At 72.0% G+C, this 114,897-nt stretch carries 102 protein-coding genes, 3 tRNA genes, 3 pseudogenes and 1 riboswitch (1 of these 109 only partly in view); of the genes and pseudogenes, 47 read left to right on the top strand and 61 right to left on the bottom strand.

The annotated features are described in order from the left end of the window. The 6 genes from trpB to AB0M43_RS24655 all read right to left on the bottom strand — a co-directional run. Positions 1 to 891, bottom strand: partial view of a tryptophan synthase subunit beta gene (gene trpB, locus AB0M43_RS24680; RefSeq protein ID WP_363728553.1) — the 5' portion only. The gene continues 282 nt to the left of window position 1, outside the view; 891 of the gene's 1,173 nt are visible here — the first part of the coding sequence; the start codon lies at positions 889 to 891; its stop codon lies off the left edge, out of view. Positions 892 to 1,782: 891 nt separating this feature from the next. After that, positions 1,783 to 3,084 carry an ATP-dependent Clp protease ATP-binding subunit ClpX gene (gene clpX, locus AB0M43_RS24675; protein ID WP_363728131.1) on the bottom strand — a complete coding sequence of 434 codons (1,302 nt, stop codon included), beginning with the start codon at positions 3,082 to 3,084 and terminating at the stop codon, positions 1,783 to 1,785. Between the two features lie 156 nt (positions 3,085 to 3,240). Then, positions 3,241 to 3,900, bottom strand: a complete 660-nt coding sequence (locus AB0M43_RS24670; RefSeq protein ID WP_363728130.1) for an ATP-dependent Clp protease proteolytic subunit — start codon at positions 3,898 to 3,900, stop codon at positions 3,241 to 3,243. 20 nt (positions 3,901 to 3,920) lie between these two features. Then, positions 3,921 to 4,541, bottom strand: coding sequence for an ATP-dependent Clp protease proteolytic subunit (locus AB0M43_RS24665; RefSeq protein ID WP_363728129.1), 621 nt, complete (start codon positions 4,539 to 4,541; stop codon positions 3,921 to 3,923). Positions 4,542 to 4,728: 187 nt separating this feature from the next. Beyond that, positions 4,729 to 6,066, bottom strand: a complete 1,338-nt coding sequence (gene tig / locus AB0M43_RS24660) for a trigger factor (protein ID WP_363728128.1) — start codon at positions 6,064 to 6,066, stop codon at positions 4,729 to 4,731. Positions 6,067 to 6,182: 116 nt separating this feature from the next. Beyond that, a tRNA-Pro gene (locus tag AB0M43_RS24655) sits at positions 6,183 to 6,256 on the bottom strand. 51 nt (positions 6,257 to 6,307) lie between these two features. Here AB0M43_RS24655 and AB0M43_RS24650 point away from each other — a divergent pair. Continuing rightward, positions 6,308 to 6,381: transfer RNA gene (locus tag AB0M43_RS24650), tRNA-Gly, on the top strand. Between the two features lie 54 nt (positions 6,382 to 6,435). Here AB0M43_RS24650 and AB0M43_RS24645 read toward each other — a convergent pair. The 5 genes from AB0M43_RS24645 to AB0M43_RS24625 all read right to left on the bottom strand — a co-directional run bounded on the left by AB0M43_RS24645 (position 6,436) and on the right by AB0M43_RS24625 (position 11,694). Further along, on the bottom strand, positions 6,436 to 7,155 hold the full coding sequence (locus AB0M43_RS24645) for a hypothetical protein (RefSeq protein ID WP_363728127.1): 720 nt from the start codon (positions 7,153 to 7,155) through the stop codon (positions 6,436 to 6,438). Between the two features lie 14 nt (positions 7,156 to 7,169). Further along, on the bottom strand, positions 7,170 to 7,874 hold the full coding sequence (locus AB0M43_RS24640) for a tyrosine-protein phosphatase (RefSeq protein ID WP_363728126.1): 705 nt from the start codon (positions 7,872 to 7,874) through the stop codon (positions 7,170 to 7,172). Between the two features lie 64 nt (positions 7,875 to 7,938). Continuing rightward, positions 7,939 to 8,829, bottom strand: coding sequence for a phytanoyl-CoA dioxygenase family protein (locus AB0M43_RS24635; protein ID WP_363728125.1), 891 nt, complete (start codon positions 8,827 to 8,829; stop codon positions 7,939 to 7,941). 172 nt (positions 8,830 to 9,001) lie between these two features. Continuing rightward, positions 9,002 to 10,825 (bottom strand): hypothetical protein, encoded by a 1,824-nt coding sequence (locus AB0M43_RS24630; protein ID WP_363728124.1) that lies wholly within the window; start codon positions 10,823 to 10,825, stop codon positions 9,002 to 9,004. Then, positions 10,822 to 11,694: an NAD-dependent epimerase/dehydratase family protein gene (locus AB0M43_RS24625; protein WP_363728123.1), complete on the bottom strand. Its 873-nt coding sequence runs from the start codon at positions 11,692 to 11,694 to the stop codon at positions 10,822 to 10,824. The genes AB0M43_RS24630 and AB0M43_RS24625 overlap by 4 nt, the downstream gene beginning before the upstream one ends. A gap of 71 nt (positions 11,695 to 11,765) precedes the next feature. On the opposite strand from AB0M43_RS24625, the pseudogene AB0M43_RS24620 reads away from it, so the two are divergent. Continuing rightward, positions 11,766 to 11,954, top strand: a pseudogene (locus AB0M43_RS24620) (hypothetical protein); the annotation flags it as partial. A gap of 139 nt (positions 11,955 to 12,093) precedes the next feature. Here AB0M43_RS24620 and AB0M43_RS24615 read toward each other — a convergent pair. Continuing rightward, positions 12,094 to 12,540 carry a ribose-5-phosphate isomerase gene (locus AB0M43_RS24615; protein WP_363728122.1) on the bottom strand — a complete coding sequence of 149 codons (447 nt, stop codon included), beginning with the start codon at positions 12,538 to 12,540 and terminating at the stop codon, positions 12,094 to 12,096. A gap of 101 nt (positions 12,541 to 12,641) precedes the next feature. Then, on the bottom strand, positions 12,642 to 13,814 hold the full coding sequence (locus tag AB0M43_RS24610) for a DUF1015 family protein (RefSeq protein WP_363728121.1): 1,173 nt from the start codon (positions 13,812 to 13,814) through the stop codon (positions 12,642 to 12,644). A 119-nt stretch (positions 13,815 to 13,933) separates the two neighbouring features. Here AB0M43_RS24610 and pepN point away from each other — a divergent pair, with 119 nt between their 5' ends. Next, positions 13,934 to 16,492 carry an aminopeptidase N gene (pepN, locus tag AB0M43_RS24605; protein ID WP_363728120.1) on the top strand — a complete coding sequence of 853 codons (2,559 nt, stop codon included), beginning with the start codon at positions 13,934 to 13,936 and terminating at the stop codon, positions 16,490 to 16,492. 169 nt (positions 16,493 to 16,661) lie between these two features. Here pepN and AB0M43_RS24600 read toward each other — a convergent pair whose 3' ends face one another. Both AB0M43_RS24600 and AB0M43_RS24595 read right to left on the bottom strand, forming a co-directional pair. Then, entirely contained in the window at positions 16,662 to 17,072 is a 411-nt protein-coding gene (locus AB0M43_RS24600) for a DUF5130 family protein (RefSeq protein WP_363728552.1), read from the bottom strand. 10 nt (positions 17,073 to 17,082) lie between these two features. Further along, positions 17,083 to 17,352: a hypothetical protein gene (locus AB0M43_RS24595; RefSeq protein WP_363728119.1), complete on the bottom strand. Its 270-nt coding sequence runs from the start codon at positions 17,350 to 17,352 to the stop codon at positions 17,083 to 17,085. A 59-nt stretch (positions 17,353 to 17,411) separates the two neighbouring features. Between AB0M43_RS24595 and kynU the strand changes: the two genes are divergently transcribed. The 3 genes from kynU to AB0M43_RS24580 all read left to right on the top strand — a co-directional run bounded on the left by kynU (position 17,412) and on the right by AB0M43_RS24580 (position 19,985). Then, complete coding sequence (gene kynU, locus AB0M43_RS24590) at positions 17,412 to 18,668, top strand: kynureninase (protein WP_363728118.1); 1,257 nt, start codon at positions 17,412 to 17,414, stop codon at positions 18,666 to 18,668. A gap of 185 nt (positions 18,669 to 18,853) precedes the next feature. Further along, the gene (locus AB0M43_RS24585) at positions 18,854 to 19,345 is read left to right on the top strand and encodes a hypothetical protein (RefSeq protein ID WP_363728117.1); all 492 of its coding nucleotides are present in this window, start codon (positions 18,854 to 18,856) and stop codon (positions 19,343 to 19,345) included. 10 nt (positions 19,346 to 19,355) lie between these two features. Then, positions 19,356 to 19,985 carry a class F sortase gene (locus AB0M43_RS24580; protein ID WP_363728116.1) on the top strand — a complete coding sequence of 210 codons (630 nt, stop codon included), beginning with the start codon at positions 19,356 to 19,358 and terminating at the stop codon, positions 19,983 to 19,985. 65 nt (positions 19,986 to 20,050) lie between these two features. Here AB0M43_RS24580 and AB0M43_RS24575 read toward each other — a convergent pair whose 3' ends face one another. Beyond that, positions 20,051 to 20,602 (bottom strand): HNH endonuclease, encoded by a 552-nt coding sequence (locus AB0M43_RS24575; RefSeq protein ID WP_363728115.1) that lies wholly within the window; start codon positions 20,600 to 20,602, stop codon positions 20,051 to 20,053. Between the two features lie 146 nt (positions 20,603 to 20,748). On the opposite strand from AB0M43_RS24575, the gene AB0M43_RS24570 reads away from it, so the two are divergent. The 6 genes from AB0M43_RS24570 to AB0M43_RS24545 all read left to right on the top strand — a co-directional run bounded on the left by AB0M43_RS24570 (position 20,749) and on the right by AB0M43_RS24545 (position 27,887). Beyond that, positions 20,749 to 21,696: a mechanosensitive ion channel family protein gene (locus AB0M43_RS24570; protein ID WP_363728114.1), complete on the top strand. Its 948-nt coding sequence runs from the start codon at positions 20,749 to 20,751 to the stop codon at positions 21,694 to 21,696. A 165-nt stretch (positions 21,697 to 21,861) separates the two neighbouring features. Continuing rightward, positions 21,862 to 23,163, top strand: coding sequence for an MFS transporter (locus AB0M43_RS24565; RefSeq protein WP_363728113.1), 1,302 nt, complete (start codon positions 21,862 to 21,864; stop codon positions 23,161 to 23,163). 4 nt (positions 23,164 to 23,167) lie between these two features. Then, on the top strand, positions 23,168 to 23,551 hold the full coding sequence (locus AB0M43_RS24560; protein WP_363728112.1) for a globin: 384 nt from the start codon (positions 23,168 to 23,170) through the stop codon (positions 23,549 to 23,551). A gap of 30 nt (positions 23,552 to 23,581) precedes the next feature. Continuing rightward, complete coding sequence (locus tag AB0M43_RS24555) at positions 23,582 to 24,838, top strand: delta-60 repeat domain-containing protein (RefSeq protein WP_363728111.1); 1,257 nt, start codon at positions 23,582 to 23,584, stop codon at positions 24,836 to 24,838. 34 nt (positions 24,839 to 24,872) lie between these two features. After that, entirely contained in the window at positions 24,873 to 26,315 is a 1,443-nt protein-coding gene (locus tag AB0M43_RS24550) for a M1 family metallopeptidase (protein ID WP_363728110.1), read from the top strand. Positions 26,316 to 26,468: 153 nt separating this feature from the next. Then, positions 26,469 to 27,887: a M1 family metallopeptidase gene (locus tag AB0M43_RS24545; protein WP_363728109.1), complete on the top strand. Its 1,419-nt coding sequence runs from the start codon at positions 26,469 to 26,471 to the stop codon at positions 27,885 to 27,887. A 176-nt stretch (positions 27,888 to 28,063) separates the two neighbouring features. On the opposite strand, the gene AB0M43_RS24540 is transcribed toward AB0M43_RS24545, so the two are convergent. The 4 genes from AB0M43_RS24540 to ettA all read right to left on the bottom strand — a co-directional run bounded on the left by AB0M43_RS24540 (position 28,064) and on the right by ettA (position 31,534). Beyond that, the gene (locus AB0M43_RS24540; RefSeq protein ID WP_363728108.1) at positions 28,064 to 28,585 is read right to left on the bottom strand and encodes a YbjN domain-containing protein; all 522 of its coding nucleotides are present in this window, start codon (positions 28,583 to 28,585) and stop codon (positions 28,064 to 28,066) included. A 231-nt stretch (positions 28,586 to 28,816) separates the two neighbouring features. Further along, entirely contained in the window at positions 28,817 to 29,473 is a 657-nt protein-coding gene (locus AB0M43_RS24535) for a hypothetical protein (RefSeq protein WP_363728107.1), read from the bottom strand. Continuing rightward, positions 29,470 to 29,865, bottom strand: coding sequence for a thioesterase family protein (locus AB0M43_RS24530; protein ID WP_363728106.1), 396 nt, complete (start codon positions 29,863 to 29,865; stop codon positions 29,470 to 29,472). The genes AB0M43_RS24535 and AB0M43_RS24530 overlap by 4 nt, the downstream gene beginning before the upstream one ends. Further along, the gene (ettA, locus tag AB0M43_RS24525) at positions 29,858 to 31,534 is read right to left on the bottom strand and encodes an energy-dependent translational throttle protein EttA (RefSeq protein WP_363728105.1); all 1,677 of its coding nucleotides are present in this window, start codon (positions 31,532 to 31,534) and stop codon (positions 29,858 to 29,860) included. Before ettA ends, AB0M43_RS24530 begins: the two co-directional genes overlap by 8 nt. A gap of 156 nt (positions 31,535 to 31,690) precedes the next feature. On the opposite strand from ettA, the gene AB0M43_RS24520 reads away from it, so the two are divergent. Beyond that, complete coding sequence (locus AB0M43_RS24520) at positions 31,691 to 33,754, top strand: protein kinase (RefSeq protein ID WP_363728104.1); 2,064 nt, start codon at positions 31,691 to 31,693, stop codon at positions 33,752 to 33,754. 105 nt (positions 33,755 to 33,859) lie between these two features. Here AB0M43_RS24520 and AB0M43_RS24515 read toward each other — a convergent pair whose 3' ends face one another. From AB0M43_RS24515 to AB0M43_RS24490, 6 genes are all read right to left on the bottom strand, one after another. Continuing rightward, entirely contained in the window at positions 33,860 to 36,169 is a 2,310-nt protein-coding gene (locus AB0M43_RS24515) for a transglutaminase domain-containing protein (RefSeq protein WP_363728103.1), read from the bottom strand. Next, positions 36,163 to 37,299, bottom strand: a complete 1,137-nt coding sequence (locus tag AB0M43_RS24510) for a DUF58 domain-containing protein (RefSeq protein WP_363728102.1) — start codon at positions 37,297 to 37,299, stop codon at positions 36,163 to 36,165. The genes AB0M43_RS24515 and AB0M43_RS24510 overlap by 7 nt, the downstream gene beginning before the upstream one ends. Before the next feature lie 37 nt (positions 37,300 to 37,336). Beyond that, complete coding sequence (locus AB0M43_RS24505) at positions 37,337 to 38,323, bottom strand: MoxR family ATPase (protein ID WP_363728101.1); 987 nt, start codon at positions 38,321 to 38,323, stop codon at positions 37,337 to 37,339. Positions 38,324 to 38,396: 73 nt separating this feature from the next. Next, on the bottom strand, positions 38,397 to 41,009 hold the full coding sequence (locus tag AB0M43_RS24500) for a fibronectin type III domain-containing protein (protein WP_363728100.1): 2,613 nt from the start codon (positions 41,007 to 41,009) through the stop codon (positions 38,397 to 38,399). Between the two features lie 159 nt (positions 41,010 to 41,168). Then, positions 41,169 to 43,760 carry a fibronectin type III domain-containing protein gene (locus AB0M43_RS24495; protein ID WP_363728099.1) on the bottom strand — a complete coding sequence of 864 codons (2,592 nt, stop codon included), beginning with the start codon at positions 43,758 to 43,760 and terminating at the stop codon, positions 41,169 to 41,171. 102 nt (positions 43,761 to 43,862) lie between these two features. After that, entirely contained in the window at positions 43,863 to 45,494 is a 1,632-nt protein-coding gene (locus AB0M43_RS24490) for a hypothetical protein (protein WP_363728098.1), read from the bottom strand. Between the two features lie 259 nt (positions 45,495 to 45,753). Between AB0M43_RS24490 and AB0M43_RS24485 the strand changes: the two genes are divergently transcribed. From AB0M43_RS24485 to AB0M43_RS24475, 3 genes are read left to right on the top strand one after another with little or no spacing between them, the layout of a single operon-like run. Then, positions 45,754 to 47,205, top strand: a complete 1,452-nt coding sequence (locus AB0M43_RS24485) for a trehalose-6-phosphate synthase (RefSeq protein WP_363728097.1) — start codon at positions 45,754 to 45,756, stop codon at positions 47,203 to 47,205. Further along, positions 47,202 to 49,757, top strand: coding sequence for a trehalose-phosphatase (gene otsB, locus AB0M43_RS24480; protein WP_363728096.1), 2,556 nt, complete (start codon positions 47,202 to 47,204; stop codon positions 49,755 to 49,757). Before AB0M43_RS24485 ends, otsB begins: the two co-directional genes overlap by 4 nt. Before the next feature lie 58 nt (positions 49,758 to 49,815). Further along, on the top strand, positions 49,816 to 50,034 hold the full coding sequence (locus AB0M43_RS24475; RefSeq protein ID WP_363728095.1) for a hypothetical protein: 219 nt from the start codon (positions 49,816 to 49,818) through the stop codon (positions 50,032 to 50,034). On the opposite strand, the gene AB0M43_RS24470 is transcribed toward AB0M43_RS24475, so the two are convergent. Further along, positions 50,031 to 50,267 (bottom strand): hypothetical protein, encoded by a 237-nt coding sequence (locus AB0M43_RS24470; RefSeq protein WP_363728094.1) that lies wholly within the window; start codon positions 50,265 to 50,267, stop codon positions 50,031 to 50,033. The genes AB0M43_RS24475 and AB0M43_RS24470 overlap by 4 nt on opposite strands. Positions 50,268 to 50,272: 5 nt before the next feature. Beyond that, positions 50,273 to 51,343, bottom strand: coding sequence for an MFS transporter (locus AB0M43_RS24465; protein ID WP_363728093.1), 1,071 nt, complete (start codon positions 51,341 to 51,343; stop codon positions 50,273 to 50,275). A 179-nt stretch (positions 51,344 to 51,522) separates the two neighbouring features. On the opposite strand from AB0M43_RS24465, the gene AB0M43_RS24460 reads away from it, so the two are divergent. Continuing rightward, complete coding sequence (locus AB0M43_RS24460; RefSeq protein WP_363728092.1) at positions 51,523 to 52,734, top strand: sensor domain-containing protein; 1,212 nt, start codon at positions 51,523 to 51,525, stop codon at positions 52,732 to 52,734. Positions 52,735 to 52,804: 70 nt separating this feature from the next. After that, the gene (locus tag AB0M43_RS24455; RefSeq protein WP_363728551.1) at positions 52,805 to 53,452 is read left to right on the top strand and encodes a response regulator transcription factor; all 648 of its coding nucleotides are present in this window, start codon (positions 52,805 to 52,807) and stop codon (positions 53,450 to 53,452) included. 93 nt (positions 53,453 to 53,545) lie between these two features. Here AB0M43_RS24455 and AB0M43_RS24450 read toward each other — a convergent pair whose 3' ends face one another. From AB0M43_RS24450 to AB0M43_RS24440, 3 genes and pseudogenes are all read right to left on the bottom strand, one after another. After that, entirely contained in the window at positions 53,546 to 55,057 is a 1,512-nt protein-coding gene (locus tag AB0M43_RS24450) for an alpha/beta hydrolase (protein ID WP_363728091.1), read from the bottom strand. 234 nt (positions 55,058 to 55,291) lie between these two features. Continuing rightward, a pseudogene (locus AB0M43_RS24445) lies at positions 55,292 to 55,906 on the bottom strand (chloramphenicol phosphotransferase). A 48-nt stretch (positions 55,907 to 55,954) separates the two neighbouring features. Beyond that, entirely contained in the window at positions 55,955 to 57,292 is a 1,338-nt protein-coding gene (locus AB0M43_RS24440) for a peptide ligase PGM1-related protein (RefSeq protein ID WP_363728090.1), read from the bottom strand. 208 nt (positions 57,293 to 57,500) lie between these two features. Here AB0M43_RS24440 and AB0M43_RS24435 point away from each other — a divergent pair, with 208 nt between their 5' ends. The 4 genes from AB0M43_RS24435 to AB0M43_RS24420 are packed head-to-tail and all read left to right on the top strand — an operon-like array spanning position 57,501 to position 61,356. Continuing rightward, on the top strand, positions 57,501 to 58,409 hold the full coding sequence (locus AB0M43_RS24435) for a 2OG-Fe dioxygenase family protein (protein WP_363728089.1): 909 nt from the start codon (positions 57,501 to 57,503) through the stop codon (positions 58,407 to 58,409). A gap of 12 nt (positions 58,410 to 58,421) precedes the next feature. After that, complete coding sequence (locus tag AB0M43_RS24430; protein WP_363728088.1) at positions 58,422 to 58,838, top strand: GFA family protein; 417 nt, start codon at positions 58,422 to 58,424, stop codon at positions 58,836 to 58,838. A gap of 12 nt (positions 58,839 to 58,850) precedes the next feature. Then, positions 58,851 to 60,029 carry an aminotransferase class I/II-fold pyridoxal phosphate-dependent enzyme gene (locus AB0M43_RS24425; RefSeq protein ID WP_363728087.1) on the top strand — a complete coding sequence of 393 codons (1,179 nt, stop codon included), beginning with the start codon at positions 58,851 to 58,853 and terminating at the stop codon, positions 60,027 to 60,029. Positions 60,030 to 60,042: 13 nt separating this feature from the next. After that, positions 60,043 to 61,356, top strand: coding sequence for an MFS transporter (locus AB0M43_RS24420; protein WP_363728086.1), 1,314 nt, complete (start codon positions 60,043 to 60,045; stop codon positions 61,354 to 61,356). Between the two features lie 33 nt (positions 61,357 to 61,389). Here the strand turns inward: AB0M43_RS24420 and AB0M43_RS24415 are convergent, their stop codons facing one another. The 6 genes from AB0M43_RS24415 to AB0M43_RS24390 all read right to left on the bottom strand — a co-directional run bounded on the left by AB0M43_RS24415 (position 61,390) and on the right by AB0M43_RS24390 (position 65,996). Beyond that, positions 61,390 to 62,262 (bottom strand): hypothetical protein, encoded by an 873-nt coding sequence (locus tag AB0M43_RS24415; RefSeq protein WP_363728085.1) that lies wholly within the window; start codon positions 62,260 to 62,262, stop codon positions 61,390 to 61,392. Beyond that, entirely contained in the window at positions 62,262 to 62,762 is a 501-nt protein-coding gene (locus AB0M43_RS24410) for a SigE family RNA polymerase sigma factor (protein ID WP_363728084.1), read from the bottom strand. The genes AB0M43_RS24415 and AB0M43_RS24410 overlap by 1 nt, the downstream gene beginning before the upstream one ends. Positions 62,763 to 62,859: 97 nt before the next feature. Further along, positions 62,860 to 63,072, bottom strand: coding sequence for a DUF397 domain-containing protein (locus AB0M43_RS24405; RefSeq protein WP_363728083.1), 213 nt, complete (start codon positions 63,070 to 63,072; stop codon positions 62,860 to 62,862). A gap of 17 nt (positions 63,073 to 63,089) precedes the next feature. Further along, positions 63,090 to 63,914 (bottom strand): helix-turn-helix transcriptional regulator, encoded by an 825-nt coding sequence (locus AB0M43_RS24400; protein ID WP_363728082.1) that lies wholly within the window; start codon positions 63,912 to 63,914, stop codon positions 63,090 to 63,092. 92 nt (positions 63,915 to 64,006) lie between these two features. Continuing rightward, the gene (locus AB0M43_RS24395) at positions 64,007 to 64,993 is read right to left on the bottom strand and encodes a helix-turn-helix domain-containing protein (protein ID WP_363728081.1); all 987 of its coding nucleotides are present in this window, start codon (positions 64,991 to 64,993) and stop codon (positions 64,007 to 64,009) included. Positions 64,994 to 65,111: 118 nt separating this feature from the next. Beyond that, positions 65,112 to 65,996 (bottom strand): helix-turn-helix transcriptional regulator, encoded by an 885-nt coding sequence (locus AB0M43_RS24390; protein ID WP_363728080.1) that lies wholly within the window; start codon positions 65,994 to 65,996, stop codon positions 65,112 to 65,114. 327 nt (positions 65,997 to 66,323) lie between these two features. Between AB0M43_RS24390 and AB0M43_RS24385 the strand changes: the two genes are divergently transcribed. The 5 genes from AB0M43_RS24385 to AB0M43_RS24365 all read left to right on the top strand — a co-directional run bounded on the left by AB0M43_RS24385 (position 66,324) and on the right by AB0M43_RS24365 (position 69,898). Next, entirely contained in the window at positions 66,324 to 66,482 is a 159-nt protein-coding gene (locus AB0M43_RS24385; RefSeq protein WP_363728079.1) for a hypothetical protein, read from the top strand. 19 nt (positions 66,483 to 66,501) lie between these two features. After that, complete coding sequence (locus AB0M43_RS24380; protein WP_363728078.1) at positions 66,502 to 66,762, top strand: hypothetical protein; 261 nt, start codon at positions 66,502 to 66,504, stop codon at positions 66,760 to 66,762. A gap of 13 nt (positions 66,763 to 66,775) precedes the next feature. After that, positions 66,776 to 67,264, top strand: coding sequence for a hypothetical protein (locus AB0M43_RS24375; RefSeq protein ID WP_363728077.1), 489 nt, complete (start codon positions 66,776 to 66,778; stop codon positions 67,262 to 67,264). Between the two features lie 24 nt (positions 67,265 to 67,288). After that, on the top strand, positions 67,289 to 68,836 hold the full coding sequence (locus tag AB0M43_RS24370) for a hypothetical protein (RefSeq protein ID WP_363728076.1): 1,548 nt from the start codon (positions 67,289 to 67,291) through the stop codon (positions 68,834 to 68,836). A gap of 138 nt (positions 68,837 to 68,974) precedes the next feature. Beyond that, the gene (locus AB0M43_RS24365) at positions 68,975 to 69,898 is read left to right on the top strand and encodes an aldo/keto reductase (RefSeq protein ID WP_363728075.1); all 924 of its coding nucleotides are present in this window, start codon (positions 68,975 to 68,977) and stop codon (positions 69,896 to 69,898) included. A gap of 90 nt (positions 69,899 to 69,988) precedes the next feature. Here the strand turns inward: AB0M43_RS24365 and AB0M43_RS24360 are convergent, their stop codons facing one another. Both AB0M43_RS24360 and AB0M43_RS24355 read right to left on the bottom strand, forming a co-directional pair. Further along, a complete protein-coding gene (locus tag AB0M43_RS24360) occupies positions 69,989 to 70,684 on the bottom strand; it encodes a hypothetical protein (protein WP_363728074.1) in 696 nt (231 codons plus the stop codon). Between the two features lie 114 nt (positions 70,685 to 70,798). Next, a complete protein-coding gene (locus AB0M43_RS24355; protein WP_363728550.1) occupies positions 70,799 to 71,767 on the bottom strand; it encodes an NAD(P)-dependent alcohol dehydrogenase in 969 nt (322 codons plus the stop codon). Between the two features lie 186 nt (positions 71,768 to 71,953). Between AB0M43_RS24355 and AB0M43_RS24350 the strand changes: the two genes are divergently transcribed. Next, positions 71,954 to 72,628: a TetR/AcrR family transcriptional regulator gene (locus AB0M43_RS24350; protein WP_363728073.1), complete on the top strand. Its 675-nt coding sequence runs from the start codon at positions 71,954 to 71,956 to the stop codon at positions 72,626 to 72,628. A 246-nt stretch (positions 72,629 to 72,874) separates the two neighbouring features. On the opposite strand, the gene AB0M43_RS24345 is transcribed toward AB0M43_RS24350, so the two are convergent. From AB0M43_RS24345 to cobC, 4 genes are all read right to left on the bottom strand, one after another. Then, positions 72,875 to 73,408, bottom strand: coding sequence for a hypothetical protein (locus AB0M43_RS24345; RefSeq protein ID WP_363728072.1), 534 nt, complete (start codon positions 73,406 to 73,408; stop codon positions 72,875 to 72,877). 311 nt (positions 73,409 to 73,719) lie between these two features. Next, positions 73,720 to 74,904, bottom strand: a complete 1,185-nt coding sequence (cobA, locus tag AB0M43_RS24340; protein ID WP_363728071.1) for a uroporphyrinogen-III C-methyltransferase — start codon at positions 74,902 to 74,904, stop codon at positions 73,720 to 73,722. Beyond that, positions 74,901 to 75,938, bottom strand: a complete 1,038-nt coding sequence (cobT, locus tag AB0M43_RS24335) for a nicotinate-nucleotide--dimethylbenzimidazole phosphoribosyltransferase (RefSeq protein ID WP_363728070.1) — start codon at positions 75,936 to 75,938, stop codon at positions 74,901 to 74,903. The genes cobA and cobT overlap by 4 nt, the downstream gene beginning before the upstream one ends. Then, positions 75,938 to 77,020 (bottom strand): Rv2231c family pyridoxal phosphate-dependent protein CobC, encoded by a 1,083-nt coding sequence (gene cobC, locus AB0M43_RS24330; RefSeq protein WP_363728069.1) that lies wholly within the window; start codon positions 77,018 to 77,020, stop codon positions 75,938 to 75,940. Before cobC ends, cobT begins: the two co-directional genes overlap by 1 nt. An 11-nt stretch (positions 77,021 to 77,031) precedes the next feature. Between cobC and AB0M43_RS24325 the strand changes: the two genes are divergently transcribed. After that, on the top strand, positions 77,032 to 79,194 hold the full coding sequence (locus AB0M43_RS24325; protein WP_363728068.1) for a transglycosylase domain-containing protein: 2,163 nt from the start codon (positions 77,032 to 77,034) through the stop codon (positions 79,192 to 79,194). A 37-nt stretch (positions 79,195 to 79,231) separates the two neighbouring features. Here the strand turns inward: AB0M43_RS24325 and AB0M43_RS24320 are convergent, their stop codons facing one another. Beyond that, complete coding sequence (locus AB0M43_RS24320; protein WP_363728067.1) at positions 79,232 to 79,636, bottom strand: hypothetical protein; 405 nt, start codon at positions 79,634 to 79,636, stop codon at positions 79,232 to 79,234. After that, positions 79,633 to 80,397: an SURF1 family protein gene (locus tag AB0M43_RS24315; RefSeq protein WP_363728066.1), complete on the bottom strand. Its 765-nt coding sequence runs from the start codon at positions 80,395 to 80,397 to the stop codon at positions 79,633 to 79,635. Before AB0M43_RS24315 ends, AB0M43_RS24320 begins: the two co-directional genes overlap by 4 nt. A 69-nt stretch (positions 80,398 to 80,466) precedes the next feature. Between AB0M43_RS24315 and AB0M43_RS24310 the strand changes: the two genes are divergently transcribed. From AB0M43_RS24310 to AB0M43_RS24300, 3 genes are read left to right on the top strand one after another with little or no spacing between them, the layout of a single operon-like run. Then, on the top strand, positions 80,467 to 81,078 hold the full coding sequence (locus AB0M43_RS24310) for a GNAT family protein (RefSeq protein WP_363728065.1): 612 nt from the start codon (positions 80,467 to 80,469) through the stop codon (positions 81,076 to 81,078). 10 nt (positions 81,079 to 81,088) lie between these two features. Next, positions 81,089 to 82,042 carry an ATP-binding cassette domain-containing protein gene (locus tag AB0M43_RS24305; RefSeq protein ID WP_363728064.1) on the top strand — a complete coding sequence of 318 codons (954 nt, stop codon included), beginning with the start codon at positions 81,089 to 81,091 and terminating at the stop codon, positions 82,040 to 82,042. Beyond that, complete coding sequence (locus AB0M43_RS24300) at positions 82,039 to 82,770, top strand: ABC transporter permease (protein ID WP_363728063.1); 732 nt, start codon at positions 82,039 to 82,041, stop codon at positions 82,768 to 82,770. The genes AB0M43_RS24305 and AB0M43_RS24300 overlap by 4 nt, the downstream gene beginning before the upstream one ends. Before the next feature lie 24 nt (positions 82,771 to 82,794). Here AB0M43_RS24300 and AB0M43_RS24295 read toward each other — a convergent pair whose 3' ends face one another. The 8 genes and pseudogenes from AB0M43_RS24295 to AB0M43_RS24260 form a co-directional block, all read right to left on the bottom strand. Further along, positions 82,795 to 83,751 carry a hypothetical protein gene (locus AB0M43_RS24295; RefSeq protein WP_363728062.1) on the bottom strand — a complete coding sequence of 319 codons (957 nt, stop codon included), beginning with the start codon at positions 83,749 to 83,751 and terminating at the stop codon, positions 82,795 to 82,797. 361 nt (positions 83,752 to 84,112) lie between these two features. After that, the gene (locus tag AB0M43_RS24290) at positions 84,113 to 85,453 is read right to left on the bottom strand and encodes a dipeptidase (protein WP_363728061.1); all 1,341 of its coding nucleotides are present in this window, start codon (positions 85,451 to 85,453) and stop codon (positions 84,113 to 84,115) included. 176 nt (positions 85,454 to 85,629) lie between these two features. Then, positions 85,630 to 86,202 carry an AAA family ATPase gene (locus tag AB0M43_RS24285; RefSeq protein WP_363728060.1) on the bottom strand — a complete coding sequence of 191 codons (573 nt, stop codon included), beginning with the start codon at positions 86,200 to 86,202 and terminating at the stop codon, positions 85,630 to 85,632. Positions 86,203 to 86,274: 72 nt separating this feature from the next. Further along, the gene (locus tag AB0M43_RS24280) at positions 86,275 to 87,753 is read right to left on the bottom strand and encodes a cobyric acid synthase (RefSeq protein ID WP_363728059.1); all 1,479 of its coding nucleotides are present in this window, start codon (positions 87,751 to 87,753) and stop codon (positions 86,275 to 86,277) included. A gap of 58 nt (positions 87,754 to 87,811) precedes the next feature. Continuing rightward, entirely contained in the window at positions 87,812 to 88,840 is a 1,029-nt protein-coding gene (locus AB0M43_RS24275; RefSeq protein ID WP_363728058.1) for a cobalamin biosynthesis protein, read from the bottom strand. Between the two features lie 304 nt (positions 88,841 to 89,144). Then, positions 89,145 to 89,519: pseudogene (gene ssb, locus AB0M43_RS24270) on the bottom strand (single-stranded DNA-binding protein); the annotation flags it as partial. A gap of 71 nt (positions 89,520 to 89,590) precedes the next feature. Then, positions 89,591 to 90,592, bottom strand: a complete 1,002-nt coding sequence (locus tag AB0M43_RS24265) for an ADP-ribosylglycohydrolase family protein (protein WP_363728057.1) — start codon at positions 90,590 to 90,592, stop codon at positions 89,591 to 89,593. After that, a complete protein-coding gene (locus tag AB0M43_RS24260) occupies positions 90,593 to 91,102 on the bottom strand; it encodes a hypothetical protein (RefSeq protein ID WP_363728056.1) in 510 nt (169 codons plus the stop codon). It abuts the gene before it with no gap. 91 nt (positions 91,103 to 91,193) lie between these two features. Here AB0M43_RS24260 and AB0M43_RS24255 point away from each other — a divergent pair. The 3 genes from AB0M43_RS24255 (at position 91,194) to AB0M43_RS24245 (ending at position 92,855) form a co-directional block, all read left to right on the top strand. Further along, positions 91,194 to 91,266 (top strand) — tRNA-Arg (locus tag AB0M43_RS24255). 286 nt (positions 91,267 to 91,552) lie between these two features. After that, entirely contained in the window at positions 91,553 to 92,515 is a 963-nt protein-coding gene (locus AB0M43_RS24250; RefSeq protein ID WP_363728055.1) for an alpha/beta hydrolase, read from the top strand. 49 nt (positions 92,516 to 92,564) lie between these two features. After that, on the top strand, positions 92,565 to 92,855 hold the full coding sequence (locus AB0M43_RS24245) for a YiaA/YiaB family inner membrane protein (protein ID WP_363728054.1): 291 nt from the start codon (positions 92,565 to 92,567) through the stop codon (positions 92,853 to 92,855). Positions 92,856 to 92,960: 105 nt separating this feature from the next. On the opposite strand, the gene AB0M43_RS24240 is transcribed toward AB0M43_RS24245, so the two are convergent. Genes AB0M43_RS24240 through AB0M43_RS24230 form a run of 3 tightly spaced genes read right to left on the bottom strand, consistent with a single transcriptional unit; the run spans position 92,961 to position 95,745 of the window. Continuing rightward, positions 92,961 to 94,043: a hypothetical protein gene (locus AB0M43_RS24240; RefSeq protein ID WP_363728053.1), complete on the bottom strand. Its 1,083-nt coding sequence runs from the start codon at positions 94,041 to 94,043 to the stop codon at positions 92,961 to 92,963. Further along, positions 94,040 to 94,744, bottom strand: coding sequence for a TIGR03943 family protein (locus AB0M43_RS24235; protein ID WP_363728052.1), 705 nt, complete (start codon positions 94,742 to 94,744; stop codon positions 94,040 to 94,042). The genes AB0M43_RS24240 and AB0M43_RS24235 overlap by 4 nt, the downstream gene beginning before the upstream one ends. Continuing rightward, the gene (locus tag AB0M43_RS24230) at positions 94,741 to 95,745 is read right to left on the bottom strand and encodes a permease (RefSeq protein ID WP_363728051.1); all 1,005 of its coding nucleotides are present in this window, start codon (positions 95,743 to 95,745) and stop codon (positions 94,741 to 94,743) included. The genes AB0M43_RS24235 and AB0M43_RS24230 overlap by 4 nt, the downstream gene beginning before the upstream one ends. Before the next feature lie 108 nt (positions 95,746 to 95,853). Between AB0M43_RS24230 and AB0M43_RS24225 the strand changes: the two genes are divergently transcribed. The 5 genes from AB0M43_RS24225 to AB0M43_RS24205 all read left to right on the top strand — a co-directional run bounded on the left by AB0M43_RS24225 (position 95,854) and on the right by AB0M43_RS24205 (position 100,829). Further along, positions 95,854 to 96,516: a 4'-phosphopantetheinyl transferase superfamily protein gene (locus AB0M43_RS24225; protein ID WP_363728050.1), complete on the top strand. Its 663-nt coding sequence runs from the start codon at positions 95,854 to 95,856 to the stop codon at positions 96,514 to 96,516. A 112-nt stretch (positions 96,517 to 96,628) separates the two neighbouring features. After that, entirely contained in the window at positions 96,629 to 97,429 is an 801-nt protein-coding gene (locus tag AB0M43_RS24220; protein WP_363728549.1) for a metal-dependent hydrolase, read from the top strand. A 7-nt stretch (positions 97,430 to 97,436) separates the two neighbouring features. Then, complete coding sequence (locus AB0M43_RS24215; RefSeq protein ID WP_363728049.1) at positions 97,437 to 98,381, top strand: alpha/beta hydrolase; 945 nt, start codon at positions 97,437 to 97,439, stop codon at positions 98,379 to 98,381. A 153-nt stretch (positions 98,382 to 98,534) separates the two neighbouring features. Then, a riboswitch (cyclic di-AMP (ydaO/yuaA leader) is annotated at positions 98,535 to 98,666 on the top strand. Between the two features lie 41 nt (positions 98,667 to 98,707). After that, entirely contained in the window at positions 98,708 to 99,664 is a 957-nt protein-coding gene (locus AB0M43_RS24210) for an NlpC/P60 family protein (protein ID WP_363728048.1), read from the top strand. A gap of 199 nt (positions 99,665 to 99,863) precedes the next feature. Next, positions 99,864 to 100,829: an NlpC/P60 family protein gene (locus tag AB0M43_RS24205; RefSeq protein ID WP_363728047.1), complete on the top strand. Its 966-nt coding sequence runs from the start codon at positions 99,864 to 99,866 to the stop codon at positions 100,827 to 100,829. Positions 100,830 to 101,120: 291 nt separating this feature from the next. Here AB0M43_RS24205 and AB0M43_RS24200 read toward each other — a convergent pair whose 3' ends face one another. The 5 genes from AB0M43_RS24200 to AB0M43_RS24180 all read right to left on the bottom strand — a co-directional run bounded on the left by AB0M43_RS24200 (position 101,121) and on the right by AB0M43_RS24180 (position 106,199). After that, a complete protein-coding gene (locus AB0M43_RS24200) occupies positions 101,121 to 101,603 on the bottom strand; it encodes a GNAT family N-acetyltransferase (protein WP_363728046.1) in 483 nt (160 codons plus the stop codon). A gap of 129 nt (positions 101,604 to 101,732) precedes the next feature. Continuing rightward, the gene (locus AB0M43_RS24195; protein ID WP_363728045.1) at positions 101,733 to 102,992 is read right to left on the bottom strand and encodes a hypothetical protein; all 1,260 of its coding nucleotides are present in this window, start codon (positions 102,990 to 102,992) and stop codon (positions 101,733 to 101,735) included. A gap of 258 nt (positions 102,993 to 103,250) precedes the next feature. After that, the gene (locus tag AB0M43_RS24190; protein WP_363728044.1) at positions 103,251 to 104,195 is read right to left on the bottom strand and encodes a sigma-70 family RNA polymerase sigma factor; all 945 of its coding nucleotides are present in this window, start codon (positions 104,193 to 104,195) and stop codon (positions 103,251 to 103,253) included. Positions 104,196 to 104,395: 200 nt separating this feature from the next. Beyond that, complete coding sequence (locus AB0M43_RS24185; RefSeq protein ID WP_363728043.1) at positions 104,396 to 105,298, bottom strand: EamA family transporter; 903 nt, start codon at positions 105,296 to 105,298, stop codon at positions 104,396 to 104,398. Positions 105,299 to 105,308: 10 nt separating this feature from the next. Beyond that, positions 105,309 to 106,199: an N-acetylmuramic acid 6-phosphate etherase gene (locus AB0M43_RS24180; protein WP_363728042.1), complete on the bottom strand. Its 891-nt coding sequence runs from the start codon at positions 106,197 to 106,199 to the stop codon at positions 105,309 to 105,311. A 102-nt stretch (positions 106,200 to 106,301) separates the two neighbouring features. Here AB0M43_RS24180 and AB0M43_RS24175 point away from each other — a divergent pair, with 102 nt between their 5' ends. The 7 genes from AB0M43_RS24175 to AB0M43_RS24145 all read left to right on the top strand — a co-directional run bounded on the left by AB0M43_RS24175 (position 106,302) and on the right by AB0M43_RS24145 (position 114,794). Then, positions 106,302 to 107,573 carry an FAD/NAD(P)-binding protein gene (locus tag AB0M43_RS24175; protein ID WP_363728041.1) on the top strand — a complete coding sequence of 424 codons (1,272 nt, stop codon included), beginning with the start codon at positions 106,302 to 106,304 and terminating at the stop codon, positions 107,571 to 107,573. A 133-nt stretch (positions 107,574 to 107,706) separates the two neighbouring features. Continuing rightward, entirely contained in the window at positions 107,707 to 109,209 is a 1,503-nt protein-coding gene (locus AB0M43_RS24170) for a hypothetical protein (RefSeq protein ID WP_363728040.1), read from the top strand. A 13-nt stretch (positions 109,210 to 109,222) separates the two neighbouring features. Then, a complete protein-coding gene (locus AB0M43_RS24165; protein WP_363728039.1) occupies positions 109,223 to 109,645 on the top strand; it encodes a hypothetical protein in 423 nt (140 codons plus the stop codon). Next, positions 109,642 to 110,217, top strand: coding sequence for an FHA domain-containing protein (locus AB0M43_RS24160; RefSeq protein ID WP_363728038.1), 576 nt, complete (start codon positions 109,642 to 109,644; stop codon positions 110,215 to 110,217). The genes AB0M43_RS24165 and AB0M43_RS24160 overlap by 4 nt, the downstream gene beginning before the upstream one ends. 3 nt (positions 110,218 to 110,220) lie before the next feature. Continuing rightward, complete coding sequence (locus tag AB0M43_RS24155; RefSeq protein ID WP_363728037.1) at positions 110,221 to 111,000, top strand: protein kinase; 780 nt, start codon at positions 110,221 to 110,223, stop codon at positions 110,998 to 111,000. Beyond that, positions 110,997 to 112,985: a cation:proton antiporter gene (locus AB0M43_RS24150; protein ID WP_363728036.1), complete on the top strand. Its 1,989-nt coding sequence runs from the start codon at positions 110,997 to 110,999 to the stop codon at positions 112,983 to 112,985. The genes AB0M43_RS24155 and AB0M43_RS24150 overlap by 4 nt, the downstream gene beginning before the upstream one ends. 6 nt (positions 112,986 to 112,991) lie before the next feature. Next, the gene (locus tag AB0M43_RS24145) at positions 112,992 to 114,794 is read left to right on the top strand and encodes a serine/threonine-protein kinase (protein WP_363728035.1); all 1,803 of its coding nucleotides are present in this window, start codon (positions 112,992 to 112,994) and stop codon (positions 114,792 to 114,794) included. Positions 114,795 to 114,897 lie beyond the last annotated feature (103 nt).

Here is a 114,897-nt window from a genome sequence, read left to right as displayed (position 1 = left end):
GAGGCCGGCGGAGATGGAGTGCGCCTCCAGCACCTGGCCCTCGCGGTCCTGCAACAGCTGGCTCCGGGAACCGTGCACGACCCCGACCCTGCCGCCCCCGATCGCCGCCCCGCCGGCCGCCTGTACGCCGACGAGCCGGGCGTCCGTGTCCACGTAGCCGGCGAAGATGCCGGCCGCGTTCGACCCGCCGCCGACGCACGCGACGATCTGGTCCGGGTGGGCGCCGCCGAGGATCTCGAGGCACTGTTCACGGGCCTCCTCGCCGATGATCCGCTGGAGCTCCCGGACCAGCCACGGGTACGGATGCGGGCCCATGACGGAACCCAGGCAGTAGTGCGTGTCGTGGGTGTTGGCCACCCAGTCGCGCATCGCCTCGTTGACCGCGTCCTTGAGCGTGCGGCTACCGGAGGCCACAGGCACGACCTCGGCGCCCAGCAGGCGCATCCGGAACACGTTCAGCTCCTGGCGGGCCATGTCGACCTCGCCCATGTAGACCACGCAGTCGAGGCCGAGGAGCGCACAGGCGGTCGCCGTGGCCACCCCGTGCTGGCCGGCACCCGTCTCGGCGACGACCCGGGTCTTGCCCATCCGGCGGGCGAGCAGCGCCTGGCCGAGCACGTTATTGATCTTGTGGCTACCGGTGTGGTTGAGGTCCTCCCGCTTCACGAGCACCCGGACGCCCAACTTCTCGGACAGCCGGTGGCACTCGGTGACCGGGGTGGGCCGCCCACTGTACTGCTTCAGCAGCCCCCGCAGCTCCGCGTGGAACGCCGGATCCGCCCAGGCGGCCGTGAACGCCTCCTCCAACTCGAGGCATGCCGGCACGATCGGCTCGGGGACGAACCGCCCGCCGAAATCCCCGAAGCGCCCGTCAACAGAGGGCAGTCCCATCAACTCCGCACTCACAGCTTCCTCGATCCACCTGGAGGTCACGGGGGCTGGTCACGTCGGCCCCGCACCCAGAATGCCTCACGCGTACCCCGAAAGTCAATGAAGAGAGTTCTAGAACTGTACTTTTCAATCTGCTATAACTGTTCTAGAACTGAGAGGGTGAGGTGAGGCTCGCGCCTGGTAGCGGTCGGCTCGACGGGTCCCCCGGTAGCGAGACCTGGCAGGCGGGCGCGCTTCGAACGGAAGGATCGGGAGATGGGGGCGGGTGGCCGGATGGTCCGATCGAGCTGAACTGTGGCCGGGCTGATTACCTCGAGGCGGAACCGAGCCTAACCAGAACAGCACCCCGGCAAACGTCCGGGGCCAGACCGCACGCGACACGAAGCCGAGCACACCAGGAGCCGAGCGAAGTGCGACATCAAGCCCCGCAAGTTACGAGCCAGGCCACATGAGACACCAAGCCTGGCACGTCAGAAGCCGGACACCACCCACGACACCGAAGTCAGGCACGAGTCCGGACCAGACCACCGTCGGCGCACACGCCGACTCGGGCCACGCACGTGCCGAGCCACGAGCCACGAGCCACGAGCCACGAGCCACGAGCCACGAGCCACGAGCCACGAGCCACGAGCCACGAGCCACGAGCCACGAGCCACGAGGATGTAACCACGGTCGAGCCACCCCGGCACCCCACCAGAAGCACCCGCCGGCAGCCACAAGCCCCGGCACACGAGCCGCCCTCAAGGGCTGCCAAGCCAGGGTGGCCCAACCCACCAGCCCGACCCCGGCACGCACAGGCCGCCCAGCCCGGCCCCACCCCAACAACAATGGCGGCCCCCAACCACCCGGAGCCGCCACCGAAAACCCAACAAACCCAACCAACCAACCCGATCAAGCCGACTTGTCGCGCCGCTCCCGATCCCGAGGCGCGCTCCGCGGAATGTCCCGAGGAATGATCGTCGGATTCACGTTCTCCCGGACAACCGCCCGGGTGATCTCGACGCGGGCGACGTCGGAGCGGCTCGGCACCTCGTACATCACGGGGAGGAGCACCTCCTCCATGATCGCGCGCAGGCCACGGGCGCCGGTGCCCCGGAGGAGCGCCTGGTCGGCGATGGCCTCGAGGGCCTCCTCGTCGAAGACCAGTTCGACGCCGTCGAGCTCGAACAGCTTCTGGTACTGCTTGACGAAGGCGTTCTTCGGCTCGCTCAGGATCTTGATCAGCGCGGTGCGGTCGAGGTTGCGCACGTTGGTGATGACGGGCAGTCTGCCGATGAACTCGGGGATCAGGCCGAACTTCAACAGGTCGTCGGGCATGACCTGATTGAAGATGTCGTCGGTGCTGACCTCTTCCTTCGACCGGATCTGGGCGCCGAAGCCGAGGCCCTTCTTGCCGATCCGCGACTCGATGATCTGGTCGAGCCCCGCGAACGCGCCACCGCAGATGAACAGCACGTTGGTGGTGTCGATCTGGATGAACTCCTGGTGCGGGTGCTTGCGGCCGCCCTGGGGCGGCACGTTCGCACTGGTGCCCTCGAGCATCTTCAGCAGCGCCTGCTGGACGCCCTCGCCGGACACGTCCCGGGTGATCGACGGGTTCTCGCTCTTGCGGGCGACCTTGTCGATCTCGTCTATGTAGACGATGCCGGTCTCGGCGCGCTTGACGTCGTAGTCGGCGGCCTGGATGAGCTTGAGGAGGATGTTCTCGACGTCCTCGCCGACGTAGCCCGCCTCGGTGAGCGCGGTGGCGTCGGCGATCGCGAAGGGCACATTCAGCATCCGCGCGAGGGTCTGCGCCAGATGGGTCTTTCCGCAGCCCGTGGGGCCGATCATCAGGATGTTCGACTTGGCGAGCTCGACGACCTCGCCGCCGCCGGGGCGGTTGCTGACCGACTCGGCCTGGATGCGCTTGTAGTGGTTGTACACCGCGACCGCGAGTGCGCGTTTCGCCTGCTCCTGGCCCACGACATAGGCGTCGAGGAACTCGGAGATCTCCTTGGGCTTGGGCAGCTCGTCGAACTTGACGTCGCCGGCCTCCGAGAGCTCCTCTTCGATGATCTCGTTGCAGAGATCGATGCACTCGTCACAGATGTAGACGCCTGGGCCAGCGATGAGCTTCTTTACCTGCTTCTGCGACTTGCCGCAGAAGGAGCACTTGAGGAGATCACCGCCATCACCGATTCGAGGTGCCACCTGCGTCACACTCCCTGTGCTCACGGTCTGAGGGCTCGCGCCCCGGACGTCCGAGACCCGCTGCTTCGACGTTACCTGGTTGGGGGCCCCATCGAGGCCCCCAAACCCGCATAACCTCCACCACTCGGCGGCCACGGGGTGGCCGGCGGTTGGCTACTAGCTGACGGCCCGGACCACGGCGTTCTTCTTCCGCGGCGCCTGGACGGTGTCGATCAGGCCGTACGCGAGCGCGTCCTCGGCCGTGAGGATCTTGTCGCGGTCGATGTCCTTGCGGACCTGCTCGATGGGCTGGCCCGAGTGGTGCGCGATGAGGTCCTCGAGCATCGTACGCATACGCAGGATCTCCCGCGCCTGGATCTCGATGTCCGACCCCTGACCGTAGCCGCCCTCGGTGGCCGGCTGGTGGATGAGCACCCGGGAGTTCTGCAGGGCGACCCGCTTGCCCGGGGTGCCGGCCGCGAGGAGCACGGCGGCGGCCGAGGCGGCCTGACCGAGGCACACGGTCTGGATGTCCGGCCGGATGAACTGCATCGTGTCGTAGATGGCCGTCATCGCGGTGAACGAGCCACCCGGCGAGTTGATGTACATGACGATGTCGCGGTCCGGGTCCGTGGACTCCAGGACCAGGAGCTGGGCCATGATGTCGTTCGCCGAGGTGTCGTCGATCTGGACGCCGAGGAAGATGATGCGCTCCTCGAACATCTTGTTGTACGGGTTGGACTCCTTGATCCCGTACGACGTGCGCTCGACGAACGACGGCAGGATGTACCGGTTGGTGACCGGCGCGAACTGCGAAGAAGGCGTGTTCAGGTTCATGGTCTCTTCTCCGTCAGCCGTCAGTTATCGGTGCCGGCACCAGCGGGAACCTGCGCGGCCCCGGTGATCACCTTGTCGATGAAGCCGTACTCCAGCGCGGCCTCGGCCGTGAACCAGCGGTCCCGGTCGGAGTCGGTCGCGATCTGCTCGATGGTCTGGCCGGTGTGGTACGCGATCCGCTCGTGCATCAGGTGCTTGGTGAACACCATCTGCTCGGCCTGGATCGCGATGTCCGCGGCGGTGCCGCCGATGCCACCGGACGCCTGGTGCATCATGATCCGCGCGTGCGGCAGGGCGTAGCGCTTGCCCTTGGTGCCGGCGCAGAGCAGCATCTGGCCCATCGAGGCGGCCATGCCCATCGCGACGGTGGCCACGTCGTTCTTGATGAACTGCATGGTGTCGTAGATGGCCATGCCCGAGTAGACGGAGCCGCCCGGCGAGTTGATGTAGAGCCAGATGTCGCGCTCGGCGTCTTCGGCGGCGAGCAGCAGCAGCTGGGCGCAGATCCGGTTGGCCGACTGGTCGGTCACCTCACTGCCCAGGAAGATGATCCGCTCCTTGAGCAACCGGTTGTAGACCGAGTCGTCGAGGTTGCCGAGACTTTCGGCCCCGCGTGCGACCGGGGAATGCAGGTCGGTCATGGCAGCCCTTCGCCGTAACACCCGGCGCGCTGATCACGCCGGTCGGGGGTTTTCTTATCTGCGACCCTAGCCGGTGCCGCCGACAAACCGGCCCCATGAAGGGCCCGTTTCGCTCCGCGCTGAAAACGGCCAGAAGACGCGGACGGCGCGCGACCCTCGCCTGGGCCACGCGCCGTCCGCGGACGAACTATTCGGCCTCGACGGCCGGGGTGCCGCGCAGCTCGTCGACCTTGAGCTCAGCGCCGGTGGTGTCCGTGATCTTGATGTTCTCGACGACCTGGGCCAGGGCCTTGCCCCGACGGACGTCCCCGAACACCGAGCCGGCGACACCGGCGCGCACGAGCTGGTCGTAGTACTGCTGGGGCGCGACGCCGGACTGCTGGGCCCGGTGCACGATCTCCTGGCCGAACTCGTCGTCGGAGACCTGGACGTCCTGGTCCTCGGCGATCGCGTCGAGGAGCAGCTGGATCCGGACGGCCTTGGTGGCCGACTCGGTCAGCTCGGCCGTGAGGCCCTCCTCGGTCTGGTCCTCCGCCTTGAGGTACTCCTCCAGGTTCGCGCCGACCCGCTGGAGCTGCTCGAGCATCGACTCCTTGCGGTGCTCGACCTCCTCGGCGACGACGGACTCGGGCGCGGGCACGTCGACGGCCTCGATCAGGGCGTCGATCGCCTTGTCCCGGGCGGACATGAGCTGCTCCATGCGCTTGACCCGGGTGAGCCGGGTGCGCAGGTCGTCGCGGAGCTCCTCGAGCGTGTCGAACTCGCTGGCCATCTGGGCGAACTCGTCGTCCAGCTCCGGCAGCTCCTTCTCCTTCACGCCCTTGATCGTGACGGCCACGTCGGCGTCGCGGCCGGCGAACTCGCCGGCGACCAGCGCCGTGGTGAAGGTGGTCGACTCGTCGGCGGACAGGCCGACGACGGCCTCGTCCAGGCCCGGCAGCAGCTGGCCGCTGCCGACCTCGTGCGAGATGCCGCTGGCGGAGCCGCCCTCGACGTCCTTGCCGTCGACGGTGGCGTTGAGGTCCAGCGTGACGTAGTCGCCGTCGGCGACCGCGCGCTCGACGCCCTTGAGGGTGGCGAACCGGTCACGGAGGCTGTTGACCTGCTCGTCGACCTGCTCGTCGGTGAGCTCGAGCTCGTCGACGGTGACGCTGATGCCGGAGAAGTCCGGGAGGGTCAGCTCGGGGCGGACGTCCACCACGGCGGTGAACTTCAGCGGCTCGCCGTCGGCCAGCTCCTGGACGTCGATGTCGGGCCGGCCGATCGTCTTCACGTCGTGGGCCTGGACCGCCGCCATGTACTGCTCCGGCAGGGCCTCCTGGACGGCCTCGCTGAGCACCGCGCCCCGCCCGATCCGCTGGTCGATCACCGCTGCCGGGATCTTGCCCTTCCGGAAGCCGGGGATCGAGACCTGCTGGGCCAGCGTGCGGTACGCCTTCTTGAGGCTCGGCTCGAGCTCAGCGAAGGGCACCTCGATGGACAGCTTCACCCGGGTCGGGCTAAGGGTCTCCACGGTGCTCTGCACGGGCGTACTCCTTGATTGGTTTGCGGTCGTAAGAGGTCTGACCGAACGAGTTTAGACAAGCGTCGCCTGCCTGACATGGCTGGGACCCGAACAGGAAGCACAGGTCACAGTCTGTGTCGGGATGACAGGATTTGAACCTGCGACCCCTCGCTCCCAAAGCGAGTGCGCTACCAAGCTGCGCCACATCCCGGTCGAACCTCCGGGAGTCTACCCGCTAAGCTGGGGGCGCGCCTCGGCGCATGCGGGCGTAGCTCAATGGTAGAGCTTCAGTCTTCCAAACTGACTACGCGAGTTCGATTCTCGTCGCCCGCTCCACCCGTGAGGCCCCGGTCACAATGCCGGGGCCCTCGTCGTTCCGGGCACCGGAAGCTATCCGGCCAGCGCGCCCAGTCCGGCCAGAAGCTCCCACCGCTCCCCCTCGGTCAACGCCGCGTAGATCGGCGCGTCCCGCCGGTTGGTGTCGGCCTCGACGGCGTCGCGCACCGGCCCGTCGGCCAGTGCCCGCACGCCGTCGACCGTCAGCCCGGCGGCGGCCCACGCGGCGCGGTGCGCGTCGCCCCGGTGGTGCCGCAGCGCCCCGAGCCGGTTCATCAGCAGCAGCGCGGGCGAGGCGTCGGCGGGTTCGAAGACCGGGGCGAGGGTCGCGAAGGCGGGCCCGCCGGTGGGTGCCCCGGCCGCCAGGAGGGTGCCGACGAGCTCCGCCAGTCTGGGTACCGCGGCCAGCCCCGGCATCGTGGCCACCGGCGTCCGGGACCACAGTTCCGCGGCGGCCTCGGCGGTGGCGTCCTGGATGGCGAGCGCCAGGTCCCGGCCGAGGTCGGTGAGCCGCCACCCGCCGTCGGGGTCCACGACCGTGATCCCGGCGGCGAGCTCCTCGGTCATGTCTGTGCCGACGTAGGCGAGCGCCGCGTCAAGGCCCTCGGCGGACATCGGCCGGGCGAGCAGCCCGAAGTAGAAGCTCAGGATGAAACCGGGGTGTACGCCGAACTTCCCGATCACGGCGCGGCCGCGTTCCCGTCCGGCGGCGCGGGCGGTGCCGTAGACGCGGTCGACGACGGGGCGGAGGAGGGCGGCGTACTGCTCGGTCATGGGGGCTCCTGAGATCACAAGGGCATCAGATGGGTACGCAGCGCGGCGACGGTCGCGGGCGGCACCCCGATCGAGGAGACGTACCCGTCGAGGCTGCCGTGCCGGGCGCGCAGCTCGGCGAGGAACAGGGTCATGGCGTCGCCGGGGCAGGCGCTGAACGGCGGGAAGTGTCCGGCCCCGTGGCCGTACCCGGCGGCGAGGCGGGCCGTGACGAGGTGCACGGTGTCGGCGGTGCGGGCGTAGTCGGCGACGATGGCCTGGTCGGACGCGCCGAGCAGGCCGAGGGTGAGGGCGGCGAGGACGCCGGTGCGGTCCTTGCCCCCGGCGCAGTGGAAGACGACGGGGCCGGCGTCGGGGGTGGCCAGCAGGTCGAGGCAGGTGGCCAGTTCGGCGGCGCCCTCGTCGGTGAGGTCGAGGTAGCGGTCGCACAGGTAGCGGGCGACGCCCTGGGACTCGTCGTAGGCGACGGTGTCCCAGAACGTCCGCAGCAGGGAGAGGTTGCGGTAGTCCACGGCCGAGTCGGTCCGGATCCGGCCCTGGGTGGACACTTCCTCCGGGGTGCGCAGGTCGAGGACCGTGCGCACGCCCAGTTCCCGGAAGCGTTTCCACTCCGCGTCGTCGAGTTGGGTGAGCGCGTCCGAGCGGTACACCCGACCGGGGCGAATCCGGTCACTGTCCGCTGTGGATAAGTCACGGAAGTTGAACGCGTTGGTGAACATCGCGCCACCGTAACCAGACGACTACGCGCCCGACATCAGCCGGGCGCGCAGAGTTGTGTGCCGGTTACGGCTTGAGTGGGGGGTACGTCGGGTCGAGGTGACCACCCTCTTTGAGCTGCACGTACAGCGGGACCTCGCTCGGGAAGTGGCCCCACGCGTGGTCGCCGCCCTCCACCCGGTCCACCGCGCGCCCGTCGAGCAGGTCGCACATCTGCCGCTGCACGGGGGTCAGCTCGTCGAAGGAGGTGGGCTTCTCGTCGCGGATGGCGATCCACCGGTACGTGTACCCGAAGAAGGCGACCTTGCGGGTGAAGTCCGAGTAGTTGTTGGACCGGGCGTGCCAGATCCGCCGGTCGAAGAAGACCACGTCGCCGGGGTTGACCTGCACCTCGATGGCGCCCTCGGGGTTGGGCCACTCCATGTCGCGGCGCGGCGGACCCTGGATCCAGTTGGTCTTGTGGCTGCCGGGCACGACCTGCAGGTTGCCCCGGCCGGGCTCGGACAGGTCGGTGAGGAAGAAGGCGAGCTTGACGGAGAGCTGCGGACGCGGGTCCGTCTCGATCTCGCGGTTCTGCCGGCCGCCGTCCTGGTGCCACTCGAACCGGGCGGGCTTGTGCACCTCGATCTTGGGGTGCACGTCGAGGTGCGAGTGGTAGACGTGCACGTTCCAGCCGATGGTGGACCAGACGAGCGGGAAGACCTTCTCGTGGGTCATCAGGCCGGCGAGTTCGGGGCAGCTGGCGACGGCGCTCAGCTTGTGCAGCGAGCCGTCGGCACCGAGCTTCCCGGCGGCGGCGTGCTCGGCGTAGACCCGGTCCATCGCGGCGGTGTAGTGCGCGATCTCCTCGGGAGTCAGCACCCCGCGGATGATGAGGTAACCGTCGCGGTCGAACTGTTCGCGCTGGTCGGGGGTCATGGCGAGCTCGGCCGCCGGGGCGTGGGCGGTTGCGGTCAACGTGCTCTCCTCCGTGAAGGGTGCTGGAGTCCGGGGTGACGGGCACCGACTACGAGGTCGGCGTCGCACAGGCCACCTCGGCAAGTAGACGCTTCGGAGACTACTTTGCGTGGCGAATGTGACTCACGTCACGTCGAATTGACCGGCATCAACACGGAGCAGGTGACGGAAATCAACTGATAAGACGTGACAGCCAGCCAGTACTGTCCAGGTATTGCAGCCCTGTGACCGCAAGGAACAGGGCAACTACGATGTGTGACACCCGCGCGCTCCGCCGGGTCTTCCCCCACCAGCGCACGATGATCAGCAGCCCGACGAGCCGGCACAGCCCGAACACGCCCAGCCCGATCAGCAGCTCGAACACGAACGCGCCGAACTTGCCGCCCAGCCCCGCGAAGCCCCCGGCGAACGCCCAGATCCCCCAGCACACGAACGAGAACGCGGCGCCCACCGCGCTGAACTCCCAGCCCCGGGCCAGCAGCTCCATCCGCTCCCCGAACGGCAGGGTCGGCTCCCGGTGCCGCTCGCGGATCTCGGCGGTCGGCTCCTGCTGCTTCTCCTGCGGCTTCGGCACCGACGCCCGGCCGGCCGGGCCCTGGTCGCCCTGCGGGGACAGCTGGGTCCGTTCGGGCGGCGCGACCCTCGTCCGGTCGGCCGGCGAGGACCCCGGACCGTTCGGGGCGACCCTGGTCCGGTCGAGCGGGGCGGTGGCCTGCGGCGCCGGGCGCTGCCGGGAGTCGAACGCGGCGGTCGGCTGGTGGTGGGCCTGCTGCGGGCGGGCGTCGCGGTACGGGTCCACGGGCGGCCGGTACGGCGCCGGGGACACCGGGTGCGCGAACACCTGGTTCTGCACGGGCGGCACCGCGTACGCCGGGCTCGGGGTCGGCACCGCGGGGCGGGCCAGCACCTCGCGCAGGTGCACCAGTTCGCGTTCCAGGTTCTCGATCCGGGCGAAGGCCCCCGTGTCCGTACCGGCGACGGGCTGCTTCGGCGGGGTCACGGTCGCCCGGCCCACGGTGCGGCTCGGGGCCGCCGACATCCAGTCCACCCCGATGTCGGGGACCCCGGCGGCGCGGACCAGCTCGACCAGGTCGGACACCCAGATGGACAGCTGCGCCGTGGACGGCCGGTGCATCGGCTCGTCGGCCAGCGGGGCCAGCAGGTGGTCGCGGAGCTTCGGCCGGGACTCCAGCATCGGGTGCGAACGCAGGGTCGCCCACGGCGGCGGCGGGGCGTCCGGCTGCTCCGGGCCGGTGTGCTCCATCCGGGGGAAGGCGCCGGTGACCAGGTAGTAGGCCACCGCGCCGAAGCCGTGCACGTCGTAGGCGGGGCCCACGGTGCCGCTGAACGCCTCGGGCCCGCCGGCCTCCACCGTGTACGCGATCTGGGTGATGTGGTCCCGGCGGTGGTACCGCGCGCCGGTGAAGTCGATCAGGCGGATCTCGCCGCTGGGCAGCACCATCACGTTGGACGGCTTGATGTCCATGTGCAGCACCGGGCACGCCGACGGGTCCTCCGGGAGGTGCAGCTCCTTGAGGATCCGGGCGAGGAACGCCAGCGAGGCGGGCGCGTTGAGCAGCCGGCCGCCGGCGTGCCGCTGGGACACGTACTCCCGGAGGTTGACGCCGGGGACGTAGTCGTAGACCTGGATCGGGACGGCGTCGCCGGGCGGGGGCAGCTCGCCGGGCGGGTGCGGCGGCGGGCCCCAGAAGCCGTCCGCGCGCCGGCAGATGCCGGGGACGCCCCGGTTGTTGAGGTCCATCAGGGCCGCGTCGCCCTTGTCCCAGGACCGCAGCTCGTCGGCGATCGGCCGGAGCGGGTCGACCCGGAAGACCTTCACGGTCATCGGGGCGGAGCTGACTCCACTGCAGACCCGCACCGCCCGGTAGACCTCGGCCTGGCCGCCGGAGCCGAGGTGCTGCACCAGGCGGTACCTCTGGTGGGTTTCCGGCAACGGGCCGGCGGGCCCACAGACGAGATCGAGAAGTTCGGTCACTTCCCGAGATTAGCCTTGAATCCCGCGATGTACTCGTCCAGCGACCGCGTCGTCGTCCAGCCGAGCTGGCGGGCCTTGTCCGAGTCGGCCGCGCCGCGTTCGCGTTCGCCGCGCAGCGCGGGCACCATCTCGATCTCGCCGCCGAACATCTCCGCGACCTCCAGCAGGGTCCACTCGCGGTTCGCGCCGAGCAGGTAGCCGTCACCCTTGCCGTGTTCGTAGCAGGTCAGGATGCCCGCGACGATGTCGTCGATGTGGGTGAAGTCGCGGGTCTGGGTGCCCGGGGAGACCACGGGCAGCGGCTCGCCGGCCTCGGTGCGGGTCTCGAAGATGCCGATCACGGTCGCGTACCGGCCCGTCTTGATCTGTCCGGGACCGTACACGTTGTAGAAGTAGGTGATCACGTGGTCGAGCCCGTACCAGGCGTCGAAGTTCGTGATGTACTCGACGTTCTTGGCCTTGGTCCACGCGTACGGGTTCAGGTGCTCGTCCTGGCCCTCGTTGCCGAACTTGGAGCTCGACGCCGCGTAGACCAGCCGCGCGCCGTGGGCGTGGCAGAGCTTCACGACCTCCTTGGTGCCCCGGAGGTTGAGCTCCCACACCAGGTCGGGCTCGTCGAAGGACTGCGGGATCCGCGAGTACTCCCCCAGGTGGAAAACCGCCTTCAGCGGCGGGAGGTCGAGGGTGTTCACGTCGACCGTGCTGCCCTCGAGGTAGGTGACGCGGGCGTCGTCGACGTGCGCGGCACGGGTGCCCGTGAGGTAGTTGTCGAGGGAGAGGATCTGCGACGCCGGGTAACGCTCCAGCAGAGCACGAATCACGTTACTGCCCACGAAGCCGGCACCGCCGGTCACCAGATAGGTCTCCATGCTCACTCTCCGTCGAAAACAGTCTCCTTGCTGACACCTACGCTACCGTCACAGGTGTGAAGGACTTCGGCCGACGCGGCGGTGAGGACCCCGACCGCGGGCTACGCGGGCTCGTGGGCCCCGGCTCGTCGCAGGTCAGCGTGGGGGCGGCGTTGCGCGCCCGGGACGCGGCGAGACCCACTGCGGAGGACCTGGCGACCGCCGACGAGCAGGTGGTCGTGGTCCGCCGCAACTGGGTCCCGCCGGAACAGCTCTCTTAGGTGGGTGGGGACCCGCTGAGGACGACGCTGGCGGCGCGTCGGCGGAAGGCGCAGGGCGCTGCCCTAGCTCCTTCCGCCGACGCTTGCCAGCCCCGCCCTCAGCGGGCCACTTCGCCTTAGGTCAAGAGCCTTAGATCAACTACTGCGTTTCGTAGGCGCTGATCAGGGCGATGCGGCGGTTGTGCCGCTCGACGCCGGAGAAGGGCGTGGCCAGGAACGCGGCCACGATCTCCGTGGCCCCGTCCAGGGTGTGCATCCGGGCGCCGATGCCGATGACGTTGGCGTCGTTGTGCTCGCGGGCCAGCTGCGCGGTCTCCACGCTCCACGCCAGGGCGGCGCGCACCCCGACGACCTTGTTCGCGGCGATCTGCTCGCCGTTGCCCGAGCCGCCGATCACGACGCCCAGGCTGCCGGGGTCGGCGACGACCCGCTCACCGGCGTCGATGCAGAACGGCGGGTAGTCGTCCTCGGCGTCGTAGGCGTGCGGGCCGCAGTCGACGACCTCGTGCCCCTCCTTGGACAGGACGCTGGCCAGGTGGGTCTTCAGTTCGTAGCCGGCGTGGTCGGCTCCCAGGTAAACGCGCATGCGGCCACTATTCCATCCGGCCGGGCGACGGGCCTCGGCGGCGGTGGCCCTCCGGGGAGGACGCGGCCCGGCACCACGGGGGCACCGGGCCGATCGGCACGCTACGCGCGGGGCAGCTCCGACAGCACGAGCCCGCCCCGGGCCTTCGGGGTGAACCAGGTGCTCTTCCGGGGGAGCTTGAGCCGGGACAGGTTGACCGCGACGAAGTCGTCCACGGTCACCGGCGCGATCAGGATGGCCAGGCTGGCCCGGCCGGCGTCGACCTCGTCGCACAGCCACGACGCCGGGTAGTCCCCGCCGACGTAGTTGATCTTCTTGTCGCCCGCGTCGAGGCCCAGGGCCTGGTTGAAGACCTGCTTCTCGACGAGCGCGTGGTCGAGCCGGTCCAGCACGCTGGCGTCGGCGGCCACCGGCAGCCGCAGGGCGTAGCCCTTGCCGCCCTGGTAGACGTGGATCGTTCCGCCAGCGGTCGGCACCTCCGGGCGGCCGTCGAGTTCGACCAGCTCGCCGCCGAGCGCGGCCAGGTCCAGTTCCACCCCGGAAACCAGTCGGTTGTACGGCTGGATCGCGATCGACTCCGGCGTCGTCACCACGGCGAGGAACTTGGGCAGGTGGCCGGTCTGGGCCGCCAGGCTGCGGTGGTTGCCGTCGGCGACGATCAGTTCGCCGCCCCCGGCCAGGGCCAGCACCGCGTCGCGGTCGGCCCCGGGGCCCAGCACCCAGATGGCGTGCTCCCGGCCGGCCTGGTCGGTGTCGGCGACGTCGGCGTCACCGAGCCGTTCGGTCAGCTCGGACAGCAGCGCGTGCAGTTCGGCGCCCTTGCCGGTCTGCAGGAGGAGCACGGGCGAGAGCAGGTGCCCGACGGCCTCGGCGAGCGCGACCCGCTCCCGGACCTTCTCGATGAAGACGTCCTCGTTGCGGATGACCAGGCCGGGTTCGTCCGCGTTGGTGGAGATCTGGCTGGTGTCGACCAGGCAGAACACCCCGAACGAGCCCTTGCCGAGCCGGTAGACGGCGACGATCTCCTCGGCGGCGGTGTACCTGCCCTGGTCCTTGGCGGCGGTCAGCCGCGCCGCGGCGTCGGGCAACGATTCGGTGAAGGATTTGCCCAGGCTCTCCGGTGCGCGGTGCGGCATCTCCACACCCAACGCGCTGACCGGATTGGCACTGATAATGGCGGTGATTTCGGCGTCATCGGCGAACTCGTCGTAGTTCTGTGCTCCTGTGCCACCGGCAGAGACCCAGGCCCTGCTGATGGGGTACGCGACGGTCATGGTCAAGAACCCTACCGGCCACCCTCGGATCGGCCGGCTCCGGTGGCGCGGTACCCCCGGAATTGTGCAAGACTTCCTTCCGATATCTGTGCCGTCACCGCCGATGGAGGATTATTCAGGTGGCAGGAACCCGAAACCTCGCCCAGACCGAGGCGGTCGAACGCGCCCGGCTGCTCGAGGTGCTCTCGTACGACATCTCCCTGGATCTCACCGACGGCGGCGGGAAACCGGGCGACCGGACGTACCGCTCGCGGTCGGAGATCCACTTCACCAGCACCGAGCCGGGCGCCGACACGTTCATCGAGGTCGCGGCCGACTCGATCGAGTCCGCGACGCTGAACGGCGTCGAGCTCGACCTCACCGGGTGGTCCGGCGAGAAGGGCCTCGCGGTCCCCGGTCTCGCCGCCGACAACGTCCTCGTGGTGGTCGGCCAGTTCCTCTACTCCAACTCGGGCATGGGCCTGCACAAGTTCGTCGACCCGGTCGACGGCGAGGTGTACCTCTACTCCCAGTTCGAGACCGCCGACGCGCAGCGCACCTACGCGTGCTTCGACCAGCCGGACCTCAAGTCCGTGGCGACCTGGCACGTGACCGCCCCGCAGCACTGGAAGCTGATCTCCAACGCGCCCGTAGCGTCCGTCGAGGACCACGAGACCGGCGCGAAGGTCACGCACTTCGAGCAGGGCGCGAAGATGAGCACGTACATCAACGCGCTGTGCGCCGGGCCGTACCACGAGGTGAAGAGCGAGCACGACGGCATCGACCTCGGGCTGTACTGCCGCCAGTCGCTCAAGGAGCACTTCGACCCCGAGGACATCCTGCTGATCACCCGGCAGGGCTTCGACTTCTTCCACGAGCAGTTCGGGGTGCGCTACCCGCTGCCGAAGTACGACCAGATCTTCGTGCCGGAGTACAACGCCGGGGCGATGGAGAACTTCGGCTGCGTCACGTTCGCCGAGGACGCCTACGTGTTCCGGTCGGCGGTGACCGACTTCGAGTACGAGCAGCGCGCCAACACCATCCTGCACGAGATGGCGCACATGTGGTTCGGCGACCTCGTCACCATGCAGTGGTGGGACGACCTGTGGCTGAACGAGTCGTTCGCCGAGTGGGCGAGCCACTGGTGCAACGCCAAGGCCACCCGGTTCACCGACGCGTGGACGACGTTCCTGTCCGCCCGCAAGGCCTGGGGCTACCGGCAGGACCAGATGTCGAGCACCCACCCGGTGTACTGCGACACCCCGGACGTCGAGGCGGTCGAGGTCAACTTCGACGGCATCACCTACGCCAAGGGTGCCAGCGTGCTCAAGCAGCTCGTCGCGTACGTCGGCGAGGAGCCGTTCGTCGCCGGCCTGCGGCAGTACTTCGCGCAGAACGCGTGGGGCAACGCCACCTTCGGCGACCTGCTCGGCGCGCTGGAGGAGGCCTCGGGCCGCAAGCTCGGCGAGTTCGCCGCGCAGTGGCTGGAGACCTCGCAGGTCAACACGCTGCGCCCGACCGTCGCGGTCGACGCGGACGGCAACTACACCTCGGTCGTGATCCACCAGACCGCCCCCGAGGGGTACCCGACGCTGCGCAACCACCGCATCGCCCTGGGCCTGTACGACCTCGACGGCTCCGACCTGGTCCTCCGCGACCGGATCGAGCTGGACGTGGCCGGCGAGGCCACCGCGGTCGAGGCGCTGGTCGGCGTGAAGCAGCCCGACGTGCTCCTCCTCAACGAGGACGACCTGACGTACGCGAAGACCCGGTTCGACGAGCGGTCGGCGGCCACGGTGCGCGAGCACATCGCCGGCTTCGCCAGCTCCCTGTCCCGTGGCCTGACCTGGGCCTCGGCCTGGGACGCGCTCCGCGACGGCGAGCTGCCGGCCCGCGACTACGTCCGCCAGGTCGCCGCGGGCCTGCCCGCCGAGACCGACATCAACATCGTCACGGTCATCGCGCGCCAGGTGAGCACGACGCTGTCGGCCTACGCGGACCCGTCCTGGATCGCCGAGGGCTACGAGCTGATCGCCGGCACCGCCCGCGCGACCGTGGCCGCCGCGGCCCCGGGCAGCGGGCTCCAGCTCGCCTGGGCCCGGCTGTACACGAACACGGCCCGCTCGGCGGCCGACCTCGCCGTACTGCGGGGCTGGCTCGACGGCGTGGACGTCCCCGAGGGCCTGGCCATCGACACCGGCCTGCGCTGGCACCTCGTGCAGGCCCTCGTCGCCAACGGCGCGGCCACCGAGGACGACATCGAGGCCGAGCTGGACCGGGACCCGACGGCGACCGGCAAGCAGGAGGCCGTCATGGCCCGGGCGCTGATCCCGACCGCCGAGGCCAAGGCCGCGGCGTGGGCGCAGCTCACCGGCGAGGGCGACCTCACCAACATGCAGGCCCGGTTCCTCGTGTTCGGGTTCCAGCACTCGACCCAGGTCGAGCTGATCGCGCCGTACACGGAGAAGTTCTTCGCCGAGGTCGCCCGGATCTGGGAGCTCCGCGACGGGGACATCGCCCAGATGTTCGCGGTCTTCGGGTACCCGAAGCTGCAGATCAGCGACGAGACGATCGCCGCCTCCGACGCCTGGCTGGCCGACCCGAGCCACCCGGCGCCGCTGCGGCGGCTGATCGCCGAGGGGCGCGACGACATCGTGCGGGCGCTCGCGGCGCGCAAGTGCGACGCGGCGGCTGCCTAGCTGTCACCAGGTAGGGGCCCGCACCGGTTGGTGCGGGCCCCTTTCCGTGCGCGGGCGGGCCGGACAGGCCGGCGCGGGTCGGACCCGCGGCTGCGGGCCGGGACGGGCCGGAAACGCGTCAGGAGCCCGTCCCCGGCTCGGGGAGGGCTCCTGACGGCAGAACCGGGGTCTAGACCTTCTGGGTGTGCGAGGCCAGCTGGCTGAGGCCGGTGACGATGCCGCCCGCCAGGTCGCCGCCCGTGAACGCCGCCGTCATCGAGAACGCCGCCAGCGCGCAGTCGCGGTCCGGGAGGCGCTTGCGGACCTTCTCGCCGGTGACGAGCTCCAGGACGCGCTGGTTCGGCGAGACCGCGATCAGGACGCTGTTGTCCGGGTCGGGCAGCTGGCTGTGCAGCTTCTCCGCGTGGCCGCGCACCGGGACGTGCAGGTCGCCCGCGTACACGCTGAAGGTCAGGCCGCTCTCGGAGTCGGCGAGGCGGAGGGCCTCGTCGATCCGGATCAGCTGCCGGGACGTGAAGGGGCCGTCGACGACCTCCGGGTACCAGGTCCGCGGGGCGTGCCCGTGCTCCTCGCCCGACACGGCGAGAGCGTTACCACTTGCCACTGGCTCCACCCTTCGTCCCCGCTGCGGCCGGCTGGACGCCGGTGAGTGCCGGAAGCTTCGCGCGCGACTCCTGCCCGGTCACCAGCAGCTCGGGCTGGGCCAGGAACCACACGGGCGCGAACTCGAAGGAACGCCCCGGGCGGTACCGCTTCGCCTGGCGGGAGCTGGAACCGTAGACGATGGCGTACACCAACGCGACGACGCCGAGCGCGCCTCCGACGACGAACAGCACCGTGTTCATCGAATATCCAAACATGGGTGTCACGGTATCGGAGACCGTGCCACCCGCGAGGCCAGGGGCTTAGTATTCCCACCGTGATCATCGAACGTGCACTCGCCGAGCGCCTCGACGCCGCCGATCCGCTGGCCGCCTTCCGCGACCGGTTCGCGCTCGGCACCGACGATCAGCTCATCTACCTGGACGGGAACTCCCTGGGCAGGCCGCCGAAGGCCACCCTGGAGCGGCTGCGGACCCTGTTCGAGGAGGAGTGGCAGAACCGGTTGATCCGGGGCTGGTCCACCTGGATCGAGCTCGCCCGGCAGGCCGGCGACGTCCTCGCGGGCGGGGTGGTGCAGGCGCGGCCGGGTGAGGTGATCGTCTCAGACTCGACCACCGTGAACCTGTACAAACTGGCGGTTGCCGCCCTCGACGCGCGCCCCGACCGGCGGGTGATCGTGACCGACGACGACAACTTCCCGACCGACCAGTACGTGTTCGCCGGGCTCGCCGAGGCCCGTGGCCTGGAAGTACGCAAGATCCGCACGGACATCGACGCCGGGGTGGCCCTGGCCGACGTCGTGGCGGCCCTCGACGACACTGTGGCGTTGGTCTCCCTGTCGCATGTGGCGTACCGGTCGGGCGCGATCGCCGACATGGCGGGCATCACCGCAGCCGCGCACGGGGCGGGCGCCCTGGTGCTGTGGGACCTGTCGCACTCGGCCGGCTCGGTGCCCGTACCGCTGACCGACGCGGGCGTGGACCTGGCCGTGGGCTGCACGTACAAGCACCTCAACGGCGGGCCGGGCGCGCCGGCGTTCCTCTACGTCCGCGAGGACCTGCAGACGAGCCTGCGGCAGCCGATCTGGGGCTGGTTCGGCCAGCGGGACCAGTTCGCGATGGGCGACGACTACTCCCCCGCCGACTCGATCGACCGCTTCCTGGTGGGCACGCCCCCGGTCGCCGGCCTGTACGGGGCCCTGGAGGGCGCGAAGCTCACCTCCGAGGCGGGCATCGACGCGATCTACGCGAAGGCCCAGAGCCTCACGGAGCTGATGATCGCCCTGCACGACGCCTGGCTGGCCCCGCTCGGCTTCACCCTGGCCTCGCCCCGCGACGCCGCCCGCCGGGGCGCGCACGTGACCCTGCACCACCAGCAGGCGTGGCAGATCTGCCAGGCGTGGCAGGCCCGGGGCGTGATCCCGGACTTCCGGACCCCGGAGCGGCTCCGGATCGGGCCCGCGCCGCTCTACACCCGGCACACCGACGTCTTCGACGCGTTCGCCCGGCTCCGGGACCTGGTGGCGGCGGGCGAGCACGACGGCTTCCCGGCGGAGCGCGCCCGGGTCACATAACGGGAGCCGGACCGGGCCGCAGGACGAGGCCGGCCCGGGGCACAGGGCCGAGCCGGCCAGGGCCACATAGCAGCTGAACTGCCCCGATGGGCAGACTGCGGATACTTCTGTGTGGATATTGGTGGACTTCCCCGATGTACCCCTAAAAATGCTCTAATCTCCCTAGGCCCACCGAAGGGGGAGGCATGCGACGGCTACTGACCGCCCTGTCCGCAGGGACGATCCTGGCGCTGGGGGCGGGCACACCCGCCCTCGCCGCCGACAACATCGCGCTCGTGGTCGAGCCACAGTTGATCCAGACCGGCGGCACCGTGAAGCTGACGGCCAACAACTGCAAGGGCCAGACCGCCACCGCGACGTTCTCGCCGTCGACCGTCGGCCCGGTGACACTCAACCAGTCGGTGGGCAACAACTCCGTCTGGGCGAACGTCGTCATCCCGGCCGAGGCCGCCACCGGGGTCTACACCATCACGGCGAACTGCAACGGCAGCGACGTGAAGGCCACCCAGAGCCTGTACGTGTACAAGGCCGCGCCCACGCCCAGCCACGGGCCCAACACCGGCGGCATCGCGCTCGACGGCGGCTCCGGCGCGATCATGACCGCCACGGGGGTCGGGATCGCCGGCCTCGGCGGCATCGTCGGGCTGCTCGCCTGGCGACGGCGGCGCGACGCGTAACGGAACCACTGTGCCGGCGGCCCGGGGTTCGCGGCTCCTCGCCGCGTGCGCCGGGCTGCTCGTCCTCTTCGGCGTGTGGACGGTGGGCGCCGGGCTCGGCAGCTGGGCGTCCGCGCCCACCGGTCCCGACCCCGCCAGCGCCGTCCGCGCCCGGCCCGCGCCGCTCTTCTCCGTCGCCCCGCTGCGCCGGGCCAACCCGACCCGGGTGAAGATCCCGTCGATCGGGGTCAACGCGCCCCTCGTCACCGTCGGCCTCGACAAGGGCGAGGTGGGCGTGCCGTCGCTGGAGAAACCCACGATCGCCGGCTGGTACCGGCCCGGTCCGGCGCCCGGCGAGGTCGGCCCCGCGATCCTGGTCGGGCACGTGTCCGGGAAGAAGGGCCCGGCCGTGTTCTACAAGCTCGGCGAGCTGAAGCCCGGGGCGCTGGTCGAGGTGTCCCGGACCGACGGGAAGGTGGCCGTGTTCCAGGTGGACGGGGTCGAACGGTTCCCGAAGTCGAGGTTCCCCACGGCGCGGGTGTTCGGGGAGTACACGGGGCCGACACTGCGACTGATCACCTGCGGCGGGGCGTACGTGGGCGGGGAGCTGGGCTACGCGGACAACATCGTGGTGTTCGCGAGCCTGGCGAAGACGCGCTGAGCGCCGGGGGCGGGCTGGGCGCGCGCCTATGTTCGCCGGGTCCCACCCGTACCCGTCGAAAGGGGTCAGGCCGCCGCGGCGGTGGGCTGGTCGGCGTAGTCCGGGGTGCGCAGCCAGTCCTTCCAGCGCGGATCGGGCGACCGGTGCCCCAGGATCCGCCAGGCCGGCCCGTGCGGGGCGGCCGGGGGCGTGGCCAGCCGCCAGCCCATCTCCGCCGGGGTGCGGGCGGCCTTGCGATGGTTGCACCGCGCGCAGGCGGCGACCACGTTCTCCCAGATATGACGACCGCCCCGGCTCCGGGGCAGCACGTGGTCGATGGTCTCCGCGGGGCCGCGACAGTAGGCGCAGTGCCAGCCGTCGCGGGCGAACACGGCGCGCCGGGTCAGGCCGACGTGCGCGCGGTAGGGCACCCGGACGTGCCGGGTCAGTTTGATCACGGAGGGCACGGCCAGCAGCTCGCGCTCGGAGTGCATGAGGCCGTCGCCGTCGGTGACGCACACGGCCTTGCCGGTGAGCATGAGAATCACGGCTCTTCGCACGGAGATGACACAGAGGGGCTCATACGTCGCGTTGAGAAGTAACGCGACGGAGCGGGTAGCTGGCGGACCTTCTCCCATCTGGCACCTCCGCGTGAGAGCGTAGAGCTGCGTCTATCCTCCCCGACATTAGTGCCGAATGCACGTGTCTTTTATCGGACGGGTGGTCGAACTTTTCGGCAAACCCCGCCCGAACACCCTGGCGGCCCATGCGGTACGAAAGGCGGATGATCGATTCCGATACTCCGCCGACCTGCGCGCACGACACCTTCTGCTGGATCGTCTGGGAGCAGACCAACAACTCCTGGATCGCCCAGAGCAGCAACTGGCTGCTGGTCAAGCCGCTGCGGATCATCGGCATCGTCCTCGCCGCGGTCCTCATCCGCTGGCTGATCGGCCGCATGATCAACCGGGTGACGACGGGCTCGATGCCGGCCATCCTCAAGCCGCTGAAGGAGAAGGCGGCGCTGATCGACTCCGGGCTGCTGTCGGAGCGCCGGTCGCAGCGGGCGGAGACGATCGGCTCGCTGCTGAAGTCGGCGATCGGCGCCATCATCGGCGTGATCGCCGCGATGATGATCCTCGCCGAGCTGGGGCTGAACCTCGGGCCGGTGCTCGCCACGGTCAGCATCGCCGGCGTGGCGCTCGGCTTCGGCGCGCAGAGTCTGGTCAAGGACATCCTGTCGGGGGTGTTCATGCTCCTGGAGGACCAGTACGGCGTCGGGGACACCGTGGACCTCGGCGAGGCCAGCGGCACAGTGGAGGCCGTCGGGCTGCGGGTCACCACGATCCGGGACGTGCGCGGGGTCGTCTGGTACGTGCGCAACGGGGAGATCGTGCGGGTCGGCAACAAGAGCCAGGGCTGGGCCACGGTGGTACTCGACATCCCGGTCGGCTACGCGGGCGTGGACGAGGCCATGGAGGTGATCCGGGTCGCCGTCGAGGCGTTCGCCGCCGAGGAGGAGAACGCCACCGAGTTCCTGGAGCCGCCGAAGGTCCTCGGCGTCGAACAACTGACCATCGATGGAGCCGTGGTCCGGGTGACCGCGAAGACCTCGTCCGAGGCACAGTGGCGGATAGGCCGTGACCTGCGAGGACAGGTGACGGCGGCGCTCGACGCGGCCGGCATTTCCTCCCGGATCGGGCCCGGTCGGGCGCCCCACCGTCCGGAGTAGTCGAACAAGTTGGTTGCGGCTCGGCATCGATAAGATGTCAATGTCCGCACTCCGTGAGCCATCAGCCGTTCGGACTACCGTAATGTCGGCCAATCAGGCAAACTCTGGAACGAGTAGTAGCACCAACACCCCTGACGCGTCGCCGTAGGAAGGACCCCATCGCCCGTGTCCGACCAGCCGCGCAGCCCCGCCACTGAGTCGGAGGTGCCCGCGCGCCCGGCGACCTACCGACAGGTGTTCGCCGAACGGGAGTTCCGTGGCATCTTCGGCGCGAGCGCGCTGTCGTGGTTCGGGGACTACGTGGCCCGCGCCGCGATCACGGCCCTGGTCTTCCAGCTCACCCACTCGCCGCTGACGTCGGCGGCGGCGTTCGCGCTGTCGTACCTGCCCTGGTTGGCCGGCGGTCCGGTGCTGGCGGCGCTCGCGGACCGGTACCCGTACCGCAGAGTCATGATCGTCTGTGACGTGGGCCGGATGGCGCTGGTCGGGATCGTGGCGATCCCGAACACCCCGCTGTGGATGATCTTCGTCCTGCTGTTCGTGACCGCGATGCTCAGCCCGCCGTTCGAGGCGGCCCGCTCGGCGCTGATCCCGCAGGTGCTCTCCGGCGACCGGTACGTGCTGGCGATCGGCGCGCAGGGCTCGGCGCTGCAGGCCATCCAGATCCTCGGCTACGTGACCGGCGGCATCCTCGCGGCGGTCAACGCGCACATCGCGCTCGGCCTCAACGCCCTCACCTTCGGCGTCTCGGCCATCGTGCTCGCCCTGTGCGTCCGCCGCCGGCCGTCGGCCACCCCCGAGGGCACGCCCCGGCACATCCTCCGGGAGACCGGCGAGGGGATCAGCATCGTCTTCGGCCGACCCGTGCTGCGGGCCATCGCGCTGGTGGTGCTCGCGGGGCTGACGTTCATCGCCGTCCCCGAGGGCCTCGCGGCCGGCTGGGCCGCCGAACTCGACCCGGACGGACGGTCCCAGGGCCTGATCATGGCGGCCGCGCCCGCCGGCCTGGCGCTCGGCGGGCTGGTGCTGCCCCGGGTGATGTCCCCGGAGACCCGGCGCCGGGCGCTGCGCCCGCTGGTGGTCCTCGCCCCCCTCGTCCTCGTGCCCGCCCTGCTCAACCCGCCGCTGCCGGTCGTCCTGGCCATGGTCGCGCTCGCGGGCTTCATGTTCGGCGGGTTCAACCCGCTGGCCAACGCGCTGTTCGTCCAGTCGCTGCCGGCCAGCCACCGGGCCCGCGCGTTCGGGGTGATGGCCGCCGGCATGCAGCTCACCCAGGGCGCGGCGCTGCTCGTGGCCGGTTCGCTGACCCAGCTCACCCGGGTGCCGTACGTGATCGGGGCGTGGTGCGCGGGCGGCGCGGTGCTGATGCTGGTGGCGAGCGCCGCCTGGCCGGCCCCCGAGGTGATCGAGGCCGCCATCGCCGAGACACAGGCCACGAACGGAGCGTCCGGCAAGCTGGCAGGATAGGGGCGTGACCTCTTTCTACGACGCCGTGGGCGGCTCGGACACCTTCCGGCGGCTCGTCGACGCGTTCTACGCGGGCGTGGCGGACGACCCGCTGCTCCGGCCGCTGTATCCGGAGGAGGACCTGGGCCCCGCCGCCGACCGGTTCCGGATGTTCCTGGAGCAGTACTGGGGCGGCCCGAAGACGTACTCCGAGCAGCGCGGCCACCCCCGGCTCCGGATGCGGCACGTGCCGTTCCGGGTCGGCCCGGCCGAGCGCGACGCCTGGCTGCGGCACATGCGCGCGGCGCTCGACGGGCTGGGCCTGCCCAAGGACCAGGAGACCGAGCTCTGGGACTACATGGAGAAGGCGGCCTACTTCATGGTCAACACTTTCGACGAGGAGGAGTAGCTTTCGGGTGCTATGGGTCGTTGATCCAATATGCGCCGCCGACTGCTGACCCTCACAGCCATCCTCGCCGCCGGGTTGTTCACCATCGCCCCCGCCCGGGCGGGTTTCGTCCACCCTGACGTCGTGTCCGTCGACCCGGTCGACTGGACGCCGCACGTCCTCGACGGCGCGGTGTACGCGTTCGCGGTGCTCGACGACACCGTCGTGGTGGGCGGCGAGTTCACGGCGGTCCAGGACGCCGACGGCAGCGAGTACGGCCGGTCCAACCTGTTCGCCTTCAGCCTCGCCGACGGCCACGTGCTGCCGTTCGCCCCGCAGGTGGACGGGCCGGTGCGGGCGCTGGCCCCGGGCGCGGCGGGCTCCGTCTACGCCGGCGGGGAGTTCCGCCAGGTCAACGGCGCGCCCCGGCACGGCCTGGCCCGGCTCCGGGCCGACGGCGCCCTGGACACCGGGTTCCGGACGAACATCGACGACAGCGCGGGGCTGGTCCGTGCGCTGGCCACCCGCGACGACCGGCTGTACGTCGCGGGCGACTTCGCCACCCTCGGCGGGGTGTCCCGGCGGGCGCTGGCCCGGGTCGACACGACCACCGGCCGGGTGGACCCCGACTTCGACCTGGAGCTGGCCCGCCCGGACGGCAAGGCCTGGGTGCAGTCGATGGCGGTGAGCGAGGACGGCGGGACCCTGGTGTTCGACGGCACGTTCACCCGGGTGTCCGGACAGGACCGGTACCAGATCGCGGTGGCCCGGACCGACGGCGCGCGCGCCGAACTGGCCCCCTGGGCGACCGACGCCGTGGCGAACACGACGTGCAGCCCCGACTACGAGACCTACCTGCGGAACATCGACGTCTCCGCCGACGGCTCGTACTTCGTCATCGTCGCCAGCGGGCACGCCGCCGGGCCGGAGCGGATGTGCAACAGCGCCTCCCGGTTCGACACCCGGGGCGGGGCCGGCCAGGAACCGGTGTGGGTCAACCACACGGGCGGGAACACGCTGCTGTCGGTGGCGGTGACGGACGCGGCCGTGTACGTCGGCGGGCACCAGCAGTGGCTGGACAACCCGTACGGCAACAAGTACCCGGGGCCGGGCGCGGTGCCCCGGCCGGGGATCGGCGCGATCGACCCCGACTCCGGGCGGGCGCTGTCCTGGAACCCGACCAAGGACCGGGGCATCGGGACGGAGGCGCTCCTCGCGTTCGACGGCGGGCTGCTGGTCGGGAGTGACACTGAACACCTCGGCCGCGAGTACCACGCTCGGCTGGGGATCTTCCCGCTCGTCCCGTGATCGTCCCGCGATTTCCGGCGCATAGGTTCGCCCGATGCGTCGCACCTCTCTCGTGGCCGCGTCCCTCGCGGCCCTGACCCTCGCGGGTTGCACCTCCGATCCGAAGCCGGCCCCGGTCGCCGCGGCCGCCGCGTCGAAGGCCCCGGCCGTCGACTACGCCGCCTGGAACGCCGGCCGCTCCGCCCCGGTCGCCGACCCGGTGTACCCGGAGCGCGGCAACCCCCAGCTCGACGTCCTGCACTACGGCCTCGACCTGGCCTGGGACCCGACCACCAGGACCCTGACGGGTACCGCCACCCTGCGGATCCGCCCGCTGGCCGACCTCGCCGAGATCCGGCTCGACTTCGCCAACTACACCCTCGACGCGTCGACCGTCGACGGGCAGCCGCGCGCCGGCAGCGTGGCGAAGGAGAAGTTCGCGATCCCGGCGACCCTGACGAAGGACAAGCCGGTCACGCTCGTGGTGAAGTACCACGGCACGCCGGCCACGGTGAAGATGCCGTCGCACCGGGGCGACGCGGAGGGCCTCGGACTGACCATCACCGCCGACAACGAACTGTGGACGATGCAGGAGCCGTACGGGGCGTTCACCTGGTACCCGGTGAACGACCAGCCGTCCGACCGGGCCCTGTACGACTTCGCCGTCACCGCCCCCGAGGGCTGGTCGGCCATCGCGTCGGGCACCCCGGACAAGCAGGAGGGCAACACCTTCCGGTACACGTCGCGGGATCCGGTGGCCAGCTACCTGACCACGCTGGCGGTCGGGAAGTTCCAGAAGGAGACGGCCACCGGGCCGCACGGGCTGCCGCTGACCTACTGGTACAAGGCCGACACCGACCCGGTGATCCTGTCGTACCTGCGGAAGTCGCCGCAGTACGTCGAGTGGCTGGAGAAGAGGTTCGGGCCGTACCCGTTCCCCAGCGGGGGCATCGTGCTCGTCGCGTCGGAGTCGGGCATGGAGACCCAGCAGATGATCACCATGGGGATCCCGAAGGTGGCCGACAAGTCGCGGCTACCGAACGTGATGGACGGCGACCTGCTGCACGAGTACGCGCACCAGTGGTTCGGCGACGCGGTCACCACCTCCACCTGGAACGACCTGTGGCTCAACGAGGGCTGGGCGATGTACGCGCAGCTGCTCTGGGAGGACGAGCGCGACCACGTCACCGACGCGCAGCTGGAGACCTGGCTGCGCAAGCGGGACGCGGACCTGCGGGCCAAGGTCGGTCCGCCCGGGCACCCGAAGGCCGACAGCTTCGCCGAGAGCAACGTCTACCTGTGCCCGGCGGCGATGCTGCACGAGATCCACCAGGCGGTCGGGGACGAGAAGTTCTACGCGATGGCCCGGGACTGGATCGCGCAGAACAAGGGCAGCCAGGACCGGGCGTCGTTCGTCGCGTTCGTGAACAGGCACACCGGGCAGGACTTCACGGCCCTCATCGACGCGTGGTTGGACTCGCCGACGACCCCGGCGTAGCGGTTCCGGGGCCGGCCGGCCGCAGGTTCGTGCCCGGCCGGGTGCGGGGTCCGTGCTCGGCCGTGTGCGGGGTCCGTGCCCGACCGGGCGCCGCGTCCCGCTTCGGCACCGGGGTGTGACGCTGCCGCGACCTTGCGAAAGTAGGGTCGCGGCATGCGTCGTCCATCCATCGCCATCGCCGTCAGCTCGGCGCTGCTCGCCGCCGGATGCACAGCCGTCACGCCCAGCCCGGTCCGGACCGACCCGCCGCGCGTCGTCCCGACCAGCCCGGCGCCCGACTCGGCCGGCCTGTCGGCCCCGGTCGCCGACCCGATCTATCCCAACCGGGGCAATCCAGGCATCGACGTGCTGCGTTACCGCCTGGACCTCGCCTGGTCCCCGACCACGAGGACCTTGACGGGTACGGCGACCCTCACGCTCCGCGCCGTCCGCGCCCTGGACGCCGTGGCCCTGGACTTCTCCGCCGCCTACGCCCTCGACAGGGTCACGCTCGACGGCGCGCCCCGCACCGGCACGCTCGCCGCCGACAAGCTCACCGTGCCCGGCACCCTGGCCGCCGACCAGCGCGCCACCCTCGTCGTGCGCTACCGGGGCACCCCGGTCACCACCCCCATGCCCTCGCACCGGGCCGACTCGGGGCCCCTGGGCCTCACCATCGCCTCCGACGGCGCCCTGTGGACGATGCAGGAGCCGTACGGCGCGTTCACCTGGTACCCCGCGAACGACACGCCCTCCGACAAGGCCCTCTACGACATCGCGGTCACCGTGCCCCCGGGCTGGGCCGGCGTCGCCAGCGGCACCCCCCTGCCGGTCGAGGGCGACACCTACCGCTACACGTCCGCCGACCCCGTCGCGAGCTACCTGACCACGCTGGCCGTCGGAAAGTTCCAGAAGACGACGGGTACCGGCCCCGGCGGCCTGCCCATGACCTACTGGACCCCGACCGGCGACGCCGAACGCCTGCCCTTCCTGCAACGGTCGCCCACCCTGATCGCCTGGCTGGAACAACGCCTCGGCCCGTACCCGTTCCCCACCGCCGGGGTGGTCCTCGTCGAGTCCCGGTCCGGGATGGAGACCCAGCAGATGGTCACCCTGGGCGCGAGGACCCCGATCGCGGCGCTGGAGGGGGTCCTGCTGCACGAGTACGCGCACCACTGGTTCGGCAACAGCGTCACGCCGACCACCTGGCAGCACGTGTGGCTGAACGAGGGCTGGGCGACGTACCTCCAGCGGGTCTGGGAGGCCGAGCGCTCGCACACCGACATCGCCGGGTGGGCGAAGGACACCCGCGCCCGGGACCAGGAGCTGCGCACCCTCGCGGGGCCGCCCGGCAACCCGAAGCCGGGGAACTTCGCCGAGGGCAACGTGTACATGTGCCCGGCCCTGCTGTTGCACGAGATCCGCAAGCTGGTCGGCGACGAGGCGTTCTGGGCGCTGGCCAGGGACTGGACCGGGCAGCACCGCAACACCAACCAGGACCGGGCGTCGTTCACCGCGTTCGTGAACCGGCACACCGGGCGGGACCTGACGGCGCTGATCGACAAGTGGCTGGACTCACCGACGACCCCGTGACGGGGGCTCGGGCCCGGCGGGGGTGCGCGGCCCGCTGAGGGTGCGCCGGCCGGTGGGGCTCGGCCCGACGAGGGTGCGCCGGACAGTGGGGCGCTACGGGACGGCTCCCGGCGGGGACACCTGCCGGGAGCCGTTGGGGTCGGGGGCGCGGGGACGCGTACCCAGAAAAAGAGGTTCTAGAGGACGCCCGCGTCCGAGTGCAGCCAGTCGACGTAGGTGGCGGCCACGGCGGCCGCGCAGTCGATCAGCTCGTCGATCAGCTCGTCGTGCGCGCCCGCGAGGAACGGCACCTGCATCTCCGCGTAGAACGGCAGGCCGCCGCGCTCCGTCGGGTCGCCGACGTAGGCCTTCATGAAGCGGCGCGCGTGGTTCCACTCGTTGGCCGCCGCATACGCCCGCTCGGACCACTCCTGCGGGGTGGTGGCGTGCGCGCGGGCCCGCACGACGAGGATCTCGTCGTCGGGGCCCTCCAGGGTGAACAGGACCGCGTGCCGCTCCCAGAGCGCGAGGAGCGCGCCGTCGGCGTCGGTGAGGTGCCGGATCTCCTGCCGGGTCAGCGAGGCTCCGATCCGCTCCATGGTGACCGGGCCGACCGCCCCTGTCCCGCGACGCTGCCGGGGCAGCTGGAGGCGGAGGCCACCTTCGGTCTCCGGCTCTTCGCGGTGCGGGTTGTCGTGACCCCAGCGCCACCACGCCATGACTCACTCCTAACATCGGGACGGTTCATGCCGCCCCGACGCTACCCGGACAAACCTGGGGCTGTCAGCCCCCGAATCTGCATGACCTTCTCCACCGTACGTATCATTTCGGACATTCGGTGGGGCCCGATCGGACAAGTACCCGACTAGTACTTTCGGGTTGTCCCGAATGGTCCGTTCGGCCGCAGCGTGATCCACATCCGCGACGGAGCGCTGGCGGACCGTGACCGCTCAGATGGTGAGAAAACTGAGTGCCGGCCGGTACCACGCGGCGCCGAACTCCCCCACGAGCCCCGTCCACCCGCCGCTGCGGCGGACCGCCACGGGGGTCTCGCCAAGGAAACCCATCCGGGTCAGCCCGAGCACCAGCCGGAGCGGGATCTCGGCGGACTCGCCGTCGTCGGCGGTGACCGTGATCGCGACATGGTCGAGGAGCGCGTCACGGACCCGGCGCTCGCCGAGGGTCGGCGGGGCGGCCCTCAGGGTGGCGGCGGCGGCCTCGGCGATCCCGCGCAGCTCGGCGGCGGGGATCTCCTCCAGGGTGCGGCCGGCCGCCAGGGGGAGGGCGCCGCGCCATTCCGTGTCGCGGAGGGGTGGGGTGCCGGAGAGGTCGGCGAGGAGTTCGTCGACGCGGTAGGTGACGTCGGTGGCTCCCTTCGTGGGCCCGGGTCCCGCCGGGGCGGGGTCGGCCTCCGCAGGCTCAGTCGGCGCGGGGCCGGCCTGCGTGGGGCCGGCCTCTGCGGGGCCGGCCGGGGCGGGGCCGGCGATCGGTCGGGTGACCAGCACGTCGAACGGCAGCCGCGCCCACACCGCGCCCCCACTGAGCCGCACCAGGGTCGCGGGGTCGAACCGGGCGACCCGGGCACAGAACGCGCCCAGGTCGCTCACGACTCCCGCCACTTCTCCAGGAACGCCTTCTCCACGGCCGTCACCCGGCGCGGCACCTGGTGCGCCAGGTTGAACGGCACCAGCACCGTCTTCGCCCGGCTCGCCAGCTTCCCGTCCGCGAACAGCTCGTAGGCCACGACGAACGAGCTGTTGCGGATCTCCTCGATCCACGTCTCGATCCGCACCTTGGCCTCGTGGCCGACCGGCAACAGGTAGTCGATCTCGTGCCGGGCCACGACGACGCCGTCCTTGAGTTCCGGCAGCGGCACGTCGACGAAGAACATGGCGACGCGCGCCTCCTCGTACAGGGTGAGGAAGCGCGCGTTGTTCACGTGCCCGTACGCGTCCATGTCGGACCAGCGCAGCGGGCACTCGTACAGATGCCTAGTCACGCGTCAGCTTGCGGTGCGTGACCCGGTGCGGCCGGGCGGCGTCAGCCCCGAGCCGGTCGATCTTGTTCTTCTCGTAGGACTCGAAGTTGCCCTCGAACCAGAACCACTTCGCCTCGTTCTCGTCGTCGCCCTCCCAGGCGAGGATGTGCGTGGCGATCCGGTCCAGGAACATCCGGTCGTGGGAGATGACCACGGCGCAGCCCGGGAACTCCAGCAGCGCGTTCTCCAGGGAGGACAGGGTCTCGACGTCCAGGTCGTTCGTCGGCTCGTCGAGCAGCAGCACGTTGCCGCCCTGCTTGAGGGTCAGCGCCAGGTTGAGCCGGTTGCGCTCGCCGCCGGAGAGCACCTTGGTCGGCTTCTGCTGGTCCGGGCCCTTGAAGCCGAACGCGGCCACGTACGCCCGGGACGGCATCTCGACCTTGCCGACCATCATGTGGTCGAGCCCGTCGGACACGACCTCCCACAGCGTCTTGTCGCCGTCGAGGCCGGACCGGTTCTGGTCGACGTAGGACAGCGAGACCGTGTCGCCGACCTTCACGGAACCGGCCGTCGGCTGCTCCAGCCCGACGATCGTCTTGAACAGGGTGGTCTTACCCACGCCGTTCGGGCCGATGATGCCGATGATGCCGTTGCGCGGCAGGGAGAAGCTGAGGTTCTCGATCAGGGTCCGGTCGCCGAAGCCCTTGACCAGGTCCTTCGCCTCGATCACCACGTTGCCCAGGCGCGGGCCCGGCGGGATCTGGATCTCCTCGAAGTCGAGCTTGCGGGTCTTGTCGGCCTCGTTGGCCATCTCCTCGTACCGGTCGAGCCGGGCCTTGGACTTGGTCTGGCGGGCCTTGGCGTTGGAGCGGACCCACTCGAGCTCCTCGGTGAGGCGCTTCTGCATCTTCTGGTCCTTGCGGCCGGCCGCCACGAGCCGCTGGGCCTTCTTCTCCAGATAGGTGGAGTAGTTGCCCTCGTACGGGTACGTCCGGCCCCGGTCGAGCTCCAGGATCCAGTCGGCGAGGTGGTCGAGGAAGTACCGGTCGTGCGTGATGGCGATGACGGTGCCGGCGTAGGCGGCGAGGTGCTGCTCCAGCCACAGCACGCTCTCGGCGTCCAGGTGGTTGGTGGGCTCGTCGAGCAGCAGCAGGTCGGGGGCCTCCAGCAGCAGCTTGCACAGGGCCACCCGGCGGCGCTCACCACCGGACAGCGGGCCGACCTCGGCGTCGCCGGGCGGGCAGCGCAGCGCGTCCATGGCCTGGTCGAGCACGGAGTCGATGTCCCACGCGTTGGCGTGGTCGAGCTCCTCCTGCAGGGCGCCCATCTCCTCCATCAGCTCGTCGGAGTAGTCGGTGGCCATCAGCTCGGCGATCTCGTTGAACCGGGCGAGCTTCGCCTTGGTCTCCGAGACGGCCTCCTCGATGTTCTCGAGGACCGTCTTCTCCTCGTTGAGCTTCGGCTCCTGGGCCAGCATGCCGACCGTGTAGCCCGGCATCAGCCTGGCCTCGCCGTTGCTGACCTGCTCCGTACCCGCCATGATCTTGAGCAGGGTGGACTTACCGGCTCCGTTGGGCCCGACGACACCGATCTTGGCCCCGGGCAGGAAGCTCAGCGTGACGTCGTCGAGGACGACCTTGTCACCATGCGCCTTGCGCGCCTTTTCGAGCGTGAAGATGTACTGCGCCACAGTGCCACTGCCTCCGAGAGTCATGGGTTTGCCATCAATCTTTCCACGCTCCGGATAACGGCTGCTCCCCGGCCTGAGGACCAGGACAAACCTCGCAAAGGTGCCCGTGATCGGACCGTGCTACCGAACCTTGCCGGGGACTAGCACAATGGGCACGTGTCCAGCCCGATGATCCCGGTCCTTCCCGGCTACTCAGACCTGCAGTTGATCGCCAACGGCAGCACGGCGTTGGTGTTCCGGGCCACCCAGGCCCGCCTCAACCGCATGGTCGCCGTCAAGGTGCTCCTCATCGACGACGTCATGACCACCCAGGCCACCGTCGACCAGGAACTGGCCACCACCGTCGCGCTGTCCAGCCAGCCGCACATCGTCAGCATCATCGACACGGGCAACACCGCCGACGGCAACCCCTACATCGTCATGGAGTACTGCGAGGGCGGCTCCTACGCGCAGATCCTCAAGCAGCGCGGCCCGCTGACGGTGCCCGAGGTGCTCGAGGTCGGCATGAAGATCGGCGAGGCCCTGCACGCCGCCCACCAGGCCGGGATCGTGCACCGCGACGTCAAGCCGCCGAACATCCTGCGCTCCCAGTTCGGGCCGGCGCTCGCCGACTTCGGCATCGCCCGGGCCCCCGACGCGCTCGCCGGCACCATGACCATGGGCAAGCTCACCCCGCACCACGCCTCCCCCGAGGCGTTCATGCTGGGCGCGCAGAGCGGCTCCTCCGACCTGTACAGCCTCGCCTCCACGATGTGGAACCTGCTCGCCGGCCGGCCGCCGTTCGCCGACCCCAACGCCAGCAACGACCCGATGGCCTTCCGGGACCGGGTGCTCAACCAGCCGGTGCCGCGCGTGCCCCGCGACGACGTCCCCGAGTGGCTGCACGAGGAGCTCACCCGGGCGATGGCCAAGAACCCGGCCGAGCGGCACACGTCGGCGATGGCGTTCGCGGAGGCGCTGCGCCGGCACTCCTACGGGATGAACGCCACGACCTCGGCCGCCACGAACGCGTCGTCGATCGCGGTGGCGAACACCGCGGCGAGCACCGGGTTCGCGCCGCCCGCGTCGCCGTTCGCGCCGCCGCAGGCCACGGGTGCGGTCGCGCCCGTCACCGGGCAGCCGGGGCCGCCCGTGCAGGCCGGTGGGCACACCGAGTGGCCGATGTGGCCCGCCCCCGGCGAGAACACCGGCGGGCCGCCCAGGAAGACCTGGGACCCCGTCCCGGAGTGGCAGCAGCAGAACACCACCCTCGCCGGGAGCGACGTCGCCTCGCCGGCCGTCGCGCCGCACAACGACGCCCCCGAGACCGAGGGCAAGAAGACGTCCGGGCCGACCGGGTTCACCGCCGCGCCGCTGAACGCGCCGGTCGCCCCGATCTCGTCCCCGCCGGTCAGCGGGCCGCCCGGGGTGTTCCGCGCGCCGAGCGCCCCCGAGGCCCCCGCGCCCCGGTCGCCGTTCGCCCCGCAGCCGCCGTTCGCGCCCGCGCCGTCGGGCTCACCGTCGGGTTTCGCGCCGCAGCCGGCCGCCCCGACCCACCAGCCTTCCGGGTACGCCGAGCCGGCGCCGTTCAGCCCCGCGCCGTTCAGCCCGGCCCCGGTCTCCGGGCAGCCCGTCTCGGCCCAGCCGTACTCGCCGCAGCCGGTGTCCGCGCCGCCCGGGGCGTACCCGCCGGTGCCCGTCAGCCCGATGGTCTACCAGCAGCCGACACCCCCCGGCTCCAACCGGCTGATCGTCGGCCTGAGCGCGGCGGCCATCGTCCTGATCGTGCTCATCGTCGGCGGCATCGTCGCCCTGAACTCCGGCGGCACCACCACCGACAAGTCGGTCCCCGACGCCACCGGCACGATCGGCGTGACCAAGCAGGGCGCGCCGACCAACGTGACGCTCAAGGACAGCCCCGACGGCAGCTCGATCGTGATCAGCTGGGTGGACAACTCGGGCGGTCGCGCGCCGACCACGATCACCAGCCACCGGGTCGGGGACACCGCGCCCGCCCTCCAGCCGGTGGTGCTGGAGGCGGGGGTCGCGACGCACGAGTTCAAGGGCGGCCTGAACGCCAACTACGACTACTGCTTCGTCGTCGCCGCGGTGTACCCGGGCGCGAACATCGCCCCGGCCGGGGAGGTGTGCACGAAGCGGGTGCTGCCGAGTGCGGGCGCGTCGAAGGCTCCGACCAAGGCGCCCTCGGCTACGAAGTCCCCGTCGGCCACCAGGGGCTGAGCGGCGGGGCCGGTCCGGACGGTGGGCCGCCGGGGCGACCCTGAGCGCGCCATGCACGCAGCTGGTCAGGCACGGACCGTCGGCCACAGAGCTGGTCAGGCCCGGTCAGGCCAGGAGCCCGTCGGCCCCGGAGCCCGTCTTACGCCCGGGCGGCCCCACCGACGTCAGCCCCGGCTCCGCCACCACCGGCCGGCTCGGCTTCCACAGCAACGGCCGGACGCTCAGCGACCACGCGAGCCGGTACAGCAGCGACCGGCGGTTCCGCAGCGCCCGGGTGTACCCCTGCGACTGCTCCACGGCGAACCGCGCCTCCGACTCCCCCACCAGCCCGGGCGCGAACCCGACCACGTTGACGAGTTCGGCGAGCTGGTCCAGCGACGGCAGCGGGGTGCCGTGCCCCACGGACCTGCGGCGGGCCGGGATCAGGGAGCCGTACAGCGCGATCTCGCTGGCGGTCAGGTGCGGCGGCGGGGTGTGCCCGGCCAACCGGATCGCGTCGCGCACCTCCAGCCACGCGCCGAGTACCCGTTCGGGCGGGGAACCGGACCGCAGTCTCCGGCCGCTCCGCGACCGGCGCAGCAGCCCCACGACCAGCGCGCCGAACAGCATCAGCCCGAGCAGCAGCACTCCCGTGGACATCAGCAGCACCGGCGCGGTCAGGATCGGGTCCTTGGCGGTCGCGAAGCCGTCCGGGGCGCCGGCGGTCGAGGCCAGTGGCGACTGGGTGACCTGCGAGGGCGGCACCGAGGGCGTCTTAGTGGGTGGCGGCGGGGTGTAGTCGTCCTCCAGCGGCTTGGTGTTCTGGTCCTGGGGCATCGGGTCGAACGACACCCAGCCGACCCCGGTGAACAGCACCTCGGGCCAGGCGGTCGCGTCGGAGGCGAGGACCGGATGCTTGCCGGCCCGGCCCTTGAAGCCGACGACCACCCGGGTCGGCAGCCCCATCATCCGGCCGAGCACCGCGTACGCCGCCGCGAACTGCTCCGACGTGCCCTGCCGACCGCCCTCGGCCACCGTCTTGGTGAGGAAGAACTGCAGGTTGGGCATCGCGTGCCCGCTCGCGGCGGTGGCGTTGTACTTGTAGTGCTCGGCGAGGAAGCCCTGCAACGCGTAGGCCTTCGCGTACGCGCCCGGGTTGTTCTCCGTGATGTGGTTGGCCATGTTGACCAGGTCCGTCGGCAGGGTGGAGCCGACGCTGAGGTAGCGCGCGTACGCCTCGCCGCTCGGCACGTCGGACACGGAGAGCAGGTTCACGTCGGGCTTGGTGTACACCGACTGCACCTGGTACTTCTGCCCCGGCCCGAGCCCGTCCGTCTTGAACAGGGTGCCGCTGCGGCTGTCGAACGCGACCCGCAGGTTGTCGATACGGTTCGGGGTGCTCACCGCCGGCACCAGGCCGCCGTCGAGTTCGGCGACCGTGTAGCTCTGCTTCACCACGCTGGACTTGCCCGTCGTGGCCGGCCCGGTGACGCTGGGCAGCACCTTGCCGGCGTTGCGGTAGTCCGCGCCGACCTTCCAGGTCACGCCGTCGTACTCGCTGAGCACGGCCAGCCGGATCGGCATGTCCCCGGGCAGTTCCGCGTCGAGCAGGTGCTGGGTGGGCTGCGCGGCCCAGCCGGAGATCCGGATCAGCGGGTTGGCGTCCAGCGCGTCCTCGCGGGGCGGGACGACGGCCGTGCGGGGGTCGTGCGGTTCCCTGTCGACGCCGCCGAACACCAGCGGACCGCCCGCGACGGCCACCGCGAGCATCGCCGCGAGCCCGGCCGCCGCGCCGCCGACGGCCCGGAGCTGGAACACCCGGTCCTTCGGGGCGGTCGGCTGGTCGCCGCCGACGACGGGGGCGGTGGTCCGCTGCCGGGCGGTCAGAGCCAGGCCCACCGCGCACACCGCCGCGTAGGTCAGGGGCTGCCACAGGGCCGGTTGCGCGTTCGGGCCGGCGAGGACCAGGGCCGCCGCGTAGGCCACGGTGGGCGGCAGCGCGCCGAACAGCAGCCGGCCGCCGCGCCCGGCGAGTTCCGCGCCGAGCAGCCCGGCGGTCCACAGCGCCACGATCGGCACGAGGACCGTGTCCGGGGCGGCCTCGACCGGCACCGCCGCCGTGAGCAGCCGGGGCATGGCGTTGCGGGCCGCGTCCAGGAACGCGGAGAGCAGCGTCATGTCCGCGTCGGCGCGCATGGTCAGCTTGACCGCCAGCAGCGTGTACCCGCCGAGGGCCAGCATCGACACCGGCGCGACCAGCCAGCTCGGCGCCGGCCGCAGCAGGGTGCTCAGCAGGATCGAGCCGGCCGCCGCGCCCAGCAGCAGCCCGAGCATCGGCCCCTCGGCGTAGACCCGGGCCCCGGCCAGTCCGGCGAGCCCGGTCAGCGCCAGGAGGATGACGACCGGGAGCGCGCCGCGCGCCAGTCTCGTCACCATCGTCCGACTCCGTCCCATGCGACTGTGAATTCCGAGGCGTCCGCCGCCGCCAGCACCAGCAGGCCGGGGGCCGCCGTGGGCGTCGCGTCGGGCGCGCCGATCAGACCGACCACGATCACCGGGTACTGCGCCCGCAGGGCCGCCACCTGGCGCACGTCCTCGACGCCGCCCGGCCCGGTCAGGAAGATCAGGGTGTCGCCCAGCCGGCCGATCCGCAGCCGGTCCGCGGCCGGGGTCAGGTCGGCCTCGGCGGCGCCCAGGGTGGCCTCGGCCAGCAGGTCCAGGAACACGTTGCGGCCCTGGGTGCCCGAGATCTCCGCCCCGCTCACGGTACGCAGCCGCACGTGCAGCCCCTCGCGCAGCGCCGCGATGACGATCGACGCGGCCGCCTCACAGGCCTCCTCGAACGACTCCGGGGTGTGCGCGTCGGCCCGGTCGTCGAGCACGACCACCATCACGGGCAGGCTGGTGTCGGTGTGTTCGCGGACCATCAGTTCGCCGACCCGGGCGGAGGTGCGCCAGTGCACGCTGCGCAGGTCGTCGCCCACCACGTACTCGCGCAGGTTGTCGAACGTGACGTGCCCGTGCGGGACCTTGTCGACCCGGCCGTCGAGGCTGCGCGCGATCCCGGCCGGCACCGCGCGGATCGGGTGCGCCACGGGGTGCACCCAGACCCGGCCGGTGGCGCCGTAGGAGCGCGCGACCTCGGCCAGGCCCAGCGGGTCGGTCCGCACGATGCGCAGCGGCCCGACGTCGACGACGCCCCGGCGGGAGGTCGGCACCTGGTACACCGTCTGGGTCTCGTGGCCCCGGCGCAGCCGCAGCAGCGGGACGGGGATGCCCGCCGGCCCGCAGCGGTCCGTCGCGATCACGGTCATGCCCCGGAACCGGTTGTCGTTGCGGATGGTCAGGTGCACGGTGCTCGGCTCGCCCCGGGTGACCCGGTCGGGGTCGAGGTGCCGGCCGACGGTCAGCGCGGCCCGCAGGCTCACGATGCCGAGCGCGACGACGAACGCGGCGAGCGCGACGACGCCGAGGACGGCCAGTTCCGGGTACCCGAAGAGGAAGCCGGACAGCAGCAGTACCGGCCCGGCGCCGACCAGCGCCCAGCCGCGGGCGGTGACCCGCATCGTCAGCGCCACCCCGGCCGGGCGGCGGTGCGGGACGTCACTGGGTGACCCCGGCCGGCTGCGGCACGGGCACGGCCTCGATGACCTCGCCCAGGACGGCGGTGGCGGTCACGCCGCGCAGCTGCGCGTCCGGGCTGAGCAGCAGGCGGTGGGCGAAGACCGCCTCGACCAGGGCCTTGATGTCCTCGGGCAGCAGGTAGGCCCGGCCGTCGGACAGCGCGAACGCCTGGGCGGCGCGGACCAGGGCGATCACGCCACGGGGACTGACACCGACCCGGACCTGGGCGTGCTTGCGGGTCGCGGAGGCGAGCTGGACGGAGTAGGCGTAGAGGGCCTCGGCCACGTACACCCGCTGGGCGAGGCGGGCCAGCTGGGCGACCGTGTCGGTGTCGGTGACCGGCTGGAGGTAGTCGGGAGAGCGGCCGGCGGCCCCGCCCCGGACGACCTCCATCTCGACCTCCTCGCTCGGGTACCCCACGGAGAGTTTCATCAGGAACCGGTCGAGCTGCGCCTCCGGGAGCCGGTAGGTGCCGTCCATCTCGACCGGGTTCTGGGTGGCGACGACGAGGAACGGCCGGGGCACCGGGTGCCGGACGCCGTCCACCGTGACGTAGCGCTCCTCCATGACCTCCAGCAGCGCGGACTGGGTCTTCGGCGACGCCCGGTTGATCTCGTCGGCGATCACGATGTTCGCGAACACCGGGCCCGGGTGGAACTCGAACTCCCGGCTCGCCTGGTTGAAGATCGTCACGCCGGACACGTCGGAGGGCAGCAGGTCGGGGGTGAACTGGATCCGCCGCCACTTGCCGCGCACCGACGCCGCGATGGCCCTGGCCAGGGTCGTCTTGCCGACGCCCGGCACGTCCTCCAGCAGGACGTGGCCCTCGGCGAACAGCGCGGTGAGCGCCAGGCGCACCACCTCGGGCTTGCCGAGCACCACCGAGCCGACATTGTCGGCGAGGCGGGCGAACACGCTGGCGTAGCCCTGCGTCTCGGCCGGGGTCAGGGGATGGGGCGCGGTCACGTCAGTTGCTCCTTGAAGGTGGTGCGGTTGTTCTCGCCGCGCGGGGTGCTGGGCGCGCCCGCGCGGCGCGTGATCAGTTCGGCTTGGCGCCGCAGCTGGCCAGGCCGTCGCGGATGTTGCCACCCGTGCCGGACCAGACCCAGGGCAGGAAGCCCTCGCCCCTCGGCGCGTTGCGGATCTTGACCCAGACGGAACTCCTCGTCCCGCCCTGGTTCGTGATCGCCTGCCCCGAGTCGAGCTGGCAGAAGATGTTCAGCCCCGCGCCGGCGTTCATGTTGCCACGGAAGCCGGCCGACACGTTGTCGCTATACCCGCCGTGGGTGGAGCAGCCGTTGCCGGCGCCGCCCGCCGGGTTCGGGTAGCAGGGGTCGACCCGGATCTCGACCTTGGAGCAGCTCGTACCGCCGCAGATCGAGCCGTTGACGGTGTCGGTGTTGACGCTGCCGGCCCAGGTGACCTCGCCGACCGCGTTGGCCGCGTGCACGGTGAAGGTGTAGCCGGCGCCCGCGAACAGGCCGCCGACGGAGAAGCTGTTGCAGCTGCCCGACTTGGTGGTCGCGCCGTTCGGGCCGCTGAAGTCGATCCGGCAGGTGGTGGTCGCGCCGCCGGGGTTCACCGAGAACGAGACGCTCGCCGAGCTGATGTTGCCGGTCACGGCGCCGCCGGTGATCGCGGGGCGCTTGATCGTCGTGGCGGTGCCGGCGGCGTTGGGGCCGTCGCCGGCCAGGTTCACCGCGTGCACGGTCACCCGGACGGCCTCGCCCTCGCCGAAGCCGGTCAGGTCGGCCGCCGTGCCCGTGACGTCCCGGGAGTCGCCGTTGGCCGTCACCACGTACTTGTCGATCTTGCGGCCGTTGGCCACCGCCGCCGTCCAGCTCACCTTGACGGCGCCGGCCTTGGCGGTGTCGGTCGCCACGTTGAGGTTCGTCACGGCGGCCGGCCTGTTGTACGGCGTGACCGTGTTGCTCTGCGTCGACTCCTTGCTGGCCCCGCCCACGTCGTTGAGCGCGACGACCTTGAAGCTGTACTGCGTGCCGTACTTCAGCTTCTTGTCCGGCACGGTCAGCTCGGTGCCGGGCGCCTTGCCGAGGTCCACGGTGGCGCCTCCCGCCGCGTACCCCGTCACCTGGTACTGCACGATCTTGTGGCCCTGGCCGTTCGCCGCGGGCCAGGTCACCTTGACCGTGCCGTCCTTGTTCTCCTGGGCGGTCACGCTGGCCGGCGGGTCCGGGGTCTGCGAGGACGGGGTGACCGGGTTCGACGCGCGCTTCGCGCCCGCCCCGATGCCGTTCACCGCGTACACCTGGAACGTGTAGGTCGTGCCGTTGGTGAGCCCGGTGACCGTGGTGGTCTGCTGGCTGCCGCCGACCTCGATCGGCTTGGGACCGCCCTCGATCACGTACTTCACGATCGGGGACAGGTTCTCCTTCGCGGGGCCCCAGCTGACCCGGGCCTCCGCGTTGCCGGCGAGCGCGCTCACGGTGGCCGGCGCGCCCGGCTTCTCGGGGACCGGCACGGGAGGTGGCGGCGGCGGGGGCGGCGGAGGCGGGGGCGGCGGCGGGTCGCCACCGGGCACGGTGTTCGGGAACTTCGGCACCGTGGTCGGCTTGTGCTTGTCGTCGATGACGGTGGCCTCGCCGCCCGCCGGCGGATTGATGAAGAGGTGGCCCTCGCGGACGTCGAGGTCGACGCCGCCGCCACCGGACTTGATCGCGAGCCGGTCGACCTGGTTGCCGTCGCCGTCGAGCACGTAGATCAGGTCGCCGAGCCTGTCGGCCACGTAGAACCAGCCGGCCCACGCGACGGCGGGTTCCAGGGCGCGGCCCTGGTCGGCCTTGACCTCGAACTCGCGGACCGTCCCGGACCGGACGACGTAGATGTGCCGGTCGTCGGAGACCGTGACCGGGATGTCGCTGCCGCTGGTGCGGTCGGACACCGCGCCCGGGCCGCGCATCGGGATCTTGATGGTGCGGACGAGGTCGTCGCGGATCGTGACCAGCGCGGCGGCGGTCTGGTCGAGGACGGCGACGCCCTTGTCCAGGACGGACAGTGAGATGTCGTGCCGGGGGTCGGTGGCGGCGACGGTGCGCTCGACGGTCGGGTCGGAGCCCTTCTTCGCGGACCGCACCGAGACGACGGTGCCCTCGCTGGGCACCGCGAGCCACAGCCGGCCGTCCACGTCGAACCCGCCGCTGCGCAGCCCGACCGGGAACCGGAGCGGCTGGCCGTTGGGGTTGAGGGTCAGCGGGTCGACCTGGCGCACCGCGCCCTGGACGCTGTCGATGACGAACGCGACGTCGCCGTGCAGCGCGAGGGTGATCCCGACGCCGGTGGGCGCGTCCATCGTGGCCGTCACCTGGAGGGTGGTCAGGTCCAGCGAGCTGATCTTTCCGGTCTCCAGGTCACGGATGATCAGGTAACGGTCGCTCTGCGTGACCTGGACATTGTGGCCCTCGGAGTCCTTGACCTTGGTCCGGGTGTCGACGGTGCCCTTGACGCCGTTGACCCGGCCGAGCTCGCCCTTCTTGGAGCTCCACACCCAGGAGCTGGCGTCGTAGACGGCGACGGCCTTGTCGGCGATGCCCAGGCCGAGCACCGTCAGGGCCACGGCGGCCAGCATGGCCACCGTCACCGTCAGGGTGACCACCACCCCTGACCTACGGTTCTTTCCCTTTGTGCGCGTCATGCCCCCGCGGTCCTCCGTCACCATCTCGGCCCCGAACCGTCGTCATCATAAGTCCTCCGTCAAGGTCATCGACGGGACGCGATGTGACGCCTTTCATCAGGCATTACTTCGCGGACCGGAACCTCGACGGAGGACAGTGCGACGCACGGTGACGGTGAGTTAACAGCCAGGTAGGGGTCCCGTCGAGTTGATGTCATAACCATTCAGGTTGAACCACGCAAAGGGGGTGTACGCCTGCGTACCGCCGAAGTTTATCCGGATCCACTTGTTGGTCTTGTTCTTCGGCTGGTTGTAGACGTACGGCTCCAGCTCCTGGCCGGTTGTGACGCAGATCGCATCGTAGGTCTGGCCGTTGGTGGCCCGGCCCGAACCGACCTTTCCGCTGTTCAGCGAGGTGCCACTGCGGACGGCCATCGCGTTCGCCGGGTCGTTGCACCAGGTGCGCTGGGCCGGATCGCCGCTCGACGTGTTGTTCTTGCACACCGCCACGCCCTGGACCGTGTTCGTCCGCTGGTTGCCCGAGCCCTGGTTGCTCGCACCGGCCACATTGGTGGCGACCACGGTGAACGAGTAGTCGGTGGACGGGGTCAGCCCGCCGACCGTGAGCTTGGCCGCGCCGGAGCACGCCGCCGACGCGCTCTTGCCGCCGACCGTCAGGGTGCAGGTGGGGGTGCCGCCGCCCGCCCCGACGTTCACCTCGACGCTGACCTCGGTGACCGTCGCGGAGTTCCCGGTGACCGTCATCGTCGGCTTGGTGACCGTGGTGGCGGACGCGGTGGCCGCCCTGCCCGCGCCGGCCTTGTTCACCGCCGTCGCCGAGACGTTCACCGTCCTGCCGTCGCCGAGGCCGGTCAGGGTCACCGAGGTCTCGGCGGCCCCCACGTCCTGGGCCTTGCCGTTGGCCGTCACCACGTACTTCTCCAGCGCCCGGCCGTTCTCCGCCGGCCGCGCCCAGCTGACCGTGACCGCGCCCGCCTGGTTCGACGCGGTCTGCGCGCTGAGGTTCCTCGGGGCGTCCGGCTTCGTGTACGGCGTGACCGAGGCGCTCACCGGCGACGGCTTGCTGCCCGCCCCGATGTCGTTGACGGCCACCACCGAGAACGCGTACTGCGTGCCGTAGACGAGCTTCTTGTCCGGTACCACGAGTTCCGGGGTCGCCGACTCGCCGGCCGCGACGTCGCCGTTGGTGCTGACGGCCGTCACCGTGTACTTCACGATCTTGTGGCCCTGCCCGTTCGCCGCCGGCCAGGTCACCTTGACCGTGCCGTCGGGGTTCTCGGTGGCGGTCACCGAGGCGGGCGGGTCGGGGACGTCGCGGGTCGGGGTGACCGGCGGCGCGGCCCGCTTGGGCCCGGGGCCCTTGGCGTTCACGGCGTGCACCTGGAAGGTGTAGGCGGTGCCGTTGGTCAGGCCGGGCACGGTGACCGTGCGCTGGGTGGCGCCGACCTCGATGGGCTTGGGGTCGGGGCCGCCGGTGACCACGTACTTCGTGATGCCCAGGCCGTTGTCCGCCGCCGGGGTCCAGTTGACCGTGGCCGTGACGTTGCCGGCGACCGCGGTGACCGCCCCGGGCGCGCTCGGCGGGCCGGTGGGCGGCGTCGGCGGCTTCTCCTCGGGCTTCTTCACCGGCGGCGGCGGGTCGCCCCCGGGAACCTGGCCCGGGTACTTGTTGACCGGGGTGGCCTTGTGCTTCTCGTCCACGACCTGCGCCCCGGAGCCGGCCGGCGCGTTGATGAACAGCCGGCCCTCGCGCACGTCGAGGTCGACGGGGCCGCCGCCGGTGTCGAGCTTGATCCGGTCGACGAGGGCGCCCTCGCCGTTGATGACGTAGACCCGCTGGCCGAGGGTGTCGGCGACGTAGAACCAGCCGGCCCAGGCGACGGCGGGCTGCAGGGCCGTGCCCTGGTCGGGGACCGCGAAGTCGCGGACCTTGTCCTGGTGGACGACGTAGACGTGCCGGTCGTCGGCGACCGTGACCGGGACCTCGGAGCCCGAGGTGCGGTCGGGGACGGCGGCCGGCTTGTCCAGGGGCAGCGGGATCCGCCGGACGAGGTCGCCGGAGATGGTGACCAGCGCGGCGGCGGTCTGGTCGAGGACGGCGACGCCCTTGTCCAGTACCGAGAGGAAGATGTCGTGCCGGGGTTCGGCGGCCGGGACGGTCTTCGCGACCGTCGCGTCGGCGCCCTTGCCGCCGGCGTGCACGGCGACGACGGTGCCCTCGCTGGGCACGGCCAGCCACAGCCGGCCCTCCTGGTCGAAGCCGCCGCTGCGCAGGCCGGGCGGGAAGCGGAGCGGCTGGCCGACCGGGGTGAGGGTGAGCGGGTCGATCTGGCGCACCGCGCCCTGGGCGCCGTCGATCAGGAACGCGACGTCCTTGTTCAGCTCGATGCTCACCCCGGTGCCGGGGGCGGTCTCGGTCGTGGCGGACACCTGGAGCGTCGTCAGGTCCAGCGAGCTGACCTTGCCGGTGGTGAGGTCGCGGACGATCAGGTACCGGTCGTTCTGGGTGATCTGGACGTCGTGGCCCTGGGAGTCCTTGACCTTGTGCCGGGTGTCGACGGCGGCGGTCCGGCCGTTGATCCGGCCCAGCTCGCCGGATCGGGCGCTCCACACCCAGGAGCTGGAGTCGAAGACCGCGACGGCCTTGTCCGCGATGCCCAGGCCGAACACCGTCAGCGCCACCGCGGCCAGCAGGCCCACCGTCACGGCCAGGGTGACGACCACCCCGGACTTCCGTGTCTTGACCGCCATGCCCCGTCAACCTCCGTGGATGTTCGTGTGCAGGCTCCCCGCGACCGCACTCCGAGCCGGAGCGAGCATAGGAGGACCGGCGTTAACTCGCCGTGAAGGGAGTCACTTTCCGTCGAGGACGGTCCGGGCGTCCCAGAGCCACAGTTCGCCCGTCCATGTTGGAGATCCATAGAGGTCGGTCGCGGTCCGCAGCATCGCGTCCTCCTGCACCGGGTCGGCCTTCGGGACCATCACGATCGCGCCGGCCTTCCAGAACCGCAGGTCGTCGCGGGCCCGGGACCGGTCGGCGTCGGTGACCGGGTACGGCGCCCTGGTCTGCATCACCTTCGTGAACAGGTGGTCGGAGGCGCGCTTCGGCGGTCCGAACAGCGAGGTGCCGAAGTCGCCGCCCGGGCCGAGGAAGTAACCCGCCGCGACGGGGAAGTCGAGGTTCCGCGAGGCCGACCAGCGCATGACGGTCGCGTCGCCCGCGTGCGGGGGCGGCAGGGTGACCATGGACCGGCCGCCGGTGACGTAGGGCTCGTAGGCGCCGCTGGCGATGAACTTCGGCACCGGGGCGTGCGTGGCGGGCAGGGGTACGGGCAGCAGCGGGACGAGCACGACGGCCACCCCGATGAAGGCGACCCGGCGGACGTTGGGCCGCTCGGCGGTGACGTCCAGCAGCCGCTGCACGGCGAGGGCGGTGAGGATCCCGACGACGGGCAGCACGAACAGGCCGATCCGGACGGGTACGACGGTGTCGAACAGCGGCAGCCTGGCCAGCAGCCGCCACGGGCCGGGGATCCCGGTGTCCTGCGCGTAGGACATGACCCGGGGGCCGAGCGCGCACAGGGACAGTACGACGCCGACGAGGGCGAGGGCCTTGACCCGGTGTTCGCGCCACATCCAGGCGACGGCGACGACGACGGCGACGAGCAGCGGCCAGCCGAAGAAGGTGTTCTCCTCCGAGGCGTTGGGCGCGAGCCGGTTGGCCACCACCGGGTCGCCGAGCAGGGACAGCCGGGAGAAGGACGCGAAGGACGCGAGGTCCGCGCCGTAGTGCTCGACGCCGAGCGGGAGGCTGCGGTAGCTCTGCCAGCCGAAGAACTGGTACCAGAGGGGGTACGCGAGCAGCGCCCCCGCGACCACGAAGGCGACCCCGAGCCCGGCGGCCATCGGCTTCCACGCGGCGCGCGCGGCGTCGCGGTCGAGGGCGGCGTACGCGAGGACGTACAGCCCGAGTCCGATCGCCGACAGGAACAGCACCTCCTCGTTGATGAACGCCTGCCACACGACGAGCAGGCCGAGGACGGCCCCGCCCCGCAGCGGCCCGGTGTGCCGGAGCCGGAGCGCCGCCCAGAGGATCACGGGGATGAGGAACTGGGCGACCAGGTTCGGGTGGCCGTTGCCCTGGGACATCATGCCGGGGCCGAAGCCGCAGAGCGCCGCGCCGAGGAAGGCGGCGAGCCTGCTGGTGACGACGTGCCGGGACAGCAGCCAGTACCAGGAGCAGGAGGTCAGGACGAACGCGAGGGTCAGCATGACCAGGTACGACACGGCCGGCCCGAACAGCAGCGTGACCGGGATGAGCGGGATGGCGAGGGCGAGCACCGAGGTGTTGGCCATCAGGTTGACGCCGTCGGGCACGTTCATCATCGAGTCGTGCATGGGGTTCACGCCGTGGGTGACCGCGTAGGCGGCGTGGGACAGCATCCACTGGAAGAAGGACTGGTCCGTCCCGTTGGTGGCGTGCAACTGTTCCGTGGGATGGATCCAGAGTTGGGCAGTGACGTATATCGCAGCAGCGAAAAAAGCCCCGAAAACGGCTAAATCTCCGCGCCGGAGCCCGCCACGCCCGGAAGTTTCCTGGTTCGTCTCCACAGTTCAGAGAGGTTAGCGGAGCGCGACTCACCGGCTTCGCACGCGTTGCGTCGGTACGCACCGTGTCTGGCTGGATTCAGTAGGCTCATGTGGGGTACGCCCAGGTCCGACATCGTGAGGAGGCGTACGCAACGTGACGACGACTAGTTCGTTCGTGGTGGTGGCCAATCGGCTGCCGGTCGACGAGGTGACCCTGCCGGACGGGCGCAAGGAGTGGCGGCGCAGCCCCGGCGGGCTGGTCACAGCCCTGCACCCGGTGCTGGCCGCCGCCAAGGGCGGTTGGATCGGCTGGTCGGGCAGCGCCGGGCCGGCACCGGAACCCTTCGAGTTGGACGGCATGCGGCTGCACCCTGTGCCACTGTCGGCCGAGGAGGTCGAGCGGTACTACGAGGGCTTCTCCAACAGCACGCTGTGGCCGCTGTACCACGACGCGGTCGAGCCCCCGGTGTTCCGCCGCAGCTGGTGGGACAGCTACCAGCGGGTGAACGAGCGGTTCGCCCGGCAGGCCGCCGAGCTCGCCGCGCCCGGTGCCGTGGTCTGGGTGCAGGACTACCAGCTCCAGCTCGTGCCGGCGATGCTCCGCGAGCTGCGCCCGGACGTGCGGATCGGCTTCTTCCTGCACATCCCGTTCCCGCCGGTCGAGCTGTTCATGCAGCTCCCCCGCCGGGTCGAACTGCTCCGCGGCCTGCTCGGCGCGGACCTGGTCGGCTTCCAGCGCCCGCTGGCCGCGCAGAACTTCCTCCGGCTCGCCCGGCACCTGCTCGGCCTGCGTCCCCGGGGCGCGGTCGTCGAGGCCGAGGGCCGGTTGGTGCAGGCCGGGGCGTTCCCGATCTCCATCGACACGCACGCGATCGAGTCGGTGGCGGCCGACCCCGACGTCCGGGCCCGGGCGAAGGAGATCCGCCAGGAGCTGGGCGACCCGGAGACCGTGATCCTCGGCGTGGACCGGCTCGACTACACCAAGGGCATCGAACACCGGTTGAAGGCGTACCGGGAGCTGCTGAGCGACGGCAAGCTCGGCGTACCGGGCACGGTGATGGTGCAGGTCGCCACGCCGAGCCGGGAGCGCGTGGAGCACTATCACCAGCTCAGGGTCAAGGTGGAGCGCGAGGTGGGCCGGATCAACGGCGACTTCGGTCGGGTAGGTTTGCCCGCTGTGCACTATTTGCACCAGTCGTACTCGTTGCGGGAGCTGGCTGCGCTCTACCTCGCGGCGGATGTGATGATGGTTACACCTCTGAGAGACGGGATGAACCTGGTGGCCAAGGAGTACGTGGCGGCGCGTGTCGACCTCGGCGGGGCCCTCGTGCTCAGCGAGTTCGCGGGTGCCGCGGCAGACCTCCGCCAGGCGTATCTCGTCAACCCGCACGACCTCGACGGGCTCAAGGAGGCCGTGCTCACCGCCGCGCACGCCTCCCCGGCCGAGCTGAGCCGCCGGATGCGCGCGCTGCGCCGACAGGTCCGCAGCCACGACGTCCAGTTCTGGGCCCGGTCATTCCTCGCCGCCCTGGGGATCGACTCACGTTTCGATGACAACGACAACGACAGCGCCGACGAGGCGCTGCCGCGGGAGCACATAGCATGACCATGCACAATGTCGCCGCGTCGCTGGACGCGGGGCTTCGCGCCGCCCTCATCCACCTCGCCCGGGTGCCGAAACTGCTCGTCGCCTGCGACTACGACGGCACGCTCGCGCCGATCGTGACCGACCCGTCCGCGGCCACACCGCTCCAGGAGGGCGTCGCCGCGCTCCGGGCGCTGTCCAGCCTCCCCGACACCCAGGCGGCGGTGATCTCCGGTCGGGCCCTGCGCGACCTGGCCGCCCTGTCCCGACTGCCCAGCGAGATCCACCTCGTCGGCAGCCACGGCTCCGAGTTCGACGTGGGCTTCGTGCACGGCCTGCCGGCCGAGGCCCTCGAACTGCACGCCCGGCTGCACGCCAAGCTCGTCGAGATCACCCGGGGCCAGCCCGGCATCAAGCTGGAGGTCAAGCCGGCCAGCATCGCGGTGCACACCCGCGAGGCCGACCGGACGACCGCCACCGCCGTCCTCGAGGCGGTCCGCGGCGGCTGCGCGCTCTGGGAGGGCGTGCACGCCGGCGAGGGTAAGGAGGTGATCGAGCTCGCGGTGATCCCCACGAACAAGGGCACCGCGCTCGACCGGCTCCGGGCCCAGCTCGGCGCGCACGCGGTGCTGTTCGTCGGCGACGACGTCACCGACGAGAACGCGTTCGCGCACCTCCAGGGCCCCGACCTGGGCATCAAGGTCGGGCCGGGCGAGTCCCGCGCCAAGCACCGGGTCGCCGACCCGCAGAGCGTCGCCCTGCTGTTGGCGACGCTGTTCGAGATCCGGCGCAACTGGCTGCTGGGCGAGCGTTCCGTGCCGATCGAGCGGCACACCATGCTCGGCAACGGCCGCAACGTCGCCCTGCTCACCCCCGACGCCCGGGTCACGTGGATGTGCCACCCGCGTTCGGACTCCGCGGCGCTGTTCGCGGACCTGCTCGGTGGCGAGTCGGCCGGGCACTGCACGATCTCCCCCGCCCGGCCCGGCCGCCCGCTGCTCGGCCAGCGGTACCGGCAGGCGTCGATGGTCGTGGAGACCCGCTGGTCGGGGCTGACCGTCACCGACTGGCTGGACGCCTCGCACACCGACGCCGACCAGACGATCCTGGTCCGGCACCTCGCCGGCGAGGAGCGGGCCCAGATCACGTTCGCGCCGCGTCCGGAGTTCGGGCAGGTGCCGGTGCGGCTCCAGCCCATGGGCGACGGCGGCCTGCAGGTACTCGGCTCCAACGAACCCATCGCGCTGTACGCGCCCGGCCTGGAGTGGGACATCCAGGACGACGCCGGGCACGACACCGCGCGGGCCGTGGTGGACCTCGCGGCGATGGGCGGCGAGTACACGATCGAGCTGCGCTGCGGCACCTCGGACCTGACGGCGCCCACCGTGGCGGCGCTGGTCCGGCGGGACGCGGTGGACGCGGAGAACCGGGCGTGGCTGTCCGGGCTCAACCCGCCGAAGGTGGCCCGCGAGGAGGTGCTCCGCTCGGCGCTGACCCTGCGGGCCCTGTGCGACGCCCCGACCGGCGCGATCCTGGCGGCGGCGACCACCTCGCTGCCGGAGACCATCGGCGGCATCCGGAACTGGGACTACCGCTACTGCTGGCTGCGCGACGCGGCGATGACCGCCCGCGCCCTGGTGGACCTGGGTTCCGTGCACGAGGCGGAGGCGTACCTGACCTGGGTGGCCGGCTGTGTCGAGCGCACCGGCGGACACCCGGAGCGCCTGCACCCGCTGTACACCCTGGACGGCACCGACCTCGGGGCCGAGGCCGTGATCGAGAACCTGCCCGGCTACGCCGGCTCGCGCCCGGTGCGGGTCGGCAACGCGGCCAACCGGCAGGTCCAGCTCGACGTGTTCGGCCCGATCGCCGATCTGGTGGCGGCGGTCGCCGAGCACCGCGGCAAGGTCACCGAGTACGAGTGGGGCATCATCGAGGCGATGGTGTCCGCCGTGGAGCGCCGCTGGCACGAGCCCGACCACGGGCTGTGGGAGGCGCGGCTGCCCCCGCGGCACCACGTGTACTCGAAGGTGATGTGCTGGCAGACCGTCGACCGCGCCATCAGGGCGGCCGACCGGCACGGCATGCCGCAGGGCGAGGGCTGGCGGGTGCTGCGCGACCAGATCGCCGACAACGTCCTCAAGCTCGGCTGGAGCGAGGACATGAAGGCGTACCCGGCCGCGTACGGGTCCACCGACCTCGACGCCGCCTCGCTGTGGATCGGCCTGTCCGGGCTGCTCCCGGCGGACGACCCGAGGTTCCTGTCCACGGTGCTGGCCGTCGAGGCGGAGCTGCGCAGCGGGCCGGCCGTCTACCGCTACAACTCCGACGACGGTCTGCCCGGCGTCGAGGGCGGCTTCATCATCTGCGCGACCTGGCTGGTGGAGGCCTACCTGCTGACGGGTCGCCGGCACGACGCCGAGGAGCTGTTCCAGCAGGTCCTCGACTGCGCCGGCCCGACCGGGCTGCTGCCCGAGCAGTACGACCCCGTGAACGAGCGCACCCTGGGCAACCACCCCCAGGCGTACTCGCACCTCGGGCTGATCCGCTGCGCCCAGCTCCTGGACGCCTGACGGCCCCGGGGAGGGCGCCGAGACGCCCTCCCCGGGTTCCCGACGTACAGTTGCGCGCATGGATGGGTTTCTCACGGCGGTGGTGACCTTCGCGGTCTACGGCGGGATCGCCGGCGGCCTCGGCTGGCTGGCGCTCCGGGCCCGGCGTCGGGGCACCGCGAGCGCCGCGCTCGGCGTGTTCGACGAGATCTACCGGCCGACCGCCGCCGAGACCCGGATCGAGATCCAGATCCAGGCGGAGCGCTCGGATCCCGTGATCACCCCGGACAAACTCTAGATCTCGACGGGTACCGGGGCCGGCGCCGCGTCCTCCCCGGCGGGCTCGTCGATGCCGCGCATGGCGATCAGGCAGTAGCCCGCGCCGACCAGGGCGATCATCGCGCCGACGGTGAAGATGAGGTCCATCCGGCCGAACGCCACCCAGCCCAGGTCCAGCCGGAAGTCCGGGGACAGCGAGCCGGCGACCGCCCCGGCCAGGGCCATGGAGCCGATCGACGCGACGCTGTTCACGGGGATCAGGGTGGCCCAGAACCGGCCTGGTACTCCCTGGGTACGAGGCGGAGCACGATCGGGGTCATCACGGTGTTGAGGACGCCGAGGGACAGGCCCAGCGCGGTCAGCGCGGCGATGCCCGCGACGATGCCGGTGGACCGGGCGTAGCCGAGGAACGTGACGGCGAAGGCCACGACGCTGAGCCGGTAGGTCAGACCGTGGCCGAAGCGGTCGCCCAGCCGGCCGCCGAGGAGCGAACCGGCCAGGAAGCCGCCGCCGTACACCGCGCCGAGGATGCCGAGCCAGTGCGCGCCGACGTGCAGGTTCTCCTGGATGAAGTACACCTCGAGCGCGTTGAACGCCCCCACCCCGAGCATGGACAGCACGACCACGACGAGGAGTCCGACCAGCGCCCGGCTCCGGCCGAACAGCCTCAGGCCGGCGACGAGTTCGCCCCGGACGCTGGCGTCGGCCCTCGGGGCGGGCAGCACCTCGGCGGCGGGGAGTCGGACCGCCCGGATCGCCAGGTAGGAGGCCAGGAACGAGGCGGCGTTGGCGATCAGCGCCCACTGGGGGCCGACCGAGAACAGCAGCGGGGCGGCCAGCGGCGGGCCGACGATCGAGGCGAGCGCCATGGTGGCGTACCCGTATCCGGCGGCCCGGCCGCGCTGGTCCTCGGGGACGACGTCGCCGATGAGTACCGACCGGGCGGGGTTGAAGAACTGGGACACGGCCGTCGTCAGCGCGACGGTCAGCCCGGTGAGCAGCAGCACCACCAGCACCGGCACGCTGCCGGCGGGCAGGAACGCGAACCCGGCGAGCAGCGCGATCAGCCCCGCCCGGATCAGGTCGGCCGCGAGCATGGTGCGTTTCTTGTTCCACCGGTCGACGTAGACGCCGGCGACCGGGGCGACGAGGACGGTGGCGGCCGAGGCGACGATCAGGACGGCCGAGCTGGCGATGGGCGCGTAGGACTTGCCCTTCAGGAGGACCGTGGCCACCCACAACAGGAGGGTGGTCTGGAAGACCATTTCCCCGACCAGGGAGACGGCCTGGCCCAGCCAGACATACCGGTAGTTGCGGTTGATCAGCACCCGGCCAGTCTGCGCGAAAGCCGCGACCTTCGCTGTCCCGTGCCCGCGACCACAGACCCCTCGACGGGTACCGGTGCCCGGCGGTCCCGGGCCGCGTGACCGGTGGTAGTGCCCGGTCTACCGGTGGGGTGGTTCCCGGGACCGTTCCCGGGGGCGGGCTGGCTAGTAGCGTCGTCGGTATGTCGAGCGAAGCCGCCCTGTGGCCCGCGATGGCCCGCCCGGTGCGCTTCCTGCGCTCCTGGTGGCCGTGGCGGTGCCTGGCGTACCTGGTGAGCACTCCGGTGTTCGCGGTCGCCGGCTGGGCCGTGCTCGTGCCCACGGTGGTGCTCGTCGGGGTGCCCGTGGGCCGGTGGGAGCGGTGGCGGCTGCGGCTGGTGCACCCGGCCGGCGCGCCCGATCCGCACCGGGCGGCGGAACCGGGTCGGCGCGCGTGGCTGGCGACCAGGCTGCGGGAAGGCGCGACCTGGCGGGAGTTCGGTTACGCGCTGTGCCTGCTGACCCTGTTGCCGGCCGTGGACCTGGTCGGGCTGGCCGTGCTGGGCGTGTGCCTGGTCCTGCTGTTGCTGCCGCTGTTCGTGGTGATCGGCAACGACGCGCGGCTGCGGTTGGGCACGCACGTGGTGGACACGTTCGGGGAGGCGGTGCTGTTCAGCCTGGTGGGCGCGCTGCCGCTGACGGTGCTCGTCGGGTACGGGCTGTGCGTGCTCGCCGGGGCGCAGGCCGAGTTCGCCCGCTGGTTGCTGGCGCCCACCGAGGCGGGGCGGGTGCGTGACCTGGCCAGGTCGCGGGACCGGCTGGTGGCCGCGTTCGAGGCGGAGCGGCGGCGGATCGAGCGGGACCTGCACGACGGGGCGCAGCAGCAGCTGGTACTCCTCAGCATGACCCTGGGGTTGGCGGCCCGCGAACTGCCCGGGGACGGCCGGGCCGGGGTCCTCGTCGCGGACGCGCACCGGCAGGCCCGGCAGGCGCTGTCCGGGATCCGGGAGCTGGTCCGGGGCATCCATCCGCGGCTGCTCACGGACCACGGGCTCGCGGCGGCGGTGGAGGAGCTGGCGGAGCGGTGTCCGGTACCGATGGAGCTGGCTGTCCGGTTGGACGCGCGCCCGCCGTCGGCGGTGGAGTCCACGGCGTACTTCGTGGTGTCCGAGGCGGTGAGCAACGCGGTCCGGCACGCCTCCGCCGGGCGGATCACGGTGCGGGGCGGGCACCGGGGCGGGCTGCTGGTGCTGAGCGTCGTGGACGACGGGGTGGGCGGGGCGGACCTGGCCGCCGGCACCGGATTGCAGGGCCTGGCGGACCGGGCGGCGGTCCTCGACGGCAGGCTGGTCGTGCACAGCCCGGTGGGCGGGCCGACCTCCGTGACGGTGGAACTGCCGTGGCAGCGCGGATAGGCCACGCGGCCGGGCCTCCGGGTGGGCCTCCGGGTGGGGCGACGTCGACAGGGGTGGAGGGGCCGTGGGCCTGCGGGTAGTGGTCGCCGAGGACTCGGTGCTGATGCGGGCCGGGCTGGTCGGCCTGCTGGAGTCGTTCGGGCACACGGTGCTGGCGGCGGTCGGGGACGCGGAGGCGTTGTCGGCGGCGGTCGCGGAGTACCCGCCCGATCTGGTGTTGACCGATGTCCGGATGCCGCCGGGGCACTCCGACGACGGGTTGCGCGCGGCGGTGGCGGTGCGGGACGCGTACCCGGGAATGGCCGTTCTGGTGTTGTCCCAGCACGCGGCGACGGCCTATGCGGCGGAGCTGCTCGGGCCGGCCGGGCGGGGCGGGGTCGGTTACCTGCTCAAGGACCGGATCGGTGAGGTGTCCGAGTTCGCCGACGCCGTGGTCCGGGTCGCCGCCGGGGAGACGGTGATCGACCCGGACGTGGTCCGGCAGCTGTTGTCCCGGCAGCGGGTCGCCGGGCCGCTCGACGCGCTGACGCCCCGGGAGCGGGAGGTGCTGGCGCTGATGGCCGAGGGCCGGGCCAACGCGGCCATCGCCCGGGAACTGCTGGTGGGCGACGCCGCGGTGGCCAAGCACATCGGCAACATCTTCGCGAAGCTCGGGCTGGCCGGCGGGGAGGACGGGCACCGCCGGGTCCTGGCCGTCCTCAGCTACCTGCGCCGCTGACGTCGACGGGCACCCGACCTGCTCGCGGGCCGCCGCACCGTGCCGCCCGGACCGGCCTGTCGCTCGGCCGACCCGGGCGGCGCGGTGCCGACCTCAGCGGGTTCGCGCGCAGGTCAGGTCGGCGGTGGGCAGCACCCCGTCGAGCAGGTACCTGTTGACCGCCCCCTCCACGCAGGCGTTGCCCTCCGCCCCGAACACCAGGTGCCGGTACGCGTCGTCGAGGGTGACCATCCGCGAGCCGGCCAGCGCCCGGTGCATGGCCAGCTGCCCCGGGTAGGGGGTGCGCGGATCCCCGCTGGCCCCGACGATCAGGGCGGGCACGGTGTTCCGGATCCGGGTCGGCGCCTCGGTCGGGGCGGTCGGCCAGTACGCGCAGGGCGTGATGTTGCGGGTCAGCGGCCCGAACAGCGGCTCGGTGGCCCGGTGCGCCTGGATGTCGCGGTAGTAGGTCTCGGGGTCGCGGGAGGCCGCCCGGTCCGCGCAGAGCAGGAAGGTGCCGTCGCCGGTCCCGGGCGCGGTGACCAGGGTCAGGTTGCGCAGCAGGCCCGGGCTCGGGGTGACCGTGCGGCCGTCGGCGGCGTCGGCGAGGACCCGCACGTCGGCGGCGATCCCCGCGTAGTCCTCGTCGGTGTCGAACCGGATCGGCAGGAACAGCAGCAGCGGCAGCAGTTGGCTGTCGACGGTGAACTCCCCCACCCGCAGCGGGCGCGCGGTGGCGGCCCGGTCGACCCGCGCGACGGTGCCGAGCACCGCGTCCCGGGTCGCGCCCAGGTGGTAGGTCGCGTCGCGGCCCGCGGCCCAGCCGGCCCAGTTGCGCAGGGCGGCCTCGGTCGCCGCGCCCATCGCCCGGGTCACGCCGGGCCCGTAGGCGTCGGGGTCCACGGCGCTGTCGAGCACGAACCGGTCGACCCGGCCCGGGAACAGCTGGGTGTACACGGCGCCCAGGTAACTGCCCCCCGACCAGCCCAGATAGGACACCTTGGGCTCGCCGAGGGCGGCGCGGACCCGGTCCATGTCCCGGGCGGTGTTGCGGGTGGAGGCGTGCGCGAGCAGGCCCTCGTTGCCCCGGACGCAGCCGGCGGCCAGGTCCCGGGCCCGGGCGGCGGTCGCCGCGAACGTCTGCCGGTTCGGGCCGGCGCCGCGCATGGAGTGCCCGGTGTCCCACTGACACTTCAGCGGGGTACTGCGTCCCACGAAGCGCGGGTCCATCCCGACCAGGTCGTACCGGGCGGCCAGGTCCGGCGCGACCTCCGCCAGCTCGACGACCAGGTCGAGTGCGGGGTCGCCGGGCCCGCCCGGGTTGGGCAGCAGGACACCGCGCCGGTGCGCCGGGTCGGCGGCGGGGATCCGGGACAGCGCGACGCTGATCGTCCGGCCGTACGGGCGGGAGTAGTCGAGGGGCACGGCCAGTTCGGCGCACCGGGCGCCGGCGGCTTCGAGGGCCGCGCCGGACTCGTCGTCGGGGCCGGTGACGCAGGTGTGCCAGGCGAGGGGGGCGCCGGTGGCCGGGCCTCCCGGTGGGCCGGCGGCGGCGGGGCTGACCGCCGGGCCGACGCCGACGAGCAGCGCCGTGCCCACGGCGGCGGCGATTCTGAGCGTGCGCATGGGTGTGTCCTCACAGGATTCGGGACCGACCGGGCACGTGCCCTCGGTCTGCTTCGACCCTAGGAATCCGGAGGGGTTCGGCACGATAGCGCCACCTGACGACGCCGGGGTAGACCTGGCTCTACCGGGGTCGCCACGGACCGGGGACAGGGGCGCACCACGCCATCGGGTCGCGGCGCCCCACCGTGACGTGACGCGGGGACCGGGCGCCCGGGTCGGGCCCGGCGGGCACCCTCAGGCGAGGTCGCGGAACGCCGTCGGGGCTGGGCCGATCCGGAGCCGGAGCGCGATCAGTTCGGCGGACTCCTCCGGGGTGAGTTTCGAGGTGTCCACTTCGAGGTCGTAGATCCCCGGGTCGTGCACGGCCTCCTGCCACAGCCGCACCGGGTCGGCCACCGTCCCGCCCTCCCGGTACCCGACGCCGCCTCAGGTGTCCCGGCGGCGCTGCCGGATCACCTCGATCGGGCAGCGCACGCCGACGAACAGCACGGGGAGCCCGGCGAGCCGGCGGGCGGCGTCGGGCAGGATGCCGCGCGGGACGGAGTAGTTGTCGTGGTGCAGGGTGTCGGCGACGACGTTGAGGCCGAGGCGGCTGTGGGCGGCGATCGACTCGTACAGGGCGGCGTAGAGGGTCACGACCAGGGGTTCGAGGTCGGGGGCCTCACCGCCGGGGCGTAACCCCATGCCGGGTTGGAGGTGTTTCGGGGTCATGGCCATGAACGAGTCGACGCCGAGGTTCATCCAGACGCCCGGGAGCCGGTCCTGCACGGCCGCCGCGATGCTGGACTTCCCGGAGCGCCCGGCCCCGTTCAGGATGACGATCTGCCCTGGTCGGCCTGGGTCGGTCATGCGCACAGTTCACCACGGTCGCGCCCGGGCCGCTGACCGGAACGGGCGTCAGAGCTCGTCCAGCACCCGCTCCAGCTGCTCCTCCGCGCGGAAGGTGTCGTCCCAGCCGCGCCCGACCACCACGTACTCGACCGTGCCCGTCTCCTCGGTGGTGTCGCTGTAGATGATCACGCCGTGGTCCGAGCCCCGGGTGAACAGCAGCCCCCGCTCGCTGAGGGCCTTGGTGAGGATGGCGCATCCGGGCGCGGGCACGGCGATCCGCGAGGCGAGGACGTGGTGGTCGAGGTAGTCCTGGCCGAGGAGCCGCCGGCCGATGGTGTCGATGCCGGTCGTGCCGCCGACCCGCCCGTTGAACTCGTTGAACAGCAGCTCGCCGGACGTGTTCACGATCGCGTCGATGTTCATCGGCCCGTGGTAGCCGAGCTGCTGGGCGGCGATGGCGACCTGCTGCATGTACGCGCCGAGGTGCGCGTGCAGCCGGGGCGTGAGGTTCTGGGGCGGGTAGATGCTGCCCTTCCACGTCTCGGCCATCCGCAGGTCGCTGTAGCTCATCAGCGTCGGCGCGCCGGTCAGCGGCACGGACATGTCGGCGGACAGTTCGCGGACCGACTCGTGGTAGACCTCGACGATGTGCCGCGCGGGGCTGGCGCCGGACGGCAGGTCGGGCACGTCCGTCAGGCCGTAGGGCCGAAGCGCCCTCGCGACCGTCGCGGGGTCCGTCGCGGTCAGGTGGAGCACGTAATGCGCGCCGGCCTCCTTGCCGCCCTCGACCGTGGTCAGCAGGATGTTGCCGTCCCCGCCGGCGTTCACGTCCTGCTTGACGATGACGGCCCCGGTGCGGGCGAGCAGGTCGGACACGGCGTCGACGAGCTCGGCGCCACGGTCGACGACCCGCCCCTCCGGGACGGGGATGCCGCAGGCCGCCGCCATCGCCCGGAACACGGACTTGGAGTTGACGAGTTCGGCGGTGCCCTGCGCGAACCGGACGGACTCCGCCGCGCCGATGCCGAGCAGGCGCTCCCAGCCGGCGATGTCCCGGTCGTGGATGTAGCACTCCAGGCGCCACGGGTCCGTGGTGCCGCTCGCGGCCATGAGGGCGCGCAGGGCGTCGGCGAGCTGGGGGCGCCCGCCGGAGTACCACCCGTCGCCGGGGTAGTCGCGCAGGGAGAGCACGGTGGGGGGCGACGCGAGGCCGAGCAGCTCGGCGACGTACGCGAGCCACGTCTCGCTGACCCCGCCCGGGAGGATCGCGATGTCGCCCTCCTCCATCGACCACAGCATCCGGTGGGCGAGGAAGCGGTAGGAGTCCTTCGCGTCGTCGGGGACGTCGTCCGGCCGGGCCGCCATCACGCGGCTGGTCGAATTGGCGAACATCAGTTTCGGCACGGTCGTCCCCTCGGTTCGGCGTGGGGTCCACGGTTCCGCGACGGCCGGGAATTGTCTTCTCCCAAACTGCTCTCCTGACACACGCCGGGCCAGGTTCTCCTCACGCGCTGTGATGGCAATTTAGAAGAAGCACCGGCCCGCCGCTCCCACCAAGATGACGACTCACAGGACGCTTGCCGTCAGGTCATCGCAGAAAGTGGTGAAGGCCGTGAAACTCGAATCCGCCATGTCCACGGTCATGGATGTCAGATCCGCGTACATCCGGACCCGATGGGCGTTCGTCGACGGGGCGGGCATGGTTCCGCTGCTGAGTTCGCTCGGCGCGACGGACGAGGATTTCGAGCGGCTGAAACTCGTGAGCGACCAGCTGGAGTCGGACCCGACGCTGCCGTTCCGCCGGAGCAGGAACGGGCGGTTCTGCCTGGACCCGAAGACCCGGCGCGGCTACCGGCTGGAACCGCAGCCCTTCGTGCTCTCCCGCGAGGAGGACTTCGTCCGGCACGACTCGGAGACGCTGCGCAGATTCGTCGAGGTACAGGACGACCTGCAGCACAACACCGCGCTCCAGGCGCTGCTCGTCTTCCAGTTCCTCGTCGTCAACGACGTCGACATCGCCCGGCGGCCCCGGCTGGACTACGACCGGGCCGAGTGGATCTGCACCCTGTTCAACCTCAGGACCGTCACGACCCCGGGCCTGCTGGGCGAACCGGCGCTGGAGGGCGTGCACTCCGACGGGGTGGACCACACGATGACCACGTTCCTCGGTTCGCGGAACATGACCGGCGACAGCGCGGCGACGTTCCTGCACGACATGGCGGAGGTCAACGGCAACCGGTGGAACGAGGCGGATCCGGCGCTGGTCAGGGGCAGGGTGCAGCACCGCGACTTCCTGGACACCCTGCTGCTGGTCGATCACGAGTACAAGCACAGTGTGTCGCCGGTGCACCAGATCGACGACGCGGAGCCGGCGCTGCGGGACATGCTCATCTTCTTCACCCGGAAGCCCGCCGAGCAGGGGCACGTGTCGTTCCGGTACGACTCGGTCGCCCCGCACCGGACGCTGCCCCTGTCGTTCGACATCCCCGCGGCCGTTCCCGCGATCGCCCTCGTGAACTGAGCGGAGTACACCATGACGCACCAGGTCCAGACCATCGAGCGCGTGTGGTACGACGGCAGCTGTCACTGCGGCGGCGTGACCTTCTCCGCGGCGGCCAGCCGGAACCTGACCATCACACTGTGCAATTGCGGGATCTGTCACCGGCACGGTCATCAGGAGCTGATGGTCCCGGAGGAGCAGTTCACCCTGAAGCAGGGCCAGCAGTACCTCAAGCCGTACCGGTTCGGGAACTGTATCGCCGACCACACCTTCTGTTCGGTCTGCGGGGTCATGCCGTTCTACCGTCCCCGGTCGCATCCCACCGGCTATTTCAGTGTCAACGCCCGATGTCTGGACCTGGCCGCCGCGGAACACATCGAGTTCGTGGAGTTCGACGGCCAGAACTGGGACGCGAGCATCGCCGCCGGCAAACACGTGCTGACGGAGTAGGGGAGCTCGCGGATGTCGAGGGATGCCCTCACGGTCGACGCGGTGCGCGAGCGCGGCGGGCTCAAGTGGGAGCTGGCCGGCCCGGGGCGGCTGGCGGCGTGTGTCGCCGAGATGGACTTCGGGACCGCGCCCGGCGTGACGGAGGCGTTGCTCGACGGGGTGCGCCGCAACCAGCTCGGGTACCTGACGGCGCGGCTGACGGCCCGACTGGCCGAGGCGTGCGCCGGCTGGCAGCGCGACAGGTACGGCTGGGACGTGTCGCCCGCGGACGTGCACCCGTTGCCGGACGTGATCCGCGCCCTGCACGTGGCCGTCGACCGCTTCTCCCGGCCCGGCTCGGCCGTGATCGTGCCGGTGCCCGCGTACCCGCCGTTCCTGGCCGTCCCCCGGCTGCTCGGTCGGCGGGTCATCGAGCTCGGGATGGTCGAGTCCGGCGGCCGCTACGGCTACGACCTGGACGCGCTGGACCGTGCCTTCGCGGCCGGCGGCGGGCTGCTCGTGCTGTGCAACCCCAACAACCCGCTCGGCGCGGTCATGGAGCGCGCCGAACTGCTGGCCGTCGCGGAGGTCGTGGCACGGCACGGCGGCCGGGTGTTCAGCGACGAGGTGCACGCTCCCCTCGTCTATCCGGGGCACCGGCACGTCCCGTACGTGACCACCTGCGAGGCGGCGGCGGGGCACGCGGTGACGGCCACCTCGACGTCGAAGGCGTGGAACCTGGCGGGGTTGAAGTGCGCGCAGTTGCTGACCAGCAACGACGCCGACCGGAGGCGGTGGGACGAACTCGGGCGGCTGCACACCGACGGCACCGCCACCCTGGGCGTGCTGGCCGCCACGGCCGCGTACCTGACCGGCGGGCCGTGGCTCGACACGGTGCTCGCCCGGCTCGACCACAACCGGCACCTGCTGGCCGACCTGCTCGGCGCGCACCTGCCGGGGGCCGGCTACACCCCGCCCGAGGGCACGTACCTGGGCTGGCTCGACCTGCGCGGCTACCCGCCGGACCTCGCCGGACGCGCGGCGGTGACCGTGATGGACGGCGCCGAGTTCGGCCCGCCCGGCGCGGGTTTCGTCCGGCTCAACTTCGCCACCACCCCCGCGATCCTCACCGGGATCGTGCGCCGGCTGGCTCGGGCCGCCGACGCGGTGGAACCCGCCCGGTCGACGACAACTCGGAGGTCAGTCCGTTGAGGATCAGGGAACCATGGTCGGGCGGTCCCCCGGCGGCGCGGAACGCGGACCCGTCGTGACCGTGGACGCGCGGGAGCGCGAACGGCCGGCCGACGACCTGCTGCGTACCCATCGAGGGTTCCAGTTGTTGTTCGCCTCGGAGGCGGTCAGCCGCACCGGCGGCCAGGTCACCCTCGTCGCGCTGCCGCTGATCGCGGTGCTCGTGCTGCGCGCCGACGCCCGGCAGGTGGGGCTCCTGGTGATGGCGAGCACGCTGGCCTTCCTGGTCGTCGCGCTGCCGGCCGGGATCTGGCTGGACCGGCTGCGGCAACGGCCGGTGATGGTGGCCGCCGACCTGGTCCGCGCGGTGGCGCTCCTGTCGGTGCCGGTGACGCTGGTGTTCGGGGCGCTCACCCTGGAACAGCTGTACGTGGTCGCCCTGGTCACCGGGGTCGGCAACGTCTTCTTCGACGTGGCACAGCAGAGCTACGTGTCGTACCTGGTGGGGAAGGACCGCCTGCTCGCCGGCTTCAGCAAACTGGAGGTGGCGGGGAACGGCAGCCTGCTCGTCGGGTCGCCGGCGGCCGGGGTGCTGGTCCAGTGGCTGACCGCCTCGGGCGCGGTGGCGTTCAACGCGGCCTGCCACCTGGTCTCCGCCGCGCTGCTCGGCCGGATCCGGCCCCGGGAACCGGAGGTCCGCCGGGTCGGCGCGCGGCCGAAGCTGCACCGGGAGCTGACCACCGGCCTGCGGTACGTCGCCGGCCAGCCGATTCTCCGCCGGGTCGCGCTGCACGGCATGATCGCGCTGCTGTTCGAGTACGCGCTGCTCACCGCCCAGCCGTTGCTGCTCGTGAACACCCTCGGCCTGGGGGCCGCCGCGTACGGCGTGGTGACCGGGGCCATCGCGCTCGGCGGGGTGATCGGCAGCGTGTTCGCCAACCGGGTCGTGTCGCGGTTCGGGTTGGCGCGCACGCTGTGGCTGCCGTTCGCGGTGACGTTCCCGCTGCTGCTGCTCATGCCGCTGGTGGGCGCGGGCTGGCTGGTGGTGCTCTACCCGATCGGGTACGCCGCGTACATCGGCGGCAGCGCCATCCAGAACGTCGCCCAGATCACGTACCGCCAGGCAATCTGCCCGCCCGAGCTGCACGGGCGGATGAACTCGGCCATGCGGTTCGTGATGTGGGGCATGATGCCGGTCGGCGGGCTGCTCGGCGGCTTCCTGGTCGAGGTCGTCGGGGAACGCAACGCCCTGTGGGTGTGCGCCGTGGGGATGCTGGCCAGTGCCCTGCCGATGATCGGGGGGTCGGTCTTCCGACTGCCCCGGGACGGGGGCATCGGGCAGGGGTGAGGGGGCTCCCCGCGCGTGCCCCCGGTCGGGTGCTCAGTAGCTCAGGCCGGGCAGGGTCACCAGGGTGAGCAGGGAGGCCTCGGTCAGCGCGGGCTGGGCCTGTTCCCCCTCGGCCACGGGCACGGTCCGCCAGGCGGCGGCCTCGACGTACCCGCCGTCGGCGCGCTTCGCCCAGGCCCGGATCTCCACAGTCGACTGCCCGGAGTTCGGCTTGGTGCTGAGGGTCCGCTGCGTGGCCACCTTCGTGCCGTCCCCCAGCGTGCTCTCGTGGCAGTACGTCTCCCCGAGCTTCGACAGCGACGCGCAGGTGCCGTCCCGCCCGGACTTCGAGATCATGATGATGTACGCACCCTGGAGCGGGCTCCCCCCGCCGGGGATGTTGCCCTGCGCGGTGTAGCCCGGCGGCGGGTTGTTGTCCGAGGTGCCGGAGAACTCCCGGGTCAGCAGCGGGTCGTCCTTGGAGTTCAGACTGGTGGGGCACAGCACGACCCCGGCCGGTACGAAACTGGCCCGCCCGCTGTGCAGGACCGCGGTGAGCGCCGCCGAGTGCGCGCCCGGGGATGGTGGCTCTTGCTGCACACCGGGCGATATCGGGGTGGGGAACAGGCTCGCCGGCACCACCGCCATCGCACAAGGATCCACCGGCACCGAGGGGCTCGGTGCCGGGGTGCCGGTGCCGGGCGCGCCGGCCAGGCTGGGCGCGCCGCCCGGGCCGCCGACCGTGCCGAGCAGCAGCGTTGTGGCCGCGACCGCCCCGAGGGCGACCCCGCCGACCGCGCTCCCCCGGGTCACGAGGGTGCGCTTGCGGGCCCGGCGGATCAGTGCCGCCGCGTCCAGTCCGCGCGGGGGTTCCGAGCCGAGCGCGGTGCTCAGCGCGTACCGGGCGGTCTCTTCGCCGTCGTCCATCATCGGTGTCCCTCCAGCATGCCGTGCTCCTCGGTGACCAGCTGACGCAGCACGGCCAGCCCCTTCGCTGACTGGCTCTTCACGGTGCTCTCGCTACAGCCGAGGACCTCGGCGACCTCCGCGACCGGCAGGTCCTCCCAGTAGCGGAGCACCACGACGGCGCGTTGCCGGCTGGGCAGCGCGGCGATGGCCCGGCGCATGTCGAGCGCCGCGTCGGTGCCGTGCTCGGGCCCGGCGATGTCCGGGATCTCGGTGACGGTGCGTTCGCGTCGCCAGAACCGCCGGGACGCGTCGATGACCGTGCGGGCCAGTACCTTCCTCGCGTACGCCTCCGGCGAGCCCTCGCCGATCCGGGGCCAGGCGCGGTACACCTTGATCAAGGCCGTCTGCACCAGGTCCTCGGCACGGTGCCAGTCGCCGCAGAGCAGGAACGCCGTCTGCTGCAACCGGTGGCCGCGCGCGCCGACGAACTCGGCGAACTCCGCGTCGTGCTTCCTCAAGCTGTCACCTCCCTGTCGGGGAGGGAGACGAGGTGGCACCCTGCCGGGGACGCCTGGGTTCGGCGGGAACTTTGCGTCACGGCCTGGGCACGTGGGGTCAGCGTGCTGGTGACAGGTGCTCGGCACGCGTGGCGGTCACGAAGGCCGACCAGTCGGCGGTCGGGAACGCCAGCACCGGACCAGCCTGGTCCTTGCTGTCACGAACACCAACCACTCCGACGGGTACGAAGTCGAAGGTGCACTCCACACAGTTGCCCTCGTTGCCCCCGCTACGACGCGCCTTGACAAACCGTGCCCCATCGAAGTCCATCGCACGTCCTCTCACTCTCAACGGCCGGAGGCCAGCCGCGACACGAGTTTAACCGTGTCCTGAGGGTCGAGAGCCAGCTCGTTGAGTCGTCGGAACACGTCGATGTAGGTCTCCACATCGGCGGAATCGTCCAGGTAGAACGTCGTCATACGATGTTCCAGCGCGACGATGCCGGGATCGAGTTCGTCGCGAAACCGCAGCACCGTGAACGCACCTTCCAACGCTGGATGGTCAGCAGCGTCGAAGGGAAACACCCGCAGTGTGACGCTGGGCAGTTCCGCAAGGTCCAGCAATCTTCTGAGCTGCGACTTCAAGGTTTGCTCGCTGCCGATTGGGCGATGCAGCACTGATTCGTCCACGACCAGGTGGAAGGACGGGCCGTCGTCACTGGTGAGCAATGCCTGTCGGGCGATTCGTCGTGTGATCAACATGTTGATCCGCTCGGGCGACGCTGTCGGCTCGGCCGAGCGGATCAGTGCCCTGGTGTATTCGGGAAGTTGGAGAATCCCCGGAAACAGCATCGACTCGTAGCCGAGCACCGAGGCCGACTCCGCCTCGAAATGCACGTATGCGCTTAGGACGTCGCGCCGGCTGCCCCGGATCAACCCAAGCATCCACTCCCGCTTGTGGCCCGTGACCCGGTAGACGTCGAGGAGTCGTTCCGCGTCCCAGGGTGTGATGCCGGTCAGGCCGGTTTCGATACGGCTCATCTTCGAGTCCGACCAACCCACCCGACGGCCCACCGCCTTGATCGTCAAGTCCGACTCTTCTCGGAGCAGCCGCAGGTGCCGGGCGAGCCGGCTACGGAGCGGATACGGCGTGCTGCGCCCATCGCTGACCATGACCGCAATTGTCCGCCGTGGACGGACCTCCCCGGGAGTACCGAAACGCACATGCACTTTTGCACCCCCACCCGACAAGGTGCGGTGAACGGCTACGGGGACGCGGCGGCCAGGAGGGATTCGGCCGCGGCCGTGCGGGCGTAGAGGACCGAGCGGCCCGCGCGGTGGGCGCTGACCAGGCCGGCGCCGCGCAGGGCCGTCAGGTTCTGGGACACCCCGGCCGGGGAGAGCCCCGTGCGGCGGGCCAGTTCCGTGGTGGACGCCGGGGTGTCCAGCTCGGCGAGGAGCAGGGTGCGGGAGCGGCCGAGGACCACCGACAGGGCGGCGGTGCCCGTGACAGGACGGGTTTCCCACAGGGTGCCGAGGGCGCGCGCCGGGTACGCGAGCTGCGGCGCCTCCGGGAGCCGGACCCGGGTGTGCACGCCGGGGCCGGTGAACGCCGAGGGCACCAGCAGCAGCCCCGGGCCGGCGGACTTGCGGAACAGGGTGCGCTCGCCGCGTACCAGTCGAAGGGTCTGGTCGTCCCAGGTCAGGGACGGGTGCAGGTCGTCGAAGAGCCGGGCCGCGCCGTGCTCGGCGAGCTGGCGGGCCCGGTGGAAGATGTCGGCGTCGAGGAGCGCCCGGATCCGGGCCCAGTAGGGGGCGAGGGCCAGGTCCCAGTAGGTTTCGATCTCCTCGGCGACCCGGGTCAGGCGGGTCGGGTCCGCGTGCAGGTTGCGGAGCCGGGGGCCCCGGGTGCCCTGGTGGTGGCGGAGGTGGTCGAGGTCCTGGCGGATCCGGTCGGGCGGGACGGCCAGGATCGCGGTCAGCTCCTCGCGCAGGGTGGGGGTCGGGCCGGCCGGCGCGGGGTTGAGGAAGTCGGGGCGGTAGCCGCCGGTCCGCGGGACCAGCTCGGCGAGCCAGGCGTGGTCGAGACCGGCGGCGGCGACGCGGGGGCGGACCTGGGCCGCCCAGCGGTGGTGCACGGGGTGCGGGGTGTCGGCGAGCAGGAGGCGGTAACTGGAGACGACCTCCCACATCGGGGACACGGCGAACCGCATCTGCGCCAGATCGGTGGCCGAGAAGGCGACCTCCGCCACCGGTACCCCCCTTGTCGGTTTCAGCTCTCTCCCGGGCGGCGGGCGCGCGCACCGGCTGGTCCGGCCCGACGCGTGCGGCCCGGTCGAGAACATTGTCGGCCTGTTCGTCAGGACGCGACTACAGCCAGCCCCGGCGGGTCGCCTTCACCCCCGCCTGGAACCGGCTGGCCGCGTCGAGGCGCTCCATCAGGTCGGCCATCATCCGGCGGATCGTGCGCAGGGACAGGCCGAGCCTGCGGGCGGCGGCCTCGTCGGTGTGCCCTTCGGCGATGATCTCCAGGAGGGCGCGTTCGTTCGGCGTGCAGCCGTTCTCGTCGGCGACCGGGGGCTGCCCGAACGGGGTCCCCGAGGCCCACGACTGCTCGAACAGGGCGCAGGTCGCCGCCAGGACGCCGGGCGTGGTGACCTCGATCGCGCCGGCCCGGGAGTCCTCCGGGTCCAGCGGCAGAATGGCCGTCTGGCGGTCGAAGACGACCAGGGGCATCGCCACGACGGCGACGGTGCGCATCTGTCCGCCGAGGCTGGTGAGCCAGCGGGCGTGCGCGAGGGTGTCGGCGTCGTTGCGGAAGCTGTCCCGGCACACGGCACGGATCGCGACGCCCCGCTTCAGGGCCTGTTCGTTGAGCGGCCCGCTGGCCTGGCGCGCGTCGGGCCGGTGCGCCCCGCCCGGATTGAGCGAGACGATCTCGGTGCACACCGTGGCCGCCAGCTCCTCCAGCCGACCCCGGACGGCGTCGAGGCCCTCCAGCCGGGTGGAGCCCTCGTGGGTGCGCCCGGTCTCGTGTTCGGCGGTGATCGCGGCGATGGCCGCCCGGGTCGCCTCGATCTGGCGGGCGCGGCCGGCGACCTCGGCCTCGGCGGTGGCGAGGAGGGCGGCGAGGCCCACCGCCGGACTGACCGCGCGGAGACCGCCGGCGCCCTGGGCCGCCGGGCGCACCAGCGCGAGGTCGGCGAGTTCGTCCAGCGCGGCACGAACCTGGCTCTCCGTGAGGCCGATATTCACGGATAGATCGGATATGCCCCAGTCAGAATGGGACAGCATGGCCCGGTAAACCTTTTCTTTCTGGCCCGTCAGGCCCAGCATCTCCAGCATTTTCGCCCCCGCGACTATTACCGAAATTGGCACCTAGTCTGGGCAACCGAATCGCCAGGAGCAAGGGCTAACCGGCCAAATCATTTCCTGGCACCAAACTGCCACGCACGTTGGTGCCAGGCCGCAGGTAGTGACCAGGGCCGGGGCGGCTGGCAGAGTTCACCACATCGGAAGAACGCACCACATCGGAGCGAAACTTCCAAAAGCCAATCAATACGTACACGGGTGGAGTCTGTCATGTCTCGGATCGTCGCGCTCTTCGTCGTCCTCGCCTTCTCCGGTGCCCTCGGCGCCGGCATCAGCACCACCGCACAGGCCGCGACGCCGGTGCCGACGACCACCTCCAGCCCGGCCCCGACGGTCTCCACCGACAGTGACGGCGCCTCGTGGGGCTAGTCCCGGACAGGAAACCGCCATGCACCTGATCACCCTCACCCTGCTCGACTCCGAAGTCAGGGGAGTCGATCCGGAACGGATCACGGAGATCCTCCGGGCCAGCGCCGAACCCGCCGACCGGATAGAGCACCTGCGGACCCTCGGCGGCCCGGACCGGTACGAACTCGCCGTGTTCCTACTCGCCGACACCGCATCGCAGGCCCGGACCACGGCCCGACAGTTCTGCGAACGGGCCATCGCCACCGACCCGGCCCTCAGAAACCACCGCCTAGCCCCCTGAAGGAGCCCACACCGTGAGGACCCTCGCCCTCCTGGCCGGCGCCGCAGTCGTGTTCACCCTGACCGGCTGCGGCACCTCGGACCAGCCCCGGACCGCCCAGCCGCACACCACCACCCCAGCGGCCTCCGCCGCCGCCTCCCCCACCGGCACGGTCACACCCCCCACGGCCGGCGCGACCACCAGGCCGACCACCGCCCCGCCGGGCGCGCCGACCACCGGCTGTCCGGCCACGGCGGAGACGCTGCTGGCGGCGTTGCGCGCCCCCGGCAGTGACGTCGACACCCGGGCCGCGCACCCCGCCGCCCTGCACCAGGTCTCCTGCCACGAACGGTTCGCGGTCGCCTCGACCGTCCCCGACGGACAGCACCAGCCCTCCCGGATCGTCTTCGGCTACGACGCCGCCAGCACCACGTGGCGCCCCCTCAACCTCGGGTCCTCCGGCTTCTGCGCCGGCTACGTCCCCGACCACCTCGCGGCGAACCTCGCCGGCTGCACCTCCTGAATCCCTCTCCCCGAAGGACACCCCTTGAACACCACCCTGCTCCGCCGTGCCCTGAGCACGCTCGCCGTCACGGCCGTGGCCACCGGCTCCCTGATCGTCGGCTCCGCCCCCGCGCAGGCCGCGTTCACCTCCAGCATCGACGGGTACATCACCCGCGCCGAGGTCATCGAACGCGCCCAGTACTGGGTCGACCACCAACCCGGCCCCTACAGCCAGTCGGAGTTCTCCCCCGGCCCGACCGGCGACCGCAACTACCGCCGCGACTGCTCCGGATACGTCGACATGGCCTGGCACACCGGCTCACACCACTGGACCGGCAACCTGTCCGCCATCTCCTACGAGATCCCCCGCGCCGACCTCAAGCCCGGCGACATCCTCAACGACGCCGCCAACCACGTCTTCATATTCAACGCCTGGGAAGCCGACCACACCTACTTCTCCTACTACAGCTTCGGCTCCAGCCCCGTGCAGAAGGTCAACCACGTCTCCATCAACGCCGGCCAGCTCGACGGGCACCCCAACGGCAACTACGTGGCCCGCCGGTACGACAAGATCGTCGACGGGGGCGAGACCTCCTCGGAGTCCTCGCCGTCGGTCATCACCGCCACGGACGGCAACACCCAGGCGTTCGCCCGGGGCTCCGACGGCAACCTGCGGTACCTGTGGATGAACAAGAACACCGGCGTGTGGAGCGGCACCGTCAACCTCGCCGCCAACCTCGCCGGCGCCCCGTCCGCCGTCGTCGGCACGGACGGCAACAGCCTGGTGCTGTCCCGGCGCACCGACAACTCGCTGCGGCTCAACTGGCAGGACAAGAACACCGGGGTGTGGAGCGGGGACCTGACGATCGCGACCGGGGTCGGCGGTGACGCCCGGCTGGCCGTGGCCTCCGACGGCAACCTCCAGGCGTTCTTCCGGGGCACCGACAACGCGCTGCGCTACCTGTGGATGAACAAGACCAACGGTGTGTGGAGCAGCACGATCAGCCTCGCCACCTCGGTCACCGGCACCCCGAGGATCCACCGGGGCGCCGACGGCAACACCGTGGTGTTCACCCGGCGCACCGACGGCGCCGTGAAGCTCAACTGGCAGGACAAGACCAGCGGCGTGTGGAGCGCCGACCTCACGATCTCGGCCAACGCGGCCAGCGACCCGGCCATCGTCACCGCCTCGGACGGCAACACCCAGGTGTTCTTCCAGGGCACGGACGGCGCGCTGCGGTACCTGTGGATGAACAAGACCAACGGCGTGTGGAGCAGCACGATCAGCCTCGCCTCCACCACCGCCGGCACCCCGGCGGCGGCGGTCGGCGCCGACGGCAACACCGTGGTCCTCACCCGGCGCACCGACGGCGCGCTGAAGCTCAACTGGCAGAACAAGACCAACGCCGTGTGGAGCGGCGACGGGGCCATCGCCTCCTCGCTCGCCGGGGACCCCGTCCTGACCGTGGGCGGTGACGGGAACCTGAACGTGGTGTCCAAGCGCACCGACGGCACGCTGCGCCTCAACTGGATGAACAAGAACACCGGGGTGTGGAGCGGCGACCTGACGATCGCGACCAACATCGGCTGAACACCGGACGGCGGAGCCGGGCGTGTCCTTCGGGGCGCGCCCGGCTCCGTTGTCGTCCGGGCCGCCCGTCTACCCTGATGGATTCGGTCATGCCTGAATCAGTGGCGCACCGGGCGGGCGCGCGGTGACCATTCCGGCATGACCACAGACACGATCACAGCCGCCACTTCGGGTACCTGGACACTCGGCGACCTCCCCGTGCACCGGATCGGCTTCGGCACCATGCGCCTCACCCAGCACGGCGAAGCCCTCATCGAACACGCCGTCCCCAGCGACCGCGACCGGGCCGTCTCCGTGCTCCGCCGCGCCCTCGACCTCGGCGTCAACCACCTCGACACGGCCGCCTTCTACTTCTCCCCGCTCCGGTCCGCCAACGAACTCATCAACCGGGCGCTCGCCCCGTACCCCGCCGACCTCGTCGTCACCACCAAGGTCGGGCCCGGCCGGGACCCGTCCGGCGCGTGGCTGCCGCACGCCACCCCCGCACTGCTGCGCGGCCAGGTCGAGGAGAACCTGCGCCAGCTCGGGCGCGACCACCTCGACGTCGTCAACCTGCGGATCGTCGGCACCGACTCCATCGCCGACCGGTTCGGCGCCCTGGCCGACCTGCGCGCCGCCGGCCTCATCCGGCACCTCGGGCTGTCCAACGTCCGGCCCGCGCACCTCGCCGAGGCCCGGGCCATCGCCCCCGTCGTCTGCGTCCAGAACGCGTACGGCATCGGCTCGCCCCCCGAACAGGACGACCTCCTCCGGCTCTGCGGCGAACAGGGCATCGCGTACGTGCCCTTCTACGCCATCGCCGGCGCCGGACGGACCGCCGGGGCCAGCGGGTCCGACAGCCCCGAGGTGCTGGCCGTGGCCCGGACGCACGGGGCCAGCGCCGCGCAGGTGCGGATCGCGTGGACCCTCAGCCGGGGCGCGCACGTCCTGGCCATCCCCGGCACCGGCGACCCGGAGCACCTCGCGGAGAACGTCGCCGCCGGGGCGCTCCGGCTCACCGCCGACGACCTGGCCACCCTGGAGCGGGCCCACCAGCGGCTGGCCCGGTCCCGCGACTGGTGACCCGACCACGGCCATCGGCACCGGGCGGCACCGTCGGGCCGGCCCGGTCCTGCGGGCGGAGACGCCACGACGGCGTCCCCTGTGGCGGGGTCACGACCGGAGGAGGCGCACGCCGGTCGTGACCAGCCAGACGAGCCAGGCGACGAACCCCAGGAGCCCGACGAAGATCAGCGGCGAGCCGTCGGCGATCGCGAGGTTGCCCAGCCCGGCGGCGAGCAGCAGGCCCCCGCCCACCATGCCCAGCACGCGCTGCCAGGCCGGCGTCAGCCCGCTCGCGTGCGCGGCGAGGACCGAGCCGAGGCAGGTGGCGCCGAGCATCGGCAGCACCAGCGCGAACGCCGCCGCGTGCATCTGCCAGACGAGCCCGAACGCGGGCGACGGCTCGGCGAGCCCGTCGGCGGAGAGCACGAGCCCGATCTGCAGGACGTTGACGAGCACGAAGCCGGCCGACAGCGCCGCGCCGGCGACCAGGGCGAGGCGGGACCAGTCGGCGCCCGCTCCGCCGCGCCGCCCCACGAGGCCGTGCAGGCCCGTCACGAACACGAGCAGCACCGGCAGGTACAGCGCCACCAGGCCGGACACGATCGCTACCGCGTCGCGGTTGGCCGCGTAGTAGGCCAGCACGTCCTTGATCGGCGAGTTGTAGGCCGGCGCGCCCGTTGCCGCGAACAACACGTTCTCGGTCAGTACCAGCACCGCGAACGCGATCGCCGCGGCACCGACGAGCCGGCCCCGGGCGGACCAACCGGGGGCTGGCGTGGTGGTGGTGTCCTTCGGTGTACTCATCTCTTGCTCCTTGGTCGCGGTCGGAGGACCGGCGGGTGGTGTTCTTTTTCGAGAGGAGCGGTTCGCCCCCCCGAAGTGGCGGCCGGTCGGGTGCTGCCCCGGGGCCCCGGATCGTCAGGGGGTGACGACGACCTTCCCCCGGGTGTGGCCGGCCCCGATGTAACGGAGGGCTTCGGCCGCTTCGTCGAGGGGATAGGTGCGGTCGATCACGGGCGTGACCTGCCCGGTCGCGAGCAGGTCGGCCAGGGTGAGCAGGTCCTGGCGCTTCCCGGTCGACGTGAAGGGCCGCAGCCGCTGGCGGGTGAATCCGGACCGCACGCGCGCCGTGACGACCCGGGGGAGGGGGCCGAGCCAGCGACCGCCGCGTCCGCTGTTGGGGATGAGGATGCCGGTGGGCGTCAGCGCCCGGCGGACGGCCGCCAGCGGCTGGGCCTCCACGTTGTCGAGGATGACGTCGTAGCGCTTCCCGGCGCGGGTGAAGTCGGCCCTCGTGTAGTCGACGACGTGGTCGGCACCGAGGGAGCGGACCAGCTCGACGTTGCGGGTGCCGCACACACCCGTCACCTCGGCGCCGAAAGCCTTGGCGATCTGCACGGCGAAGGAGCCCACGCCGCCCGACGCGCCCGTGACCAGCACCGTCTGGCCCGGTTGGACGTCGGCGATCCGGCGCACCGCCTGCAACGCCGTCATGGCCGACGTGGGGACCGCCGCCACTTCCCCGAGCGACAGATTGGCGGGTACGGGCACGAGGTGGTCCGCCGGCACGCGGGCGTACTCCGCGAGCGCTCCCGTGGTGCTCCAGCCGAACACCTTCTCCCCGGGGCGGAGGGCGGTGACGTCCTTCCCGACCGCCGCCACCACCCCGGCCAGGTCCATGCCGGGGATGCCGTGGCGCGGCCGGCGGAGCCCGAACACGAGGCGCAGCACGTACGGCTCACCGGTCATGACGAAGTAGTCCCCGGGATGCACCGAGGCCGCGCCCACCCGGACGAGCACCTCGCCCCGACCGGGCACCGGCACCCCGACCTCGGCGGACGTGAGCACCGAGGGCGGGCCGTAGCGGTGCTGGACGGCGGCCCGCATCGTCGCCCCGTCCGGACCCGCGCCCGGCACCCGGCGCGCTCCGGCATTCGATCGCTGTTCGGTTCCCACAGAATTCTCCCCGTCTCCGAGCCGCGACTTCCACTCACTCGTACACTGTACGTCGTACGCTGTACTATGAACGTACGCTGTACGATCGTCAAGCCGTTCGAGGGAACCGGGAGACGCGTGTCAGCGAGGAAGCAACGCCAGGTCGCGTCGGACGCGGGGCTGAGCAAGGAGCGGGTGGTGGCCGAGGCGATCCGGCTCGCCGACCGCGAGGGGGTCACCGGGCTGAGCATGCGCCGGCTGGCGGGCGCGCTCGACGCGGGCGCGATGTCGCTCTACCACTACGTGGCGAACAAGGAAGAGCTGCTGGACGCCATGATCGACGTCGTGTTCGCAGAGATCGAACTCCCGCCCGAGGGGACCGACTGGCAGTCGGCGATGCGCCAGCGGACGGTCTCCGCCCGGCAGGTCCTCGCCCGGCACCCGTGGGCGATCGGCTTCATGGAGTCGCGGACCTCGCCGGGGCCGGCGCACCTCCGCCACCGCGAGGCGGTCACCGCCTGCCTGCGCAAGGCCGGCTTCACGGTCCTGATGGCGACGCACGCCAACTGGTTGCTCGACGTCTACCTCTACGGGTTCGCCCTCCAGGAGACCAGCCTGCCGTTCGACACCGCCGACGAGTTCGCGGACATGGCCGAGGACGTCTTCCTGCCCCAGCTTCCCCCCGACGAGTTCCCCTACCTCAACGAGTCCGCCGCGGTGCTCCTCGCCTCCGGGTACGACCCGGCGGAGGAGTTCCTGTTCGGCCTGGACCTCGTCCTCGCGGCCCTGGAACCCCTGAGAACGTCCACTTAGCGACGCTCAGAGGCCGTCGCACGGCACGCCTGCGCATACCCCGCTCAGGGCCGCCGCACAGCCCGCCTCTACGTGCTTCGTTCCGGGCCGTCGCACGGCACGGCTGCGCAAACCTCGCGCAGGGCCGTCGCACGGCACGCCTCCGCATGCTTCGTTCCGGCCGTCGCACGGCCCCGCTGGCAACGTCAGGTCCCCGCCCCGGGCGGCACACCCGCCGGGCGCGCCCACAGGCTCGGGAGCAGGCCGTCAGCCGACGATCGCGAACAGGTGGTCGGACGGGTCGACGATCGCGTTCAGGCGCGCGCCGGCCACCAGGGACGGATGTTCCCGGCACAGCGACAACGCCTCGAAGGCGAACCCGGGGCCGCTGACCCACAGGACCAGCTCGACGCCGTCCTCGTCCCCGATGGCGGCCGGCGAGAACATGATGATCTCGGCGACCGCGTCGACCCCTGCGGCGGCGAGCCGGAGGGAGTCGCGGTGCGCGCGGCGCATGTGCCTCCACATCAGAGCCGTGCACGGCACGCCGATCAGGATCGCCAGGACGCCGCCGCCGGCCAGGGGCCAGCGTTCGCCCGTCGTGAGGTCCGCGACGAACGCCGCGACCAGCAGGGACGGGCCGATCAGGGAGATGACCGCGCCCGCGGCGTAGAGGAACAGGCGGGCCGGGGCGCCCATCGGGACCGCCACCTGGCGGGGCATCGACGGGTCGGCGGGCGTGACCAGCACGTCGCCCCGGCCGGGCACCCGCCGCCGGCCGCCCCGGTCGCTGATCGCCATGCCCGCACCATAGCCCGGGAAAACGGACACCGCCCACCGCGTAACGGGGCTTTCCGGTGAACGGTTTCCGCCGGATCGGCTGGCAACGTCAGGGCCCGGCTGGGGCGGTGACGCGCGACGTCAGGTCCCGGCCCCGGGCGATGCCGCACCGCCGGCTGGCAACGTCAGGTCCCGGCCCCGGGTGTCGAGCCGCAACGTCAGGTCCCGGCCCCGGGCCGCACCCGCTGGGCACGGGCTTCCGGGTGTCCGGGACCCCGGGCGGCACGGTGGGTTCCAGCCTTCACGGCCGGTCACCGCCCACCGTAACCCTCTTATGAAGTTGACCTGAGCACGTCGACGACCTCGCCGACCACCACGATCGCCGGGGGCTGCGCGCCCAGAGTGGACGCCGCCTCCAGCGTCCCCCGGAAGACCTGCTCCCGGACCGTCGTGCCCTCCTGGATCACGGCCGCCGGGGTGTGCGGGTCGCGGCCGTGCGCGATGAGCTCGGCCGCGATGGCCGCCAGGTTCTCCACGGCCATGAGCAGGACGAGGGTGCCGCGCATCCGGGCGAGCGCCGCCCAGTCGACCAGCGAGTCGGGGTGCTTCGGCGGGATGTGCCCGGACACGACGGTGAACTCGTGCGTCACGCCCCGGTGGGTGACCGGGATGCCGGCCAGCGCCGGTACCGAGATCGCGCTGGTCACGCCCGGTACCACGGTCACGGGCACGCCCGCCTCCACGCACGCGAGCAGCTCCTCGCCGCCCCGCCCGAAGATGTACGGGTCCCCGCCCTTGAGCCGGACCACGAACTTCCCGGCGAGCGCCCGGTCGACCAGGATCTCGTTGATGGCCTCCTGCTTGAGCTGCCGGCCGTACGGCACCTTCGCCGCGTCGATCAGCTCGACCTCGGGCCGCAGCCCCTCCAGGAACAGCCCGGACGCGAGCCGGTCGGCCACCACCACGTCGGCCTCGGCGAGCAGGCGGCGGCCCTTGACGGTGATGAGTTCCGGGTCGCCGGGGCCCGCGCCGACCAGGGCCACGCCCCGGGGCTTGTCGCCGTGCGCGCCCGGTTCCAGGGTGCCCGCCTCCAGGCCGGCGTGGATGCTGTCCCGCAGCGCCATCGAACGGCGCGGGTCGCCGCCGCTGAGCACGCCCACGGTGACGGGGCCGTGCCGGGTGACGGCCGGGGTCCACGCCGTGGCCTGGGTGCGGTCGTCGGCGCGGACGCAGAAGATCCGGCGTTCCTCGGCGGCGGCGGACACGGCGGCGTTCACGGCCGGGCGCTGGGTGGCGACGTGCACGAACCACTGTCCGTCCAGGTCGGACGCCTCGAAGCCGCGCCGGACCCAGGTGACGGGCAGCGCCTCCAGGGCCGGGGTCAGCGACGGCGAGACGACGGTGACGACCGCCCCGGCCTCCAGCAGCGCGGGCACCCGGCGCTGGGCGACCTGTCCGCCGCCCACGACGAGCACGTTCTTGCCGGTGAGGATGAGTCCCAGGGGGTACACCGTCACTTCTCGCTCACCCCTGCCGAGTCGAAGGTCGCCACCTCGTGGAGTACGCGCACCGCGCTGGCCACGATCCCGTACGCGAGCACCGCGCCGGTGCCCTCCCCGAGCCGCAGCCCCAGGTCGACGAGCGGGGTGAGTCCCAGGTGCTCCAGTGCCACGGAGGCGCCCGGCTCGGCGGACCGGTGCCCGGCGACCATGGCGTGCCGGCTGTCGGGGGCGAGGGCGACGGCGGCCAGGGCGGCGGAGGCGGCGATCACGCCGTCGAGGACGACGGGTACCCGTTCGGCCGCCGCGCCCAGGATGAACCCGGCGATGGCCGCGTGCTCCAGGCCGCCGACCTTGGCGAGGACGTCGATCCCGTCCTTGCGGTCGGGCCGGTGCATGGCCAGCGCGCCCTCGATCACCCAGGTCTTGTGCGCGAGGGTCCGGTCGTCGATGCCGGTGCCCCGGCCGGTGACCTCGGAGGCCGCGACCCCGGTGAAGGCGGAGATCAGCGCCGCCGCCGGGGTGGTGTTCGCGATGCCCATGTCCCCGGTGAGCAGCGCCTTCGCGCCGTCGGCCACCAGGGCGCGGGCGACGGAGATGCCGACCTCCAGGGCGGCGACGACCTCGGCGCGGGTCAGGGCCGGCTCGACGGCCAGGTCCCGGGTGCCGGCGCGGACCTTGTGCGGGCTGGCCCCGGTGACGACGCCGACGTCCACGACGGTGACGGACACCCCGGCCTGCCGGGCGAACGCGTTGACGACGGCCCCGCCGGCCAGGAAGTTGGCCACCATCTGGCCGGTGACCTCCTGGGGCCAGGGCGTGACCCCCTGGGCGTGCACGCCGTGGTCCCCGGCGAAGACGGCCAGGGCGGCCGGCTCGGGCAGCGGCGGCGGGCAGACCCCGGCCAGGCCCGCGAGCCGCGACGCCAACGGCTCCAGGGTGCCGAGCGCGCCCGGGGGCTTGGTCAGCCGGAGTTGGAGCTCGTCGGCGGCGGCGACGGCCTCGGCGTCGGGGGGACCGATCCGGTCCAGCGCGGCGGAGAGCAGCTCCATCAGTGCACCTCGTTCTTGAGTACGTCGACGAACGCGTCGGTGACAGCAGTGTGCCGCACGCTGATCCGCAGCCAGTCGGGACCCAGACCCGGGAACGTGTCGCCCCGGCGGACCACGAAGCCCCGGGCGATCAGGCGTTCCCGGAGCGCGAGGGCCCCCGGCGTGCGGACCAGGACGAAGGAGCTGGTCGGGGTGCCGACGACCTCGACGCCGTGGATCTCGGCGAGCCGGGCGACCAGGTACGCCCGGTCGGCGGCGATCTCGTGTGCGATCCGTTCCTCGGCGGCGTGGGCGGTCGCGCAGACCTCGGCCGCGACCAGGGCGGGGGTGGAGACGGGCCAGAGGGGTTGGACCTCGGTCAGGGCGCGGATCAGGGCCGGGTCGGCGAGGAGGTAGCCGATCCGCAGGCCCGCCAGGCCCCAGGTCTTGGTGAGGCTGCGGATGACGACGAGGCCCGGGAGGCGGGTGGCGGCCAGGGATTCCGGTTCGCCGGGGATGGTGTCGGCGAAGGCCTCGTCGACGACGAGGGTGCGCCCCGGGACGGCGAGGGCCGTCAGGGCGGGGGCCGGATGGAGGACCGAGGTCGGGTTCGTCGGGTTGCCGAGGACCACCAGGTCCGCGTCGGCCGGGACCAGCCCCGGGTCCAGGGTGAACGGCGGGGCCAGCACGACCCGTTCCACCACGTGCCCGTGCGCGGCCAGGGCGGCCTCCGGTTCGGTGAACTGCGGATGCACCACCACCGCCCGCCGGGGCGTCAGAACCTGTGCCAACAAGGTGAACGCCTGCGCGGCGCCCGCCGTCAACAGCACCTCCTCGGGCGCCCTGCCGTGCCGGGCGGCGATCGCGGCCCGGGCCCGGGTCTGGTCCGGATAGGCCGCGAGGTCGGACATCGAGGCCAGAAGGGGGGCGGACAGCCATTCCGGGTGCGGCTCGGTGCGCACGTTGACCGCGAGATCGACCAGCCCCGGACGGAGCTCGACGTCGCCGTGGTGCCGGAGTGGATCCATGCGGTGATCATGCCGTACCCGACACAGGGCCGCGAGTTGCACTGAAATGAGCAGTGGGGCCGGGCTGGTTAGCATAACGTGAGTTTGTGAGGATTCCAGCCGCATTCCATGCCCTCGGTCGGCTCGGTCCACTCGTGCGCTGCGGTCTGGCGGGCGGGGTCCTGGTAGCCGCCATCGCGATGCCCATCGTGGCGACCGCGGGCTTCGGCGCCAAGAACGGTGCTGAGGCCATCGAACACACCGGTACGGAGCTTCCGGCCGGTCAGCCGCCCCAGGCGTCGTACGTCTACGCCAACGACGGCAAGACCCTGCTGACCACGTTCTACGACGAGGCGCGCAAGGTCGTGCCCCTCTCCGACGTGTCCGGCGCCGCCCAGCAGGCCATGGTGGCCGCCGAGGACCAGCGGTTCTTCGAACACAACGGGGTCGACGCCAAGGGTGTCGTCCGGGCGTTCGTGAAGAACCAGGTGAGCGGGGAGGTGCACCAGGGCGCCTCGACGCTGACGATGCAGTACGTCCGCAACATCCTGATCACCAACGCCGACACCCCCGAGGCCGCGAAGGACGCGACCGAGCAGACGAGTACCCGCAAGATCCGCGAGATGCGGATGGCCGTGGAACTCGAACAGAAGTGGACCAAACCCCAGATCCTCGAGGGGTACCTGAACGTCGCCTACTTCGGACACCGCGCCTACGGCATCTACGCCGCCGCGCAGATCTACTTCTCCAAGCTCCCCAAGGACCTCAACGTCGCCGAGAGCGCGATGCTCGCCGGGCTCGTCCAGGCCCCGTCCGAGTACGACCCGGCGAGCACCGACAAGAAGACCGCCACCGAGCGGCGCGACTGGGTCGTCGACCGGATGGTGTCGGTGGGCTACCTGTCGACCGACGCCGCCGCGAAGGTCAAGGGTTCGCCGATCGAGCTGAAGGTCGGCGCGATCCCCAACGACTGCGTCTCGGTCACGTACAACGACTGGGGCTTCTTCTGCGACTTCATGCACTCGTGGTGGCTCCAGCAGCCGCAGTTCGGGGCGACCCGGGCCGAGCGGGAGAACGCGCTGCGCCGCGGCGGGTACGTCATCCACAGCACCCTCGACCCGAACGTGCAGGGCATCGCGCACGACCAGGTGACCAAGCGGGAGAGCAACGACAGCTCCTACGCGCACGGCGTGGTCCTGATGGAACCCGGCACCGGCAAGGTCTCCGCGATGGCCGTCAACCGGGTCTACGCCCTCGACCAGAGCGGCAACGGCCCCAACAGCAACAGCGCGAAGCGGTCCGCCGGCATCCCCGGCAGCTACCCGAACACGGTGGTGCCGCTGCTCGGCGGCGGGGACATGTCCGGGTACCAGGCCGGGTCGACGTTCAAGATGTTCACGATGCTCGCCGCGCTCGACGCGGGCATGCCGCTGAACACGAACATCTACGCCCCGCCGAAGGTGACCACGAAGTACGTCGTCGAGCCCGGCGGGCCGGCCTCGTGCGGCGACCGGTGGTGCCCGTCGAACGCGTCGGCCGGCATGACCGGCAACCAGCAGATGTGGTCCGGGTTCGGCAAGTCCGTGAACACGTACTTCGCCCAGCTCGTCCAGCGGGTCGGCGCCGAGAACGCGGTCGCCATGGCCGAGCGGATCGGCCTGAAGTGGCACAACGACGTCGACCGGGAGATGGCCACCCCCGAGCGCTCCTGGGGCTGGGGCGCCTTCACCCTGGGCGTCGCCGACACCACCCCGCTGGAGATGGCCGCCGCCTACGCGACCGTCGCCGCCAACGGCGTGTACTGCGCCCCGCTGGCCGTCCAGGGCCTGTGGGACTCCACCGGCAAGCAGGTCAACGTCTCGCCGGCCTGCAACCAGGCGGTCCGGCCCGAGGTGGCCCAGGCGGCCGCCGACGCCGCGCGCTGCGTCACCGGCTACAAGGCCGCCAAGGGCAGCTGCGGGGACTGGAGCACCGCCCCCGGGGTGTACCCGCAGGTGAAGCGCCCGGTGGCCGGCAAGACCGGTACGACCGACAGCAACCGGGCCGCGTGGTTCGTCGCGTTCACGCCGGAGCTGTGCGGGGCGTCGTTCATGGCCGACCCGGACAACCCGTTCCACTCCGTCGGCGACTCGAACTCGCAGAAGCCGGTGAACACGGTGGCGGTCCTGCTGCACGACGCGCTGGAGGGCCAACCGGTGCGGGACTTCACCCCGCCGCCCGACTCGATCGTCGGGGCGCCCGCCGCGCCCGCCAGGCCCGCAGGCCGCTGAACCCACGGAACGGCCCCGCTCCGGCGGGGCCGTTTCGCTATGCGGTCAGCGACGCCGAGCGCACGTAGTTGACCTGGTTGTAGATGTGCGCGACCTGGGCCTGGCTCTGCACCGGGATCCGGGTGGTGTACATCTGCCGGCCATTGCCGACCATCACGTTCACGTACCCCGAGAACCGGGTCTCCTTGGCCAGCAGGAACAGCAGGCTGAAGATCGTCAGGCAGAAGAACCCGAGGATCGCGCACACGATCGCCCAGGTCGGCGTGTGCTGGGTGGCCATGAACTGGTCGGTCGTCGACCAGACGCTGCCCCGGAGCGGAATCTCCCCCGCCGGGGTGCGCGCCACGCGCGGGGTCACCTGGATCTCGCCGATCTGGGCGAGGACGGGCTCCATCTGGTACGCGTGCCCCGCGTACGGAACCGGGAGGGAGGGGTCGGTCACCCCGCTGAGGGTAGTGCCCGGCCGCCACCGGCCGCGTCCCCGGTGCCCGCTTCCTTGCGCGCCAGCCAGAAGTACCCGAAGAGTGCCATTCCGGCGAACAACCACCACTGGATCACGTAGGCCACGTTCATCCAGGTCGGCTGCCTGCCCGGTTCGCCCGGCACGGCCGTGAACCCCGGATCGGCGACCTCCACGGAGATCCAGCCGCCCAGTACCGGATAGGGAAGGTCCCTGCCGATCTTCGACGGGTCGATCCGGCGCACCTCCAGCACCCCGCCGGCCCGGTCCACCGGCCCCGGGCTGCTCTCCGGCAGCCGCAGCCGGCCCGCGACCGTCACCGGGCCGCTCGGCACCGCCGGCACCGCCGGGTGCGCGTTGAGCCCCGAGGCGGCCGGCGGGACCCAGCCCCGGTCCACCAGCACCGCCGTGCCGTCCGCCAGCCGCAGCGGCACCAGCACCTCGAAGCCGACCTTGTTGTCCAGGGTGCGGCCCCGGGCCAGGACCACGTTCGCGGGATCGAACACCCCCGACGCCGTGACCTGCCGCCACTCCTTCGCGTCCGCGGGTTTCGCGCCCGGCGCGCTCAGCTCCGCGACCGGCACCGGCGGGGCCAGCACCGCCGCGTCCACCCGGTCGTTGATCGCCGCCCGCTGGTGGAAGCGCTGCAACTGCCAGTAGCCCAGCCCGACCATGCCGGCGCACAGGGCCAGGCACAGCGCCGCCATGCCCAGCCAGCGGGGGGTCGCGAGGAAGCGGTACACGACGGTCACCGTACCTGTCCCGAACGTGTGACCTGGCTCTCGGAGTGGGCCGCGCGATAAGGTCGCGCGGTGAGAACAGGGATCAGTACGCCCGTACGGCGGTTCCCGCCGATGACCGTCCAGACCCCTCGGCTCCTGGTCCGCACCCTGACCGTCGCCGATGTCCCAGCGGTCACCGCCGTGTTCGACGACGGGCAGACCCGACGGTGGCTGCCGTTCCCCGACCCCTTCACCGAGACCGACGGGCACCAGTGGTGCACCGACCTGGCCGCCGACCGCCGGGACAGCGGCGACGGCGACCACTACGGCGTCGTCCGCCGCGAGGACGACAAGCTCGTCGGCTGCCTGTGGGCCAAGCGCACCGACTGGGCCGCGCACGTCACCCAGGTCACCTACGCCATGTCGTCCGAGGTCCGGGGTCAGGGGATCGCGTGCGAGGCGCTCGACGCGCTGTCCGTCGCGCTCGTCCTGGAACACGGCTTCCACCGGGTGGAACTGCGGATCGCCCCCGGGAACCTGGCGTCGCGCCGGGTCGCCGAGAAGGCCGGCTTCACCTACGAGGGCCTGCTGCGCAACGCCGGCTACGTGCACGGCGGGCGGGTCGACCTGGAGGTGTGGTCGCTCGTCGCCGCCGACCTGCGCGGACCGCTGGGAACGGCCGCCTCGCAGAACTCCGGCTAACATTCGCGAAATGATCGTCGCGGATGGACTGACCAAGTACTACGGCGCGTCGGCCGCCGTCGACAACCTGTCGTTCACGGTACGACCCGGTGTGGTCACCGGCTTCCTCGGCCCGAACGGGGCCGGCAAGTCCACCACGATGCGGATGGTCCTCGGCCTCGACCGGCCCACCGGCGGCACCGTCACCGTCGGGGGCGCCGACTTCCGGCGGACACCCGCCCCGCTGCGCACCGTCGGGGCCGTCCTCGACGCGCGCGCCGTGCACCCGGGACGCACCGCGTACAAGCACCTGCTCGCCCTGGCCCTGAGCAACGGCATCGGCCGGCGGCGGGTCGGCGAGGTGCTCGACGCCGTGGGCCTCGCCGACGTCGCCCGGGACCGGATCGGCGGCTTCTCCCTCGGCATGTCCCAGCGGCTCGCCATCGCCGGCGCGCTGCTCGGCGACCCGGCCGTGCTGATGTTCGACGAACCGGTCAACGGGCTCGACCCGGAGGGCATCCGGTGGATCCGGGGCCTGATGCGCGGCCTGGCCGCCGAGGGCCGCACCGTGTTCGTGTCCAGCCACCTGCTCACCGAGATGGCCGAGACCGCCGACCACCTGATCGTCATCGGGCAGGGCCGGCTGATCGCCGACACGTCGGTGGCCGAGTTCACCGGGCGCGGTTCCGGCGGGCACACGTTGGTCCGCAGCCCCGAACCGGACCGGCTCCTCGCCCTCGTCACCGCGGCCGGCGGCACCGGCGTGCCCACCCCCGACGGGGCGCTCGCGGTCACCGGCCTCGACTGCGCCGCCCTCGGCGACCTCGCCGCCGACCAGGGCCTGCGCCTGCACGAACTCACCCCGGTCCGGGCCTCCCTGGAGGAGACATTCATGGAGTTGACCAGCGCGGACGTGCAGTTCCGCACCGGAGGCCCGGCCCGGTCCGACGCCCCCGCCGGCACCATCGAACTGGGGCGCGCGTGACCACCGTCAACGTCATCCGGGCCGAATGGTCCAAGGTGTGGTCGCTGCGGTCCACGGCGTGGAGTCTGCTCGCCACGGCCGTGCTCAGCGTCGCCATCGGCATGGGCGCCGTGTTCTTCACCCACCTCCAGGAGGGCGACGACGGCTCCAAGACCAACGCCAGCCTCACCGGGTTCATGATCGGACAGCTCGCGATCTGCGTGCTCGGGGTGCTGATCGCCACCGGGGAGTACACCACCGGGCAGATCCGGGTCACCCTCGCCGCCGTGCCGGACCGGACCCGGTTCCTGCTCGCCAAGGCCGTCGTCGCCGCCACCGTGGCCACCTCGGGCGGGCTGGTGATCGGCTTCGCCACGTTCGCCGCCGGCCAGTCGCTGCTCGGCAGGCACTCCGCCAGCCTGTCCGAGCCCGAGGTGCTGCGGTCCCTGATCGGCGTCGGCCTCTACTCCGGGGTGCTCGGCGTGTTCTCGATGGCCTGCGGATTCCTGATCCGGCACAGCGCCGGGGCCATCTCCGCCGTGATGGGCGTGCTGTACATCGGGCCGGTCGTGCTGTTCCTGCTCGGCGAGTTCGGCTTCGCCGTCGCGCAGTGGTGGCCCACCGGGGCCGGGGCCAGGATCATGGATCCGAACGGGGAGAACCCGTGGGGCGGCCTCGGGATCTTCGCGGGCTGGACCATGGTCCTGCTGGTGGCCGCATGGGTGAAGCTCCGGCGGAGCGACGCCTGACCCGGCCCGGCGGCCCGCACCCGGTCAGGACGGGCGGACCACCACCGGGGCCGGGGTCGCCACCCCGAAGAGGGCCGCCGGGATGTCGCTCACCGTGTGCACGCCCAGTGCGAGGGAGTCCTGCCCCGGGGGCATCGAGTACATGACCGTCAGGACGTAGCGCTCGGCCGGCCCGGCGAACCCGACGGTGCTCGTCACCCAGTGCTCCACGCCGCCGTCGAGCTCCTGCGACCACCCGTTCTTGGTACCCGCGCCCTGGGTGGCGCCCACCGCCCACACGCCCCAGTGCTGGATGTCCTCGACGGACCGCATCGCGCGCACGATGTACGCCCGGTCCTCGGCCGCGAGCTTCCCCAGCACGTACGACATCAGGTTCGTCAGGTCGTCCGGCCCGCACTTCATGAAGCCCCAGTACCGGTCGAACCCCGGAACGAAGGTCAACCCCTTCATCCCGTACGTGTCCCGGAACCCCGGCACCATCGCGTCCCGCCCGAACTTCCGCCACACCCGGTCGGCCGCGTCGTCCGAGGACCACGACAGCATGTCCGCGATGTCCTTGCGGTCGGCGGTCGTGAGCGTCACCTTCCCGGCCCGCGCCTTCTCGAACACGCTGGCCACCATCGCCAGCTTGATCGTCGAACCGGTCCACGTCGTCTTGTCCGCCGCGCCGGCCTTCCACACCGCACCGGTCTGCCGGTCGCGCACCTCGACGCCGAGCTGCCCCGGACTGGCCGCGACCCGGGCGCTGACCTGCGCGAACTTCGGCCCCCACGAGCAGTCCCAGCCCTGCGGGGCCGCGCACGCCGGGGTGGTCGGGGCCGGCGCGGGGGCCGGGAGCGACGGGGTGCCCGGGGCCGTGCCGGAGACGGCGGGCGGCGCGGCGGCCTCCGGGGCGGCCTTCTCCGCCGAGCAACCGGCGACCGCGAGCACCGCCGTCACCGCGCACGCCAGGAACCACGGAAGCGAACGGGACGGTGCCATGACGCGGGCCTCCGGGTCGGGGGGCCGGCGGGCACGGGGCGGCCCCGTCCGGCGACGGTCTCCGGCCCATCATGTCGGACCGGGGAGCCCGGACACACCCACGAAGACGAATCATTGCCGAGCCCGGACCTGACCGTCCGACCACCATCGCGACCGGACCTGGTCGGCCGCTGGGAGACATGCCCCGACCCGGTCGCCCGTGGCCGGGGCACCGGCCGAGCCCGGGACGCGCGGACCACCCGATCGGTCCAGCCCCGTCCTGACCCCCGGCCCGTCCAGCCAGGGAAACCGATGCATACCGGGTCGGACCCCACCGTAACCAACTCATGGGGTTGGTGGCCCGTCACCAGGCCACCACCCGTCAGCCCTCGGCGAGCTTCGCCAGCAGCAGCGTCTCCGCGAGGCACACCTTGGCGAACTCCCCCAGGTGCAGGCTCTCGTTGGGGCCGTGCGCCCGGGCGTCGGGGTCCTCGACCCCGGTCACCAGGATCTCGGCCTGCGGGAACGCGACCTGGAACTCGGCGATGAACGGGATCGAGCCGCCCACGCCCAGGTCCACGCACGTCGCGCCGTCCCAGGCCTCGCTGTGCGCGGCCCGGGCGGCCGTGTACGCCGGCCCGTCGGTGCCGACCACGCACGGCGCGCCCTTCTCGCCCCGGGTCACGGCGACCTTGGCGCCCCACGGCGCGTGCGACTCCAGGTGCGCGACGAGGGCGTCCATCGCGGCGTCCACGTCCTGCCCGGGGGCGATCCGCATGCTGACCTTGGCCCGGACGCTCGGCACCAGCGTGTTCGACGCGTTGCGCACGGTCGGGCAGTCGATACCGGTGACGGCGATCGCGGGCTGGTTCCACAGCCGCTCGGTGATCGAGCCCCGGCCGATCAGCTGCACCCCGTCGAGGAGGCCGGACTCGGCCCGGAACCGGTCGTGCGGGTAGTCCACCGGGGTCGGGCCGGCGTCGTGCAGGCCCTTGACCGCGACGCTGCCGTCGACGTCGTGCAGGGTGGCGAGCAGCCGGCTGAGCACGGTGAGCGCGTCGGGCACCACCCCGCCCCACATGCCGCTGTGCAGGGCGTGGTCGAGCGTGCTGACCTCGATGTAGCAGTCCACGAGCCCGCGCAGCGAGGTGGTGAGCGCCGGTGTGCCGATGTCCCAGCTGGTGGAGTCCGCGATCACGATGACGTCGGCGCGCAGGTCCTCCTTGTGCGCCTCCAGCAGGTCCGGCAGCGACGCCGAGCCGAACTCCTCCTCGCCCTCGATGAAGAGGGTCACGCCGACCGGCGGCCGGTTCCCGAACGCGCGGATCGCGGTCAGGTGCGCGACGATGCCGGCCTTGTCGTCGGCGCAGCCCCGCCCGTACAGCCGGCCGTCGACCTCGGTCGGCTCGAACGGCGGCGTGCGCCACGCGTCGAGGTCCCCCTCGGGCTGCACGTCGTGGTGCGCGTACAGCAGGACGGTCGGCGCGCCCTCCGGGGCCGGGATCTTGGCGATGACGGCGGGCTGGCCCTCCCCTGCGCGCACGATCCGGACATCGGTGATGCCCACGGAGCGGCACAGTTCCACGACCTTCTCGGCGGAGGCCTGGACGTGGCTGTGGTCGAACCCGGGGAACGCGATGCTGGGGATGCGCGCGAGAGCCTCGAGGTCTGCACGGGCCTGGGGAAGGAGCCGCTGCACTGCGGCGCGAAGGGCGTCGGTCATGCCAGGATCCTATTCGCCGGGCCTTCCCGGCCGTCCGGTTTCCCCGCCGTGAGCCGAGACACCCCTTTTCCGGGTACGCGCCCGGCCGGTGATCCCCGTGGCGCCGGCGCACTGACAACCGGCCGGGATGCTGTCGTTCTGCCTGGTGGCCGCGCGGCCCAGGTCGGGTGTCGGCGCTACTCCGCCCGGTCTCCGGCGATCCGGAGCGTGGCCGCCTCCCGGGTGCCGTCGGCCGCGAAGTGTTCCCGTTCGGCCTCGGCCCAGCGGCGCAACGGTTCGCGCAGCTCCTCGCCGTCCCGGGCCAGCACCCGGGCGAGCCTGACGTCCTCCGGCGCGTCGACGAACACGTTCGCCACCAGTTCCCCGCGGACAGCCGCCCGGCCGCTGGAGACGCCTTCGAGGATCAGGACCGCGCCGGGGTCGACCTCCCGCCAGGGCCCGGCGAACTCCCCCGCCACCCAGTCGTACGCCCGGAACCGCGCCGCCCGCCCCTCCCGCAGGGGCCCGAGCAGCAGGGATTCCACCCGGGGCCACATGGTGGGCAGGTCGTCCCACCCGTCGAGCAGATCATCGAGGTGGACGACGGCCACCGCCGCCCCCTCGGCCGCGACCGCCACCGCGAGCCGCTCCGCGAACGTCGTCTTCCCCGCCCCGGACGGCCCGTCCACGGCCACGACCCGCACGTCCCCCAGCCTCGGCTCCGCCCGGACCACCCGCCGCGCCAGTTCGACGACATCCTGGTCAGCCACGCCCACAGTCCCTCCCGGTCCGCCTGGTCAGCCGGCTTGCGCTCGCCGGGGCCCTCGCGCTCCCCGTCGTACTCAGCGGCCCTCGATGATCGCCGTGAGCAGCTCCGTGTCGAGGTACTCCCCGACCAGGTCGCCCAGCAGGTCCAACTGTCGCGACCGCAACCCGGCGAAGTCGGTGTCCGGCGCGGGGCTGAAGTCCCGCCCGGCCTGCGCCGCGACCTCGACCAGGAACGCCCGCCGGAACGCGTCGTTCTCCAGCAGCCCGTGCCAGTGCGTCCCCGCGACGGGCCAGGCGAGCACGCCCTCCCCGCCGCCGGGCACCCCGATCAGCGGCGGCGCGGAGTCGTCCACGGTCGCCTGCCCGTGGTGGATCTCGTACCCGGTCACCGGCTGTCCCAGGGCCTCCCCGACCGGCCGGGTGAGCGTCTTGGCCGCCGCGAACGTGATGTCCACGGGCAGCAGCCCGAGCCCCGGCACCGCCCCGGCCCGGCTCTCGACGTCGTCGTGGATGAGCCGGGACATCATCTGGTACCCGCCGCAGATGCCGAACACCGGCCGCCCCGCCCGGACCCGCTCCGCGAGCACCCGGTCCAGCCCGAACTCGTGCAGCCAGGCCAGGTCGGCGACGGTCGCCTTGCTGCCGGGCAGGACGGCCAGGTCGGCGGCCGCCACCTCCGCCGGGTTGGACGTGAGCCGCACGGTCACGCCCGGCTCGGCGGCCAGTGCCTCGGCGTCGGTGGCGTTGGAGATCCGGGGCAGCCGGACCACGGCCACGGTCAGGCCCTCCGCGCCCACCGGCGGACGGGGCCGGCCGAGCACCGCGCCGTCCCGGTAGGACAGCGAGTCCTCGCCGTCGAGCCACAGGTCGGGGCTGAACGGCAGCACCCCGAGCACCGGCCGGTCCGTACGCTCCCGCAGCATGTCCAGCCCGGGCTCCAGCAGCGAGCGCGCGCCCCGGAACTTGTTGATCACGAAGCCCCGGATCAGCGCCTGGTCGGCGGCGTCGAGCAGCGCGAGGGTCCCGTACAGGGCCGCGAACACCCCGCCCCGGTCGATGTCGCCGACCACGATCGTGGGCAGGTCGGCGGCCCGGGCCAGGCCCATGTTCACGAAGTCCCCGGCGCGCAGGTTGATCTCGGCCGGACTGCCGGCGCCCTCGCAGATCACGACGTCGTGGTCGGCGCGCAGCTCGGCCAGGGTGTCGAACACCATCCCGGACAGCTGCCCCTTGAGCTGCCGGTAGTTGGAGGCGTCCACCTGCCCGTACGGCTGCCCCAGGACCACCACCTGGCTACTGTGGTCGCTGCCGGGCTTGAGGAGCACGGGGTTGAACCGCACGCTCGGCTCCAGCCCGCACGCGGCCGCCTGGAGCGCCTGGGCCCGGCCGATCTCCCCGCCGTCCGGGGTGACGGCCGAGTTGTTGGACATGTTCTGCGCCTTGAACGGGGCGACCCGCACCCCCTGCCGCCGCAGCCACCGACAGATCCCGGCGGTCAGGATGCTCTTCCCGGCGTCCGACGTGGTCCCTGCGACCAGCAGCGCCCCCTTCACCGGCCACCCGCCCGGCCCGCGGACTCGGCGTCCAGTCCCGCCGCGTGTCTTCTGGTCATCACCGACCGCCCCCGGCCCGCCGCACCAGCGCGGACCGGCCTGCGGCGTCACGTCGGCGAGCGCGCAGCCATGACACCACGGCCCGTCGCGCCGGCGCCGCCAGCGCGTGGCCGGCCGTCGCGACCAGGGCCGCCGTGCCGATCGCCCCGGACAGCCGGGCCGCCCGGTAGATGTCCCGGGGCAGCGGCGGCGCGCCGTCCCCGAGCGTGGGCCGGACCTCGACCCGCCCGGCATAGTCGTTGCGCCCGCCGAGCCGCAGCCCGAGCGCCCCGGCGGCGGCGGCCTCCACCTGGCCGGCGTTCGGGCTGGGGTGCTTCGCCCCGTCCCGCAGCCAGGTACGCAGCGCCGGGCCCCGGCGCCCCTTCCCCGCCACGAGCACGGTCAGGCCGGCCGCGAGGCGCGCGGGGAACAGGTTGGCCACGTCGTCGAGGCGGGCGGCGGCCCAGCCGAAGTTCTCGTAGCGCGCCGAGCGGTGGCCGATCATCGCGTCGAGGGTGTTGACCGCCCGGTACCCGACCAGGCCCGGGAGTCCGGCCACGGCACCCCAGCACAACGGCGCGACCACCGCGTCGGACGTGTTCTCCGCGACGGACTCGACCGTGGCCCGGGCCAGCTCGTCCGGGCCCAGGTTGGACGGGTCGCGCCCGCACAGGCTGGGCAGTTTCGCGCGCGCGGCCGGCAGGTCGCCCACGGCGAGCGCGTCGGCGAGGGTGACGGCCTCCCTGCGCAGGCTCGTACCGCCGAGCACCGCCCAGGTCGCCACCGCCGTCAGCGCGGCCCGGGCGAGGGGCCGGTTCCGCGTCGCGAACTGGGCCAACGCCGCCGCCGCGACCGGCACCCCGACCGCGATCGCGACGTGCCGGGCCCCGGCGGCACGGGTCGGCGCGTACCCGCGACGCTCCAGCGCGGCGGCGGCCTGGCCGAAGCCCGCGACGGGGTGCAGCCGCCGGGGATCGCCGAGCAGCCGGTCGAGGAGGACACCGGCGAGCAGGCCGGTGGCGTTGGCGGCGGCGATGGAGGTACGCATGACAGGGAGCCTAACGACCCGCCGGAGCCCACCTCCCCGACTGCTCGGGAACCGGGGCGGACGACCGGCACCGGGCGACCCGCGCCGCGCCCACCGCCACGGGCGACCCGCGCCGAGCCAGCGCACGCAGCCACCCGCACCGGGGACCCCTGAGCCGGCGGCGAACCTGTGGCGGGTCCGCCGCCGGCCGCCCGATCGTCAGCTCACCCCCAGCCGACGGTCACACCCCCACCAGCTCCTCCTCCAGCACCTCGGTGGCCTCCCCGCCGCTGAACCCGTCCGCCGAGCCGTCCTCGACCATCTCCGTGGGCGCCGGCCGCCACCGGTTGAACCGCCCCGTGCCCCGGGCCAGGTCGTGCCCCACGGCGTCGGCCTCCAGCTCGTAGGAGATCCGCTTCTCGCCGGTCTCCGTCTCGTACTCCCGGGTGTGCAGCCGGCCGGTCACGATCACCGGGTCGCCCTGGGCCAGGGACGCGCCCACGTGCTCGCCGAGCCGCCGCCAGCAGGCGACCTTGACCCGGAGCGAGTCCCCGTCGACCCAGGTCTCGGTGGCCCGGTCGAACCGCCGGGACGTGGACGCGATCTTGAAGTTGGTGACCGTGACCCCGGTCCGGGTGGTCCGGCGGCTCTCCGGCGCGCTCAGGACGTTGCCGACGATGGTGACGTACGTGTCGAACATGGCTCTCCCTCTCTGTCGTGTGAGGGAAGCGTGCCCGGAACGCGCGGCTCGGAGCACCAGCCTGTGGACAACTACCCCGCCTGTGGATAACCCGCCGCTGGATAGCGCACGATCAGCCCCTGCGGGGTGCCGTGCAGCGCTGCCACCAGGTCCTCGGCGACCCGGCCGATCACGTCCGCGAGCTCCAGCCCGGCGAGCCAGTCGGCCGGGAGCGCGCCCCCGCCGGCCCCGAACAGGTTGCCGGCCACCGCCCCGGTGGAGTCGGAGTCCCCGTCGTGCGCCACGGCCAACCGGAGCGCGGCGCGCGCGTCGTCGGGGTGCGACAGGACGGCGTAGACCGCGATGGCCAGGGTCTCCTCGGCGACCCAGCCCTCACCGAGCGTGGCGAGTACCCGAAAATCCGCCGGGGTCGCGGCAGCCGCGCGGACGGCGGAGGTCAGGGCGGCGAGCACCTCCTCACCGCCCGGGGTGACGGCCACCCTGTCGGTCACCTGCGGCAGCGCGTCGACGAGGGGCCGACCGGCGACGGCCGTGAGGTGTACCAGCATCGCCAGCGCCCCCGCCGCGACCCACCCGGAGGGGTGACCGTGGGTGAGGGCCGCGAGGTCGCACCCGACCCGGTAGGCGGCCTCGGGGTCGGCGAGGAACCCGGCCGGCGCGGCCCGCATCACCCCGCCACAGCCCTTGCTGTTGTTCCGCGGCTCCTCGACCGTGCCGGGCACGTCGCGCCGGAGCGCGGACAGGCAGGTCAGGCCGGGTGCCCGCTGGGCCCACAGGTCGCGCTGCCCGAGCAGCCAGCCGTCGGCGGCGTCGAAGTACCCGCGGTCCTGGGTGAGCAGCCAGCGCCGGTAGGCCGCGAACAGCTCGGCGGACACGGCTCCCCCGCCCAGCCGGGCCCGGATCAGCCCCTCGGCGGTGAACAGCGTCATCTGGGTGTCGTCGGAGATGTGCGGCCCGGGGCGCAGGTCGGCGGGCATCGCCTCGCGGGACAGGAACTCCACCGGCTCGCCCAGCGCGTCGCCGAGCGCGCCGCCGAGCAGGGTGGCCCGGGCGGCGGTCACGAGATCATTCACCTAGAGCGGCTCCCAGCCTCCGGGCCGGCGGACGAGCAACTCGGGGCTGAGCAGGTTCTCGTCGCCGGCGAAGAACACCCGGTCGACGGTACGCCGTGCCTTGTCCAGACCGGACGGCGAGCCCGTACCGGTCACGACCACCACGTCCCGGGCGGGGACGCCGACGACGAGTTCCCCCGTCACGGCCCCGGCGAGCTGGTCCCAGATCTCGTGGTCGGCCGTGAGCAGGCTCGATTCGAGGCCATCGAAGGAGAGCATGAACGCGGGCGATTTGCCGTGCACCCGCAGCCGGTCGAGCCGCTGGACGAGGTTGCCGGCGGCCTCGGTGCGCAACCGGCAGTGCGTCCAGCCCAGTTGATCAATATCCCCCCAGGTCACAGGGCGTTCACCATAGGGCGGACCGAAGGTGTACGCGACGACGAGACCCGCGCCGAAGTCATCCGCGACGCTGTCGCCGGCATCCTTCGCCTGCCGCAGGAGGGGTAAAAATGTGGTGTGGGTCACCTGCACGTGGCGAACCTATCCGGCGTTTCGCCCTTCAGCAATCAACCGAGCAGACCGGTTTCTGACCCTTCCCTCCAGGCGGTAACCTCTGTTCGACGCGCCTGTAGCTCAGTGGATAGAGCATCCGCCTTCTAAGCGGTTGGTCGTAGGTTCGATCCCTACCAGGCGCACCTCGGGCTTCCACTCCTGGAGAGTGGGGGCCCTTTCGCATGCCCGGCGCCGGCCGGCCGCCGAACCCAGCGTCACCGACCCCCGTCGATACTCGTTATCAACGTACCCAAAAGGATTGATTCGACCGACACGCCGCTATTAGGTAATATCCTGCGAATCGACCGACTCGCCGGGTAAGGTCTCGGCGTTCACGAACTCTCCGCGACGGCTGCGGTGCCCCCGGCCGTCCGCTTCGTCATGCCCTCCACCGCCGACCCAGTGGCGGGGCGGAAAGCAGAGCTGCTCATGTCCACCAACCTCGCCCCCGGGGTTCCCGCGAAACAGGTCAGCGTCGTCGAACACCACTGGGGTGGTTTCCGGTTCGCCTCCCGCGTCGCCTACTCCGCCACCCCGCAGATCGCCCCCGTCGTGATGGTGGGCGGCGCGTTCCAACGCAAGGAGACGTGGGGCCCGCTGGCCCAGACCACGCTCGCGGTGGCCGACGTGGTCACCGTGGACCTGCCCGGCTGGGGGGAGGCCGACACCCTGCCGCCGTCGTACGGGGCCGATTTCCTGGCCGCCACCCTGGTCAGGGTGCTCGACGACCTCGGGCTGGACAAGGTCAACCTGGCCGGCGGCTCCTACGGCAGCTCCATCGCGTACCGGGTGGCCCAGAAGTACCCGTACCGGCTGCGCAGCATGGTCCTGCTCGGCGCGATGAGCCGGATCCCGGACGGCGCGCGCGAGCGGATCACGCACACTCTGACCCTGCTCCGGCAGGGGCGGATGGAGGAGTTCGCCACCGAGTGCGTGGCCCTGATGATGTGCCAGGACCCGGCGCTCAAGGTGCAGCACCGCACGGCGATCAACCGGATCCTGCTGCGCCGGTTCGCCTCGGTCACGCCGGACGAGGTGGCGCAGTACCTGGCGAACACCCAGCGACTGCTCGACCACAAGGCGATGGACGCCAAGCCCGCGCCGACCGTGCCGACCCTGGTGGTGACCGGCGAGCACGACCCGCTGACCACGCCGGAGCTGTGCCGGGCGCTGGCCGCGACGTGCACGGACGCCTGGTTCGCGACCCTGGCCGACGCCGACCACCTCAGCTACCTGGAGCGCAGCTCGGAGGCGGCGGACCTGGCGCTGCGGTTCTACACCGGACAGCCGCTGACCGGGCTGCCGTACCTACGGGTGTCCGAGCGGGTCACGCCCCGGCCGGGCACCCCGGCGATGCGCCAGCCGGCCGAGGAGCTGATCGCGGCGGGTTGAGTACCCGTACTCATGCCCTGACCAGGGGGAACGGCCGAGACTGTGTGACATGAGCACCCCCTTGCAGGCCAAGAACACCGCAGCGTTCTACGTACAGTCGATCATCTCCTTCGGGGTCGCGCTCTCCGCCATGGGTCTCGCCGTCGTCTTCCTGCCGGTGGGGCCGTGGATCCGGTCGTTCCTCGCGCTCGGACTGCTCTACCTGGTCACGGCGTCCTTCACGCTGGCCAAGTGCGTGCGGGACAAGCAGGAGACGACGGAGGTGGTCAGCCGGGTGGACCAGGCCCGGCTGGACAAGCTGCTCACCGAGCACGACCCGTTCCGCGCTTCCAAGGCCTGACGGGGCACCGGCCGGCCGACGGGGGCGGCCGGGACCCCCACCGGGCCCGGCCCGGCCCAGGTCAGCGCTGCGCGGTCCGGCCCGGTCAGCGCGGCCCGGCCCGGGTCAGCGCAGCTTCGCCAGCTCCAACGTGTGCCACATCAGCGTCTCGTGGTCCCCGGTGGACCAGAACAGGAACCCGTCGCGCGCGTTGACCCCGGACGCCACGTCGACGATCCGCACGGACCGCCGCGCGACGGGGTCGTACAGCCAGATCGTGCTGGTCACGCTGGTGGCGTTGGCGGCCCCGGGCGTGGAGTACAACTCGAACCGCCCGGTGGACCCGAGGGCGAAGCCGAGGGTCTGCGCGTCCCCGCCGCCGATCCGCCGCTTGTCCCCGCCGTCGGGCCGGCGCAGTTCGAGCGTGCCGGTGGTCGTGAACCGGCACCACTCGGCCCCGCAGCTGACCTGCTCGCCGGTCTGGGCGGGCACGGTCCGCCGCGCGCCGCCGACCAGGTCGACCAGCTCCACGGGCGTGCCCTGCGGCGTCCACGGCGAGGTGGCCCAGGGCCAGGCCCGCAGGACAAGATCACCCTGCACGGGGGTACGGGTGACCTCGCCGCCGTCCTCCGCCACCGACCGCACCTCGGTCCCGTCGGGCAGGTCCGCCGCCCACCGCAGCCGCCCGTCGACCACCTGGAGGTCGTAGGCGGACCCGAACAGCAGCGGGGTACCGACGTCGTCGGTGACCTGGCGCGGCGGCCCGCCGGCCCGGTCGGCGACGTGCAGCGCCTGGGTCTTGTCCCCGGTCACGGCGTCCCGGGTGCCCTGGAACCAGTAGACCCGGGTGGCGGTGGCGGCGACCGCGTCGACGGTGCGGAGCTTGTCCGCGGTCCACGGCACGAGTTCGCGCACCTCGTCGCCGGTCCGCAGCACGTAGGTGGTGGTCCGCTTCGCGGGGTTCAGCCAGGTACTCAGCCAGCCGAGCGAGGTGTCCGGGTCGAGGTAGAGGGCCGGCTCGTAGGTCCGGCCGTCGACGAGGGTGCCGGTGGTGGTGCCGGTGGCCACCCCGGGCCAGGCCACCGCCAGCTCGACGGCGGGGGCGGGCCCGGCCGGGGCGGTGGGGGCCACGGGGGCGGGCAGCGCGAGGAGCAGGGCGACGCCGAGCAGGGCCGCCCCGGTGCCGGCGAACAGCCGCAGGTCCGTCATTCGTACGCCTTCTTCGGGGCGGCGATCGGGTTCGCCGACGCCACCGCGATGTACGGGATCTTCTCCGCGCTCACCTCGTCCAGATCGGTGCGCGGGTCGTACTTCCCGACCACCTCGAACCAGCTGTCCGGGGCGAGCCCGCCGGGCAGGGCACCGGTGAGCCCGATCTTGACGGGCCGGGCGTCGGCGGCGCAGCAGTTGATCCGCATCCGGGCCAGGTACACCCGGCCGTCGGGGCCGGCGACGATGAACCCGGACAGCTTGACGTTGCGGTCGGCGAGGGTCCGGCCGCCGTCGAACACGGAACGGCTCGCGTAGTCCAGCACCGACAGCCGGACCGGGTCCCCGGCTGCCAGCGGCGGGTAGTCGGTGTTGGCCGGGGCGGTGCCGAGCGCGGAGCCGGTCCGGTTGACGGAGAAGCCGCCGAGCGCGGGCGGGGCGAGCAGCAGCACGGCGAGCATCGGCACCATGAGCAGCCACGCGGCGTCGAACCGGCCGCCGTGCTCGTGGCCGTGCCCGTCCGCCTTGCGGAACAGCCCGACGAGTCCGAGGACGGCGATGAGGACCATGGCCCCGCCGGCCACGTACAGCAGGGGCCACATGCCTTCCTTGACGTAGCGCACGAACGTACCCGAAATGGTGGTCTTGAGGATCGCGCCGCCCACGAGCAGCAGGATCACCGACCTGGTCGCCTGTCTCACCACAGCAGGGCCCCCGTTCCGACGGACACCAGCACCGCGACCGCGAACGTCGTGGGCGCGAACCGGAGCGCGAACCGCCGGCCGAACGCCCCGACCTGCATCGCGAACAGTTTGAGGTCGACCATCGGGCCGACGACCAGGAACACCAGCCGCGAGGTGAGCGAGAACTGGGTCAGCGAGGCGGCCACGAACGCGTCGGCCTCCGAGCAGATCGACAGCACGACGGCGAGGGCGGCCAGGGCCAGCACCGACAGCACCGGGTTCTCGGCGACGGCGCGCAGCCAGGTCGGCGGCACGGTCACGTTGAGGGTCGCGGCGGCGAACGCCCCGATCGCCAGGTACCCGCCGGCCTGGGTCATGTCGTGCCGGGCGGCCGAGACGAACGCCATCAGCTTGCCCTTGCCCGCGTGGTCGTGGTGCGCGGGCTGGCGCAGCCAGTCGTCGCGGCCGAGCCGGAGCCACAGCCAGCCCATCACGACGGCGGCGGCGAGGCTCGCGCCGAACCGGGCCGCCACCATCGACGGCTGACCGGGGAAGGCCACATAGGTCGAGATCATCACGACCGGGTTGATCGCGGGCGCGGACAGCAGGAACGCCAGCGCCGCGCCCGGGGTGACGCCCCGGCGGACCAGCGCGCCGGCCACCGGCACCGAGGCGCACTCGCAGCCGGGCAGGATGCCGCCCGCGAGCCCGGCGGCGGGCACCGCGAGCACCGGGTTCTTCGGCAGCGCCTTCGTGAAGAACCCCGGCGGCACGAACACGGCGATCGCGGCCGACAGCAGGGTGCCGAGCGCCACGAACGGCATGGCCTGGATGACGATGGAGATGAACACGGTGGTCCAGCTCTGGAGCACCGGGGAGTCCATCGCGTCGGCGAGCAGCCCCCTGGCCAACACGGCGACGATGAGGAGGACCGCGAGGACCTCCACGGAACGCACGCGTCTCCGCCGGGGCGGCGCGTCGTGTCCGGCGGCGGCCCGGACGGCGGTCTCTGTCTGCACAGAGTGACGGTACTAGTCGAGCCCCGCCACGCGAAGGGGTGAAACCCCTATAACGGACCTGTTATCTGGTACTCCAGTGGACAATTCGACGCCCGCTACCCTTCACCCGTGACACTGGCGATGGTCCTGGACACGGCGACGGTACTGGCGGACGGCGGCGGGGAGTCGCTGACCGCCGAGGAACGCGCCCGCGCCGACGCGTACCGCCGCGGGATCGACCGGGACGACTACGTCGCGGCGCACGTCCTGGTCCGCCGGTGCGTGGCCGCCCTGCTCGGCGTGCCGGCCGGCGAGGTGGTGCTCCGGCAGCGCTGCGCGGGCTGCGGCGCGGTCGACCACGGCCGGCCGTACGTCGACGGGCGGCCCGAGGTGCACGTCAGCCTGTCGCACACCCGGGGCGCGGTCGCGGCGGCGGCCGGCTGGGGCCCGGTGGGCGTGGACGTGGAGGCGATCGGGCGCCGACTCGACGACGGGCTGATGGCGAAGGTGCTCGCGGACGGCGAGCTCGCGGCGGTCCGGGCCGCCGAGGACCCGCGCGCGGCGTTCATCCGGCAGTGGGTGCGCAAGGAGGCCCTGATCAAGGTGGGCGCGGCGAGCCTGGGGCGGCTGCGGGACACCGACCTGTCGGCGCTGCCGGCGGACGTTCCGGCCGGTACCCGGCAGGTGGTCCGATTCGCACCGTGGCACGTGCTGGACTGGCTCGATCCCGCGCACCGCTTCGGTTTCGCCGCCGTCAGCGCCCGCGAACCGAGGCTGCTCACCCCGGGCTGACCGCCCACCTACCCGTGCTCCCGAGCTCCAAACGTGTGCCCCGCAACAATCTGGTCACGGCCGCGTGTCGCAGTCGCCCACCCGGGCACGAACCGGGACGCTCGGCGGCATGGTGATGGGTCCGACGCACGCAATGTCCGGGGCCGCCGCGTGGCTGGCGGGTTCGTGGGCGCTCGGTGAGTTCATGAACATCCACCAGCGCCCCGCCGAACTGGTCGTCGGAGCCGCCGTCTGCGCCGGCGCCGCACTGCTGCCCGACCTGGACTGCTCGGGCCGGGTCACCGCCAACAAGGGCGGCGCGACCGTGGCCCGCACCTTCGGGGTCGCGTCGCTGTTCCTCGCCGAGTGCGTGGAGAAGTTCGCCCTCGCCGTCTACACCGTCACCCGGGCCAAACACGACCCGAAGCGCAAGAACGGCCACCGCACCCTCACGCACACCTGGGTCTTCAACGTGGCCCTGGGCGGCCTGGTCGCGTTCCTCGCCGGGCACTGGGGCAAGCCGTTCGTGATCGGGCTGCTGTTCTTCACCCTCGGGCTCGCGATCCGGGGCCTGCTGGCCGACTGGGCGAAGGAGCGCGGCTGGATCGTGGTGACCCTGCTGTCGGCCGGCGCCGCGTACGGGGCGTGGCTGTGGCTGCCCGCCGACCGGGGCTTCCCGCTGCTCGGGCTCGCCATCGCGTTCGGCGGCGTCATCCACACCCTCGGCGACATGATCACCAGGGCCGGCTGCCCCGTCCTGTGGCCGCTGCCGCTGGCCGGCCGGGTGTGGCGCGAGATCGGCGTACCGAATTTTATGGCCGTCCAGGTGAACGGCGGGTTCGAACGAGGTTTCCTCCGCCCGTTTTTTGTGATCGTGGCCGGACTCGCCGGAATTCTTCTGGCGGTGCCCGACATCCTCGACCACCTGCGATGATGTGCCCATGTGGGTCAAGGACATCCTGGGCGACGCCTACGAGGCGCGCACCCTGCCGCTGCCGGACGACGAGAACGGCGAGCTGGTCGCGACGCTCGTCCGCCGTCGGGCCGGCCAGTCCACCCGGGCGGTGCTCTACGTCCACGGGTACAACGACTACTTCTTCCAGACCCACCTGGCCGACTTCTTCGTCAGCCTCGGCTACACCTTCTACGCGATCGACCTGAGGCGCAGCGGCCGCAGCCTGCGCCCCGGCCAGACGCCGTCCATGGTGGACAGCGTCGCGGAGTACTTCGTCGAGCTCGACGAGGCCGCCCGGATCATCCGCGAGGAGGACGGCCACGACATCCTGGTCGTCAACGCGCACTCCACCGGCGGCCTGACCACCTCGATGTGGGCGCACAAGCTCCAGGGCACGGGCACCATCACGGCGCTCACCCTGAACAGCCCGTTCTTCGACCTCAACGCGAACTGGTTCCTCCGCCGGGTCGCGCCGGTCGTGCTCGCCCCGATGGGCCGCCGCCAGCCGATGCGTTCCCTCCCGGCGGGCCTGAGCAGCGTGTACGGCGACAGCGTGCACGTCGACCGCAAGGGCGCCTGGAACTTCGACACCGCGTGGAAGCCGATCGAGGGCATCCCGACCCGGCTCGGCTGGCTGGTGGCGATCACGCACGCCCAGCGCCGACTGCGCAGGGGCCTCAACATCGACGTGCCGGTCCTGGTGACCGCGTCCACCGCGTCGTACAAGCGTCCCGAGTGGAGCGACGACGCCACCCGGATGGACTCGGTCCTCGACGTCGCGCACATCGCGGAGTACTCCCGCGCGCTCGGCCCCGACGTGACATTCATCGAGGTTCCTGACGGCCTGCACGATCTCGCCCTGTCGGCGGAGGAGTCCCGCCAGTTCTACTTCGACACCCTGCAGGAGTGGCTGAACGCGCACGTAGGGTAATCGGGCGGAGCCTAGACCCTCCTCTGAGCTGCGGTGCGACCGGGTGGGGCCCACGTCTGGCCCGTCACTCAGGGTTGCTATGCCCGAGATCCCAGGTAGCGTCAGTCAACGTCCGGGAGTCAGCCACCCATTGATGGGGAGCGCCGGACGGGCCGCCGAGTCATCGTGACCGGTGAGCCGGGGAACCATCGCGGAGGTGCGACTTCTCCGCCGGGGTGAATCCGCGCAGTGCGCGGTAGGGCGCAATTTCTTCCCGTCCGAACCCGTCAGCTAACCCGGTAGGCGGTGTGCTGCCCGTGTAGGCAGACGAGGGAAGAGAGTCCTCCTTGGCACCAAGTTCCGTGCCGGGGCTGCTGCGCGCCGCGCTCACTGTTGTGGGCGTCTCCGTGCTGGCCGTCTCGGCTCCGATGACCGCCGCTCAGGCCGATCCCGGTACTGACACCCAGGGCAAGATCGATCAGAACACCCGCGAGGTCACCCAGATCTCCGGTGAGTACGACAAGGTGCGCGCGACGCTGGCCAGTACCCGGCTCGTCGCCGACACCGTCGCCGCGAAGTTGGCCCCCCTCGCCGACAAGGTCGCCGCGACCGCCAACCCGCTCGGCATCGCCGCCCGGCCCACGACCTCCCTGTTCGACCAGGTCGGAGCCGCCGCCGTGGCCACCCGTCCCGCGCCGGACAGCGTCGGGGACCTCACCAGCGCCCGGGGCGAACTCGACGCCGAGAAGGCCCGCCTGGACGGCCTGATCGCCGAGCAGACGAAGCAGGAGACCACCCTGGCGGCGAAGAAGACCGCCCTGGAGGCCGCCAACGCCGAGCTGGTCAGGGCGCGCGACGAGGCGAAGGCCACCGCCGACCGGGCCAGCCGGTCCGCCGAGCGGTCCACCAGCCCGTCGAACACCTCCAACACCCCGCCGCCGAACGTCTCGGGCAAAGCGGGCGTGGCCGTGCAGTTCGCGTACGCGCAGCTCGGCAAGGCGTACGTCTACGGCGCGGCCGGCCCGGACACCTACGACTGCTCCGGTCTGACCATGCGCGCGTGGGGCGCCGCCGGCGTCGGCATCGGCGGGCACCAGACGAACGCGCAGTGGGCCGCCACCACCCGGATCGGCCGGGGCGACCTGCAGCCGGGCGACCTGGTGTTCTTCTACGGCCTGGGCCACGTGGGCATCTACGTGGGCAACAACCAGGTGATCCACGCGCCGCAGCCGGGCGAGTCGGTGAAGATCTCGAACGTCGACTCCATGGGCGGGTACGACGGCGCGGGCCGGGTCCGCGGCTAAGTAGATCCGGGCGGTTCCATTCCACAGGTGGTTTTCCCGCCATTTGTGTGCCCGGTTTCTCGAACACCGAGAAAACAGCTCATCACCTCGCGTGATGGGCTGTTTTCTTTGTGTAGTAGGCATTTCTCGAAGGTGGCACGCATCTCACAAGGCGGGTAACGTGGGCGCGGCTTGTTGCCTATGAAAGGGTCGTGCTGCGTTGACCACCGTCAGCCGGAAACCCCTCCGCGTACTGGCCATCGGCTGCCTCCTCGCCGTCGCCGCAACCCTCGGCGCCTCCCCCGCCCAGGCCGAGCCCACCCCCGCCGAGCTCGCCGCCCAGATCGACAAGGCGTCCGAGGAGCTCGAGAAGGTCATCGAGTCCTTCAACAAGGTGACCGAGCAGCTGAAGGTCACCCGCGAGTCCGTCGACAAACTGAACATCCAGCTCAAGCCGGCCCAGGACAAAGTGGACGCCGCGCGCGGCCGGATCGGCGCCGTCGCCGCCGCCGCCTACAAGGGCCAGAGCGTGTCCTCGATGAGCGCCCTGCTCAGCTCCCAGAACCCGTCGAGCCTGATGGAACAGCTCACCATCCTCGACCAGTTCGCGTACGGGCAGCAGCAGGAGATCTCGGCCTACAACCAGGCCAAGTCCGCCTACGACGGCGAGAAGACCAAGCTCGACGCCGCCCTCAACCAGCAGACCGCCCAGGAGAAGGAACTCGCCGGGCAGAAGGCGAAGATCGAGGAGGAGCTGAAGAAGCTCCAGGAGCAGCGCAAGAAGGCCGGCATCGGCCCCGGCGGCACCGTCGGCCTCCCCGCCCCGCACCTGCCGGGCACCGCGGGCAAGGCCGTCGACTTCGCGTACGGCGTCGTCGGCAAGCCCTACATCTTCAACGCCGCCGGCCCCAACGGCTACGACTGCTCGGGCCTCACCATGGCCGCGTGGAAGTCCGCCGGCGTCTCCCTGCCGCACAACGCGGCCATGCAGTGGGATGCCACGGCGCACATCCAGCGCGGCGAGCTCCAGCCCGGGGACCTGGTCTTCTCCAACGGCCTGGGCCACGTGGCGATCTACGTCGGCAACGACAAGGTGATCCACGCCCCCCAGCCGGGCCAGAACGTGATGATGGCCCCCATCACCCAGATCGGCAGCATCTACGGCTACGGCCGCGTGCGTGGGTGAGGACCCGCTGAGGACGACGCTGGCGGCGCCTCGGCGGAATTCGCAGGGCGCTGCCCTAGCGACTTCCGCCGACGCTTGCCAGCCCCGCCCTCAGCGGGCCACTTCGCCTTAGATCAAAAGATTTTTGTGGGGTACGCCTTCGCGGCGTGCCCCACTTTTGTGTGGGGGGGCTGGGAGTTACGGCGGACATGTCGTTCGGGGCTTTCTTGGCTTTCGGGTGGGTCCGGGAATGGGTTCGAGGGGAAGGGCCGGTTGTCGCAGACCGGGGGACTCGATCGGGGCGGGCACCTGTCAGGCGGACTGGGTGGGCAGGTGTAGTTCGGCTACGGGCTGGTTGCCGCTGAGTTCGCCGGTCGGGTGGAAGCCCAGGCGCAGGTAGAAGTCGCGGGGGCCGTCGTCGTCGGGCGCGTAGGTGACGGTGGCCCGGGAGCCGCCCCGGCGGCGGATCTCGTCGCACACGGCGCGGACGGCGAACCGGCCGTAGCCGTGGCCCTGGTGGTCGGCGGCGATGTTCAGGCGCCACAGGCCGGAGCGGAGCAGGTCGGGCGGGTCGGTGTCGTAGAAGTGGACGTCGAAGAAGGCCATCACGAAGCCGACCGGCTGGTCCCCGTCGAGGATCAGGCGGGGCCAGGCGATGTCGGGGTGCACGTACGCCTCCGCGAGGGACCGGGCGACCGACTCGACGAACCGTTCCTGGCCGGCCCGCACCGTGACCGCGCAGGCCGCGTCGACGTTGTCGGCGGTGATCTTCTCTAGGCGGAGCGCGGAGGTCATCCGGGCACCCTACCCACGGCCGCCGGCCCCGGTCGACCGGAAAACAGCCCCTGCTGTGCCCCCTCACCAGGAGCAGGCGGCCGAGAGCCCGACGGGGTATGGGCGGTCGGATGGCCAGCCCCCGGGTGGTCAGGGGGCGGACTGGTAGGAGACCCGGATCCGGACGTAGTAGGGGGCGGTGTGCAGGTTGATCTCGTCGAACACCACGTAGGAGACGGCGTTGGGGCTGGTGGACTCGCGGCGGCAGTACCGGTCACCGGGGTTGATCGGGTATTCCGGCATGGTCAGCTTGATGGCCTGGTAGACGTCGCCGGGGCGGTCTGCGGCGGCCAGGCAGTCCTGGAAGGTGGGGCGGTGGTTCGCGACCCGGGTGTCGGCCCAGCCGTAGTAGTAGAGCTGGACGTCGTTGGGCTTGAAGTACATCATCCCGGCCGCCCCGGTCTGTTTGGTCGGCGCCGCCTGGCCACCGTGCCAGTCCACCCCCTCCAGGTCGTACAGGGTGAAGGCCGTCTCCGCCGTCTGCTGGTCCGGCTGGGGCTCCGGGCGCGGCTGCGGCGAGGGCACGACGCTCGGGCCGGGGGTGGTCCGCACCGGGAGCGGTCCGGCGGTCCGGGCCGGGGTCGTGGCCGGCCGCTGTCCCGGGTCCCCGCCGCCCGGGTCGACGGGCAGGGTGCCGACCCCCGGTCCCTGGGCGGTCCCGCCCGGGGTCGGCGCGAGGGCGGCTGTCGACGGGCCGGACCCCGCTCCCGGCTGCCGGCCGGCCTGGCCGCCGCCCCGGTTGAGGTGCAGGACGACGAGCACGACGAGTACCAGCGCCGCGATCACGGCCAGGGCGAGGACGGCCAGTCCGGTGGACCGCACGATGTGCACGTTGTTGGTGCCGTGGTCGTTGGCGGTGAAGTGGAAGTCCCCGCGCGGCACCGACGGCCGGACCGTTCCGGACCGCTCGCCGGCCGGAATGCCTCCCGTGCCGCCTCCGGCATGTGTGCCACCCGTCACGGCCCCGGCCGACGCACCCGCCGCCGTGCTGCCCACGGCCGCGCCTGCCCACCCCGGCACGGTTCCGGTTCCGGTTCCGGTTCCGGTTCCGGTTCCGGTTCCGGTTCCGGTTCCGGTTCCGGTTCCGGTTCCGGCGGAAGGGTCTCCCGCGCTGGTCACGCCGCCAACTCCGGCCCCAAGCGCCCCACCGGCGGGGTCTCCGGCACGCACCGCCGCCGCCTGCCGGAGGCGCTGATATCCCTGGTCACCGAGGCCGATCAGCGCGCAGAACACGCTGATCACCCCGGACAGCGTGCTGGCCCGGGTCGTGTCGAGGAGGGCGAACACGGCGGCCAGTCCCGCCAGGGCCGCACACCCCACCCAGGGTGCGATCCGGAGCCACTTCCGCATCCCTCCATGATGGATCACGCCCCCGCCGACCCCGCTGTCATCTTCCAGACCGCCAGGCCGGGCCGGGCGTCCGCACAGCCCGCCCCGGCGACAACCACCGACCCGGTCCGGCCAAACGAGCGCGACGGCTCCCCCACCACACGCCACCCCTGCCGGGCACGGCCAGGCCGCCCCCGACGGCCCGCTGCCCGCACACACGAAAGGGACCCCCGGCCAACCGGCCCGGAGCCCCTCCGTTCTGACGCCTACCCGCGCCACCTACGCCGCGACGGACATACCCTCCGCCCGGGCCAGCTCACGCAGCCGGCCGAGCGCCTGGATCTCCAGCTGCCGGATCCGCTCCCGGGAGAGCGAGAACCGCTGGGCGACCTCGGTGAGCGAGTGCTCGCGGCCGTCCTCCAGGCCGTAGCGGGCCCGGACGATGCCGGCGGACCGGTCGTCGAGGTGGCCGATCATGGAGTCGATCCGTTCGCGCTCGAGGCCGGCGAGGACGATGTCCTCGGGGCTGGGCGCGTCGGAGTCGGACACCAGGTCGCCGAGGCTCGTGTCGCCGTCGTCGCCGACGGGGGTGTCCAGGGACACGGTGTCCTGCGACCAGCGCTTGAGCTCGTTGACGCGCTCGACGGGGACGCCGAGGGCGTTGGCGAGCTGCTCGACCTCGGGCTCGCCGCCCAGCTCGCGGGTGAGCTGGCGGGCCATGCTGCGCATCCGGTTGACGTCCTCGACCAGGTGGACGGGGAGTCGGACGGTGCGCTCCTGCTGGGCGATGGCCCGGCTGATGGCCTGGCGGATCCACCACGTCGCGTACGTGGAGAACTTGAAGCCCTTGACGTAGTCGAACTTCTCGACGGCCCGGACGAGGCCGGTGTTGCCCTCCTGGATCAGGTCGAGCATCGGCATGCCGCTGCGCACGTAGCGCCGCGCGATGGAGACGACGAGTCGCAGGTTGGCCTTGATGAACTGGTCTTTCGCTTTCTGCCCCTCGGACACGAGCTCGGCGAGTTCGTCCGCTTTCACACCCTGGGGTGCGTTGTCCTCGGCGAGCAGTCGGTCCGCGTACAGCCCGGCCTCCACGGCCTTGGCCAGGTCGACCTCCTGCGCCGCGGCCAGCAGCGGCGTCTTCGAAATCTCGTGCAGGTAGACACCGACGAGGTCGCGCTCTTCAGCGACGTCTGCCGTTCGCAAAACCCGAGTCTTCTCCACGCGCGCCGAACCTCCCGTGCTTGACGTGTCACTGTCATAACGAGCGAGGACGCCGGACCATTCCGGTGACCAGGCGTCTGGCCGTGAGACCTAGGTAACTCGTGGCTGTGACGGTGCCGCGAGTGCTCACAGTTAGTAGGACGCTTGAGCAGGGCCCTCTGGTTCCCACTGTGTAATCGAACACAGCGTGTAACCATATGTTAAGCGTTGTTTGCACTTATTTGTCTGGCCGGAACGGTCGGCCTTCTGACCAGAGCGACAGCGAACAGCACGATCACCATCCCTCCGATCACCTGCAGGCTCAGGGGTTCCTGGAGTAACACGTACCCCAAAAGCACCGCGACAACCGGAAGTAGATAGGTCACCACGGAGGCGGTGGGGCCCTCGTCGGCGACGAGCCGGTAGTTCAGGACGTACGCGACGCCGGTGCCGACCGCGCCCAGGGCGACGACGGCCAGGAAGGGGCCCCAATGCCACTCGGGGGCGCGCAGGCCGCCGAGGAAGGGCAGCAGGGGCAGGGTGAGCACGGCGCCGACGGCGAGCTGCGAGGCGGACAGCACGACGGGCTCGACGCCGCGCCGGACGATGAACCTGTCCATGTAGATGAAGGTGACCCCGTACAGGGCGGCGGCGGTCAGACAGGCCAGGCCGCCCCAGCTCGCGGCCTCGGAGCCGGACCTCCAGGGCGAGAAGATCAGCAGGACGCCGACGAAGCCGAGGACGACGCCGGCCAGTCGGAGCGCGGTGACCCGGCGGTCGTGTCCGCTCGCGTACCCCACGAGGAGTGTCCACAGTGGGGTGGTCGCGTTGAGGACGCCGGCGATGCCCGAGGACACCTCGGTCTCCCCCACCGCGAACAGCAGGAACGGCACCACGTTGGCGATCACGGACACGACGGCCAGGTGCCCCCAGAGCACCCGGTCGCGCGGCAGCTTGCGGCCGGTGAGCCAGACGAACAGCAGCAGCACCCCGGCCCCGAAGAGCATCCGACCGAGGACGACCTGGATCGGGCTGAAGCTGCGCAGGCCGATCGCGATGAGCAGGAAGCTCGATCCCCAGATCAGGGCCAGGCCGGCGAGCCGAAACACACTTCCACGCTGCATAGTGCGGACACTAGGCCCCGGGTGTAAGGAGTACAAGCGCCTTTCGGACCTGATCCTCGGTTGTGATCAAAGCCGCTCTGGCCTGCGCCGTCGGCACCCCGGCGAGCACTGTGACCAGCGCCACCTTCAGTTCGCCGTCGGCGGCGGCGAGCGCGGCGGCGGCCTCGGCCTCCGGGAGGCCGGTGGCCTCCATCAGCAGGGTCAGCCGGCGGCCCCGGAGCTTGGCGTTGGTGGCGGACAGGTCGACCATCAGGTTGGAGTAGACCCGGCCGAGGCGGACCATGACGGCCGTGGAGAAGGAGTTCAGGATCAGCTTCTGCGCGGTGGCGGCCTTCATCCGGGTGGAGCCCATCACGGGTTCGGGGCCGGTGTCGGGGGTGATCAGCACGTCGACGTCGGCGGTCGCGGCCGGGTTCGAGCAGATCAACACCGTGAAGCACCGGGGGGTACTCAGCGCGCCCAGCACGTACGGCGTCCGCCCGCTCGCCGCGATCCCGATCAGCACGTCCCCGGGCCGGACGGCGTCGCGCGCCTCGGCGGCCCCGGCGTCGAAGTCGTCCTCGGCGTTCTCGACGGCGCGCCACATCGCCCCGGGTCCGCCCGCGAGGTGCGCCTGGAACCAGGTGGCCGGCACGCCGTACGTCGGGGGGATCTCGGCGGCGTCGAGGCAGCCGAGCCGGCCGGAGGTGCCCGCGCCGAAGTAGTGCACGGAGTTCCCGGCGGCCAGGGCGGCGGCGGCGCGGTCGACGACGCCGGACAGGGCGTCGAGCACCCCGGCGACGGCCCCGGCGACGGTCGCGTCCTCGGCGTTCAGGGCGGCGAGGAGGTCTCGGGTGGACAACAGGTCCAGGTCCAGGGTTCTGGGGTTTCGGCCCTCGGTGGGGGCGGTCACGCGGATCATGAGGTCAGTGTCCCGCACACAACCCAAGCCAGCTTTCCCTATCGGACTAGTAGGAATAGCGTTAGGCTGCGACTACGCAGAGCGGCGCTGGAGGTTCCCCACATGAGCCGAAGAGTGATGACTGTCATTGGCGGCGGCTGTAGCGGCGCGATCGTGGCCGCACACCTCCTCAGAACCCGGGACGGCACGGTCCAGCTCGTCGAACCGCGCGCGAGGCTGGGGCGCGGGGTCGCGTACGACACCGAGGACGCCTGGCACCTGCTGAACTCGCGGGCCGGGTCGATGAGCGCGCTGACCGACGTACCCGACGACTTCGTGCGGTGGTGCACCTGGCAGCGACTGCGGGGCGGTCCGGACGACTTCCTGCCGCGCCGCGCCTACGGCCGTTACCTGGAGGCCACCCTCGAACAGGCCGCCGCCGCGCACCCCGGCCGGCTGCACGTGATCCACCAGCGCGCCGTCCGGGTCGGCCCCGGGGCCGTCGAGCTCGCCGACGGCACCCGGCTGGACACCGACTGGGTCGGCCTCGCGCTCGGCCACGCCCCGACCAGCGACCCGGTCGGCGCGCCGGTCGGCTCCCCCGGCTACGTCGGCGACCCGTGGGCGGCGGGCGCGCTCGACTCCGTGCGCGCCGAGGAGCCGGTGGTGCTGCTCGGCACCGGGCTCACGGCCGTCGACGTCGCGTTGTCCCTGGCCCGGCGCGGGCACTACGGCGGCGTGCACGCCGTGTCCCGGCACGGGCTGCTGCCCCGCGCGCACACCGCGCACCGGGGCGACCCCGCCCCGCACCCCGCGCTGCCCACCGGCGGCGAGTCGCTCGGCAAGCTGCTCCGGATGGTCCGGGAGGCCATGGAGACGGCCCCGGACTGGCGGCCGGTGGTCGACGCGCTCCGGCACCGGGTCGACGCGCTGTGGCGGGGGCTGACCGGCGAGGAGCAGGCCCGGTTCCTGCGGCACGTGGCCCGGTACTGGGAGATCCACCGGCACCGGATGGCCCCCGTGGTCGGCACGGCGGTGGAGCGGCTGCTGGACTCCGGGGAGTTCACGGTGACCGCCGGGCAGGTCGCGCAGGCCACCGCGAGCGGGGTCGCGCTGACGGACGGCCGGACGCTGCCGGGTCGTACCGTGATCAACTGCACCGGGCCGGGGACCTCCGCGCAGACCGGGGACCCGCTGGTCCGCGCCCTGGTCGCCGACGGTCTCGCCCGGTTCGACCGGCACCGGCTCGGCCTCGACGTGGACGACGACGGGATGCTGCTCGGCCGGGACGGCCAACCGTCGCGCCAGGTGTGGACGGTGGGGCCGCTGCGCCGGGGCCGGTGGTGGGAGACCACGGCGGTGCCGGAGATCCGGGCGCAGACCGCAGCCTTGTAACACGTGGCGCCGGCGCGGGAGGTTGCGTCGGATTTTCCTGCTTCCCCCCGCGTCGCGGCATCGGATAGCCTGTGGCCGCACGTTGCCGGCGGACCCCCCTCCGCTGGTGGTCACGGGGATCAGGGGCACTTCGATGGACACTCCCGCGGGCGATCTGACCCCCGCGCTGCTGAACGCCGCGCTGTGGACGGACGGGATGCTCGCCGACGCCGGCATTCCGGTGTCCGACGTCCCGTTCGTCAGCGTCGGTGGTGGCATCGGCTCCTTCGTCCTGGTGGACTACCTGCGGATCGCGGGGGTGCCGGCCGACCAGATCCGGGTGCTGTCCAACATCGACCACCCGTGGCAGACGTACGAGTACCTGACCCGGGTGTCGCAGATCCCGCGTACCCAGCGGATCCGGTCGGACTCCTCCTCCCGGCCGGACAACATCTGGGGCTTCCCGTCGTACGCGCTGAGTGAGGCGTGGCGGGACCGGTCGCTGCGGCACCTCGCCCAGGTGCTCACCGAGCCGATCTTCTCCGACTACTGGACGCCCCGGGCCGGCACCGTGTTCGCGGGGCTGGAGCGGGAGAGCGCCCGGATCGGGTACCCGTCGATGCTGGTCAAGGGCGCGGTGCGGCTGGTGCGGCGGCGCGAGGGCGGCGGGTACTTCACGATCCTGACGCCCCCGGCCGGCTCCCCCACGAAGCGCGTGGCCTACCGGTCCACCTACGTGCACCTGGCCGTCGGCTACCCCGGGCTGCGGTTCCTGCCCGACCTCCAAGAGTTCCGGGAGAAGTACCGCGACCACGAGCACGTCGTCAACGCCTACGAGCCGCACGAGCACGTCTACGAGTTCCTCAAGACCCGGCCCGGCACGGTCGTCGTCCGGGGCGGGGGCATCGTCGCGTCCCGGGTGCTGCAACGGCTGATGGACGACCGGGCGGCGTTCGGGCTCCAGACCCGGATCGTGCACCTGTTCCGCACCTTCGTGACGGGTACCCACGGGTCGGGTGTGTTCATGCGCCGCCGGGGCGGGCACGGCTGGGCCTACCAGGGCTTCAACTACCCCAAGTCCGTGTGGGGCGGGCAGCTCAAGGCCCAGATGCGCAAGCTCGACGGCGAGGAGCGGGCCGCGCTGTACAAGCGGATGGGCGGCACGAACACCCCGAAGCGCGGGCACTGGCAGCGGCAGATGGCCGCCGGACGGGCCGCCGGGTGGTACGAGGCCATGCAGGGCACCGTCGAGAAGGTCGAGCCCGCGCCGCACGGCCAGCTCGCCAGTACCGTCGACGGGCGGGTGATCCGGTCGCACTTCGTCATCGACTGCACCGGCCTGGAAGCCGACATCTCCGAGCACCGGGTCCTCGCCGACCTGCTCGAACACTCCGGCGCGGGGCGCAACCCGCTCGGCCGGCTGGAGGTCGAACGGCACTTCGAGGTCAAGGGCACGGCCAGCGGCGACGGCGCCCTGTACGCGTCCGGCGCGACCACCCTCGGCGGCTACTTCCCCGGCGTGGACACGTTCCTCGGGTTGCAGGTCGCCGCGCAGGAGATCGCCGACGACCTGGCGCGGCGCGGCTGGTGCGCGCGGATCGGCCCGGTCCGCTCGACCTCGCAGTGGTTCCGGTGGCTGCTCGGCCGGCCGGTCTGACGGAGAGAGAACAATGGTCCCCATCCTGTCGGGCCGGATCCAGACCCGACTGTTCCTGCTGGCCCTGGTCGGTGCGCTGGTCACGGCACTGATCACGCCCGTGCTGCCCGGCGATCCCGGCTACCGGGCCACGTTCGCGGTCCTCGCGGCGGTCGCCGCCCTCGGCGTCGGCTGGGAGGTGCTCTACCACGGGCTGATGCAGTTCCGGTGGGAGAAGGACTGGCCGTCGCTGTTCGGGCTGCTCACCGTCGTACCCGAGGGAGCGTTGCTCTGGGTCCTGTTGCGTCTCGAACTGGTGCCCGGGGCCGGCGGTGCGACGTTCGCCGGGTTCGCCGTGCACTTCGGGGTCGTGTGGCTCGTCGTGTGGCTGGTCGCCAACGGGCCGATGCGGGTGCCGTTCCTGCGCTGGCGGTTCCGGGGCGGGCGGATCGGATGACGGCCCGCGAACCCGACCCGGACGCCCCGTTCGAGGCCGTGCTCCTCGTCCCCGGGCACGCCCCGCCGGTGGAGACCGTCACGGAGGTCGACGACGACCGGGCGCTCGTCGAGGGCGTGGGCTGCAAGAACGACCACTTCAACGACCCCTCCGCCCGGTACTGCCACCTCTGCGGCATCGGCATGGTCCAGGGCACCCTCGTCACCCGGCTCGGCCCCCGGCCTCCGCTCGGGCTGCTGCTGTGCGACGACGGCGCGACGTACCGCCTGGACGCCGACTACGTGCTCGGCCGCAACCCGGAACGCCACCCCTTCGTGGCCGCCGGCACCGCCCGGCCGCTGCGGCTCCTCGACCCCGACGGCTCCATGTCCCGGCAGCACTGCCGGATCAGCCTCGTCGGCTGGGCCGTGCACGTCGTCGACCTGGCCTCGGCCAACGGCACGTACGTCACGCTGCCCGGCTCCGCACCGTTCCGGGCGGTCCCCGGCGAACCGATCGTCCTGCGGCCCGGCACGCGGATCACGGTCGGCGAGCGCTGGGTGCGCTACGAGTCGCACCGCGAAGGGAACTGACCGATGCGCGGCATCGCCGACTACACGTTCGTCCGGCCCCTGGGCTCCGGCAACCACGGGCACTACCACCTGGCGCTGACCCCCGCCCGGCTGCCCGTCGACGCCGAGCACGTCGCCGTCAAGGTGCTGGCCGGGGAGTCCACGACGGCCACGTTCCGCCGGGCGACCCGGGAGCTGACGGCGTTCGCGGCGGTGCGGTCGCCGTACCTGGTGGCGCCGTACGACGCGGGGCAGCAGGACGGGATCTTCTACTACGCGACGGAGTACCTCGACGGGGGCACGCTCGCCGACCCGGTCGCACCGGCCGACGCGCCCCGGGCCGTCGCGCACGCCGCCCGGGCCGCCGGAGCCCTGCACCGGGCCGGGATCGTGCACCGCGACATCAAGCCGGCCAACGTGCTGCTGCACGCCGGGGGCGCGAAGCTGTCCGACCTCGGGCTGTCGCACGTGTTCACGGCCGGGGTGACGCTGACCGGGATGGGGTCGATGGCCTCGGCGGAGTACACCGACCCGGCCGTGCTGGGCGGGGAGCCGCCCCGGCCGGCGAGCGACGTGTACTCCCTGGGCGTGGTGCTGCACCGGGCCGTCGCCGGGGTCGGGCTCTACGGCGAGCTGCCGGCCGACGACGGGCTGTTCGTGCTGCGCCGGATCCTGTCCACGGAGCCGGTCGTGTCCCCCGCGCTGCCCGGTGCGGTCGCGGCGCTGGTCAGGGCGTGCCTGGGGCCGGTCGACGGCCGGCCGGACGCCGAGGCGCTCGCCGACCGGATCGACGCGCTGTCGTGACCGCGCACCAGGTCGGTCAGCTCCTCCTCGCCCTGGCCGCGGTCATCGCCCTCGCCCGGGTCCTCGGCGCGCTCGCGAAACGGATCGGGCAGCCGCCCGTGATCGGCGAGATCTTCGCCGGGGTCCTGATCGGCCCCACCCTGTTCGGGACCGTCGTCACCGACCACCTGCTGCCCACCGACATCCGGCCCGCGCTGTCCGGGCTCGCCAACGTCGGGCTCGTCCTGTTCATGTTCATCGTCGGGTACGAACTGGACACCGCCCTGGTCCAGGGCCGCAAACGGGTCGCCGCCTCCGTGTCGATCGGCTCGATCCTGCTACCGTTCGGGCTCGGCACGGGGCTGGCCTTCTGGCTCGCCGGGAACCACGACGTGACCCGGGTGTGGCCGTTCGCCCTGTTCATCGGGGCCGCGATGTCCGTGACGGCGTTCCCGGTGCTCGCCCGGATCCTCACCGACCGGGGCATGCAACGCACCGAGGTCGGCGGACTCGCACTGGCGTCGGCGGCCGTGGACGACGTGGTCGCGTGGACCGGGCTCGCGTTCATCGTCACCTTCGCCGGGGCGGGGGCCACGGACTGGCGGATCCTGCTGGCCGTGCCGTACACCCTGGTGATGTTCTTCGGGGTCCGGCCCCTGCTGCGTCGGCTCGCGGCCGCCCGGGACCGGGCCGGGCGGCTCACCCCGGACGTGCTGGGCGTGATCCTGGTGGGGCTGCTGCTGTCGTGCTTCGTGACGGAGTACCTCGGAGTGCACGCGATCTTCGGGGCTTTTCTCTTCGGGGCCGTGATGCCCCGGGCCGGCGCCGAGGCCCTGCGGCACGAGATCCTCGAACGCCTCGAACAGGTCAGCGTGCTCCTGCTGCTGCCCGCGTTCTTCGTGCTGTCCGGCATGAAGGTCGACCTGTCCACCATGGACCTGCGCGGCCTGCTCGAACTCGGCCTGATCCTCGTCGTGGCGATCAGCGGCAAGTTCCTCGGCGCCTACGTCGGGGCCCGGACCCAGAAGGTGCCCGCCCGGCAGGCCGGGGCGCTCGCCGCGCTGATGAACACCCGGGGCCTCACCGAGATCATCATCCTGACCGTGGGGCTGCAACTCGGCCTGCTCGACGGGTCGCTGTTCTCGATGATGGTCGTGATGGCCCTGGTCACGACCGTGATGGCCGGCCCGCTGCTGAGCTGGATCTACCCGCGCCGGCAGGTCGACCGCGACATCGCCACCGCCGAGCGGGCCGCCCTGGGCGAAACCGAGAACTATCGGGTACTGGTCGCCCACGGTCATCCCGCCGTCGTCGCCCTCGCCGCCGACCTGGCCTCGGCGCACCCCCCGGCGGAGGTCGTCCTGAGCCGGCTCGTGCCCTACCGCGCCCCGGTCGAGGTCGGCGCCGGGCTGTCCGGGGAACTGCTGGACATGACCCGGGCGATGGGTGAACTGGAGGCGCTGGCCGGTCCGGTGCGGGACCGGGGGCTCACCGTGCCGGTGCTGGCCCGGTTCAGCGCGGATCCGGGCCGCGACCTGGCGGAACAGGTGGCCGCGATCGGCCCGGACATCGTGCTGGTGCCCGGCGGTGCGGATCGGGACGCGAACGTCGCGCCCACCACCCCGGGCGGGGACGCCCGCGCGCGCTTTCCCGGGGCCGGACTCGTCGTGACCGTCACGGCGGTGCCGCCGGAGGACTGGTCGTCCGTGCTGGTCAGGGTCGCCGACGGGGCCGACGGCGAGGCCGCGCTGCGGGTCGGGACCGCGCTCGCGGCGGCCCGGTCGGTGGAGCTGGCCGTCCAGGTCCCGGGCCGGGTCTCCCGCCGAACGTCGGCACTCGTGACCGCGCTCGGCTGCCGGGTCCTGACCGACCTGGTCGCCCGCCGGGCCGGACGGGTCGAGGTGCTGGAACACCGGGGCGGGGCGACGCCGGCATCGGCGTTGGTGCTCGGTGGTGACGGGGTGCAGGATGTGCACCTGAACGTGCGGACAGGTGAGCGAGAGTGAGGATCCATGGCGGGTAACGCGCAGCCGCTGCGGTCGGGGGACCCGGAGCAGCTCGGCCCGTACCGGATCGTCGGCCGGCTCGGCGAGGGCGGCATGGGCAGCGTGTTCCTCGCCCAGCCGCCGGAGGGCCGGCCCGTCGCCCTCAAGGTGATCCGCGCCGACCTGGCCCGTGAGCCCGAGTTCCGCCGCCGGTTCAGCTTGGAGGTCGCCCGGGCCCGCCAGGTGCCGCCGTTCTGCACCGCCGAGGTCCTCGACGCCGACCCCGACCACGACACCCCCTACCTGGTCGTGGAGTACGTGGCCGGGCCCAGCCTCGCCGCCGTCATCGGCGAACACGGCCCGCTCACCCCGTCCAACCTGCACGGACTCGCGATCGGGGTGGCCACCGCGCTCACCGCGATCCACGGCGCGGGCGTCATCCACCGCGACCTCAAGCCCGGCAACGTGCTGCTCGCCCCGGGCAGTCCCAAGGTGATCGACTTCGGGATCGCCCGCGCGGTCGACGTCACCCAGAGCCTGACCCGGCCGGACCAGGTGGTCGGGAGCGTGTCGTACATGGCGCCGGAGCGGTTCGGGCCGGAGGGCGGCGGGGTCACCCAGGCGGCGGACGTGTTCGCGTGGGGGGCCGTGGTCGCGTACGCCGGCACCGGGCGGTTGCCGTTCGCGGGCGACTCGATGCCCGGTACCGTCGCGATGATCATGACCCAGGCACCGGACCTGGCCGGGCTCTCCGGGCCGTTGCGCGACCTCGTCGAGGACGCCCTGGCGAAGGAGCCGAAGGACCGGCCGACGGCGCGGCAGCTGGTCGACCGGCTGCTGGCGGGCGGGCCGACCCGGGCGCTGAACCTGGAGAAGCTGATCGTGCAGGACCCGGTGACCGGGGGCGTGTCGGTGTCGGACACGGTCGGCGGCGGGGGCGCTTCGGGGTCGGGCACCGCGGGCGAGGGGGCACGGGGCGGGGCCGGCCTTCCCGGTGCCGTCTCCGACTCGGACACCACCCGGGTGAAGCCGGCCGCTCCGGAACCCACCCGACCGGCGCCGAACCTCTCCGCACCGTCCCCCCGGGGCGGCGGCGGCCTCAACCTCGTACTCCGCGGCATTCTCGCCCTGTCCATGCTGGTCCTGGCGGCCGCCGTCGTCGGCGTCATCACCGGCGTGATCGACCTGCCCAAGGGCGGCCCGACGGCCGTGTCCGACGTCTCCGGCACCCCCGGCCCGTCGGCGACCCCGTCCGGCCCGGTCCCCGCCGGCGCGACCCTGTTCCTCCGGGACCCGCTCAGCGCGGAGGGCCCCTGGAAGTCCCGGGACGAGACCGCCACCCTCAAGGCCACCTGCACCCTGAGGGACGGCATGCTCGTCGCCGAACGCCGCGCGCCGGGCTCCTACCGCTGCCTCGGCCGGTCCGACTACACGATCGCCAACGTCAGCGTGTTCGTGGACGTGACGATCCTGGAGCCGGGCAGCTGCGCGGGCCTGTGGTTCCGGTTCAGCAACGAGTCCGGGTACGCGCTGCGGGTCTGCCAGGACAAGGTGCAGCTCGTGACGCACGGCAAGCCCGAGGGCAGCTCCGTCAACGTGATGCGCGGCTACCCGCTGACCAGCCCGCTCGCCCCCGGCACGAAGGCCCGGATCGGGATCGTCACCAAGGGCTCGTCGCTGCGGTTCTTCCGGGACGGCGTGGAGGTCGGCAGCTACACGTCCAGCACGTTCACCGAGGGCCGGGTGATCCTGGGCCTGTTCCAGACCGAGGCGGAGCCGGTACCGGTCAGCCGGGTCGGGTTCGCCGACATCGAGATCTGGGAGGGCTAAGGGTCGCCACCAGGCGTTTCCGGCTACGGCAACTACTCCCCGCACCCCCGGCACCCCCATTTAACCCGTATCGATACGGATTGATCGGTGCGTGCCTTCCGCA

Origin of the sequence: Longispora sp. NPDC051575, assembly GCF_040681875.1 — a bacterium.
Classification (GTDB): Bacteria; Actinomycetota; Actinomycetes; order Mycobacteriales; family Micromonosporaceae; genus Longispora.
Note: the sequence above shows the minus strand (reverse complement) of the source record. Positions and strands in the feature narration are given on the sequence as shown.

Coding starts and splice junctions, on each gene's coding strand:
- AB0M43_RS24415 (WP_363728085.1), bottom strand. CDS start 62,262: ATGGACGACGGCGAAGAGACCGCCCGGTACGCGCTGAGCACCGCGCTC.
- AB0M43_RS24450 (WP_363728091.1), bottom strand. CDS start 55,057: ATGCGCACGCTCAGAATCGCCGCCGCCGTGGGCACGGCGCTGCTCGTC.
- AB0M43_RS24355 (WP_363728550.1), bottom strand. CDS start 71,767: ATGCGGGCCGCCGTCCAGCACCGCTACGGCCCGCCCTCGGTGCTCACG.
- AB0M43_RS24540 (WP_363728108.1), bottom strand. CDS start 28,585: ATGGCGTGGTGGCGCTGGGGTCACGACAACCCGCACCGCGAAGAGCCG.
- AB0M43_RS24360 (WP_363728074.1), bottom strand. CDS start 70,684: ATGAGTACACCGAAGGACACCACCACCACGCCAGCCCCCGGTTGGTCC.
- AB0M43_RS24240 (WP_363728053.1), bottom strand. CDS start 94,043: ATGACGGACCTGCGGCTGTTCGCCGGCACCGGGGCGGCCCTGCTCGGC.
- AB0M43_RS24305 (WP_363728064.1), top strand. CDS start 81,089: ATGATCGTCGCGGATGGACTGACCAAGTACTACGGCGCGTCGGCCGCC.
- AB0M43_RS24155 (WP_363728037.1), top strand. CDS start 110,221: ATGCGCGGCATCGCCGACTACACGTTCGTCCGGCCCCTGGGCTCCGGC.
- AB0M43_RS24400 (WP_363728082.1), bottom strand. CDS start 63,914: ATGGTCAGCGATGGGCGCAGCACGCCGTATCCGCTCCGTAGCCGGCTC.
- AB0M43_RS24380 (WP_363728078.1), top strand. CDS start 66,502: ATGCACCTGATCACCCTCACCCTGCTCGACTCCGAAGTCAGGGGAGTC.
- AB0M43_RS24500 (WP_363728100.1), bottom strand. CDS start 41,009: ATGACGCGCACAAAGGGAAAGAACCGTAGGTCAGGGGTGGTGGTCACC.
- AB0M43_RS24670 (WP_363728130.1), bottom strand. CDS start 3,900: ATGAACCTGAACACGCCTTCTTCGCAGTTCGCGCCGGTCACCAACCGG.
- AB0M43_RS24365 (WP_363728075.1), top strand. CDS start 68,975: ATGACCACAGACACGATCACAGCCGCCACTTCGGGTACCTGGACACTC.
- AB0M43_RS24275 (WP_363728058.1), bottom strand. CDS start 88,840: ATGCGTACCTCCATCGCCGCCGCCAACGCCACCGGCCTGCTCGCCGGT.
- AB0M43_RS24405 (WP_363728083.1), bottom strand. CDS start 63,072: ATGGACTTCGATGGGGCACGGTTTGTCAAGGCGCGTCGTAGCGGGGGC.
- AB0M43_RS24475 (WP_363728095.1), top strand. CDS start 49,816: ATGGATGGGTTTCTCACGGCGGTGGTGACCTTCGCGGTCTACGGCGGG.
- AB0M43_RS24615 (WP_363728122.1), bottom strand. CDS start 12,540: ATGCGCGTTTACCTGGGAGCCGACCACGCCGGCTACGAACTGAAGACC.
- AB0M43_RS24515 (WP_363728103.1), bottom strand. CDS start 36,169: ATGGTGACGAGACTGGCGCGCGGCGCGCTCCCGGTCGTCATCCTCCTG.
- AB0M43_RS24290 (WP_363728061.1), bottom strand. CDS start 85,453: ATGACCGACGCCCTTCGCGCCGCAGTGCAGCGGCTCCTTCCCCAGGCC.
- AB0M43_RS24195 (WP_363728045.1), bottom strand. CDS start 102,992: ATGCGGAAGTGGCTCCGGATCGCACCCTGGGTGGGGTGTGCGGCCCTG.
- AB0M43_RS24185 (WP_363728043.1), bottom strand. CDS start 105,298: ATGCAGCGTGGAAGTGTGTTTCGGCTCGCCGGCCTGGCCCTGATCTGG.
- AB0M43_RS24170 (WP_363728040.1), top strand. CDS start 107,707: ATGGACACTCCCGCGGGCGATCTGACCCCCGCGCTGCTGAACGCCGCG.
- AB0M43_RS24425 (WP_363728087.1), top strand. CDS start 58,851: ATGTCGAGGGATGCCCTCACGGTCGACGCGGTGCGCGAGCGCGGCGGG.
- AB0M43_RS24610 (WP_363728121.1), bottom strand. CDS start 13,814: ATGACCGTCGCGTACCCCATCAGCAGGGCCTGGGTCTCTGCCGGTGGC.
- AB0M43_RS24575 (WP_363728115.1), bottom strand. CDS start 20,602: ATGGGAGAAGGTCCGCCAGCTACCCGCTCCGTCGCGTTACTTCTCAAC.
- AB0M43_RS24295 (WP_363728062.1), bottom strand. CDS start 83,751: ATGGCACCGTCCCGTTCGCTTCCGTGGTTCCTGGCGTGCGCGGTGACG.
- AB0M43_RS24160 (WP_363728038.1), top strand. CDS start 109,642: ATGACGGCCCGCGAACCCGACCCGGACGCCCCGTTCGAGGCCGTGCTC.
- AB0M43_RS24200 (WP_363728046.1), bottom strand. CDS start 101,603: ATGACCTCCGCGCTCCGCCTAGAGAAGATCACCGCCGACAACGTCGAC.
- AB0M43_RS24595 (WP_363728119.1), bottom strand. CDS start 17,352: ATGTTTGGATATTCGATGAACACGGTGCTGTTCGTCGTCGGAGGCGCG.
- AB0M43_RS24460 (WP_363728092.1), top strand. CDS start 51,523: ATGTCGAGCGAAGCCGCCCTGTGGCCCGCGATGGCCCGCCCGGTGCGC.
- AB0M43_RS24165 (WP_363728039.1), top strand. CDS start 109,223: ATGGTCCCCATCCTGTCGGGCCGGATCCAGACCCGACTGTTCCTGCTG.
- AB0M43_RS24420 (WP_363728086.1), top strand. CDS start 60,043: ATGGTCGGGCGGTCCCCCGGCGGCGCGGAACGCGGACCCGTCGTGACC.
- AB0M43_RS24180 (WP_363728042.1), bottom strand. CDS start 106,199: ATGATCCGCGTGACCGCCCCCACCGAGGGCCGAAACCCCAGAACCCTG.
- AB0M43_RS24640 (WP_363728126.1), bottom strand. CDS start 7,874: ATGTTCACCAACGCGTTCAACTTCCGTGACTTATCCACAGCGGACAGT.
- cobC (WP_363728069.1), bottom strand. CDS start 77,020: ATGCTAACCAGCCCGGCCCCACTGCTCATTTCAGTGCAACTCGCGGCC.
- AB0M43_RS24175 (WP_363728041.1), top strand. CDS start 106,302: ATGAGCCGAAGAGTGATGACTGTCATTGGCGGCGGCTGTAGCGGCGCG.
- AB0M43_RS24145 (WP_363728035.1), top strand. CDS start 112,992: ATGGCGGGTAACGCGCAGCCGCTGCGGTCGGGGGACCCGGAGCAGCTC.
- AB0M43_RS24570 (WP_363728114.1), top strand. CDS start 20,749: ATGATCGATTCCGATACTCCGCCGACCTGCGCGCACGACACCTTCTGC.
- AB0M43_RS24245 (WP_363728054.1), top strand. CDS start 92,565: ATGAGCACCCCCTTGCAGGCCAAGAACACCGCAGCGTTCTACGTACAG.
- AB0M43_RS24385 (WP_363728079.1), top strand. CDS start 66,324: ATGTCTCGGATCGTCGCGCTCTTCGTCGTCCTCGCCTTCTCCGGTGCC.
- AB0M43_RS24665 (WP_363728129.1), bottom strand. CDS start 4,541: ATGACCGACCTGCATTCCCCGGTCGCACGCGGGGCCGAAAGTCTCGGC.
- AB0M43_RS24345 (WP_363728072.1), bottom strand. CDS start 73,408: ATGGCGATCAGCGACCGGGGCGGCCGGCGGCGGGTGCCCGGCCGGGGC.
- AB0M43_RS24495 (WP_363728099.1), bottom strand. CDS start 43,760: ATGGCGGTCAAGACACGGAAGTCCGGGGTGGTCGTCACCCTGGCCGTG.
- AB0M43_RS24215 (WP_363728049.1), top strand. CDS start 97,437: ATGTGGGTCAAGGACATCCTGGGCGACGCCTACGAGGCGCGCACCCTG.
- AB0M43_RS24510 (WP_363728102.1), bottom strand. CDS start 37,299: ATGCGGGTCACCGCCCGCGGCTGGGCGCTGGTCGGCGCCGGGCCGGTA.
- AB0M43_RS24545 (WP_363728109.1), top strand. CDS start 26,469: ATGCGTCGTCCATCCATCGCCATCGCCGTCAGCTCGGCGCTGCTCGCC.
- AB0M43_RS24555 (WP_363728111.1), top strand. CDS start 23,582: ATGCGCCGCCGACTGCTGACCCTCACAGCCATCCTCGCCGCCGGGTTG.
- cobT (WP_363728070.1), bottom strand. CDS start 75,938: ATGGAGCTGCTCTCCGCCGCGCTGGACCGGATCGGTCCCCCCGACGCC.
- AB0M43_RS24250 (WP_363728055.1), top strand. CDS start 91,553: ATGTCCACCAACCTCGCCCCCGGGGTTCCCGCGAAACAGGTCAGCGTC.
- AB0M43_RS24645 (WP_363728127.1), bottom strand. CDS start 7,155: ATGACCGAGCAGTACGCCGCCCTCCTCCGCCCCGTCGTCGACCGCGTC.
- AB0M43_RS24430 (WP_363728088.1), top strand. CDS start 58,422: ATGACGCACCAGGTCCAGACCATCGAGCGCGTGTGGTACGACGGCAGC.
- AB0M43_RS24550 (WP_363728110.1), top strand. CDS start 24,873: ATGCGTCGCACCTCTCTCGTGGCCGCGTCCCTCGCGGCCCTGACCCTC.
- AB0M43_RS24585 (WP_363728117.1), top strand. CDS start 18,854: ATGCGACGGCTACTGACCGCCCTGTCCGCAGGGACGATCCTGGCGCTG.
- otsB (WP_363728096.1), top strand. CDS start 47,202: ATGACCATGCACAATGTCGCCGCGTCGCTGGACGCGGGGCTTCGCGCC.
- AB0M43_RS24625 (WP_363728123.1), bottom strand. CDS start 11,694: ATGGAGACCTATCTGGTGACCGGCGGTGCCGGCTTCGTGGGCAGTAAC.